Below are 115,343 nucleotides of genomic sequence, written 5' to 3'. Positions count from 1 at the left end.
TATTGTAAATAACCGAAGTCAAGAAATTATCGAGCGGAATGCATACGCAAAGATTAAAAATACGCTCGCTGCTTTGCGGATCGAAACCGGAACCAGGCAGTTCATTTTGCACCAACTGTAGCGCCTGCCTAATCGCGCCAAAAAGCTGGTACGAACGCGCAGTAGGTTGAATACCCCGCCCATAGCGAACAAACAATTCGTCGTTAAACATCACTTTAAGACGCGCAACTGCATTACTAACAGCAGGTTGAGACATACCCAATGCATGGGCTGCACGCGTAATGTTTTGTTCCTGCATAACGGCATCAAAAACAGTCAGTAAATTGAGATCTACCGAACGTAACTGCGGTTTCTCTCCATCACTAAGCTTTTGATTATAAATATTTTCCCCGGGAAAATTGCAATCCGTCGTCATGATAAACTCCCTTGACTTGTGTAATAATAATATTCAGGAAGATGATTTATCACGCATATAGCATTATTAGAAGCGCAGTGTGAAAATTTAGGAATATATAAAGCTTACATTTAATTTCCTGGATGAAATTAAAAAAAGCATTACTCACCGCTGTAATATAAATTAATTTTTAATATTTTCACTTCCATAGCTGTTTTGTAACGATAATCATAAGTTGAACGCCCTACCCACCATTTTCATTAACATCTTTCCGAAAAGGATTATTAATTTTCTACGCCTTCCATTCGCTTTTTCTTACGAAAAGTCTTATGAGCACAACAAGCAAGAATGTCGTCATCCCGCTAATTAGACAGCAGATTAAACTAAAAGGCTGCACGGTGATTTGTGCCTTAACGTAGCCAGTTTTCACCCAGGGGTTGACATCAAAGTGCGTATACAGTACCACTAAAAGCATATCGGTTTTCACGGGAGCAAGATTCATGATTCGTTACGTTCGTTTCGCTGGTCTACTACTACTAAACGCATCAACTGTGCGCGGTAGACCGGTGGACGACACTCAGAACTGAATCGTCTTCCTGTTAAGACTAAGAACCCGCGCCTTGGCGCGGGTTTTTTTATGCTCGTAGCGAGGCGGCCAAAGCGAACAAGGATCTAAACCATGAGCCAGCAGCAAGTCGTAATTTTCGATACCACATTACGTGATGGTGAACAGGCATTACAGGCAAGCCTGAGTGTGAAAGAGAAGCTGCAGATCGCCCTGGCGCTGGAGCGCATGGGTGTTGATGTAATGGAAGTCGGTTTTCCGGTCTCGTCGCCGGGTGATTTTGAGTCAGTTCAGACCATCGCCCGCCAGGTAAAAAACAGCCGTGTTTGCGCTCTGGCACGCTGCGTTGAGAAAGATATTGATGTCGCCGCAGAGTCGCTGAAAGTGGCTGAAGCATTCCGTATCCACACCTTTATCGCCACCTCGCCGATGCATATCGCTACCAAGCTGCGCAGCACGCTGGATGAAGTGATTGAGCGCGCAATCTATATGGTAAAACGTGCGCGTAACTATACAGATGATGTTGAATTTTCCTGTGAAGATGCCGGGCGTACGCCGATTGAAGACCTGGCGCGCGTTGTCGAAGCGGCGATCAATGCCGGGGCGAAAACCATCAATATCCCGGACACCGTTGGCTACACCATGCCCTTTGAGTTCGCCAATATCATCACCGGTCTTTATGACCGTGTGCCTAACATTGATAAAGCCATTATTTCTGTCCATACCCATGATGACTTAGGCCTGGCCGTCGGGAACTCGATTGCCGCCGTGCATGCCGGTGCCCGCCAGGTAGAAGGCGCTATGAACGGCATCGGCGAACGTGCCGGTAACTGTTCGCTGGAAGAGGTGATCATGGCGATAAAAGTGCGCAAAGATATTATGAATGTGCACACCCGCATCAATCATCAGGAGATCTGGCGCACCAGCCAGACCGTGGCCCAGATCTGTAATATGCCGATCCCGGCTAACAAAGCGATCGTTGGCACCGGCGCCTTCGCCCACTCCTCCGGCATCCATCAGGATGGCGTACTGAAAAACCGCGAAAACTACGAAATCATGACCCCGGAGTCGATCGGCCTGAACCAGGTGCAGCTGAATCTGACTTCACGCTCCGGTCGTGCGGCGGTCAAACACCGTATGGAAGAGATGGGCTACCAGGAGAGCGATTACAACCTGGATAATCTGTATGACGCCTTCCTGAAGCTGGCGGATAAAAAAGGTCAGGTCTTTGATTACGATCTGGAAGCGTTGGCCTTTATCAACAAGCAACAGGAGGATCCGGAGCACTTCCGCCTGGAGTACTTCAATGTGCAGTCCGGCTCCAATGATATCGCCACTGCCTCAGTGAAACTGGCCTGCGGCGAGGAGATCAAAGCCGAAGCCGCCAACGGCAACGGGCCGGTCGATGCTGTTTATCAGGCGATTAACCGCGTCACCGAATATGACATAGAGCTGGTGAAATATAGCCTGACCGCGAAAGGCCACGGTAAAGATGCGCTGGGCCAGGTTGATATCGTCGTCAATTACAACAACCGCCGCTTCCACGGCATCGGCCTGGCAACAGATATCGTTGAGTCCTCTGTCAAAGCGATGGTCAACGTGCTGAACACCATCTGGCGCGCCGCGGAAGTGGAAAAAGAGTTGCAGCGTAAAGCGCAGAACAAAGAAAACAACAAGGAAACCGTGTGATGTCGAAAAGTTACCATATTGCCGTGCTGCCGGGAGACGGCATTGGCCCGGAAGTGATGGCGCAAGCCCTGAAAGTACTGGAAGCCGTGCGCAGTCGTTTCGCAATGCGTATTACCACCAGCCAGTACGATGTTGGCGGTATCGCCATTGACCGCCACGGCAATCCCCTGCCGCAGGCGACGGTCGAAGGCTGCGAGCAGGCCGATGCGATCCTGTTTGGCTCCGTCGGCGGGCCGAAATGGGAAAATCTGCCGCCGGCGCAACAGCCGGAACGCGGTGCGCTGCTGCCGCTGCGTAAACACTTCAAGCTGTTCAGCAACCTGCGTCCAGCCAAACTCTATGCCGGCCTGGAAGCCTTCTGCCCGCTGCGCGAAGATATCGCCGCCAACGGTTTCGATATCCTGTGCGTGCGCGAACTGACCGGCGGCATCTACTTCGGCCAACCGAAGGGGCGCGAAGGCAGCGGCCAGCATGAGAAAGCCTACGACACCGAAATTTATCACCGCTTTGAAATCGAGCGCATTGCGCGTATCGCTTTTGAGTCGGCCCGTAAACGCGGTAAAAAAGTCCACTCCATTGATAAAGCCAACGTGCTGCAAACCTCGCTGCTGTGGCGTGAAATTGTTAATGAGATCGCGGGCGAGTACCCGGACGTTGAGCTGGTGCATATGTATATCGACAACGCCACCATGCAGTTGATTAAAGATCCCTCTCAGTTCGACGTGCTGCTCTGCTCCAACCTGTTCGGCGATATCCTCTCCGACGAGTGCGCGATGATCACCGGCTCGATGGGCATGCTGCCCTCGGCCAGCCTGAATGAGCAGGGCTTTGGCCTGTACGAACCCGCTGGCGGCTCCGCGCCGGATATCGCCGGCAAAAATATTGCCAATCCGATTGCGCAGATCCTGTCGCTGGCACTGCTGCTGCGCTACAGCCTGAATGCAGAAGAGGCGGCAACGTCGATTGAACAGGCCATTAACCGGGCATTAGAAGAGGGCGTGCGCACCGGCGATTTAGCGCGTGGCGCGTCTGCAGTCAGCACCGATGAGATGGGCGATATCATCGCTCGTTATGTCGCAGAAGGGGTTTAACCATGGCTAAGAGTTTGTACGAAAAGTTATTTGACGCCCATGTGGTTTATGAAGCGCCGAACGAAACCCCGCTGCTCTATATCGACCGCCATCTGGTGCATGAAGTGACCTCTCCGCAGGCATTTGATGGCCTGCGCGCGCACAACCGCCCGGTGCGTCAGCCGGGCAAAACCTTCGCGACGATGGATCACAACGTCTCAACGCAGACCAAAGATATCAACGCCTCCGGCGAGATGGCGCGCATTCAGATGCAGGAGCTGATTAAGAACTGCAACGAATTTGGCGTCGAGCTGTATGATCTGAACCACCCTTATCAGGGCATTGTGCACGTGATGGGGCCTGAACAGGGCATTACCCTGCCGGGCATGACCATCGTCTGTGGCGACTCCCACACCGCCACCCACGGCGCGTTTGGCGCGCTGGCGTTCGGCATCGGCACCTCTGAGGTGGAACATGTGCTGGCGACGCAGACCCTGAAGCAGGGCCGCGCCAAAACCATGAAGATTGAAGTTAAGGGCACCGCTGCACCGGGCATCACCGCCAAAGATATCGTGCTGGCGATTATTGGCAAAACCGGCAGCGCTGGCGGTACCGGTCACGTGGTGGAGTTCTGCGGCGACGCCATCCGCGCGCTCAGCATGGAAGGCCGCATGACACTGTGCAATATGGCGATTGAGATGGGGGCGAAAGCCGGTCTGGTCGCGCCGGATGAGACTACCTTTAACTACGTGCAGGGCCGTCTGCATGCGCCGAAGGGCAAAGATTTCGACGAAGCGGTCGCTTACTGGAAGACGCTGCACACCGATGAAGGCGCTCACTTTGACCGCGTTGTCACCCTGCAGGCGGAAGATATCGCCCCGCAGGTGACCTGGGGCACCAACCCAGGTCAGGTGATCTCAGTCACCGAAATTATTCCCGATCCGTCCTCCTTCGCCGATCCGGTCGAGCGTGCCTCGGCGGAAAAAGCGCTGGCCTACATGGGGCTGAAAGCGGGCGTGCCGCTGACAGACGTGGCGATCGACAAGGTCTTTATCGGCTCCTGCACCAACTCGCGCATTGAAGATTTGCGCGCGGCAGCGGCAATTGCCAAAGGGCGTAAAGTAGCGCCGGGCGTGCAGGCGCTGGTGGTTCCTGGCTCAGGCCCGGTGAAAGCCCAGGCGGAAGCGGAGGGGCTGGATAAGATCTTTATCGAAGCCGGTTTTGAGTGGCGTCTGCCGGGCTGCTCGATGTGTCTGGCGATGAACAATGACCGCCTCAATCCGGGCGAGCGCTGCGCCTCTACCAGCAACCGTAACTTTGAGGGCCGTCAGGGCCGCGGCGGGCGTACCCATCTGGTCAGTCCGGCGATGGCTGCTGCGGCGGCGGTAACTGGTCGTTTCGCTGATATTCGTCACTTGCAGGCTTAAGGAGATCACCATGGCTGAGAAATTTACCCAACATACCGGGCTGGTGGTTCCGCTGGATGCCGCTAACGTCGACACCGACGCCATTATCCCGAAGCAGTTTTTGCAGAAGGTGACGCGCACCGGTTTTGGCGCGCATCTGTTTAACGACTGGCGCTTCCTTGACGATAAGGGCGAGCAGCCGAACCCGGAGTTCGTGCTCAACTTTCCTGAGTACAAAGGCGCGTCGATTTTGCTGGCGCGGGAGAACTTTGGCTGCGGCTCCTCGCGTGAACACGCGCCGTGGGCGCTCACCGATTACGGCTTCAAAGTGGTGATTGCGCCAAGCTTTGCCGACATCTTCTATGGCAACAGCTTTAACAACCAGCTGCTGCCAGTAACGCTGAGCGACGAAGAGGTTGATGAGCTGTTTACGCTGGTGCAGAGCAACCCGGGCATCACCTTTGAGGTGGATCTGCAGGCGCAGGTAGTGAATGCGGGCGGGAAGTCCTACAGCTTTACGCTCGACGCCTTCCGCCGTCACTGCATGCTGAACGGTCTGGACAGCATTGGCCTGACGCTGCAACACGAAGAGGCGATTGCCGCCTACGAAGCAAAACAACCCGCATTTATGGGGTGATAGCCTGAAGCTGATTGCCGGATGGTTATCCGGTAATCAGCATCGTGCGGGTTTGTTTGCCGGATGGCGGCGTTGCCTTATCCGGCCTACGGGTAACAATGCAAATGTAACGAGTAGGCCGGATAAGCGTTAGCGCCATCCGGCAATCCAGCCGCACCGCGCCTTACACATCCTTCACCCGGCTGGTGAGGAGCAGCGTCACCACCGACAGCCCGGCAATACCCCAATAGACCGAGCCGTGACCAAAACTTTGCGCCAACGCCCCCTGGATAACGCCTGCCAGAATCACGCCGGTGGAGATACTGTTGGTAAAGAGCGTGGTCGCTGAACCGGCCCTGCCCGGCATTAAATCCTGGAACCACAGCATGCCGATCCCGGCGACAATACCGATAAACACCGCGTTGAAAAACTGCAACAGCAGCAGCGCTGTCTGGCTATGGAATAAGAGCAGGCCGATATAGAACAGCACACCTGCTGCAACGGCGATCAGCATCATCCGCCGCTTACCGAATCGCTTCACAAAGTAGCCCGCAAGGATCATCGCCGGGATCTCAAGGCCGGCGGCTGTGCCCATCAAAATACCCGCCAGCTTATCCGGCAGCCCCAGTTCAAGGCTTATCCACAGCGGCATATCGATAATGTACATGGTGTTGCAGGTCCACATCAGCGTCGAGGCGATAAACAGCATACGCACATTGCTGTCACGCCAGCCGCTTACCTGCGTGACGGCGACGTCGGCAGGCTGCTCAACCCGCGGCACCGACGGTAGCCAGAAGGCAATCAGCACCAGGCTGACAATAAACAGCCCGGCGGCGATAGAGAACATGGCGACAAAGCCATAATTGAGCGCCAGCATAAACGCCAGCGGCGGCCCGATAACCCACGCCAGCGAGAGCTGCGCGCGCATAATCGAACTGAACATCACCACTTCCCGCGCCGAGCTGTCGGCGTACTCACGCGCCAGCGCGAAAAGCTGCGGCATCGCGGTGCTGGCAAGCGCAGCCAGCAGCACGCCGCAGGTGATTAAAGTCAGATAGTGGCGGTTAAACGCGAACAGCAGCGCGTTGCCCACCGCCATCAGGCAGCAAAAGAGGATCAGCTTGCGCCGGTCGCCCTGACTGTCAGATCGTTTTGCCAGCGCAAGGCTGACGAGGATCCCGGCAATGGCGTTGACGGTATAAAACAGCCCGATCCAGAAGGGCTCAGCCCCCACTTCGCGGCTGAGAAACAGGCTCAGCGTCGGAGCCTGTACCGCACCGGCGACGCCCATCATAAAGGCGACGATCATAAAGGCAACGTAGACACCATTCATGCGGCGTCCCATCGTCATCAACCAGAGCATGGCATTTCCTTGTTAAAAGCGGAAAAAAGCGACGCAAGCTTAAACGAAAAAAGCCAGCAAAAACATTTTGCTGGCGGGTGCATTCGCACTTAATACTCAGTCACACATGATTCGGGCGAGTCAGTTTTTCCACACGCGTCGTCATTCCCCACTTCGCTATGCGCCTCCTCGCTTTCATCGCAGAGAAGTATCGGCTTAATATAGGGATAAATAAATTGCTGAATTTTTGCCGGGAGTTCCTCTTTTATGTCCTCTGGTCGCCTGCAACAACAGTTCATCCGTCTGTGGCAATGCTGCGATGGAAAATCTCAGGAAACCACGCTCAACGAGCTGGCGGAGCTGCTTAGCTGCTCCCGCCGCCATATGCGCACTCTGCTCAACACCATGCAGATGCGCGGCTGGCTCACCTGGGAAGCAGAAGCCGGGCGCGGTAAACGCTCGCGCCTCACCTTCCTCTACACCGGCCTGGCGTTGCAGCAGCAGCGGGCGGAAGATCTGCTCGAGCAGGATCGCATCGATCAACTGGTGCAGCTGGTGGGCGATAAAGCCGCGGTGCGCCAGATGCTGGTGTCGCATCTTGGCCGCAGTTTTCGCCAGGGGCGGCACATCCTGCGCGTGCTCTACTACCGCCCGCTGCGCAACCTGCTGCCCGGCTCGCCGCTGCGCCGCTCCGAAACCCATATGGCGCGGCAGATATTCAGCACCCTGACGCGCATAAATGAGGAAAACGGGGAACTGGAAGCCGATATTGCTCACCACTGGAAAGCGATCTCTCCCCTGCACTGGCGCTTCTACTTACGCCCCGGCATCCACTTTCACCACGGCCGCGAGCTGGAGATGGCGGATGTTATCGCCTCCCTGCGGCGTGCCAGCGCCCTGCCGCTCTACTCCCATATCCGCGATATCGTTTCGCCGACGCCGTGGACCCTTGACATTCACCTCTTGCAGCCCGACAGCTGGCTGCCGTGGCTAATGGGTCACGTGCCAGCAATGATCCTGCCGCAGGAGTGGGAGACGCTGGCGAACTTTGCCAGCCAGCCGATTGGCACTGGCCCTTACGCGGTAATGCGCAACACCCGCAACCAGCTAAAAATCCACGCCTTTGAGGATTACTTTGGGTTTCGCGCCCTGATTGATGAAGTAAATGTCTGGGTGTTACCAGATGTTGGAGATGAGACCACTTGCGGCCTGACGCTTGAAGGGCCAACCGAGGGCGAAAAAGCGGTGGAGAGCCGTCTCGAAGAGGGCTGCTACTATTTGCTGTTTGACGCGCGATCCAGCCGTGGTGCAAACCCGGCAGTGCGCGAGTGGGTAAGCCGGATCCTCTCGCCAACAAATCTGCTGTGGCACGCCAGCGAACAGAACCAGCGCTACTGGTTTCCCGCCTACGGCTTACTGCCGCGCTGGCACCACGCGCGCCCCGGCAGCGGTGAGAAACCCGCCGGGCTGGAGACGCTGACCCTCACCTTCTACCGCGAGCATAACGAGCACCAGGCCATCGCCCACACCATGAGCACGCTGCTGGCAGAACATGGCGTTAAGTTACTGATTGAGGAGGTGGATTACGATGCCTGGCACCGCGGCGAAACAGAGAGCGATATCTGGCTTAACAGCGCCAACTTCACGCTACCGCTCGATTTCTCGGTTTTCGCTAACCTCTATGAAGTGCCGTTGCTGCAACACTGCATCCCGCGCGACTGGCAGGCGGACGCCGCGCGCTGGCGCGCCGGGGAGATGAACCTGGCGATGTGGTCGCAACAGCTGCTGGCGAGTAAAGCGATTGTACCGCTGATCCATCACTGGCTTCGCATCCAGGGGCAGCGCACCATGCGCGGGCTGCGCATGAATACCCTCGGCTGGTTTGACTTTAAATCGGCCTGGTTTGCGCCGCCGGATCCGTAATGCTTTCAGATTGTTTACCAAATCATTACAATAGCGCCGTTCTCAACGGGGTGCTGCGCTTCACGCGCGTGCTGAGAAAATACCCGTCGAACCTGATCCGGATAACGCCGGCGAAGGGATTTGAGGCTCTCTCAAAATCCTTTGCCACCCATTTATGAGGTGCAAAGTGTTAAAAAAATCGTTGTCACTGCTGCTGTTAGTTGCCGCGCCCGTTTTCGCTAAACCTATCCTGACCGTCTACACCTATGACTCCTTCGCCGCCGAATGGGGTCCTGGCCCTGCGGTAAAAAAAGCCTTTGAAGCCGACTGTAACTGCGAGCTGAAGTTCGTGGCGCTGGAAGATGGCGTCTCACTGCTCAATCGTCTGCGTATGGAGGGCAAAAAGAGCAAGGCAGATGTCGTGCTCGGTCTCGATAACAACCTGCTGGAAGCCGCGACCCAGACCAAACTCTTCGCCAAAAGCGGCGTGCCGGATGACGCGGTTAAGGTGCCAGGCGGATGGAACAATGAGACCTTTGTGCCGTTCGATTACGGCTGGTTCGCCTTCGTCTATGACAAAACCAAACTGAAAAATCCGCCGAAGAGCCTGAAAGAGCTGGTCGAAAGCGACCAGAAGTGGCGGGTGATTTATGAAGATCCGCGCACCAGCACGCCTGGGCTCGGCCTGCTGCTGTGGATGCAGAAAGTCTATGGCGATAAAGCCCCTGAAGCCTGGCAAAAGCTGGCGGGCAAAACCGTTACCGTCACCAAAGGGTGGAGCGAAGCCTACGGCCTCTTTTTGAAAGGCGAGAGCGATCTGGTGCTGAGCTACACCACCTCGCCTGCCTACCACATCATCGAAGAGAAGGAAGAGAACTACGCGGCGGCGAACTTCAGCGAAGGCCACTACCTGCAGGTTGAAGTTGCGGCACGCACCGCCGCCAGCAAACAGCCGGAGCTGGCGGAGAAATTCCTTAAATTTATGGTTTCACCCGCCTTCCAGAGCGCTATCCCTGCTGGCAACTGGATGTATCCGGTGAGCAACGTCACGCTGCCCGCCGGTTTTGACCAACTTGAGAAACCGCAAACCTCGCTGCAATTCTCGCCGCAAGAGGTGGCCGCCCAGCGCGCAGCATGGATAGCCTCGTGGCAACGCGCCGTCAGCCGCTAATCCCCGGCTGGCTGCTTCCTGGCCTCACCGCCGCCACGCTGATGGTGGCGGTGGCGCTGGCAGCCTTTTTCGCGCTGTGGCAAAACGCACCTGTCGGAGGAATATCTGACTTTTTGTCGGACAGCTACCTGTGGCACGTGGTGCGTTTCTCCTTCTGGCAGGCGTTTCTCTCCGCCCTGCTCTCCGTGGTGCCCGCCATTTTCCTTGCCCGTGCGCTCTATCGGCGTCGTTTTCCCGGCCGCCAGTTGCTGCTGCGCCTGTGCGCGATGACGCTGATCCTGCCGGTGCTGGTGGCGGTGTTTGGCATTCTCAGCGTCTATGGTCGCCAGGGGTGGCTCGCCGCGCTCTGCCAGATGCTCGGCATTGAGTGGACTTTTTCGCCCTACGGCTTACAGGGCATCCTGCTGGCGCACCTCTTCTTTAACCTGCCGATGGCCTCGCGCCTGCTGCTGCAAGCGCTGGAGCAGATCCCCGGTGAGCAGCGCCAGCTGGCAGCCCAGCTCGGGATGCGCGGCTGGGCCTTCTTTCGCTTTGTCGAGTGGCCCTGGCTGCGCCGCCAGATCCCGCCGGTGGCAGCGCTGATCTTTATGCTCTGCTTCGCCAGTTTCGCCACTGTACTGTCGCTCGGCGGCGGCCCGCAGGCAACCACCATTGAGCTTGCCATCTACCAGGCGCTCAGCTTTGATTTCGATCCCGCCCGCGCGGCGATGCTGGCGATAATCCAGATGATCTGCTGCCTCGGGCTGGTGCTGTTAAGCCAGCGGATGAGTAAAGCTTTCGCCGTCGGCAGCCATCATATTCAGGGCTGGCGTGACCCACAGAGCAGCGGGTTTAGCCGTATCGCCGATACGCTATTAATTGTGCTGGCACTGCTGCTGATGCTGCCGCCGTTACTGGCGGTTATTGTCGACGGGCTTAATGTCAGTTTGCTTAAGGTGCTGGCCGAGCCGGTGCTGTGGCAGGCGGTGTGGACGTCGCTGCGCATCGCAGTGGTCGCCGGGCTGCTCTGCGTAATTCTGACGATGATGCTGCTGTGGAGCAGCCGCGAACTGCGCGCGCGCTACCGCACAACCGCCGGGCAGGCGCTCGAACTGAGCGGTATGCTGATTCTGGCGATGCCGGGGATTGTGCTGGCGACCGGCTTTTTCCTGCTGCTCAATAACACCATTGGCTTGCCCGACTCCGCCGATGGCATCGTGATATTCACCAACGCGCTGATGGCGATCCCCTATGCGTTGAAGGTGCTGGAAAACCCGATGCGCGATCTTACCGCGCGGTATGCGCTGCTCTGCCAGTCGCTCGATATTGCCGGTTTTCGCCGCCTGTGGGTGGTGGAGCTGCGCGCGCTGAAACGCCCGCTGGCGCAGGCGCTGGCCTTTGCCTGCGTGCTGTCGATTGGTGATTTCGGCGTAGTGGCGCTGTTCGGCAATGAGGATTTCCGCACGCTGCCCTTCTATCTCTATCAGCAAATCGGTTCTTACCGCAGCCAGGATGGTGCCGTCACCGCGCTGATCCTGCTGCTGCTCTGCTTTTTACTCTTCACTGTGATTGAAAAACTACCGGGCCGCCATGCTAAGACTGATTGATGTCACCTGGCTTTACGAACACCTGCCGATGCGCTTTACGCTTGCAGCCGAACGGGGTGAGCAGATTGCTATTCTCGGCCCCAGCGGTGCGGGCAAGAGTACGCTGCTGAACCTGATTGCCGGGTTTATCACCCCTGCCAGCGGCACGATTTTACTCGGCGATGAAGATCACACCCGCACACCGCCCGCGCGCCGTCCGGTGTCGATGCTTTTTCAGGAAAATAACCTCTTCACCCACCTGACTGTGCGGCAGAATATTGGCCTTGGTTTACATCCGGGGTTGAAGCTGAATGCCGCGCAGCGGGAGAAGCTCAATGAGATTGCTGCCACCATGGGGCTGGAGGCGCTGCTCGAGCGGCAGCCGGATCAGCTCTCCGGCGGCCAGCGCCAGCGCGTGGCCTTAGCGCGCTGTCTGGTGCGTGAACAGCCGCTGCTGCTGCTGGATGAGCCTTTCTCCGCGCTCGATCCCGCTCTGCGCCAGGAGATGCTGGCGCTGGTGCAGAACGTCTGCCGCCGCCAGCAGTTAACGCTGCTGATGGTGTCGCACAGCGTGGAGGATGCCGCGCGCATTGCTGAACGTGCGCTGGTGGTTGCAGAGGGGCGTATCGCCTGGGATGGCGCAACCGACACGCTGCTTCGCGGCAACGCGCCGGTCTCCGCCCTGCTCGGCATTCAGGCTCAGTGACCGCGGATCACCTTGCCGAGAATATTGAGATAGATCGGCATCAGCGGGTGTTTCGCCAGCATAACTACCGCGGCGATAGCAATCACCATCGTGCCCGGAGCCAACCAGAGCAGGCGCTGCCGCGGCAGGTACGCCGTTAAGCGATCGCTGCCCGATTTCCCCGCGCGCCACAGCCGCCAGCAGAGCCAACAGGCCAGCCAGAGCACAATCGCCGTCAGCAGCAGCAGCCATTTAAAGCTGCTGCTCTGCATATCGGCAGGAATATCGATCGCCGCACCGGCAAGGATACCCGGCAGGAAGTAGAAGGGCGGCCACAGCAGGCAGCCAATAATATTCGGCGGTAAAAATTTGCGGATCGGCAGATCGAGCATCCCGGCGACCATCGGCACCAGCGGGCGCGTCGGGCCGACAAAGCGCCCGACCAGGATGGTAAACAGGCTGTGCTCATGCAGCGCGTGTTCGGTCTTATCGAGCAGCGCTTTGTGCTTTTTCAGGAAAGACCAGCGGTGCAGCGGCTTTTTAAAGCGCCAGCCGAGCCAGAAGGAGAGCCAGTCGCCGAGCAGGCAGCCGACAATGCCCGCCAGCCACGCATGCCAGAAATTAACTTCCCCGCTGCCAATCAGTGCGCCCAGCGCCGCCATCATCACCGTGCCGGGAAGGATCAGCCCTACCAGCGCCAGCGACTCAAAAAAAGCGACCAGCGCAATCGCCACCAGCGAGTACATAGCTGACTGGGTAATAAAGTGTTCCAGCAATGCTTCCATAAAGGATCCTGTTCAGATTGAACGCCGGATTCTGCGGAGCGCCTCCGCCACCGTCAAGCTTTCAATTATCTGAATCTTTACCACTTATGTCAGATTGAAGAACAGATTATTTCCATTCTTTACGCTTCATTCACATCCAGCACGAAACTCGCTCGGGCTGGCACCGGTGCACTTTTTAAACACCCGGGAAAAGTAGAGCTGGTCGTCGAAGCCGACGTTACGCCCAACGCTGGCAATCGGCATCCGCGTGGTGCTGAGCAGCAGTTTCGCCTGGCTGATGCGCTGATCTTCGCGCCAACTCAGCACGCTCACGCCCAGTTGCTGGCGAAAGAGATGCGACAGCCGCGACGGCGAGAGGCAGACATGCTGCGCGACGCTGGCGATATCAAAATGGTTATCAGAAAGGTGGTCGCTGATGTACTGGCAGGCGTCACGCACGCGGTTATCAAGCGGCGGATTGAGGGATTCGTTAATCGCCTCCATGCGCCGCAGCAGCAACTGTTCGAGCAGGTTGATCGCCAGATGTTCAGCGTAGCGACCAGCGCTCTGCCCGGCATCGATAATTTGCGCGAAAAGGTCGCGAAAGCGATCCATATGCGCATCATCCGGGCGGTAAAAACCGGTTTGCGCGAAGAGCGTCGGCCAGTTTAGCCACTCCTGCCAGTAGGCGCGCGGACGGAAGTAGACCCACTGGTGATACCACGCCTCGGCGTCAGGGTGGCGGCCATAGTGGTGAATCTCGCCGGGGGGAAAGAGCAGAATATCGCCGGGGCGGCAGATAAACTGTTTGCCCTGGTTCATCACCACGCCTTCGCCGCGCACCGTCAGGTTGAGGATATAACCCTTCATCCCCAGCGGTCGGTCAACAAAAAAGTCGAGATAGCTTTCCGATTCAATCGGCGTCAGACCCGCCACCAGGTGCGCGTTAAACGAGTACCCGGGCAGCAGTGGATCATTTTGAGATTCGGCCATAAAACGCATTACTCCCCTACCCGACAAGGAAACCAATTGTCCATATTGTCATTCCCGTTATTTCCCGGCTAATGGCGGGCAGAGCGCGTCAATACTGCTATCACGCGATGCCGCAAGACAAAAGCGATAAGCCCTTTTTAACGCCTAAAAGCAGGGTCAAAACGGATAACGAAAGTGTCTATAAAGGCGACAGAAATGTCCACATCGAATTTTTGCACGGCGTCACACTTTGCGATGCCATAGCAATTTCGTCCATAAGATTAGCGAATCCTGCCTGACGGTTTTCGCCGCCGATCTCTATCGTTTTTCTAACGGTTATTCTTATGGAGCACTAAGCATGGCAATCACGATTGGCCTTGATTTCGGCAGCGATTCAGTACGTGCGCTGGCGGTAGACTGCACATCCGGGGCGGAGATCGCCACCAGCGTCGAGTGGTATCCGCGCTGGCAGGAGGGCCGGTATTGCGACGCGCCGCATAACCAGTTTCGCCATCATCCGCGTGACTACATCGAATCGATGGAAGCAGCGCTCAAAAGCGTGCTGACAGAGTTAAGCGACGCCCAGCGCGCCGAGATCAAAGGCATTGGCGTGGACAGCACCGGCTCTACACCTGCGCCAATTGATGCCGAAGGCCGCGTGCTGGCGCTGCGCCCGGAGTTTGCCGACAACCCGAACGCCATGTTCGTGTTGTGGAAAGATCACACCGCCGTGGAAGAGGCGGAAGCCATCACCCGCCTGTGCCACACCTCCGGTAAAACCGACTATTCCCGCTACATTGGCGGCATCTACTCCAGCGAATGGTTCTGGGCGAAGATCCTGCACGTTACCCGCGCCGACAGCGCCGTGGCGCAGGCCGCCGCCTCGTGGATCGAGCTGTGCGACTGGGTGCCAGCCCTCCTCTCCGGTACCACACGCCCGGAAGCGATCCGCCGCGGGCGTTGCAGCGCCGGGCATAAATCCCTGTGGCATGAAAGCTGGGGTGGTCTGCCGCCAGCCGCCTTCTTTGATGAACTCGATCCGATCATCAATAAACACCTGCGCTGGCCGCTCTTTACCGAAACGTATACCGCAGACCGCCCGGTGGGCACGCTGACCGCCGAGTGGGCGCAGCGCCTGGGGCTGCCTGAATCGGTGGTGATCTCCGGCGGCGCGTTTGACTGCCATATGGGTGCCGTCGGCGCGGGCGCACAGCCCAATACGCTGGTGAAAGTGATTGGCACCTCCACCTGCGACATTCTTATCGCCGATAAACAGAGCGTCGGCGACCGCGCGGTGAAAGGCATCTGCGGCCAGGTGGACGGCAGCGTGGTACCGGACTTTATCGGCCTTGAAGCGGGCCAATCCGCCTTTGGCGATATCTACGCCTGGTTTGGTCGCATCCTCGGCTGGCCGCTGGAACAGCTGGCGCAGCAGCACCCGGAGCTGAAAGAGCAGATCAAAGCCAGCCAGAAACAGCTCCTGCCGGCGCTTACTGATGCGTGGGTGAAAAATCCTTCTCTCGATCACCTGCCGGTGGTGCTGGACTGGTTCAACGGTCGCCGCACGCCAAACGCGAACCAGCGCCTGAAAGGGGTGATCACCGATCTGAACCTCGCCACCGACGCGCCGGCGCTGTTCGGCGGGTTGATTGCCGCCACCGCCTTCGGTGCCCGCGCGATTATGGAGTGCTTTACCGAACAGGGTATTGCCGTTGACAACGTGATGGCGCTCGGCGGCATCGCACGTAAAAACCTCGGCGTGATGCAGGCCTGCTGCGATGTGCTCAACCGCCCGCTGCAGGTTGTCGCCTCTGAACAGTGCTGTGCGCTGGGCGCAGCCATCTTCGCCGCCGTCGCCGCAGAGGTGCACGCCGATATCCCGGCTGCGCAGCAGAAAATGGCGAGTGCCATCGAGAAAACGCTCCAGCCTTCGGCGCAGGCGCAGCAGTTTGAACGGCTCTATCGTCGCTACCAGCAGTGGGCCGTCAGCGCCGAGCAGCACTATCTCCCTTCAGCCGCGACAGTTTCGCCGGCCGCGTTAACCCATTAAGGACACGATCATGACTATTTTCGACAAGTATGAAATTTGGTTCGTTATTGGCAGCCAGCACCTCTACGGGCCGGAAGCCCTGAAGCAGGTTACGCATCATGCCGAGCAGGTGGTTAACGCCCTCAACGCCGAAGCGAAACTGCCCTGCAAACTGACGCTGAAGCCGCTGGGAACTACGCCGGATGAGATCACCGCCATCTGCCGCGATGCCAACTATGACGATAAATGCGCCGGGCTGGTGGTGTGGCTGCACACCTTCTCGCCAGCGAAAATGTGGATCAACGGCCTGTCGATCCTCAACAAACCGCTGCTGCAGTTCCACACCCAGTTCAATGCTTCCCTGCCGTGGGACAGCATCGACATGGACTTTATGAACCTCAACCAGACCGCGCACGGCGGCCGCGAATTTGGCTTTATCGGCGCGCGTATGCGTCAGCAGCACAGCGTGGTAACCGGTCACTGGCAGGATAAACAGGCGCATTCCCGCATCGGTGCGTGGATGCGCCAGGCGGTTTCCAAACAGGATACCCGCCATCTAAAAGTGGTGCGCTTTGGCGACAACATGCGTGAAGTGGCGGTAACCGACGGCGATAAAGTGGCCGCGCAGATCAAGTTCGGCTTCTCGGTAAATACCTGGGGCGTCGGCGATCTGGTGCAGGTGGTGAATGCGGTAAGCGACGGCGATATCAATGCGCTGGTCGATGAGTATGAGAGCAGCTACCGCCTGACTGCGGCAGCACAGGTGAACGGCGATAAGCGCCAGAACGTGATTGATGCCGCGCGTATCGAGCTTGGCCTGAAACGCTTTTTAGAGGAGGGCGGCTTCCACGCCTTTACTACTACTTTTGAAGATCTGCACGGCCTGAAACAGTTGCCGGGTCTGGCGGTGCAGCGCCTGATGCAGCAGGGCTACGGCTTTGCTGGGGAAGGCGACTGGAAGACCGCTGCACTGCTGCGCATTATGAAGGTGATGTCCGGCGGCCTGAACGGCGGCACCTCCTTTATGGAGGATTACACCTACCACTTCGAGAATGGCAACGACCTGGTACTCGGCTCGCATATGCTGGAAGTGTGCCCCTCTATCGCGCTCGATGAGAAACCAACGCTCGATGTGCAGTATCTCGGCATCGGCGGCAAGGCCGATCCGGCACGTTTGATCTTCTCCACCAAAACGGGTCCGGCGATCAACGCCAGCCTGATCGATCTCGGCGATCGCTTCCGCCTGCTGGTGAACTGCGTTGAAGCGGTGAAAACGCCGCACGATCTGCCGAACCTGCCGGTGGCGAATGCTTTGTGGAAAGCGCTGCCGGATCTCAACACCGCCTCCGAAGCGTGGATCCTGGCTGGTGGCGCGCACCATACCGTCTTTAGCCAGGCGCTGACGCTTGACGATATGCGCCAGTTCAGCGAGCTGCACGGCATTGAGCTGACGGTGATCGATGAAGATACCCGCCTGCCAGCCTTTAAAGATGCGCTGCGCTGGAACGAGCTCTACTACGGCGCTAAACGCTAAGCCCATGCCCGGTGGCACTGCGTTTACCGGGCCGACAAAACCCCCATGCCGATTAAGTGCAACGCTATCCGGCAATACAGACGAAACAAATCCGTAGGCCGGATAGGCAACGCGCCATCCGGCAATACAGGAGAAACCGATGCTCGACGATCTCAAACGGCAGGTGCTGGAAGCCAACCTGGCACTGCCAAAACATAATCTGGTCACCCTGACCTGGGGCAACGTCAGCGCCGTTGACCGCAGCCGCGGCGTACTAGTGATTAAACCCTCCGGCGTCGACTACACCGTGATGACCGCCGAGGATATGGTGGTGGTCGATATCGCCACCGGCGAGGTAGTCGAAGGGACGAAAAAGCCCTCTTCCGATACCCCGACCCACCGCCTGCTCTACCAGGCGTTTCCGACTATTGGCGGCATTGTCCACACCCATTCGCGCCACGCCACCATCTGGGCGCAGGCCGGGCAACCCATTCCGGCGACTGGCACCACCCACGCCGACTACTTCTATGGCGAGATCCCCTGTACGCGCAAAATGCGCGATGAGGAGATCAATGGTGAATATGAGTGGGAGACCGGCAATGTGATTGTCGAAACCTTCGAGAAAAACGGTATCGACGCGGCGCAAATGCCCGGCGTGCTGGTGCACTCTCACGGGCCGTTTGCCTGGGGTAAAAATGCCGATGACGCGGTGCATAACGCCATTGTGCTGGAAGAGGTGGCCTATATGGGCATTTTCAGCCGCCAGCTCAATCCGCAGCTGCCCGCCATGCAGCAAACACTGCTGGATAAGCACTATTTACGTAAACATGGTGCGAAAGCCTATTACGGTCAATAGCTGTATAAAACCACAGCATCACCTACCGAACCAGGCTATAATCTCGCCTGGTTTTGGTTGAGTGAGAGCACACTGTGGCGCAGGCGCAAGAAGGCTTTATTTTAACCCGTCACTGGCGAGATACGCCCAACGGGACGGAGATCGAGCTCTGGCTCGCCACTGATAACGGCCCGCTGCGCGTGGTACTCCCGCCGCAGGAGTCGGTTGCCTTTATTCCCGCCGAACAGGCCGATAAAGCCCGCGCGCTGCTGCGCGATGAGCACAACTGGCGCTTAACGCCCCTCTCCCTCAATGATTTTCACCGCCGTCCCGTAATGGGTCTCTACTGCCGCGCCCACCGTCAATTAATGCGTTTTGAGAAGCTGCTGCGCGAAGGCGGCGTTACCGTCTATGAGGGCGATGTCCGCCCGCCGGAGCGCTATCTGATGGAGCGCTTTATCACCGCCCCGGTGTGGGTCGATGGCGAATCGCGCGGCAACGCGCTGGTTAATGCCCGCCTGAAGCCGAGCCCGCACTACCGCCCGCCGCTGAAGTGGGTGTCGCTGGATATTGAAACCACCCGCCATGGCGAGCTTTACTGCATCGGCCTTGAGGGCTGCGGCCAGCGCACGGTTTATATGCTCGGTCCGGAGAATGGCGATGCGCAGGGGCTCGATTTCGATCTTATTTATGTCGCCAGCCGCCCGCAGCTGCTGGAGAAGCTTAACGCCTGGTTTGCGGAACACGATCCCGATGTACTGATTGGCTGGAACGTGGTGCAGTTTGATTTGAAGGTGCTGCAAAAGAGCGCCGAGCGCTACCGCGTGCCGCTGACCCTCGGGCGCAACGGCAGCGAGCTGGAGTGGCGCGAGCATGGCTTTAAAAACGGCGTCTTCTTTGCCCAGGCACCAGGCCGCTTGATTATCGACGGCATTGATGCGCTGAAGTCCGCCTTCTGGAGCTTCTCCTCCTTCTCGCTGGAATCGGTATCACGTGAGCTGCTCGGCGAGGGGAAAGCGATCGACAACCCGTGGGATCGCATGGATGAGATCAACCGCCGCTTTGCCGAAGATAAGCCCGCGCTCGCCACCTATAACCTGAAGGATTGCGAGCTGGTGACGCGCATCTTCCACAAGACGGAGATCATGCCCTTCTTGCTGGAGCGCGCGACGGTCAACGGCCTGCCCGCCGACCGCCACGGCGGCTCGGTTGCCGCCTTTAGCCACCTCTATTTTCCGCGCATGCACCGCGCCGGTTACGTGGCGCCCAACCTTGGTGATGTGGCCCCGCAGGCCAGCCCCGGCGGCTACGTAATGGATTCACGTCCCGGCCTCTATGATTCGGTGCTGGTGCTCGATTATAAAAGCCTCTACCCGTCAATTATCCGCACCTATCTTATCGATCCGGTCGGCCTGATTGAGGGGCTGGCGCAGCCGGATGCGGCGCACAGCACCGAGGGGTTTCTAGGCGCGTGGTTTTCACGTGAGAAGCACTGCCTGCCGGAGATCGTCGGGCAGATCTGGCACGGGCGCGATGAGGCAAAACGGCAGGGCAATAAGCCGCTGTCGCAGGCGCTGAAAATCATCATGAACGCCTTCTACGGCGTGCTCGGCACCACCGCCTGCCGCTTCTTCGACCCCAGGCTCGCTTCGTCGATCACTATGCGCGGGCACCAGATCATGCTGCAAACCAAAGCGCTGATCGAAGCCGAAGGGTATGACGTGATCTATGGCGATACGGACTCCACCTTCGTCTGGCTTAAACATCAGCACAGCGAAGAGGCGGCGGCGAAGATTGGCCAGCATCTGGTCGAGACCGTTAACCGCTGGTGGAGATCGCATCTGCAACAGCAGGGGCTGGAGAGCGCGCTGGAGCTGGAGTTCGAAACCCATTTTTGCCGCTTTCTGATGCCGACCATTCGCGGTACAGATCAGGGGAGTAAAAAGCGCTACGCCGGGATGATTCAGGAGGGCGATACGCAGCGCATGGTGTTTAAAGGCCTTGAGACGGTGCGTACCGACTGGACGCCGCTGGCGCAGCAGTTTCAGCAGTCGCTCTATCTGCGTATTTTTCGCAACGAGCCGTATCAGGATTATGTCCGCGAGACCATCGCCAGCCTGATGGCGGGCGAACTGGATGCGCAGCTGGTCTACCGCAAGCGCCTGCGCCGCCCGCTTGCGGAGTATGAGCGTAATGTGCCGCCGCACGTGCGCGCCGCCCGTCTTGCCGATGAGGAGAACCAGAAGCGCGGACGCGCGCCGCAGTATCAGAATCGCGGCACCATTAAGTATCTCTGGACCACCAGTGGCCCGGAACCGGTCGATTATCAGCGCTCGCCGCTCGATTACGATCACTATTTAACGAAGCAGCTGCAGCCGGTCGCCGATGGGATCCTCCCTTTCCTTGACGATGACTTTGCTACACTGATGACAGGGCAGCTGGGGCTATTCTGACCGTGATGCTGCACGAATCGGTCTATACGAACGAAGTTGGTTCCAGTACCATAGCGCCCTTCCTTTTTCTGGCCCCAAATTTATCCGCCCGCCTGTCGCCAGGCGGTGACGAACTATTGCCTGCAATTAGAGATTAGAGTTCATTTATGCCCTTTACACTTGGTCAACGCTGGATCAGCGATACGGAAAGCGAGCTTGGACTTGGTACTGTCGTTGCGATGGACGCGCGCACGGTCACCCTGCTTTTCCCCGCCACCGGTGAAAATCGCTTGTATGCCCGCAGCGACTCTCCCGTCACGCGCGTCATGTTCAATCCCGGTGACACCATTACCAGTCACGACGGCTGGCAGCTCACCATCGATGAAGTCAACGAAGAGAACGGTCTGCTCGCCTATACCGGTACACGTCTTGATACCGGGGAGAGCAACGTGGTGCTGCGTGAAGTGCTGCTCGACAGCAAGCTGGTGTTCAGCAAGCCGCAGGATCGCCTTTTCGCTGGTCAGATTGATCGCATGGACCGTTTCGCGCTGCGCTACCGCGCGCGGAAATACCAGAGTGAGCAGTACCGCATGCCGTGGAGCGGCCTGCGTGGGCAGCGTACGAACCTGATTCCGCACCAGTTGCACATTGCCCATGACGTGGGCCGCCGCCATGCGCCGCGCGTGCTGCTGGCCGATGAAGTGGGGCTGGGCAAAACCATTGAAGCCGGGATGATCCTGCATCAGCAGCTGCTGGCGGGTGCCGCCGAGCGCGTGCTGATCGTGGTGCCGGAAACCCTGCAACACCAGTGGCTGGTTGAGATGCTGCGCCGCTTCAACCTGCGCTTTGCGCTGTTTGATGACGATCGTTATGCCGAAGCGCAGCACGATAGCGATAACCCGTTCGAGACCGAACAGCTGGTGATCTGCTCCCTTGATTTTGTACGCCGCAGCAAGCAGCGTCTCGAACACCTCTGTGATGCCGAGTGGGATCTGCTGGTGGTCGATGAAGCGCACCACCTGGTATGGAGCGAAAAAGAGGCGAGCCGCGAATATCTCGCCATTGAGCAACTGGCCGAGCGCGTGCCGGGCATTCTGCTGCTGACCGCGACGCCGGAACAGCTCGGTATGGAGAGCCACTTTGCGCGTCTGCGCCTGCTCGACCCGAACCGTTTTCATGATTTCGCCCAGTTTGTCGAAGAGCAGCAGAACTACCGCCCGGTGGCCGATGCCGTCGCGCTGCTGCTGGCGGGCGAGCGCCTGAGCGATGACGATCTCAATATGCTCAGCGAGCTGGTGGGCGAGCAGGATATCGAACCGCTGCTGCAAACCGCGAACAGCGATCGCGACGGTGCTGCCGATGCGCGCCAGGAGCTGATCGCCATGCTGATGGATCGCCACGGCACCAGCCGCGTGCTGTTCCGCAACACCCGTAACGGAGTCAAAGGCTTCCCTAAACGCGAACTGCACACGGTGAAACTGCCGCTGCCGACCCAGTACCAGACGGCGATTAAAGTCTCCGGCATTATGGGTGCGCGTAAAAGCCAGGAAGAGCGCGCCCGCGACATGCTCTACCCGGAGCAGATCTATCAGGAGTTTGAAGGCGACAGCGGCACCTGGTGGAACTTCGATCCGCGCGTCGAGTGGCTGATGGGCTACCTTACCAGCCACCGCTCGCAGAAGGTGCTGGTGATCTGCGCCAAGGCAGCGACCGCGCTGCAACTGGAGCAGGTACTGCGCGAGCGCGAAGGCATCCGCGCAGCGGTGTTCCATGAAGGGATGTCGATTATTGAACGCGACCGTGCGGCGGCGTGGTTCTCGGAAGAGGATAGCGGCGCGCAGGTGCTGCTCTGCTCCGAAATCGGCTCGGAAGGGCGTAACTTCCAGTTCGCCAGCCATCTGGTGATGTTCGACCTCCCCTTCAACCCGGATCTGCTTGAGCAGCGTATTGGCCGTCTGGATCGTATTGGCCAGGCGCACGATATTCAGATCCACGTGCCCTACCTTGAGAAAACCGCGCAGTCGGTGCTGGTGCGCTGGTATCACGAAGGGCTGGACGCGTTTGAGCACACCTGCCCGACTGGCCGCGCAATCTATGACAGCGTGCATGGTGAGCTGATTAACTACCTGGCCGCGCCGGAAAACACCGACGGTTTTGACGATCTGATTAAAACCTGCCGCGCGCAGCATGATGAGCTGAAAGCGCAACTGGAGCAGGGCCGCGACCGCCTGCTGGAGATCCACTCCAACGGCGGCGAAAAAGCGCAGGCGCTGGCTGACAGCATCGCCGAGCAGGATGATGACACCGCCCTTATCGCCTTCGCCATGAACCTGTTCGATATCGTCGGCATTAACCAGGACGATCGCGGCGAGAACATGATCGTGCTGACGCCGTCGGATCATATGCTGGTGCCGGACTTCCCGGGGCTGCCGGAAGATGGCTGCACCATTACTTTTGAGCGTGATGTGGCGCTATCGCGCGAAGATGCGCAGTTTGTCACCTGGGAGCACCCGATCATCCGTAACGGCCTTGATCTGATCCTCTCCGGGGATACCGGTAGCAGCACCATTTCGCTGTTGAAGAACAAAGCGTTACCGGTCGGCACGCTGCTGGTGGAGCTGATCTACGTGGTCGAAGCGCAGGCACCGAAGCAGCTGCAGCTTAACCGCTTCCTGCCGTCGACGCCGATCCGTCTGCTGGTGGATAAAAACGGTAACAACCTCGCCGCGCAGGTGGAGTTTGAGACCTTTAACCGCCAATTGAGCGCGGTAAACCGCCACACCGGCAGCAAGCTGGTCAACGCCGTACAGCAGGAGGTGCATACCATTCTGCAAAAAGGGGAAGCGCAGGTGGCTGACGCTGCGAAGGCGCTGATTGAAGCCGCACGCCGCGAAGCCGATGAGAAGCTCTCTGCCGAGCTGGCGCGTCTGGAAGCGTTGAAAGCCGTCAACCCGAACATTCGTGATGACGAACTGGAAGCGATCGAGAGCAACCGGCTGCAGGTGATGGAGAGCCTGGCGCAGGCCAGCTGGCGTCTGGACGCGCTGCGTCTGATTGTCGTCACGCATCAATAACGGAGCCCGCAATGGTGATGGAGCCCTACAACCCGCCGCAGGATCCCTGGCTGGTCATTCTCTATCAGGATGAGCACATTATGGTCGTCAACAAGCCCAGCGGCTTGTTGTCGGTGCCGGGCCGTCTTGATGAGCACAAAGACAGCGTGATGACGCGCATCCAGCGCGACCATCCGCTGGCGGAATCGGTGCACCGGTTGGATATGGCCACCAGCGGCGTGATTGTGGTGGCGCTCACCAAAGCGGCCGAGCGCGAATTAAAGCGGCAGTTCCGCGAACGCGAGCCGAAAAAGCAGTATCTGGCGCGCGTCTGGGGCCACCCGGAAAAAGCAGAAGGGTTGGTGGATCTGCCGCTGATTTGCGACTGGCCGAACCGACCGAAGCAAAAGGTCTGTTTTGAAACCGGCAAAGCGGCGCAAACGGAGTATGAGGTGCTGTCCTATGACGAGGATGGCAGCGCGCGGGTGCGCCTGAAGCCGATTACCGGCCGCTCGCACCAGCTGCGGGTGCATATGCTGGCGCTGGGTCATCCGATCCTTGGCGACCGCTTTTATGCGACGCCAGACGCGCTGGCGATGGCGCCCCGTTTACAGCTCCACGCCGAAATATTGACGATTACCCATCCGGCGTTTGGCAACAGCATGACGTTTAAGGCACCGGTGGATTTTTAAGAACGCGCCCCGATCTTGCGGTCGGGGACGTTTTTTATTAGCGAAACCCTTTCTGTTCCCGAATCAGTTCGTAGGCTTTTTGAATATCCTGCGCTTTCTGCTTCGCCATCTCCATCATCTCCGGCGGTAATCCTTTCGCCACCAGCTTATCCGGATGATGCTCACCCATTAAACGACGATAGGCGCGTTTGATGGTTGTCGCATCGTCGGTGGCTTTCACCCCCAGCACGTTACAGGCATCTTCCAGCGTCGGGCCGCGTTGCGCCTGCTGCCATCCGCCACCACCCGCCTGCTGCTGTGAGTTGTTAAAGCCGCCGCCAAATTGCGCCCCGCCCTGCATCATCAACAGGAACTGATCGAACTGCTGGCGAGAGATGCCCAGCTCTTCGGCGATAACGTAGAGAACCTGGCGTTCACTCGGATGAAGCGTGCCATCAGCAAACGCCGCCTGGATTTGAATTTCCAGAAACATCCTAATCAAATCAAAGCGGCCGAAACAGACGCTGCGAAACTGCCGCATCTTGTCGCGTAACGGGTAGTTATCTGTTTTACCGACGCGAAAAGCCTGCTGCGCCGCGGTGCGCGACTCGCCGTGCAGGTTGAGACGATCCATAAACAGGCTGGCGACCTGGATATCGGCTTCCGTTACGCGTCCCTTCGATTTAGTTAAATGCCCCATCACCTCAAAGGTGGTGGCAAAAAAGAGCGTCTGGCGCTCGCGCTGGTTGGCAAACCACGCCATTTTACGGCTGCGTGATTTGTCAAAAAGATGCCCAATAATCAGCCCCAGCACGGCGCCCCAAAAGCCGCCGCCTACGAAAAGGGCAACGACCACTCCAACCACTTTCCCCCAATACTGCATATACTCCCCAAATCGTCATGCCGTCGGCTAAAATTTGCTTTATCATACCCGTCATTCTATGCCGTGCACAGGCGCAGGCTCTCCTTCTGGCTCGAACGCGGGGCAGGATTAAAACTAGCGTTGCAAAGGCGAGTAAGTTAGTCTCAGACCGTTTGCCAGCGTAAAGCCACAGATGACGGAACAACACATAAAACGTATGAAAAAACGTATCCCCACCCTCCTGGCCACCATGATTGGCTACGCCCTTTACAGCCAGCAGGGGATGGCAGCCGATCTTGCCTCGCAGTGTATGCTTGGCGTTCCCAGCTATAACCGCCCCCTGATTAAAGGCGATACCAATAACTTACCGGTAACGATCAACGCCGACCATGCGAAAGGCGATTACCCTGACGACGCGGTTTTTACCGGTAATGTCGATATTAATCAGGGTAATAGCCGTATGCAGGCCGATGAGGTTCAGGTTCATCAACAGCAACCGGAAGGTCAGACGGAACCTGTACGAACGGTGGATGCGCTCGGTAATGTGCACTATGACGACAATCAGGTCATCCTGAAAGGTCCGAAAGGTTGGGCGAACCTCAATACCAAAGACACCAATATTTGGAACGGTGACTATCAGATGGTGGACCGCCAGGGTCGCGGTACTGCCGATGTGATGAAACAGCGTGGCCAGAACCGTTACACCATTCTGGATAACGGTACTTTTACCTCCTGTCTGCCCGGCTCCAATACCTGGAGCGTGGTGGGAAGCGAGGTGATTCAGGATCGTGAAGAGCAGGTCGCTGAGATCTGGAACGCCCGCTTTAAGCTGGGCCCGGTTCCGATCTTCTATAGCCCCTATTTACAGCTGCCGATCGGTGATAAGCGCCGTTCAGGTTTCCTGATCCCGAACGCTAAGTACACCACCAGCAACTATTTCGAATTCTATCTGCCCTACTACTGGAACATCGCGCCCAATATGGATGCGACGATCACGCCGCACTATATCCACAAGCGCGGCAACATCCAGTGGCAGAATGAGTTCCGCTATCTGTCGCAAGCTGGTAAGGGTCTGATCGAGTTTGACTACCTGCCGTCAGATAAAGTCTACGAAGACGAATACCCAACAGAGGGCGATCGCCATCGCTGGCTCTTCTTCTGGCAGCACAGCGGTGTAATGGATAAAGTGTGGCGTTTTAGCGCGAACTACACCAAAGTGAGCGACCCGCGCTATTTTAACGACTTCTCGTCAAAATATGGTTCAAGTACCGATGGTTACGCCACGCAGATCCTCAGCGTTGGTTATGCGGTCCAAAACTTTAACGCCACGGTCTCCACCAAGCAGTTCCAGGTATTTGACCGTACCAGAAGTAACTCCTACTCTGCGCAGCCGCAGGTGGATGTCAACTGGTACCATAACGACCTCGGTCCGTTCGATTTCCGTATGTATGGCCAGGCGGTTAACTTTGTTAACACCAATAAAAACAACCCAGAGTCGACGCGTCTGCATCTGGAGCCGACCTTAAGCCTGCCAGTCTCTAATGGCTGGAGCAGCCTCAACACCGAAGTCAAACTGTTGGCGACCCACTACCAGCAGACCAATGTCGACACCTATAACGCCCGTAACGGTACCGATTATCGCGACTCCGTTAACCGCGTTATGCCGCAGTTTAAAGCCGACGGCAAACTGGTCTTCGAGCGTGATATGGACTGGGCGGCGGGCTACACCCAGACGCTGGAGCCGCGCGCGCAGTACCTCTACGTGCCGTACCGCGATCAGAGCCGTATCAACAACTACGACTCCTCCCTGCTGCAGTCAGACTACAGCGGCCTGTTCCGCGACCGTACCTATGGCGGTCTCGACCGCATCGCATCGGCGAACCAGGTTACTACCGGTCTTACCACGCGTATTTATGATGATGCGGCGGTTGAACGTTTTAACGTTTCTGTTGGTCAAATCTACTATTTCACCGAGTCCCGTACCGGTGATGACAATATCAACTGGGAGAAAGACAACAAAACCGGGTCACTGGTGTGGGCGGGCGATACCTACTGGCGTATCTCTGACCGTTGGGGTCTGCGCGGCGGGGTTCAGTACGATACGCGTCTGAACAACATCGCCAACAGCAGCTCCGCGCTGGAGTATCGTCGTGATGAAAACCGCCTGCTGCAGCTAAGCTATCGTTATGCGAGCCCTGAGTATATCCAGGCAACGTTGCCAAACTATGCCAGAGCCGAGCAGTTTAAAAACGGGATTTCGCAGGTGGGCACCACTGCAAGCTGGCCGATTGCCGATCGTTGGTCTGTTGTTGGCGCGTACTATCTTGATACCAATACCAGCAAGCCTGCGGACCAGATGGTGGGCGTGCAGTACAACTCCTGCTGTTATGCGATTCGCCTCGGTTGGGAACGCAAGCTTAACGGCTGGGAGAACGATCAGAGCAAGTATGAAAAAGTTATCGGTTTCAACATTGAGCTTCGCGGCCTGAGTTCCAACTATGGCCTGGGTACGCAAGAGATGCTGCGCTCGAACATCCTGCCGTACCGTAGCTCACTGTGATCTGTTTGATTTGCAACGTAATCCGCACTGCGGTTAATTGAAATGGAAAAGGTATGAAGAACTGGAAAACGCTGCTTCTCGGTATCGCTATGGTTGCGAATACCAGTTTTGCCGCGCCTCAGGTTGTCGATAAAGTCGCCGCCGTGGTGAATAACGGTGTCGTGCTCGAAAGTGACGTTGATGGTTTGATGCAGTCCGTCAAAGCCAATGCTGGCCAGGCGGGTCAGCAGTTGCCGGATGACAAGACTCTGCGCCATCAAATCCTGGAGCGTCTGATCATGGATCAGATCATTTTGCAGATGGGCACGAAAATGGGCGTCAAAGTCACTGACGAACAGCTCGATGCCGCTATCGCGGACATTGCAAAGCAGAACAACATGACGATGGATCAGATGCGCAGCCGTCTGGCCTACGACGGGATGAATTTCAGCACCTATCGTAGCCAGATCCGCAAAGAGATGATCATCTCCGAAGTGCGTAACAGCGAAGTGCGCCGCCGCGTAACCGTGCTGCCGCAGGAAGTGGAGTCGCTGGCGCAGCAGGTTGGCAATCAGAACGACGCCAGCACCGAGCTGAACCTGAGCCACATCCTGATCCCGCTGTCAGAAAACCCGACCTCCGCGCAGGTTAACGAAGCAGAAGCCCAGGCGCGCTCGATCATCGAGCAGGCGCGTAACGGCGCTGACTTTGGCAAACTGGCGATCACCTACTCTGCCGACCAGCAGGCGCTGAAAGGCGGCCAGATGGGCTGGGGCCGAATTCAGGAGCTGCCGAGCGTCTTCGCTCAGGCGCTGAGCACGGCGAAAAAAGGCGATGTGCTTGGCCCGATCCGCTCCGGTGTTGGTTTCCACATCCTTAAAGTGAACGATCTGCGCGGTCAGTCGAAGAGCATCTCTGTGACTGAAGTGCATGCCCGTCACATCCTGCTGAAGCCGTCGCCGATCATGACCGATGACCAGGCGCGCACCAAGCTGGAAGAGATTGCTGCCGACATTAAGAGCGGTCGCACCACCTTCGCCAACGCGGCGAAAGAGTTCTCTCAGGATCCGGGTTCAGCCAACCAGGGCGGCGACCTCGGCTGGGCGGCTGCGGATATCTACGATCCCGCTTTCCGCGATGCGCTGATGAAGCTGAAACGCGGCCAGATGAGCGGCCCGGTGCACTCCTCCTTCGGCTGGCACCTGATCGAAATGCTCGATACCCGTAACGTCGACAAAACCGATGCCGCGCAGAAAGATCGCGCCTACCGGATGTTGATGAACCGCAAGTTCTCTGAAGAGGCGGCAACCTGGATGCAGGAACAACGCGCCAGCGCTTACGTCAAAATTCTGAGCAACTGATGAGCACGCAGCGCATCGTTATCACTCCCGGCGAGCCCGCCGGGATTGGCCCGGATCTGGTGGTGCAGCTCGCCCAGCGCGACTGGCCTGTGGAACTGGTGATCTGCGGCGATGCAACGCTGTTAACTGACCGGGCAGCCCTGCTCGGTCTGCCGCTTACGCTTCGGGAGTACGCTCCCGGGCAGGCAGCGGTGCCGCAACAAGCCGGAACCCTTACCCTGCTGCCCGTTGCGCTGAATGCGCCGGTTATACCGGGCCGTCTTAATCCGCAAAATGGTGCTTATGTTGTCTCCACCCTTGCCCGCGCCTGCGACGGTTGCCTGAATGGCGAATTTGCCGCGCTGGTCACCGGCCCGGTGCATAAAGGGGTGATCAACGATTCTGGAACGCCCTTTACCGGGCACACGGAATTTTTCGAGCAGCGTGCCCACGCCGACAAAGTGGTGATGATGCTGGCAACGGAGACGCTGCGCGTGGCGCTGGCGACAACGCATCTGCCGCTCAGAGAAGTTGCGGATGCCATCACCCCTGAGTCACTGCGTGAGGTGATCACCATTCTGCACGGCGATCTTCAGCAGAAATTTGGCATTTCCGCTCCGCATATTCTCGTCTGTGGCCTCAACCCCCACGCGGGCGAAGGCGGCCATATGGGCACGGAAGAGATCGACACCATCATTCCGGTGCTGGAGATGATGCGCCATGAAGGCATGAACTTGAGCGGTCCGCTCCCGGCAGACACGCTGTTTCAGCCGAAATACCTCGATAACGCCGATGCGGTGCTGGCGATGTACCACGATCAGGGCCTGCCCGTGCTAAAATACCAGGGCTTTGGCCGCGGGGTGAATATTACCCTCGGTTTACCTTTTATTCGCACCTCCGTCGACCACGGTACCGCCCTTGAACTGGCGGGACAGGGAACCGCGGAGGTCGGCAGTTTTATTACGGCGCTTAATCTCGCCATCAAGATGATTGTTAATACTCAATGAATACTCGCGTCCATCAGGGCCACTTAGCCCGCAAGCGCTTCGGGCAAAACTTCCTCCACGATCAGTTCGTGATCGACAGCATCGTTTCCGCCATCAACCCGCAGAAGGGTCAGGCCATGGTCGAAATCGGCCCCGGTCTTGGCGCGCTGACCGAACCGGTCGGCGATCGTCTGGATAAAATGACGGTGATCGAGCTTGACCGCGATCTGGCGGCTCGTCTGCAAACGCACCCGTTCCTCGCACCGAAACTGACGATTTATCAGCAGGATGCGATGACCATGAACTTCGGCGAGCTGTCGCAATCCCTCGGCCAGCCGCTGCGCGTTTTCGGTAACCTGCCCTATAACATCTCGACGCCGTTGATGTTTCATCTGTTTAGCTATACTGATGCCATTGCCGACATGCATTTTATGTTGCAAAAAGAGGTGGTAAACCGCCTGGTTGCAGGGCCAAACAGTAAGGCATATGGTCGACTGAGCGTGATGGCGCAGTACTACTGCCAGGTGATCCCGGTGTTTGAAGTGCCGCCGACCGCCTTCGCGCCGCCGCCAAAAGTCGATTCTGCCGTGGTGCGTCTGGTGCCGCATACCACTATGCCGCACCCGGTAAAAGAGGTTCGTACCCTGAGCCGCATTACCACTGAAGCCTTTAACCAGCGCCGTAAGACCATCCGCAATAGTCTTGGCAATGTGTTTACCGTCGACGTGCTTTCATCGTTGGGCATCGATCCGACGATGCGTGCAGAAAATATTTCTGTTGCGCAATATTGTCAGTTAGCCAACTACCTGACGGATAATGCGCCGCCGAAGGAGAGTTAACCCATGATCAATTCGCCCCGCGTCTCTGTGCAGGTACAAAGCCTCTATATCGAGTCACAGTCGCAACCCGACCATGAGCGCTATGTCTTTGCTTACACCGTCACCATCCGGAACCTGGGGCGAACCTCCATCCAGTTGCTCAGCCGCTACTGGATGATCACCAATGGAAATGGCCGCGAAACGGAAGTGCAGGGCGAAGGTGTGGTCGGCGAGCAGCCCCATATCGAGCCAGGCGGTGAATTTCAGTACACCAGCGGCGCGGTGATTGAAACGCCGCTGGGCACCATGCAGGGCCATTACGACATGGTCGATGCGCAGGGCACCCCCTTCCGCGTCGCTATTCCGGTCTTCCGACTCGCCGTTCCAATAGTGATCCATTAATCAATGTCTACATACTTTATTGGCGACGTTCACGGTTGCTTTGATGAACTGATCGCGCTGTTAAACCAGGTGGAGTTTTCACCGGAAAAAGATACCGTATGGCTGACCGGCGACCTTGTGGCGCGCGGCCCTGGCTCGCTTGATGTACTGCGCTACGTTAAATCCCTTGGCGACAGTGCGCGCATTGTGCTCGGCAACCACGATCTGCATCTGCTGGCGGTCTTTGCCGGTATCAGCCGCAATAAGCCAAAAGATCGGCTTAACCTGCTGCTGGAAGCGCCCGACGCCGATGAGCTGATCAACTGGCTGCGTCGCCAGCCGCTGCTGCAAATCGACGAAGAGAAAAAGGTGGTGATGGCTCACGCCGGCATCACGCCGCAGTGGGATATCGATACGGCAAAAAGCTGCGCCCGCGATGTTGAAGCGGTGCTGGCGAGTGACTCCTATCCGCTGTTCCTTGATGCGATGTATGGCGATCTGCCGAACCACTGGTCGCCAGAGCTGAGCGGTCTCGCTCGTCTGCGCTTTATCACCAACGCGTTTACGCGGATGCGTTACTGCTTCCCGAATGGACAGTTGGATATGTACTGCAAAGATACGCCGCAGAATGCCCCGGCACCGCTGAAACCCTGGTTCTCGATTCCGGGTCCGGTCGCGCAAGAGTACAGCATCATCTTCGGCCACTGGGCATCGCTGGAAGGGGAAGGTACGCCGGAGGGGATTTACGGTCTGGATACCGGCTGCTGCTGGGGCGGGGATCTCACCTGCCTGCGCTGGGAAGATAAACAGATCTTCACCCAGCCATCGAATCGCCAGATGGATCTGGGAGATGGTGAAGCCATCGCTTCCTGAAATGAAAATCCCCGGCATGCCGGGGATTTTGCTATTAGCGACGCTCGAGAATTTCGAAGCAGTAGCTGTGTGAATTCTGCGCGTCCGCGTCGTGGAATTCACTGAAGACCGAATCCCACTCGTCCGGATCGTAGTCCGGGAAATGGGTATCGCCCTCCACTTCCGCATCAATGTGCGTCAGATAGAGGCGCTGCGCTTTCGGCAGGAACTGCTCATACACGCGGCCGCCACCGATCACCATGATCTCCTGCGCATCACCGCACGCCGCCAGCGCATCCTCAACGGATTTCACCCACTCAACGCGATCGTCGGTGCCCGGCTGGCTGCTGATGACAATATTTTTACGCCCCGGCAGCGGGCGACCGATGGATTCCCATGTCAGGCGGCCCATCACAACAGGTTTGTTTAAGGTGTTGCGCTTAAACCAGGCGAGATCGGCAGGGAGATCCCACGGCATGGCATTCTCCATACCGATGACGCGATCCACTGCTAACGCCGCAATCAGACTGATCATTCATTCATTTCCTGGATGCAAAAAATTGTCGCCACTATACGGAAAGCACAATCTTTCGTCGACGGTGTGCAAGGTAAAGAAGAAGAAAAATTTCTCTTCTGCTGGCGGTGCCCGTGCGCATATCCGCACCGCCAGCTTTCCATGCCTAATCTATCAAGCCATTAGCCGTCAAGCAGCCTTAACAGGCGGCGCGATCAGGGCTGCGGTTTCGCCGCGGGTTCATCTGCCGGATCGTCCGTATGCCGTCCCTCTTCTGTACCCTGCCAGCCATGGCGCTGCGTGACGGAGAGATGCGCGCGATCTTCGGCGATAATCTCCGTCAGCATGGCGCTGGTGCGTTTAAACACCGCGACGCGCCCCTGGCCGCCATCTTCTGCATTTGCCATCTCTTCAATCATGTCGTGATTAAAACGGCGGAAGCGGTCGGCACGCTCACGCGCCTCATAAGCGCCCAGCCCCAGACCTTCAAGCGCCTGACGCCCGGTTTTCAGCGCAGCTTCGAAGGTCTCACGTTCAGGATCATCGACGCCCATCTGACGCAGGCGAATGTAGTGATCGACATCGCGGGCGCGGGCAATAATGCGCAGGTGCGGGAAGTGCTCCTTCGCCAGCGCCGTTAAGTGCAGGCTGGCTTCGGGATCATCAATTGCGTTGATCAATACTTCCGCCCGCGCCGCACCCGCAGACTCCAGCAGATCAACGCGGGTCGCGTCGCCGTAGAAGACCTTCATGCCAAACTTGCGCAGCGTCTCGATATGGTCAGGATCGTGATCGAGGATGACCATCTTCACGCCGCTGGAGAGCAGCAGACGCCCTGAGATCTGCCCGAAGCGGCCGAAGCCGGCGACAATGACCCGCGCCTGCTCTTCGTCGATGGCATCAGCTTCCCGCTCCCGATCGCCACCGCCCGCTTCCAGACGCGCAAGCAGCACCAGCAGCAGCGGCGTTGCCGCCATCGACAGCGCCACGGTGAGGGTTAAGGCTTTCGCCCATTCGCTGTCCAGCACCTGCGCCGTTTGCGCGGCACCAAACACCACAAAGGCAAATTCACTCCCCTGCCCCAGCAACGCTGCGAACCACCAGCGTTGCTTACGCGGCACGGTTAAAGGACGTGCGATCAGCCACAGCACGCCAGTTTTAATCACCAGGAAACCGCCCAGCAGCAGCAGGATACGCAGCGGATGGCTCACCAGCGTGCCGAAATCGATCGACATGCCGACGCCGATAAAGAAGAGCCCGAGCAGCAGCCCTTTAAACGGCTCGATATCGCTCTCCAGCGCGTGGCGATACTCGGAGCTGGCAAGCAGCACACCGGCGAGGAACGCGCCCATCGCCATCGACAGCCCCGCCTCTTCCAGCAGCAAACCGAAGCCGAAGACCAGTAGCAGCGCCACGGCGCAGAAGACTTCGCGCAGGCCGGAGCGGGCGACAAAGCGCAGCGCAGGGCGCGCGACATAGCGCCCAATCAGCACCACCAGCGTCAGCGCCGCGACGACTTTTAGCGCAGATAATAGAAAGGCGCTGAGGGTCATCGCCCCGCCGCTGGCGGCCAGCAGCGGGATCATCGCCACCAGCGGAATCGCGGCGATATCCTGGAACAGCAGCACTGAAAAGGCGCTGCGCCCCATCTGCGAAGCGGTAAGGTTCCGCTCATTCATCGCCTGCATGGCGATAGCGGTCGATGAGAGCCCAAGCGTCAGGCCAATCAGCAGCGCCACCGGCCACGGCAGCCCAAGCAGCAGGCAGAAGCCGCCGAGCAGCAGGCCACAGCTGCCCATCTGCAACGCGCCGCCACCAAATACCGAGGCGCGCAATTTCCACAACCGTTGCGGATCGAGCTCGAGGCCGATGATAAACAGCATCAATACCACGCCGATTTCGGCGAAGTGCAGAATCGACTCCGCATCGGTGACCAGCCGTAATCCCCACGGGCCGATAATGCCACCGGCAATCAGGTAACCAAGCACCGAACCGAGGCCGAGGCGCATGGCGATGGGCACCACCAGCGCCGCCGCGCCCAGGTAGATCAACGCCTGAATCATTGAGTGACTATCCACGCTGCACCTCCAGCCATGCCTGCAAACGCTGTTTATATTGTCGGGCCTGCGCTTGCAGGGTTTCGTCATCGCAGATAAAGGTGCGGTGAATGGCAAAAGGCGGCAGCCACGTCAGCCCACAGTAGAGCGCCGTGGCCTGCAAAGGCTGGGCGAGCACCTCAAAGCCGGGGTGTGCGCCCAAATCAAAGTGGTGGTCGCCGCCGCCGGTGGTGACCGCCCACATCACGCTTTTACCGCGCAGCGCAGTGCCGCCCTGGCCATATGCCCAGCCGTGAGCCAGCACTTTATCGATCCAGAGTTTGAGTAGGGGCGTGACGCTATACCACTGCATCGGGTGCTGCCAGATGATGAGATCGGCACGCGCCAGCGCCTGCTGCTCGGCGGCAATATCGATATTGAAATCGGGATAGAGATCGTAAAGAGAGCGGATTTCTACCTCATCCAGCGTCGCAACCTGCTCAAGCATGCGCTTATTGGCATGGGAGTGCTGCGGATAGGGGTGGGCGTAAATAATGAGGATCATCGATTACCTGTTTCACTGATATTTTCAGAGAGTGTAGACAGTTAATCGATTAGCTAACAGTAGCAATCTGTAGGGGAATTGAGCGTGGTCGTGCGGCGGCGAGCGCCACCGCACCCTGAACGTGGTGGATTAGTTATCCAGCTCGCTCATACCTTTAACCTGGTCGCGGTTGATCTGCTGCGTTTTACCGGTTTCTGCATTTTTAATGGAGACCATACCGGTGTCGTTATCTACCTGCGGCTTGCCGTCAGTGACGATGGTTTTGCCATCGGTGGTTTCTACAGCCTGGTTGGAGGAGCAACCGGCAACGGTGAACAGCGCAGCGGCAGTCATGACGGATGTGAGCAGAAGTTTAGTTTTCATGGTTCTCTCCCTGTTTTGCAGTGAATTTTAGGCTTCTTGCGAGTAAGTGTAGGGTAACTTGCTGAGGTATGAGGAAAATACAGAGGACTCTGAAGGTGGGTTAATGCGGCCAGGATCGCGTAGGCCTGATAAGCGAAGCGCCATCAGGCATTATTGCCGGATGGCGGCTACGCCTTATCCGGCCTACAAAATAGTACAAATACAAAAAACTCGGGCCGGTAAACCGGCCCGCTCTGTTACTTGCTGATCTGCGCGTGCATCTCCTGCACGGATGTCACCTTCTCGGTGGCGTCGGCATTCAGCGCCATCGCGGTGGCGAAGCCGCCGTTCAGGGTGGTGTCGTAATGCACCTTGTACTGCAGCGCGCTGCGGCGAATCAGTTTTGAATCCTCAATCGCCTGGCGGCCTGCGGTGGTGTTGATGATGTAGGTATATTCGCCATTCTTGATACGATCCTGAATGTGCGGACGCCCTTCATGCACCTTATTCACCAGACGCGGGTTAATGCCTGCTTCACCGAGCACAATCGCCGTGCCGTGGGTAGCATCCAGCTCAAAGCCCTGTTTCAGCAGCTTGGCGGCGAGATCAACCACGCGCTCTTTATCCCCTTCACGCACCGACAGCAGCGCGCGGCCACGCTTCTGCATGGTGGAGTTGCTGCCGAGCTGCGCTTTAGCAAACGCTTCAGCAAAGGTGCGACCAACGCCCATCACTTCCCCGGTCGAGCGCATTTCCGGCCCTAACAGCGGGTCAACGCCCGGGAATTTGTTAAACGGCAGCACCACCTCTTTCACCGAGTAGTAGGGCGGGATGATTTCGCTGGTGTGGCCCTGCGCAGCCAGAGTCTGGCCGGTCATCACGCGCGCCGCCACTTTCGCCAGCGGAACGCCCGTCGCTTTCGAGACAAACGGCACGGTACGCGCCGCGCGCGGGTTCACCTCAATCAGGTAGACGTCGTTATCTTTCACTGCGAATTGCACGTTCATCAGACCGCGCACCTGCAGCTCGAAGGCCAGTTTCTGTACCTGCTGGCGCATCACATCCTGAATCTCCTGGCTGAGCGTATAGGCTGGCAGTGAACAGGCGGAGTCACCGGAGTGAACACCTGCCTGCTCAATATGCTCCATAATGCCGCCAATCAGCACGCTTTCGCCGTCGCAAATCGCGTCCACGTCCACTTCTACCGCGTCATCGAGGAACTTATCCAGCAGAACCGGCGCATCGTTCGAGACGCTGACTGCGGTCATAAAGTAGCGACGCAGGTCGGCTTCGTCGTAGACAATCTCCATCGCGCGGCCGCCCAGTACATAGGAGGGACGCACCACCAGCGGGTAGGTGATCTCTTTCGCTTTCTCAACCGCCTGCTCCAGCGCCGTGACCGTGGCGTTAGCCGGTTGCAGCAGCTTCAGGCGCTCTACTGCCTGCTGGAAACGCTCGCGGTCTTCCGCGCGGTCAATCGCGTCCGGGCTAGTGCCGATAACCGGTACGCCCGCCGCTTCCAGCTCGCGCGCCAGTTTCAGCGGTGTCTGGCCGCCGTACTGCACGATCACGCCCTTCGGCTTCTCGATACGCACGATTTCCAGCACATCTTCCAGCGTGACCGGCTCGAAGTAGAGGCGGTCGGAGGTGTCGTAATCGGTGGAGACGGTCTCCGGGTTACAGTTGACCATAATGGTCTCGTAACCATCTTCGCGCAGCGCCAGCGAGGCGTGGACGCAGCAGTAGTCGAACTCGATACCCTGGCCGATACGGTTTGGACCACCGCCGAGCACCATGATTTTTTCGCGATCCTGATTGGGGTTCGCTTCGCACTCCTCTTCATAAGTGGAGTACATATAGGCGGTGTCGGTAGCGAACTCCGCGGCGCAGGTATCAACGCGTTTGTAAACCGGGTGCAGGTTGTACTGGTCGCGCAGCTTGCGGATCTCCGCTTCGCGCACGCCAACCAGCGTCGCCAGGCGCGCATCGGCGAAGCCTTTGCGTTTCAGCTGGCGCAGGAAGTCAGCGTTCAGGCCGTTAATGCCCTGCGCGGCGACCTGCTCTTCCAGACGCACCAGCTCCTCAATCTGCACCAGGAACCAGCGGTCGATATTGGTCAGGTTGAAGACGCCATCGACGGAAAGGCCGGCGCGAAAAGCGTCAGCGATATACCAGATACGATCCGCACCCGCATCTTTCAGCTCGCGGCGAATTTTGGTCAGCGCTTCCGGGTCATCAAGACTCACTTTCGGGTCGAAGCCAGTGGCACCGACTTCGAGGCCGCGCAGCGCTTTTTGCAGCGACTCCTGCTGGGTGCGGCCAATCGCCATCACTTCACCAACAGATTTCATCTGCGTGGTCAGGCGGTCATTAGCGCCGACAAATTTCTCGAAGTTGAAGCGCGGAATTTTGGTCACGACATAGTCGATAGAGGGCTCGAACGACGCCGGGGTACGCCCGCCGGTGATATCGTTCATCAGCTCATCCAGCGTGTAGCCTACCGCCAGCTTTGCCGCCACTTTCGCAATCGGGAAGCCGGTCGCTTTCGAGGCCAGCGCCGAGGAGCGGGAAACGCGCGGGTTCATTTCGATAACAATCAGACGACCGTTTTTCGGGTTCACCGCGAACTGCACGTTGGAGCCGCCGGTCTCCACACCGATTTCACGCAGTACCGCCATCGAGGCGTTACGCATGATTTGGTACTCTTTGTCGGTCAGGGTCTGCGCCGGGGCCACGGTGATGGAGTCACCGGTATGGATACCCATCGCGTCGAAGTTTTCAATTGAGCAGACGATGATGCAGTTATCGTTCTTATCGCGCACCACCTCCATCTCATACTCTTTCCAGCCAATCAGCGACTCATCAATCAGCAGCTCTTTGGTCGGAGAGAGATCGAGGCCGCGGGCGCAAATCTCTTCAAACTCTTCGCGGTTATAGGCGATGCCGCCGCCGGTGCCGCCCATGGTAAAGGAGGGACGGATAATGCACGGGTAGCCGACATCGGCCGCTACGGCCAGCGCTTCATCCATGGTGTGCGCAATGCCGGAACGTGCGGTATCAAGACCGATTTTCTTCATCGCGATATCGAAACGGCGGCGATCTTCCGCTTTATCAATCGCATCTGCGGTAGCACCAATCATCGTCACGCCGAACTCTTCCAGCACGCCCTGGCGCTCAAGCTCCAGCGCGCAGTTGAGCGCGGTCTGGCCGCCCATCGTCGGCAGCACCGCATCCGGGCGCTCTTTTTCGATGATTTTGCGCACCACTTCCCAGTGGATCGGCTCGATATAGGTGGCGTCCGCCATTTCCGGGTCGGTCATGATGGTTGCCGGGTTGGAGTTCACCAGGATAACGCGGTAACCCTCTTCGCGCAGTGCTTTACACGCCTGCGCGCCGGAGTAGTCGAATTCACACGCCTGGCCGATAACAATCGGGCCAGCGCCAAGGATCAGGATGCTTTTTAGGTCTGTACGTTTTGGCATGGCTCTTTTTCTCCTGATTATTTGGCGGTATGACGATACTGCTCAATCAATTCAATAAAGTGGTCAAACAGCGGCGCGGCGTCGTGCGAGCCAGGACTGGCTTCCGGGTGGCCCTGGAAGCTGAAGGCCGGCTTATCAGTGCGGTGAATGCCCTGCAGCGTACCGTCGAACAGCGATTTGTGCGTCACGCGCAGGGTGGCAGGCATCGACGCCTCATCAACAGCAAAACCGTGGTTTTGCGCGGTGATCATCACCGTATTGTTGTCGATATCTTTTACCGGGTGGTTGCCGCCGTGGTGACCAAACTTCATCTTCACGGTTTTCGCCCCGCTTGCCAGCGCCAGCAACTGATGGCCGAGGCAGATGCCGAACACCGGAATGTCGGTCTCGAGGAAGGCTTTAATTGCGTCGATGGCGTAGTCGCACGGTGCCGGGTCGCCGGGGCCGTTAGAGAGGAAGATGCCGTCCGGATTCATTTTCAGCACCTCTGCGGCCGGGGTTTGTGCCGGAACTACCGTCAGGCGGCAGCCGCGATCCACCAGCATACGCAGGATGTTGCGTTTCGCGCCGTAATCATAGGCCACTACGTGGTAAGGCAGTTCGCTCTCTTGTTTCGCCTCCGGCAGCTCGCCCGCTAGCGTCCAGCTGCCTTGCGTCCAGCTGTAGCTCTCCTGAGTCGTCACCTCTTTCGCCAGATCCATTCCGTTCAGCCCCGGGAAGGCTTTCGCTTTCTCCAGTGCCACGGTCTCGTCGAGATTTTCGCCCGTGATGATGCAGCCGTTCTGCGCACCTTTTTCGCGCAGCAGGCGGGTCAGCTTGCGGGTATCGATATCGGCAATCGCCACGATGTTATGGCGTTTCAGGTAGGAGGAGAGATCTTCAGTGCTGCGGTAGTTGCTGGCAATCAGCGGCAGGTCGCGAATGACCAGACCCTGCGCATGCACCTGAGAGGACTCTTCGTCAGCGGCGTTAGTGCCGACATTGCCGATATGAGGATAAGTAAGAGTGACGATTTGGCGAGAATAGGAAGGATCAGTGAGGATTTCTTGATAACCGGTCATTGAAGTATTGAAAACGACTTCCCCAACCGCCGTGCCCGTTGCCCCTATGGCCCGACCGTAAAACTGGGTTCCGTCTTCCAGAACCAATAGCGCTGACTTAATCAAAACACCCTCCAGAGAATATTCACTCACTTTATTTGCATATTAATTCATATCAGGATGATGAATCAATGCAAATTTGCTGGCCGTGGATTTTTGGCAAACGGCGGCATTCTGGAGAGATGTCGGGTAAAAGTCAACTTATGACGCCTATTTTTCTTTCTCTTTTACGCCACTGCCCGGCTTTACAGGGTTTAAGAGATAAAAAAAGAAGATAAGCAGAGCGGGGAAAACGCTTGCGCGGTAAGAAAATTGTATCCGAAGAGTGACGAAGGCATAAAACCAGACCAGATGGTCAAAATTTACATTTTATAAACAAAAAACAGTAATAAAACACCTAAATTCTTAGCATTGAGGCAAGAAGTAGCTCATAAATGGCAAAATAAAAGGGCAATAAATTATTGCCCTTTGCAATCAAGCAATTATGACTGCAACAACCACATCACGAAGGGTAAAAATGCTTACAAAGTGTTGAGATCGAGGACATCACGCATATCAAAAAGACCCTTTTCTTTGCTTTTAAGCCATGAAGCGGAGCGTACCGCGCCATTAGCGAAGGTCATGCGGCTTGACGCTTTATGCGTAATCTCAACACGTTCGCCCATATCGGCGAATATCGCCGTATGTTCGCCGACGATATCCCCGGCGCGTACGGTAGCAAAGCCAATGGTCCCAGGGACACGCTCGCCGGTATGGCCTTCACGCGAATAAACTGCACACTCTTTTAACTCTTTATTCAGTGAGCCGGCGATTGCTTCACCCATTGCCAGCGCCGTACCTGACGGGGCATCCACTTTATAACGGTGGTGCGCTTCGATAATTTCAATGTCGGTGTAGTCGCCCATCACCTTTGCTGCTTTCTCCAGCAGCTTAAGCATAACGTTCACGCCGACGCTAAAGTTGGCGGCAAAGACGACGGCAATATCCTGCGCCGCATCGCTGATGGCCTGCTTGCCCGCGTCGTCAAAGCCGGTAGTCCCGATGACCATGGCTTTATGGTGCTGACGGCAAAAGGCGAGATGGTGAAGCGTCCCTTCCGGGCGGGTGAAATCGATAAAGACATCGAAATCCTCTTTTACCGCCTCAAGGCTACTCTGCACCGTGACACCGCTTTTACCCCCGCCAGCCAGTTCGCCCGCATCGCTTCCCAGCAGAGATGAACCTTCCCGCTCCAGCGCCGCGCCGAGGGCGACGCCCTTCGTGGCCAGTGCCGCCTGAATCAACTGTCGGCCCATTCGACCGCCAGCGCCCGCGATGGCTACGCGGATTGCTGCATCTTGCATAGTTGTACTCTTTTGTTAATTAAATGCGTAAAAATCGTTTCCAGATTAACCAGCCCATCTCCAGGCCACCAGCCGAAAACGCCGATAATTAGAAATTAATGATATACACCTGCAAATATCAGTAAAAGGCATGACGTGAGGCGCTACGCCACCGTGTAGTTAACGATCAGCTGCCCCTTTTTCACTTTGATGTTGCTAATCACCACCTCTCCAAGTTCTCCCAGAGCGCGCACGTGAGTTCCCCCACAGCCATAGGCCGAAAGCTCGCCAAAACGCACCATTCTGCGCCCGGCTTCAAATGTAATGACCCGCGCCAGCGAAGCGGATTGCCACCGACTAATGGCATCGGTGAAGATGGCAATTTCAGGCTCTGCGGCCTCCTCTCCCGGTGCAAATGTGATACGCCCCTCTCCCGGCCAGTGATGCGCCTTGACCGGTTGCCAGCCCGCGGCTTCACCCGCATAACCAATCAGATGCCCGGCGGAGTGCAGCTGGCTATGCAATTCGCGAGTGTCAGCATCAATTTTCAGTTCTACCTCGCCCAGAGGCAGCGGCTGTGCCAGCAGATGGATCACCTCTTCATCTTGCTGCTTCACGCCTTCGACCGCGACGCCGTTGATCCAGCCTTTATCGGCTGGCTGACCTCCACCCTGCGGGTGAAACAGGGTGCGATCGAGCAAGATGCCATAGCGCCCATCGGCCTGCTCTGTGCAGCGCAGCACGCGGGCGGTACCTTCCAGCGCATCGCTGGTGTAGTAGAGTCGTTCAGTCATCACGTCTTCTCTTTTATCATCGCGTTAATGAATTTTAAGGCGCCAGCGTCAGCACATCGGCGAACCATGCGCGAAAGCCTTCGATATCAATATCCAGCGCCACGTGTGCATTGGCGGGCAGCCCAAGCTTGCCGTCAATATCAACTACCGTCGCACCGGTGGTAAACTGCCCCTGCGTCTCAACCGCCACAAAGCAGGGTTTGAGGGTAAAGAGTTTCGGGCGGGCCAGGTAAGCGATAGCGCAAAGGTCATGCATGCGCTGCCCCGTCGCCATGCTGCCACTACGGTAGTGGCTGAACAGCGCATGCAACATTTTGCCGGTGCGGTTAAGCGTGGGAAGCGTTGCCAGAAAATCAGGTGCAAGCGTCGCGCGGTTGGTGACATCAAGACCACACATGACGATCTCAAGCCCGCTTGCAAAAACACGCGCTGCGGCATCGGGATCGACGGCGATATTAAATTCGGCGCTTGGCGTAAAGTTTCCACGCCCGGCGGATCCGCCCATCATCACCAGCCGGCGGATGTTGAACTGGCATTCTGGATAGTGGGTAAGCAGCAGAGCGATGTTGGTCAGCGGGCCGATGGTGACCAGCGTGATGGGCTCAGGCGAGGCCAACAGCGTGTCGCGGATCGCCTGGAAGGCCGGGATCGCCAGCGGCTGGCGCGCATGTTCAATAAAATCATAGCCACCCAGTCCCGATTCACCATGCACATCGGCGGCGTTATAGAGCGTGCGCAACAGAGGCGTGGCGGCTCCCTGCGCCAGCGGAATATCCGCATTCCAGAAATGAAGCAGTTGCAGTGCATTGCGGGTGGTTTTCTCCAGCGAAACATTGCCCGCGACGGTAGTGATCAGTTTCAGATCGCACTCAGGCGCGAACAGCGCGGCGGCAATCGCCACGGCATCGTCAATGCCGGGATCGGTGTCGAGAATGATTGGTAAACCCATAGCCCCTCCACGAAAAATGGCCAAAAAAATGCCAGACTCAGTCTGGCATCTTCGCATAAGCATCGGGAAAAGGTTACTCGACTTCGCGAACCTCGACGCGCAGCTCTTTTGGTACCTCAAAGACAATATTTTCTTCGCGCCCAGCAAGCGGGATGGCTTCGCCACCGCCCAACTCCTGCAGACGGGCAATCACGTTCTGCACCAGAATATCCGGTGCGGACGCGCCTGCCGTGACGCCAACGCAGGCAATACCCTGCACCCAGCTCTGCTGGATATCAGAAGCATCATCAATCAGGTAGGCCGCTTTGCCCATCCGCTGCGCCAGCTCGGCGAGCCGGTTGGAGTTCGAAGAGTTTTTGGAGCCCACCACCAGCACAACTTCCGCCTGTTCAGCCAGCGCACGCACCGCTTCCTGACGGTTGGTGGTCGCATAGCAGATATCATCTTTACGCGGCCCGACAATCTGCGGGAAACGCACGCGCAGGGCGTCAATGACGTCAGAGGTATCATCGACGGAGAGCGTGGTCTGGGTCATGAATGAGAGTTTACCCGGGTCTTTGATCGCAAGCGTCGCCACATCGTCCGGCGACTCGACCAGGTACATCCCCCCTTTCGGGTTGCTGTATTGGCCCATGGTGCCTTCCACTTCCGGGTGACCGGCGTGACCAATCAGGATCGCCTCTTCGCCACGACGGCTGGCGCGCGCCACTTCCATATGCACTTTCGTGACCAGCGGGCAGGTGGCGTCGAAAACCGTTAAATCACGGCTTTTTGCTTCGTTGCGCACCGCTTGCGAAACGCCGTGCGCTGAGAAGATCAGGATCGCGCCGTCCGGCACTTCGCTTATCTGCTCAATAAAGATGGCGCCGCGCTCGCGCAGGCTGTCAACCACGTAGCGGTTATGCACCACTTCGTGACGCACGTAAATCGGCGCGCCGTAGATGGCCAGCGCGTTTTCAACAATGCTGATAGCGCGGTCAACGCCAGCGCAAAAACCGCGCGGGTTAGCCAACAGGATCTGCATTTGTCTCCTCCAGTGCCGGATCGACTTCCAGCACATCGATATCAAAGTGGACGGTTCTGCCGGCCAGGGGATGGTTGAAATCGACGGTGATCGAATCACCGTTGATTTCACGGATCACGCCCGGCATTTCGCTGCCATCCATTGCGGTAAAGAGCATAATTGCGCCGATTTCCGGTTCGCCGGCGTCCATAAATTCACGGCGCGAGAAGTACTGGATCAGATCCGGGCTCGGCGTGCCGAAAGCGGCATCCGGCTCAAGGGAAAAGACCTTTTTCTCCCCGGCTTTCAGGCCAAGCAGATGCTGCTCCAGCCCTTCGGAAAGGGAACCGTCGCCAAGGCGAAACAGCGCCGGCTTACCGTTATTACGTGTAGATTCGGCAAGTGAACCATCTTCGAGCTTGAGCGTGAAGTGCACCAGCACTGCGCTGTCGCTCTGTACGGATTTAGACATGCAGGTTGCTCTTATGTGATAGCGAATGTAGAACCCGGGCGTATATTGCATGCCGGATGGCGCTACGCTTATCCGGCCTACAGACCGGGCCTACAACGCTTGATGGCTTACGCCTGTTTTCTCACTGCGGCGGAGGGTAAAAACCCTTCCAGCACGATCAGCGCCGCGCCGATACAGATTGCGGTATCAGCAAGGTTAAAGGTAGCAAAATGCCAGTCGCCCACATAAAAATCGATCATATCGACGACAAAGCCATGCCACAGACGGTCGAACAAGTTACCCAGCGCGCCGCCAATAATCAGCGCATAGGCGATGTTATTCAGCTTTTGCGACGCTTTGGCGCGGTACATCAGCACGGTCAGCACCACGCAGATACCGATAGCGATACCTGCGAAGAACCAGCGTTGCCAGCCGCCGCTGTCGGCGAGGAAGCTAAATGCCGCCCCATAATTACGCGCATAGTGCAGGTTTAGCGACGGGAACAGCGAGACCGTCTCCCCCAGAGCAAAGTTCTGGAGGATCAGGTATTTACTGCCCAGATCGATAATCAGCACCGCCACGACCAGCCATAGCCAGCGCAGCCCTGTTGAAAAGATCGGTTTACTCATCAGGCAAACTTACGTTTTTCGCCGTCACCGGCGACGTTGCTAACACAGCGTCCGCAAATTTCTGCGTGTTCCGCCACCTGACCGACATCATGGGTGTAATGCCAGCAACGCGGGCACTTCTCACCGTCGGCTTTACTCAGCGCTACTTTCAGCCCTTTGAGCAGTTCGCTCTGCTGCGCATCCGCAGAAGCGCTGGCATAATCCGCAACCTGCGCGCCTGAGGTCAACAGGACAAATCGCAATTCATCGCCCAGCGCCGTCAGTTTCGCCGCCAGCTCCGGCTCTGCGAACAGCGTCACCGTCGCTTCAAGTGAGCCGCCCACTTTCTTATCGGCACGCGCCTGTTCGATCACCTTGTTGACTTCGCCACGCACTTTCAGCAGCTCGGCCCAGTAGGCGTCATTCATCGCTTCGCTGTCCGCCAGGCCAAACAGGCCTTCGTACCACTCGCCGGTGAAGACATACTTCTCGCGATCGCCTGGCAGGTAGCCCCAGATCTCATCCGCGGTGAAGGACATGATCGGTGCCATCCAGCGCACCAGCGCTTCACAGATGTAATAGAGCGCAGTCTGGCAGCTGCGGCGCGCACGGCTCTCCGCTTTCGCGGTGTACTGGCGGTCTTTGATGATGTCGAGGTAGAAGGAGCCCATCTCCACGGAGCAGAAACGCATCAGGCGCTGTACAACTTCATGGAAGTCATAGGATTCGTAGGCTTTGAGGATATCTTCCTGCGCCGCTTTCGCACAGCCAACGGCCCAGCGATCCAGCACCACCATCTCTTCCGGTTTCACCATATCTTTCGCCGGATCGAAACCGTTGAGGTTCGCCAGCAGGAAGCGCGCGGTGTTACGGATACGGCGATAGCTGTCGGCGGCACGTTTCAGGATCTCGTCGGAAACGGCCATTTCACCGGTGTAGTCGGTTGATGCCACCCACAGACGCAGAATATCCGCGCCGAGTTTGTTCATCACATCCTGCGGCGAAACGGTGTTGCCGATCGATTTCGACATCTTGCGGCCCTGGCCATCGACGGTAAAGCCGTGGGTCAGCACCTGACGATAAGGCGCTTTGCCCTTCATCGCCGTGGAGATCATCAGGGAGGACATAAACCAGCCGCGATGCTGATCCGAGCCTTCCAGATACATATCTGCCGCGTGGCCTGCGAACTCCGGGCGAACATCGACCACGGAAGCATGGGTTGATCCGGAGTCAAACCAGACATCCAGCGTATCCGGCACTTTGACATAGCTGTCGGCATCATCGCCGAGGATGTCGCGTGGGTCGAGATCCCACCACGCCTGAATACCGTCAACTTCGACGCGTTTGGCCACCTCTTCCATCAGCTCCAGCGTACGCGGGTGCAGCTCTTCGCTATCTTTATGGACAAACAGCGACATCGGCACGCCCCAGGTGCGCTGACGGGAGATACACCAGTCAGGACGGTTAGCGACCATTGATTCGATACGCGCCTGGCCCCAGTCCGGGATCCACTGCACGCCTTTGATCTCCTGCAGCGACTGCGTGCGCAGCCCTTTTTGATCCATGCTGACGAACCACTGCGGCGTGGCGCGGAAGATGATCGGCGACTTGTGACGCCAGCAGCACGGATAGCTGTGCTGCATCTTCTCGACGTGCAGCAGCGCGCCTTTTTCGGTCAGCAGCGCCACGATGATGTCGTTCGCTTTGAAGACGTTAATGCCGTCAAGCGTCGGGTAGGTGCCCGGCAGATAGCGACCGTCCGGGCCAACCGGGTTGGCAATTTCCAGGCCGTACTTCTGGCTGATGGTGTAGTCGTCCGGGCCGTGACCGCCGGCGGTATGCACCGCGCCGGTACCCGCTTCCAGCGTAACGTGATCGCCAAGGATCGCCGGCACGTCGAAATCGAGGAACGGGTGTTTGAAGCGCATCAGCTCAAGCTCAGCGCCGTTGACCGTAGCCAGCACGCGATAATCGCTGATGCCGGTGCGTTTCATCACGCTCTCAACCAGATCTTTTGCCAGGATCACCGCCTGACCGTCAACCTGCACCAGCGCGTACTCAAACTCCGAAGAGAGGGAGATGGCGCGGTTAGCAGGGAGGGTCCACGGCGTGGTGGTCCAGATAACCAGCGAAACCGGGCCGTTAACAGAATCAACGCCGAATTTCGCTTTCACCGCCTGCTGATCGGCGGCCTGGAAAGCGACGTCGATAGAAGGTGACGTTTTGTCGTAATACTCAACTTCCGCTTCCGCCAGCGCGGAGCGACAGTCGACGCACCAGTGCACCGGTTTTGCCCCTTTCAGCAGGTGGCCGTTACCGATGATTTTGCCCAGTGCGCGGATGATATTGGCTTCGGTTTTGAAGTCCATGGTCAGGTAAGGATGCGACCAGTCGCCGAGCACGCCCAGACGGATAAAGTCTTTGCGCTGACCATCCACCTGCGTGGCGGCATATTCACGGCACTTGGCGCGGAACTCGGCGGCGGTGAACTTCTCGCCCGGCTTGCCGTACTCCTGCTCGACTTTCAGCTCGATCGGCAGACCGTGGCAATCCCAACCCGGAACGTAAGGCGAGTCATAACCTGCGAGTCCTTTGGACTTCACAATAATGTCTTTCAGAATCTTGTTAACCGAGTGACCAATATGAATGCTGCCATTCGCATATGGAGGGCCATCATGCAGAATGAAGGTTTTTTTGCCTTTTTTCGCCGCACGGATGATGCCGTAGAGGTCATCATCTGTCCAACGCGCCAGCATTCCCGGTTCGCGTTTGGCCAGATCGCCACGCATTGGGAACCCTGTTTCCGGCAAATTCAGGGTAGATTTATAGTCACTCATTAGATTCTCGGTTCCGTATTTCGGTTTGATTAATACCACCAGGCCTTAAGAAGCCGGTTTAGATAGCCCAAAAAACTCACGGGCCGCTACCTCATCTCGGGCGATTTGCGCCTTCAGTTCATCGAGGGAAGCAAAGCGCTGTTCATTACGTATTTTCTTACGCAGTACTACGTCTATATGGCGACCATAGAGGTCCATTGCAACATCCAGCAGGTGTACTTCCAGCTGCTGGCGAATACCTGCCACCGTCGGACGTGTGCCAATGTTGGCAACGCCTGGCAGCAGCGTGTCGCCGAGCCCCGCCACTTCAACCGCGTAGACCCCATTTACCGGGGAGACCTGGCGGCGCAGCGGCACGTTGGCCGTCGGAAAACCGATGGTGCGCCCCAGCGCATCACCGTGGACAACGCGCCCGGAGATGCTGAACGGGCGACCAAGCAGATTTTCGGCCAGCGCCAGGTCGTCGTTGGCCAGCGCCTGGCGAATCGCGGTGCTGCTCACCCGCACGCCGCCTTCACAGAAGGTTTGCGTACTGGTGACGTCAAAGCCATATTTCTCGCCAGCCTTCTGTAATAACAAGAAATCCCCCTGGCGACCAGCGCCAAAACGGAAATCGTCACCGACTGCGAGAAATTTCACGCCGAGGCGGTCGACCAGCAGGTCGCTGACAAAGGTTTGTGCGGTCAGCGCCGCAAAACGCCTGTCGAAGCGCAGGCAGAGGACATAGTCCACGCCGCACCCGGCCAGCCAGCGAAGCTTCTCGCGCAAGCGCGTCAGCCGCGCGGGAGATTTCTCCCCGGCGAACAGCTCCAGCGGCTGCGGTTCAAAAATCATCACCACAACAGGCAGGCCGCGCGCGCGCCCTTCTGCGCCCAGCCCCTGCAGCAGCGCCTGATGACCGCGATGTACGCCGTCGAAATTACCAATCGTCAGCACACACCCGTGCGGTGCATGACTGAGGTTATGTATGCCGCGTATCAGCTTCATGTCTGGCTCAAAACAGTGAAAATCGTCGGATTATACCTTGTACAGCGGGTAACGTTAACCGGCGATTGCCTTATCGCGCCAGAAAGGAGAGGCTTTTCATCGGGCTGCCGCTGGCTCTGGTGAGAATCTACCGTTATGCACGATTTTTCTGGTGGAAAAGCTGTATTCGCGACACGCAAGCTGTTAGAATCCTGCGCCATCACTACGTAACGAGCGTCGTTGCTTAACGGCGCTTATTTGCACAAATCCATTGACAAAAGAAGGCTAAAAGGGCATATTCCCCGGCCTTTGAATTGTCCATAAAGATCATATTTGGGAGTTGGACCTTGGCTAATATCAAATCAGCTAAGAAGCGCGCCGTTCAGTCTGAAAAGGCTCGCAAGCACAACGCTAGCCGTCGCTCAATGATGCGTACTTTCATCAAGAAAGTATACGCAGCAATTGAAGCTGGCGACAAAGCCGCTGCGCAGAATGCATTTAACGAAATGCAACCGATCGTGGATCGTCAGGCCGCTAAAGGTCTGATCCACAAAAACAAAGCAGCGCGTCATAAGGCTAACCTGACCGAGCGTATCAACAGCCTGGCTTAATCGCTTCGCTGTTCGCTTTGTAAAAAAACCCGCTTCGGCGGGTTTTTTCATTTCTGGTGGAGCGCGAAGAGCGCCGAGTAGTCGCGGTTGCAAATGCGCTGCACCGCCGGATGCTGGATCATACGCTCAGCAAAAATCGCGTGGTACTCCTCCTGCACATTGTCGAGCCTGCCGATCTCCACCATCCGCGCATCGGCATAGAAGTCGTCGCCATACGAGGTCGGCGCCACAAAGATGGCATTGTGCTTCGCGCCAAAGGCCTTCATCAGCGCGGCATCATCAAACTCGCCGAGGATCTCCACCTGCAGGTTCTGCACATGAAACCAGTTCATCAGCTTACGACCGAGCATTGAGCGGCGGCCGGGAATTAATAACCGACGCGTTTCAAGGCAGGCGGGAAACGGCAGCTCGGGCACCGGGCCGCTGCTCCAGAAGCTGACGCTGCACTCGCCAATCTTTATCGAAAAGAGCCCCTCCTGCTGCGCAGAGTCGATGGGGCAATCCGAGATAATCATATCGAGCTTATGCTGGCTTAGCTGCTCCAGCAGCAGCTCGTGCGTCGATTCGAAGCAGCGCAGGTGGATCGGCTCGCCCTCCTCTACGGCGGCATCAAGAATGCCGCTCACCAGCCGCTTTGAGAGCGCATCTGCCACACCGACATCAAACAGCAGGTTCGCCTCTTTGCGGTAGTTGATGATATCGAGCATCTCCTGGCTTAACGCGAACATCTTATCGGCATAGCGAAACACCAGTTGCCCCAGTTCGGTGGCCTCCAGCCCTCGCCCTTTGCGTTTAAAGAGCTTGCCCTGTAGCCGCTCCTCCAGCGATTTAATCTGCCCGGTAATCGTCTGTGGCGTTAAGTAAAGCGCCTCCGCCGCGCCAACGACGGAGCCCTCCCGGTAGACATGCCAGAAGTAGTACAGATGGTTGTAATTGATATATGACATGGCGCTCTACCTTCGCATTACTGCGCCGGGCGGATAATGCGTGTGCGCAGCAGGCAATAACCCGCCACGGCCGAGATAACCGAGCCGGTGAGAATACCCAGCTTGCTCCAGGCGATCATATCGGCATGGGCATCACCAAAGGCGAGCGACGAGATAAATATCGACATGGTAAAGCCGATGCCACACAGCACGCCGACCGCCATAATCTGTTTGAACACCGCGCCGTGCGGCAGCTTCGCCAGTTTCAAACGCAGCGCCAGCCAGCAGAAGAGCGAAATACCGAGCGGCTTACCAATCACCAGACCAGCAATAATTCCCAGCGGCAGCACATCCGCGAGGCCGGAGAGGGACATCCCGGTCATGGAAACCCCGGCGTTGGCAAAGGCAAACAGCGGCAGAATAAGCCATGCGACCCACGGGCTAATCGCATCGCTTAGCTGATGTAACGGCGAGACGCCATTCTCTTTCTTCAGCGGTATAAAGAAACCGACGATCACGCCTGCAAGGGTGGCATGCACCCCGGATTTCAGCACTGCGGTCCACAACACGACGCCCACTAACATATAGAGACCGATGCGGCGCACATTGAGCGCGTTCATGATGGCCAGCACGGCGATAGCGGTCGCAGCAACGCCCAGCGCCAGGGTCGAGAGATCGCTGGTGTAGAAGAGCGCGATGATCACAATCGCGCCGAGATCGTCAATGATCGCCAGCGCCATCAGAAACACTTTCAGTACCGGCGGGACGCGATTACCTAACAGCGCCAGCACGCCAAGGGCAAAAGCAATATCGGTCGCGGTAGGAATGGCCCAACCGTGGCTTGCCAACGGGTTATGACCATTAAATAGCAGGAAGATCAGCGCGGGAGCGACCATCCCACCCAGCGCGGCAATTACCGGGAATACCGCCTGCTGACGGCTGGCGAGCGTTCCCTCAACCAGCTCATACTTCACTTCCAGACCCACCATCAGGAAAAAGATCGCCATCAGCGCATCGTTAATCCACAACAGCATGTCTTTATTAATCTCAAGCGATCCTACTTTTAGCTGGACCGGAGTCTGTAAAAAGGAGCTGTAAAGCTCCTGGGTCGCGCCGAGGTTGGCGCAGAGCATGGCCAGCGCGGCGGCCATAATCAACACAATGCCACCAGAGGCATCGCTATTTAAAAAACGGTGCAAAAACTTCATCGGATTCTCCTACTCCCTGTAACGTCGTGGCGGCTATCTTACTCCTCGCTACTCTTCGTTAAAAACAGATTATTATTGCTCATCAACTCTCTTTTTCCGAGGTGTCGGGTCGGATAAAAAAAACCCGGCAGCGCCGGGTTGATGAAGAGAGAAGATGCGGGACGCTTAGCGCGTCAGATCGTCGAAGAATTTTTTCACGCCGTCGAAGAAGCTTTTGGAGCGCGGGCTGTTGTTTTCCCCCGTCGGGCCACCAAAGCTCTCCTGCAGATCTTGCAGCAGCTGTTTCTGCTTCTCGTTCAGGCCGACCGGCGTTTCAACAACCACGCGGCACAGCAGATCGCCCTGCGCGCCGCCGCGCACGGATTTCACGCCCTTCCCGCGCATGCGGAACAGCTTGCCGGTCTGGGTTTCGCTCGGCACTTTCAGCTTGACGCGACCATCCAGCGTCGGCACTTCGATTTCGCCACCCAGCGCCGCCATGGCAAAGTTGATCGGCACTTCGCAGTAGAGGTTGTTGCCTTCGCGTTCGAAGATCGGGTGCTGTTTCACCTGCACCTGAACGTAGAGATCGCCTGCTGGTGCGCCGTGCTCGCCCGCTTCGCCTTCACCGCTCAGACGAATACGATCGCCGGTATCCACCCCTGCCGGGATTTTCACAGAGAGGGTTTTGGATTTCTCAACGCGACCATGACCGTGACATTTGTTGCACGGATCTTTAATCAGCGTACCGCGGCCCTGACAGTGTGGACAGGTCTGCTGTACGGCAAAGAAGCCCTGGCGCATCTGTACCTGGCCGGAGCCGTGACAGGTCGGACAGGTTTGTGGCTGCGTACCCGCTTTTGCACCGCTGCCGTGGCAGATATCACACTCTTCCAGCGTCGGGATACGGATCTCTTTCGTTACGCCGCGTACCGCTTCTTCCAGCGTCAGTTCCATGGTGTAACGCAAATCTGAACCACGCGCCGCGCGTTGACGACCACGACCGCCGCCGAAGATGTCGCCAAAGACATCGCCAAAGATGTCGCTAAAGTCGGCACCGCCGCCAAAGCCGCCGCCGTATCCACCGCCGCCGCCGCCCTGCTCAAAGGCCGCATGACCGTACTGATCGTACGCCGCACGTTTCTGGGGATCGGTCAGGACCTTATAGGCTTCATTGATCTCTTTAAATTTGCTTTCGGCCTCTTTATCACCCTGGTTACGATCCGGGTGAAATTTCATGGCCAGGCGTCGGTACGCCTTTTTGATTTCAGACTCGTCGGCGGTTTTCGACACGCCGAGAATCTCGTAATAATCTTGCTTCGCCATCGGTTTATCTGCCCCTTAACATACGAGCACGGGCGTGGAGAAAACTCCGACGCCCGTGCTGGTTATCTACCCTGCATAAGGGCGATTACTTTTTGTCTTTAACTTCTTCGAACTCGGCGTCAACCACGTCGTCATCTTTCGCCGCGTTAGCGTTGTTCGCAGAAGCGTCGGCGCCGCCCGCCTGCTGCTGTGCATGCTGCTGCTGGGCAATTTCCATCAGCTTCTGGGAAACCTGTGCCAGCGCCTGCATTTTGGCATCGATGGCCGCTTTATCTTCGCCTTTCAGCGCAGTTTCCAGCTCGCTCAGTGCGGACTCGATTGCAGTTTTGTCTTCAGCCGGCAGTTGGTCGCCTGCTTCTTCAACCTGCTTACGGGTGCTATGCAGCAGATGATCGCCCTGGTTACGGGTCTGTACCAGCTCTTCGAACTTACGGTCAGACTCGGCGTTCGCTTCCGCGTCGCGCACCATTTTCTGGATTTCATCCTCGTTCAGACCAGAAGAAGCCTTGATGGTGATCTTCTGCTCACGGTTGGTATTCTTGTCTTTCGCAGAGACGTGCAGAATACCATCGGCGTCGATATCGAAGGTGACTTCGATCTGCGGCATGCCGCGCGGTGCCGGGTTGATACCGTCGAGGTTGAACTGGCCCAGCGACTTGTTATCAGAGGCACGTTTACGCTCACCCTGCAGCACGTGGATGGTTACCGCAGACTGGTTGTCTTCCGCAGTAGAGAACACCTGGCTGTGCTTGGTCGGGATGGTGGTGTTTTTGTTGATCAGCGCAGTCATCACGCCGCCCATGGTTTCGATACCCAGCGACAGCGGGGTAACGTCCAGCAGCAGAACGTCTTTAACTTCACCGGTCAGAACACCGCCCTGAACGGCAGCACCGATAGCCACTGCTTCATCCGGGTTTACGTCTTTACGCGGATCTTTGCCGAAGAACTCAGCTACTTTTTTCTGCACCATCGGCATACGGGTCTGGCCACCGACCAGGATCACGTCGTTGATGTCAGAAACGGACAGGCCCGCATCCTGCAGCGCAACTTTCAGCGGCTCGATAGAACGGCTTACCAGGTCTTCGACCAGGCTTTCCAGTTTCGCGCGAGTCACTTTGATGTTCATGTGTTTCGGACCGGTCGCGTCTGCAGTGATGTACGGCAGGTTCACGTCGGTCTGCTGTGCAGAAGAGAGCTCGATTTTCGCTTTCTCTGCCGCTTCTTTCAGGCGCTGCATTGCCAGCGGATCGTTGCGCAGATCGATACCCTGATCTTTCTTGAACTCTTCCACCAGGTAGTTGATCAGACGGCTGTCGAAGTCTTCACCACCGAGGTGGGTATCACCGTTGGTCGCCAGTACTTCAAAGGTTTTTTCGCCGTCAACATCGTCGATTTCGATGATGGAGATATCGAAGGTACCGCCGCCCAGGTCGTATACCGCGATAGTGCGGTTGCCGGTCTCTTTATCCAGACCGTAAGCCAGCGCAGCTGCTGTCGGTTCGTTGATAATACGTTTTACTTCCAGGCCCGCGATACGGCCGGCGTCTTTGGTCGCCTGACGCTGCGCATCGTTAAAGTAAGCCGGAACGGTGATAACTGCTTCAGTTACCGGTTCACCCAGGTAATCTTCCGCCGTTTTCTTCATTTTCTTCAGCACTTCTGCAGAGATCTGCGGCGGTGCCATTTTGTTGCCTTTCACATCAATCCAGGCGTCGCCGTTATCGGCAGCCATGATTTTGTAAGGCATGATAGATACGTCACGCTGGACTTCTTCATCCTGGAAGCGACGGCCAATCAGGCGCTTGATCGCAAACAGCGTGTTTTGCGGGTTCGTCACTGCCTGACGTTTAGCCGGCTGACCTACCAGAGTCTCGCCATCCTGTGTGTACGCAATAACGGAAGGCGTGGTGCGATCGCCTTCAGCGTTCTCAAGCACGCGTGCCGAAGCACCATCCATGATGGCTACACAAGAGTTGGTTGTCCCAAGGTCGATACCAATAATTTTACCCATCTAAACGTCTCCACTAAAAATTCGTCATCAGCTGGTTGTGAACCTGTAATAAGGGCAAACCTCACGGTTTCAACTGCCCTGTATTGATTTTTTTGCAAGCCCACAAAATGCGGTTGACTACAAGATGGGGTCGCCGCGCCGCGCATCAAGGGGGAGACAATAAAAAATTTTTTAATTTCCACCTGTTCAGATCATAGACAGGCCCGATAGCGCTATTTATGATGCCGCGCCCCGCTTGCAGAAAACGCCCGCGGGGTAATTATTTCCCCCCTTTATCAATTGATTCTTTTGAGGAATTATGGGCAACACTAAGTTGGCTAATCCGGCTCCGCTGGGCTTAATGGGCTTCGGCATGACCACTATTCTGCTTAACCTGCACAATATCGGTCTATTCCCGATGGATGTCATTATCCTGGCGATGGGCATTTTCTATGGTGGTATCGCACAAATTTTTGCCGGCCTGCTTGAGTATAAAAAAGGCAACACCTTCGGCTTAACGGCCTTTACCTCTTACGGTTCTTTCTGGTTGACGCTGGTGGCGATTCTGCTGTTCCCGAAAATGGGGCTGACAGAGGCGACCAACGGCCACTTCCTCGGCGTCTATTTAGCCATCTGGGGCATCTTCACCCTGTTTATGTTCTTCGGCACGCTGAAGAGCGCGCGCATGCTGCAGTTTGTCTTCCTGAGCCTGACGGTGCTGTTTGCGCTGCTGGCGGTGGGGCATCTGGCGGATAACGAAAACATCGTCCATATCGCAGGCTGGATTGGCCTCGTCTGCGGTGCCAGCGCCATCTACCTGGCGATGGGCGAAGTGCTGAACGAACAGTTTGGCCGCACCGTGCTGCCGATTGGTGAAAAACACTGATTCTTTCACGTGCCAGCAATAAAAAACGGAGCCAGAAGGCTCCGTTTTTTATAAGGATTCGAGCGGGGTATCGGCCACGCTATCGGCATGATGCAGATCCTGGCGCAGCCAGATGCCTAAACCTAACCCCATCAGGGAGAGCGCCAGCACATACCAGGCCGGCGCCATCGGCGAGACGCTCATCAGCATCGTCACCGCAATCGGCGTCAGCCCGCCAAAGATGGCATAGGAGACGTTGTAAGAGAAAGAGATGCCGGTAAAACGCACTTCCGCTGGAAAGGCGCGCACCATCACATAGGGCACAGCGCCCACTACACCGACGCATAACCCAACCAGGCCATAGAGCATAAAGAGTTGCTCCGGGTGGCTGCCAACGCGGTGATAGAAGAGCCAGCTGGAAGCAGCGAGCAGCAGGCTGCCGACAATAAAGGTGCGGCTGGCACCGAAGCGATCAACTAACAGGCCCGCCGCCAGGCAACCGAAACAGAGCATTACCGTAGCAATACTGTTGGCCTGTAAGGTTAGGGCGGGCGCAAAGCCATACTGCTTTTGCAGCCAGACCGGCGACATCAGAATCACCACCACAATACCGGCTGAGAGCAGCCAGGTCAGCAGCATCGAGACCACCACCGCTTTCTTATGCTTCAGCACCACCGCTTTTACCGGCAACTCCTGCGCCAGCGCTTTTCGCTGCTGCATCTCAAGGAAAATAGGGGTTTCACGCAGCCAGCGGCGTAAATACATTGCCACCAGCCCGAATGCGCCGCCCAGCAGGAAGGGCACACGCCAGCCGCCGTCGTGGATCGCCTGCTGCGTCATGCTGGTGTTGACCAGCGTGGCAACCACCGATCCCAGCAAAATGCCAACTGTTAACCCCGCCGTTAGCGTGCCACAGGCGATACCGATGCGGCGCGCCGGAACATGTTCAGCAACAAATACCCATGCACCCGGTACCTCGCCACCAATCGCGGCGCCCTGCAGCACGCGCATCAACAGCAGCAGCAGCGGCGCAACAATACCCATCGAGGCATAGGTCGGCAGCAGGCCAATCGCCAGCGTTGGCAGCGCCATCAGCAGGATGCTGAGGGTGAACATCTTCTTGCGCCCGACCAGATCGCCGAAGTGCGCCATCACAATACCGCCCAGCGGGCGCGCCAGATAACCGGCGGCGAAAATACCAAAGGTCTGCACCTGGCGCAGCCACTCGGGAATATCGGCCGGGAAGAAGAGCTCCCCGACCACGGCGGCGAAGAAGACGAAAATGATGAAGTCATAAAACTCCAGCGCCCCGCCGAGGGCGGCGAGGGTGAGGGTTTTATAATCCTGTTTATTCAGAGGGCGTGTGTAATGTGACATAGCGAACCGTTAATAGAGAGTGAACGATTATATTTTTACGAATTATGTAAACTAAAAATGACTATACCGTAAAAATATCAATACGCCACCGCCGGGATCGCATATGTCAGAAAAGCGCTGCTTTCAGGATAAAGTTTCGCGCCTTGCACTTTTAGGACGAAAAGCTGCTACGACCTGCGGATCCGTTTCCACATAGGGGCCATCAAGAAGCTGTACACAATAAGGTACACTGGCAAAAATCCCCGCTACTTTTACTTCACCGCTCTCGCTTTTCAGCCCTTCCAGGGTCTCTTTAATCGACTTCGGCTGGCCCGGCAGGTTGAGGATCAGCGCCTGTTTACGGATCACGCCCACCTGGCGGGAAAGAATGGCCGTCGGCACAAAATTGAGGCTAATCTGGCGCATCTGTTCGCCAAAGCCTGGCATCTCGCGATCGGCAACGGCCAATGTGGCATCGGGCGTGACATCACGTCGTGCCGGGCCGGTGCCGCCGGTGGTCAGCACCAGATGGCAGCTCATCTCATCCACCAGCTCACACAGGGTCTGCTCAATGATGGTCTGCTCGTCGGGGATCAGGCGCGTTTCGATATGAAATGGGGTGGTTAAGGCCGATGCCAGCCACGCTTCGAGCGCGGGTAAGCCTTTGTCCTCATAAACGCCGCTGGAGGCGCGATCGGAAATCGAAACTAAACCAATGCGTAGTGTGTCCATAATTATTCCGTTGCAAAAAAACGTTTACGGAATGATACACGCTGAGGAGAGAGGCAAACAGAGTAGAGAAAAGAAGCGTGACCGGGAGCCCGGCCACGCCTGATGATTACAGCAGATCGCCGATCATTTTTTCCAGTTTTTCCTGGTCAACGGCAAACTTGCGGATGCCGTCCGCCAGTTTATCAACCGCCATCGGATCCTGGTTGTGCTGCCACAGGAATTCCGCTTCGGTGATGCGCTCCGGACGCGCTTTCACTTCGCCGGTGTAAACCAGTTTGCGCTCCAGCGCGCCTTCGCTCTCTGAAAGCTCTTTCAGCAGCGTCGGGGCGATGGTCAGACGGTCGCAGCCAGCCAGCTCAATGATTTCGCCGGTGTTACGGAAGCTTGCGCCCATTACCACGGTTTCATAGCCGTGCTCTTTGTAGTACTGGTAGATTTCGCTCACCGAAACCACACCCGGATCTTCTGCCGGTGCGTACTCTTTCTTATCGGTGTTGGCTTTGTACCAGTCGAGAATACGGCCCACAAACGGGGAGATCAGGTAGACACCTGCTTCGGCACAGGCACGCGCCTGGGCGAAGGAGAAGAGCAGCGTCAGGTTACAGTTGATGCCCTCTTTTTCCAGCTGTTCTGCTGCGCGAATGCCCTGCCAAGTGGAGGCCAGCTTGATCAGGATACGATCGTTGCTGATGCCCGCATCGTTATACATTTTGATCAGGCGTTTAGCTTTGGCGATGGAGCCTTCGGTGTCGTAAGAAAGGCGCGCGTCAACTTCAGTAGAGATACGGCCTGGGATCAGTTTGAGGATTTCGAGACCGATGTTAACGGCCAGGCGGTCGGTCGCATCAACCACTTGCTGCGCACGATCGCTGCTCTGGCTGCGCGCCCAGGTTACAGCTTCGTCAATCAGTTTACGGTATTCCGGGATTTGGGCTGCCCCAAGGATCAGAGAAGGGTTGGTTGTTGCATCCTGCGGCTGGTAGAGCTTCATTGCCGCGATATCTCCGGTATCAGCCACGACTGTTGTGTACTGACGCAGGGAGGTCAATTTATCCGTCATGATAATATTTCTCTTTAAACGATACCCTGAATAAATCACGTCGAGACCGATGACGCCTTTATGGCTTGTCGGGCGCAAAGGCTGCCAGCGCACCTGAACGAGAAGTATGACGAGTATACTTGTTAGGGGGATGTAACCGGTCTGGCAAGATGATAACACGACGCCCTGTCAGCGCAACCGCAGACAATGCAGGTGGCATTGTATGATAAACTCCCTGATTAATTGCCTGCGAAGGGATAAGTCCGTTGTAAACGCGCCGTCGTAGGTTACCTCCCCCGGCATCGACAAGAGGGTCGTTAATGCCAGAATTCTTCTCTTTTATCAGTGAGATCCTGTGGGGATCGCTGATGGTATACCTGCTGGCAGCGGCGGGTATCTGGTTTGCATTTCGCAGCCTGTTTGTTCCCTTTCGTTTTTTCCGCGACTTTGGCAAAAGTCTGAAAAGCGGGCGCAGCGTACCGCCCGGTGCCCTCACCTCGTGGCAGGCGCTCTGCCTGAGCCTGGCGACGCGTTTAGGCAGCGGCAACCTGGCGGGTGTGGCGTTTGCCCTTACCGCCGGTGGGCCGGGCGCGATCTTCTGGATGTGGATCGCAGCACTTATCAGCATGGCGACCAGCTTCGCCGAGTGTGCATTGGCCCAGCTCTATAAAGAGCGCGACGCTAATAACCAACTGCGCGGCGGCCCGGCCTGGTATATGGCGCGCGGCCTCGGCATGCGCTGGATGGGCGTGCTCTTCTCCATTTTCCTGCTCCTCGCCTATGGGCTGGTGTTTAACACCATCCAATCCAGCGTGGTGACGCGCGCCGTTCACTTCGCCTGGCAGGTGCCGGGCACGCTGACCGGCCTGGTGCTGGCGGTGGGCTGCCTGCTGTTTATGCCCCGCGGCCTGATAGTGCTCTCCCGTCTGATGCAGTGGATGGTGCCGCTGATTGCGCTGGCCTGGATTGGGGTGAGTTTGAGCATCAGCCTTTGGCATGCCAGCCTGTTACCAGAGGTCTTCGAGACTATATTTAAAAGCGCCTTCGGCTGGCAAGAGGCGGCGACCGGCACCATGGCCTGGACGCTGAGCCAGGCGATGACCAGCGGGTTTCAGCGCAGCATGTCGACTAACGAAGCCGGAATGGGCTCCTCGCCGAACGCCGCCGCGATGGCAGCCTCCTCCCCGCCCCACCCCGTTGCGCAGGGCATTGTGCAGATGATTGGTGTGCTGACAGATACCTTTCTGGTCTGTACCGCCAGCGCGATGATGCTGCTGCTGGCAGGTAACGGGTCGGCAGAGAGCAGCCTTATCGGCATTCAGTTGATGCAGCAGGCGATGGTCTCTCTTGCAGGTGGCTGGAGCGCCGGGTTTATTGCGCTGGTTGTGCTGCTGTTCGCTTTTACCTCAATCCTTGCAAACTACCTCTATGCCGAGAACAACCTGATCTTTTTAGGCCGTAATAGCCGTGGCAACCTGCTGATATTGCGGGGCGTGGTGGTGTTGATGGTACTGTGCGGGTCGTTGATCAGCGTACCGCTGATTTGGCATATCGCCGATGTGGTAATAGCGCTGATGGCGATGATTAACCTGACGGCGATCCTGCTGCTGTCTCCGGTGGTTAAGGTGCTGGCGGGTGACTATCTGCGCCAGCGCAAACTCGGCGTCGAGCCGGTGTTTAACCCGCAGCGTTATCCGGAGATTCAGCGTCAGCTTGCGCCAGGCAGTTGGGATTCGCTTCCCCCTTCGTCTCGCTAATCGCAACTATCGATCAAGCCAGGCGATTTTTTTGTTAAAGTCAGCGGAAATTTCTCACACAGCAAGGAGTGAGCATGCTGATTTTGATTTCACCTGCCAAGACGCTCGATTACCAGAGCCCGCTGGCAACCGAGCGTTTCACCCAGCCAGCGCTGCTGGAGCACTCTCAACAGCTGATTAAGACCGCCCGCACGCTTTCCGCGCCGCAGATCAAAAAGCTAATGGGGATCAGCGACAAGCTCGCCGACCTCAACGCCACCCGTTTTCACGACTGGCAGCCCGACTTCACGCCGGAAAACGCACGTCAGGCACTGCTCGCCTTTAAAGGCGATGTTTATACCGGCCTGCAGGCTGAAACCTTTAGCGATGCGGATTTTGACTTCGCCCAGCAGCATCTGCGCATGTTATCTGGTCTCTATGGCGTGCTGCGTCCGCTCGATTTGATGCAGCCCTATCGTCTTGAGATGGGTATTCGTTTTGAGAATGAGAGAGGTAAAGATCTCTACCAGTTCTGGGGCGATATCATCACCGATACGTTGAATGAAGCGCTGACCGAACAGGGCGATGAGATTGTGGTTAACCTGGCATCCGATGAGTATTTCCGCACGGTGAAGCCGAAAAAGCTCAATGCGCGCATCATCAAACCAGTGTTCCTCGATGAGAAAAACGGCACGTTTAAGGTCATCAGCTTCTACGCCAAAAAAGCGCGCGGCCTGATGAGCCGCTACATCATTGAGCAGCGTCTGACGAAGCCGGAGCAGCTTACGGGCTTTGACCGCGAAGGGTACTTCTTTGATGAGACGGCCTCGACGCCAGACGAGCTGGTGTTTAAGCGCCACGAACAGTAAGCGGGAAAGCGTCCCCCACCGGTCAGTGGAGGACGCTTGAGATTACGCTTTTTGCATCATCAGCTGGCGTAACGCCGCAAAATCCGCAGGCAGGGAGTGAGAGCGCAGCGGCAGATCCGCTCGGTCAGCCAGCTCTTTCGGCAGCGGCAGCGTTTCGCCAAGGATCGCTTCCACGCTCTCTTTGAACTTCGCCGGATGCGCAGTGCCGAGGAACAGGCCATACTCACCCGGATGGAGCTGATCGCGCAGAGCGCGATAAGCAATCGCCGCGTGAGGTTCTGAGACGTAGCCCTTCTCCTTCAGCTCAACGATTGTCGCTTTGGTGGTTTCATCATCCACCGCCGCGTAACCCAGCTCATTCAGACGCCAGATTTTACGTCGGAACAGCTCCTCCACGCGCGGCCAGTTGTTCGGCTGGCTGACATCCATCGCATTGGACAGCGTCGCCTGCGTCGCTTTTGGCTGCCACTCGCCCTCTTTCAGAAAACGCGGCACGGTGTCGTTGGCGTTGGTGGCGGCGATAAAGCGCTTCACCGGCAGGCCGAGCGACTTCGCCAGCAGCCCGGCGGTCAAATCGCCGAAGTTGCCGCTTGGCACCGACACCACCAACTGATTGCGCGCCTCTTGCGGCAGCTGCGCCACCGCTTCGAAGTAGTAGCACACCTGCGCCAGCAGGCGGCTGATGTTGATCGAGTTGGCCGAGTTAAGACCCAGCGCGCTCTTCAGCTCTTCATCGTCAAAAGCCTGTTTGACCAGCGCCTGGCAGGCGTCGAAATCGGCATCAATCGCCACCGTTTCGATATTCCCGCCCAGGGTGCAGAAGAGCTTCTCCTGCAGCGGGCTGATTTTGCCCTGCGGGTAGAGGATCACGACGCGAACGTTCTTCATGCCGTAGAAGGCATGGGCCACGGCCGCGCCGGTGTCGCCGGAGGTCGCCGTCAGAATGGTGACCGGTTTATCGCCGCTGATGGCGCTCAGCATCTGCGCCATAAAGCGCCCGCCAAAATCTTTAAATGCCAGCGTTGGCCCGTGGAACAGCTCCAGGCAGCCGATATCGCTCTCGACCGGCTTAACCGGTGCCGGGAAGGCGAAGGCGGCGCGCACGCGGGATTCCAACGCTTCCTGCGGGATCTCATCCCCGATAAAGGCGGAGAGGATCTTCGCGCTGCGGCTGACGAAGTCCTGCTCCAGCATCTCGTCGATTTCCGTCAGGTTAAATTCCGGCAGATCGTGCGGGAAGAAGAGCCCCTGATTTTTGCCAAGCCCTTGTGTAACGGCCTGCGCGAAGCTGACCTGCTCATTGTGATCTTTTAAGTTGTAGAGTTTCATTGGTTATCCCACTACCCTTGCGCCCGCCGTGTCCAGCCGGCAAATATGAACGAAGCCTTCCTGATTTTGCAGATAGTGTTTGCCGAGCCAGTCGGCCACGCGCTGCGCAGTATCCGGTTTGTCGCACAACGCAAACAGCGTTGGACCTGAACCGGAGATGCCGCAAGCCAGCGCGCCGATATCCGCTACCGCCTGACGCGCCTGCTCAAAGCCTGGCAGCAGCTTCATGCGGTAAGGTTCGGCAATCACATCTTTCATCAATTTCGCCGCCAGCGCAGGCTGGCGCGAGTAACAGGCATGAATAAACCCAGCCAGGTGACGCCCGTGAGCAATACACTCCTGACGACGATACTGCGCCGGTAAAATGGCGCGCGCTTCTGCCGTCGAGACTTTAATGCCCGGGTAGGCAAGCACCCATAACCACTCATCAAAGCATGGCACCTGCTGGCTGATAATGCCGCCTTCCTCGATCATCAACTGCATGCCGCCGAGGTAGCAAGGCGCGACGTTGTCGTAATGCACGCTGCCGGAGATGCGCCCTTCCAGCTCGCCCATCAGCGCCAGCATGCGTGTCTCATCAAGCGGTTTACCGCAGAACTCGTTCATCGCTACCAGCGCCGCCACGACCGAACAGGCGCTGGAGCCGAGACCGGAGCCGATCGGCATATTTTTTTCCAGCGTCATCGCCACTGGCACCTGCTTGCCAATCTGCTGGCAAAAGAGCTCCCAGCATTGATAGACGATATTCTCCCGCGCTTCGCCTGGTAATTTACTGGCGAAACGCCCGCTGTTTTGCAGACTAAAGTGGTCGGCAGCTTCCACCGACACCGTGTCGCCTAACAGCGTGCCATCGACCGGCGTTACCGCCGCGCCGAGGACATCAAACCCTACGCTCATATTGGCGCTAGACGCCGGCGCATACACCTTCACCATCTCAGACCCCTAACTTCCACGAAAGCGTACGCAGCAGGTCGGCAAACACGCCCGCCGCCGTAACATCATTACCCGCGCCGTAACCGCGCAGCACCAGCGGCAACGGCTGGTAATAGTGGCTGTAAAACGCCAGCGCGTTCTCGCCGTTTTTCACCTTATACAACGGATCGTTGCCGTCGACTTCGGCGATCTTCACCCGGCAGGTGCCATCCTCTTCAATGTTGCCAACATAACGCAGCACATTGCCGGCGTCACGGGCCTTCGCCACGCGGCTGGCAAACTCATCATCCAGCGACGGCAGACGCGCCATAAAGCTGTCGACCTCGCCGGAATCATCGAAGCTTGCTGGCAGTACCGGCTCGATCACGATATCCGTCAGTTCCAGCTCGCGCCCGGTTTCACGGGCCAGAATCAATAATTTGCGTGCGACGTCCATACCGGAGAGATCGTCACGCGGGTCCGGCTCGGTGTAGCCCATCTCGCGCGCGACTTTTGTCGCTTCCGACAGACTCATCCCTTCGTCGAGCTTACCGAAAATAAAGGAGAGAGAACCGGAGAGAATGCCCGAGAAGCGTTGCAGCTCATCGCCGGCATTAAGCAGGTTTTGCAGGTTTTCAATTACCGGCAGGCCTGCGCCAACGTTGGTGTCATAGAGGAATTTGCGGCGCGATTTCTCTGCGGCGCGGCGCAGCTGATGGTAGTAATCCATCGACGAGGTGTTCGCTTTTTTGTTCGGCGTAACGACGTGGAAACCTTCGCGCAGGAAGTCGGCATACTGATCGGCGACTGCCTGGTTGGAGGTGCAATCGACGATCACCGGGTTCAGCAGATGGTACTCCTTCACCAGGCGAATCAGTCGGCCGAGGTTGAACGGCTCCTTCGCTTCCGCGAGCTCTGCCTGCCAGTTATCCAGGTTCAGGCCATGCACATTGGTCAGCAGCGCTCTCGAGTTAGCAACGCCGCAGACGCGCAGATCGATATGCTTACTCTTCAGCCACGTTTGCTGGCGCTTCAGCTGTTCCAGTAGTGCGCCGCCGACGCCGCCAACACCGATAACAAAGACTTCAATCACCTGATCGGTGTTGAACAACATCTGATGAGTGACGCGCACGCCGGTCGTTGCATCGTCATTGCTGACCACAACGGAGATCGAGCGCTCAGAAGAGCCCTGGGCAATCGCCACGATATTGATATTGGCGCGCGCCAGAGCGGCAAAGAATTTCGCCGAGATGCCGCGTAAGGTGCGCATGCCGTCGCCAACAACGGAGATGATCGCCAGACGCTCCATCACGGCGAGCGGCTCCAGCAGACCCTCTTTCAGTTCAAGATAGAACTCTTCATTCATCGCACGCTGCGCACGGGCGCAGTCGGACTGCGGCACACAGAAGCTGATGCTGTACTCGGATGAGGATTGGGTGATCAGCACGACGGAAATGCCGTTGCGCGACATGGTGGCGAAGACGCGGGCGGCCATGCCGACCATCCCTTTCATCCCCGGGCCGGAAACGCTGAACATCGCCATATTGTTGAGATTGGAGATCCCCTTAACCGGCAATGCGTCATCATCCGAAGTAGCGCCAATCAGCGTACCCGGTGCTTGCGGGTTGCCGGTATTTTTAATCAGGCAGGGGATCTGAAATTGGGCGATGGGGGTAATGGTGCGGGGGTGAAGAACTTTAGCGCCGAAGTAGGAGAGCTCCATGGCTTCCTGATAGGACATTGACTTCAGCAGCCTGGCGTCCGGCACCTGGCGCGGGTCACAGGTATATACGCCGTCGACATCAGTCCAGATTTCACAACAGTCAGCGCGTAAACATGCAGCCAGCACGGCGGCAGAGTAATCGGAGCCGTTACGCCCGAGCACTACCAGTTCGCCCTTCTCATTGCCCGCGGTGAAACCGGCCATCAGCACCATATGATCCTGCGGAATGCGGCTGGCTTCGATACGACGTGTGGATTCAGCGATATCGACCGTTGATTCGAGATAGTGCCCGACAGCGAGTAATTTTTCGACCGGATCGATAACCGTCACTTTGTGACCACGTGCTTCCAGCAGCCCGGCCATAATCGCGATAGAGAGTTTTTCACCCCGGCAGATGAGCGCAGCATTGATGCTGTCCGGACACTGACCCAGCAGACTGATGCCGTGCAGGACATGTTTGATCTGCGCAAATTCAGCATCAACCACGGTTTTAAGTTGTGCGAGCAGAAAACCAGGCTGCGCATCTGAAAGCCCCTGCAGCAGCTCGGAGAAAATACGCTCTGCATCGCTAATGTTGGGAATCGCATCCTGTCCGGAGATGGTCTTTTCAATCATCGCGACAAGATGGTTAGTAATTTTGGCGGGTGCAGAGAGTACGGTTGCGACTTGTCCCTGCCTGGCATTACTTTCCAGAATATCGGCAACACGCAGAAAACGCTCCGCATTTGCCACTGATGTACCGCCGAACTTCAACACTCTCATGCTTTACCCCTTGATTTTTGCTCGAAAAAAAAGCCCGCACTGTTCAGGTGCGGGCTTTTTTCAGTATTTCCTGTACGCGTCAGCCCGCACCGTTACCTGTGGTAATGGTGATGGTTGTAATAGTGGTAATCGTGCAGATGCGTGCCATGGATGTTGTGCTCTGTATTATTATCTGTCTGTGCTGTATGCCTATATTGGTTAAAGTATCTGCCTGCTTAAGTCAATTTATTTTTTATTTATGCAGAATTTATTCAATTCCCGTCTGCGCTAAAAGCGAAGCCGTTTACAGCCCGATCAGGGCGATGAGCAATCGATATCGCAGCATCTTCAGCTATAAAATAATCTTATTACAGCGCGTTACTCGATAAGCTTTTTTTCGATGTCGTGCAGCAAACGGTGCAACATCGCAGTGTCGCGCTGTTCGAGCAAGCCAAGCCGCTGATCCAGCCAGTCGACCATTTTCATATCGTCAACCACGCCTAATTTTTTGAGTAAATTATGTGCCCGCAAACGTAATGCACTTAGCTGATTATTATCAACCTGAGAAATGGTTTGCGGTGCATTTTGCACTAAGGCAGATAATTGATAGCAAAACACCATCACAGCCTGGCCGAGATTAAGCGAAGGGTAATCTGCCGCCATCGGTACGCCCGTTAAAATATCCGCCAGCGCCAGCTCTTCATTTGTCAGCCCGGAATCTTCACGCCCAAATACCAGCGCCGCACCGCTAAGCCAGGCGCTTTTTTCCTCTAATAACGGCACAAGTTGCTCTGGCGTGGCGTAATAGTGAAATTTCGCCCGACTACGCGCAGTGGTGGCAATGGTGAATGGAATATCGGCCAGCGCATCGGCGAGGGTCGCATAATGTTTCGCATTATCCAGAATGTCGACCGAGCCGTGCGCGACGCGCCGTGCAGCTTCTTGCAAATGAGCTTCGCTGTCGACAATACGTAGGTCAGTAAAGCCCATTGTTTTCATGGCGCGCGCTGCGGCGCCGACGTTTTCCGCTCGTGCGGGTGAGACAAGAACAATTGCCAGTTGCATCGAAACCTTCTTTTTTCATGTCCGCTGAAGAAATGTGACACCAATCAACATATTACGCGGAGCGAATTTACAATTACATAACACTAATAGCCGATCAGCCCCGTCTCTACGCTTAAAAAAAGCTAAACTGTTTATCGGCAATATTACCTGTTAAGATGTTAACAGAACGGGCATATCCCTCTGTTTATCCTTGGCATTTTAATACAGAAATGTCTGCCTGTGTTGGATTCAGGCTATTTATCAATTAGCGCTCGCAACTACTTGGTTTATTGAAAAATTGTGATAGAAGCTAGCAGCTGGCTATCAGAATTTCGCTAAAGTGTTAACGTGCTACAATTGAACTTGATATATGTCAACGAAGCGTAGTTTTATTGGGTGTCATTTGCGTCTTAGCCTGTTATGTTGCTGTTAAAATGGTTAGGATGACAGCCGTTTTTGACACTGTCGGGTTCAGAGGGAAAGTGCCCACGACCAAGCTAATGATGTTGTTGACGTTGATGGAAAGTGCATCAAGAACGCAATTACGTACTTTAGTCATGTTATGCCGTCATGTTAATTTTCGACATGCACCAGGCTGGTCAGGGACTTTTGTACTTCCTGTTTCGATTTAGTTGGCAATTTAGGTAGCAAACATGCAGATCCCGCACATTCTTATTGTTGAAGACGAGTTGGTAACACGCAACACGTTGAAAAGCATTTTCGAAGCAGAAGGCTACGATGTCTTTGAAGCGACTGATGGCGCTGAAATGCATCAGATCCTTTCTGAACACGATGTAAACCTGGTGATTATGGATATCAACCTGCCGGGTAAAAACGGTCTTTTATTGGCGCGTGAGCTGCGTGAGCAGGCGAACGTCGCGCTGATGTTTTTGACCGGTCGCGACAACGAGGTCGATAAGATCCTCGGTCTTGAAATTGGCGCTGACGATTACATCACCAAACCCTTTAACCCGCGTGAATTGACTATCCGCGCGCGCAACCTGCTGTCCCGTACCATGAATCTCGGTACCATCAGCGAAGAGCGCCGCAGCGTTGATAGCTACAAATTCAATGGCTGGGAGCTGGATATCAACAGTCGTTCGCTGATTAGCCCGAACGGCGAGCAGTACAAGCTGCCGCGCAGTGAGTTCCGCGCGATGCTGCACTTCTGCGAAAACCCGGGTAAGATTCAGTCGCGTGCTGAGCTGCTGAAAAAAATGACCGGGCGTGAGTTGAAACCGCACGATCGTACCGTGGATGTCACCATCCGCCGTATCCGTAAGCACTTTGAATCAACGCCGGATACGCCAGAAATTATCGCCACCATTCATGGCGAAGGTTACCGCTTCTGCGGCGATCTGCAGGAATAAACGAACGCAAACGAAAAAGCGGCGCAGTGCGCCGCTTTTTTTATTTCCAGATCCTTAACTCATCTTCCGTCGCAGGCTCTGCTGCGATCCGTTTTATCCCTGCCGCCGAGAGCGCATACCAGTCAAATTTACGCGTCAGGAACATCACCGCCGTCAGCGCCACAAACAGCACGCCGGTTCCCAGCAAGAGCGCATTGTCCTCAGAGTTGAGAAGCCCCCACATCACCGCATCAAGCAGCAGTAGCGCAGCGGTAAAGCCGAGACTGGCACGCCAGCTTTTCATCACCCCCTGCAGATAGAAGCCATTCAACAGCGCACCGAGCAGGCTGGCGATAATCCACGCGACGGTAAATCCAGTATGTTCAGAGAGCGCCAGTAATACCAGGTAAAACATCACCAGCGACAAACCAACCAGCAGATATTGCATCGGGTGCATCTGCCGCGCGGTGAGGCTTTCAAAAACAAAGAAGGCGAGGAACGTGAGCACGATCAACAAGATGGCGTACTTTATTGCTCTGTCGGTCAGCTGATACTGATCGGCCTGGGTAACGATGTTGACGCTAAACGCGGGCAGTTCCCAGTTGTTCTTACTGGAGAGCACCGCCGTATCGCGCACTTTGCTGTCCAGATTGTTGGCAAACCAGCTGCTCTGCCAGTGTGCCTGAAATCCACTCTCGCTCACTTCACGCTTCTCCGGCAGGAAGTCGCCCATAAACCCCGGGTGTGGCCAGTCGCCCTTCAGCGCCATCTCGCTATTGCGGCCAAGCGGCACCACGGAAAACTCACCGGTTCCACTCAGGTTAAACGACATCGCCAATTTCAGCGGTTTTTGTAGCTTCTCCATCGCCAACGGCATATGCACGCCCTGCAGATCGCTCATCAATCCTGTCCCCGGCTCGACACGCATCGCTTCGCCGTTCACGCTTGTGCTACGCACCAGGCCAATGCCGCGTGAATCACTCACCGCCAGCACGATAAACGGCTCGCCAAGCGTCACATTTTCACTCGGTTTAATATCCAGCCGCTTTGGGTCGAACTCGGCGTTAATGTCGATATTGTTGTGCCAGAGCTGCCCGTCATAGATACCGATTTTGCGCGTTTCAACCTGCTGATTGCCGTTAACCATCAGCGATTCCGGCAACCATAAGCGGATGAAACTCTGCTTACGGCGTATCTCTTTTGGCGGTTCGTTTTCGCCGCTGCTCTCCAGCGACACGGTGGTTTCCGTCACCGGAATGGCGATCAGCGGGCCAATCAATTTTTGCTGGCCGGCGCTGCTCTGGCGCAGCGTATCGGTCACTTCATGTCGATAATCAGCGCGCTCGTCTATCAGGCTGCTAAGCATTGTCAGCGGGATAAGTAATACACACAGGCAACTTGCCAGCGTAACCATTTTCCAGAACAGGGGGGATTTCAACATAGCCTTCTCCTTAGTGATGCGCGCAGCATAACGAGGCTATGTGAGAAGCATTTGAAGTTATGTGAAGTGAGGGTGAAGTGTCAGACGGGCTTCGCAGCCCCCTTCCGTACGGTTGGAAACGGCGATAGCGCCGTGATGCAAGCGCGCGACTTCCTGGACAAATGCCAGCCCTAATCCGCTACTCTTCTGCCCGTTTCCACGCGGCAAGGAGTAGAAGCGCTCAAAGATGCGCGGCAGCGCGTAATCAGGAATACCGGTACCGCTGTCGCTCACCGTAATCACCACCTTGTCGGCTTCCTCTGCAGCGCGCAACACAATATTGCCCCCGGCGGGCGTAAAGTCGATGGCATTATCCAGCAGGTTACCTACAGCCTGTGCCAGCAGATCGTTATCACCGGCGACCACCGCGTCGCTGGCTTCACAGACAATGTTCAACGCCTTTGCCGTTGCCACCGCACTTCGCTCTTCCTGCAATTGCTGAAACAGCGCAGCCATCGCTACAGGCGCAAAGGCGATCTCCAGACGGTTCTCCAGCTTCGCCTGGTGCAGCAGCTTCTCAACCAGCCGCTGCATACGGCTGTTTTGCGTAAGAATGTTTTCTGTGAAGCGAGTCGCGACGGGCTGAGGAGGATGTTCACGCAGGATCTCCGCCGCGCCGCGGATCGCCGCCAGCGGGCTTTTCAGTTCATGAGTCAGGGCATAGACATAGTGTTCAATGTAGTTTTTCCCCTCCAGCTTGACGCGCATGCTCTCCAGCGCCTGCGCCAGTTTGCGCAGCTCGCTGCTGCCCAGCTCAGGCAGTGGCACCGGGCGATCTTCAGTTACCGAATCGGCATAGCGGGCGAGCTTGCCGATCGAGCGGTTAATCCACCAGACCATCGCGCCGCCAATCAGCAGCGCAATCCCGAGCAGCGCACCGCCGGCCCACAATATGCGTCGCTCGCTGCGTTTTATCACTGGCTCCATTGCGCTATTGGGTTTACCGACGCTGACCACGCCGATGATTCGCCCCGCATCTGTCACCGGCGCGGCAACATACATCACCGTACTTTGCGGATCGCCCGCCACCAAGGGTGAACTACGCGCGCCATACTTCCCGCGCAGCGTCAACCAGACATCGTTCCAGCGCGAGTAGTCCTCGCCCAGCGCCTTGCCCGTTGAATCAAATATCACGCGCCCGCTCGCGTCCGTCATATAGACATGGTACTCGTTGCGGACTTTATGAATGCCGTTGATATGGGCGTTGATCGGGTGCTGGTGGAGAGTGGAAAAGGCCTGCGCCAGCCGCCCATCCTGCGCATGCCCGTTGCGCAGATCTTCGCGGGCAAACTCAGCCAGCAATGTTGCGGTATCAATCAGTGTGCCTTCGGTCGCACGCCGCACGCCGGGTTTGATCTCCTGCACAAAGATAAACAACACAAACCAGGCGGCCACCGCCACGATCAGAAAGTAGCCCAGCAGCAGGCGCATGCCGATACGCATCAGCGCAGCCCCAGGCTATAACCCATGCCGCGATGGGTATTAATCGGCGTCAAGTCAGGATTGATTGCGCGCAGCTTGGCGCGCAGCGTTTTGATATGGGTGTCAACGGTACGATCGAAGCTCTCTTGCCCATCGCACCAAATCTGGTCCATCAACTGTTGGCGCGAGAAGATCCTGCCCGGCGCCTGCAATAGAGTTTTCATTAACAGAAATTCATACCGCGTCAGATTCAGCATTTCGCCGCACCAGAGGATCACTGCCGCCGTTTCATCCAGCTCAAACTCGCCGACACGCATCCGATCGCTGTGCAACGACGCTTTCTGCATCCTGCGCAGCACCGTGCGTACGCGGGCGCACACTTCGCGCGGCGAGAAGGGTTTGGCGATATAGTCATCCGCGCCCATCTCCAGCCCCAGCAACTTGTCCACCTCCTCGCTGCGCGCGGTCAGAAACAGCACCGGCAGCGCGGGTGCGCGCGCCAGCAGACGTCGACACAGCTCAAAGCCGCTGATATCCGGCAAGCCGACATCAAGGATGACCAATTCGGGCAACCGCTGCGCCGCCGCATCCAGTACCGGTAAACCCCGCTCAAAGGCGGTGACGGCAAACCCATCCTGTTGCAGCATATAGATTAAGGTTTCAGCGATACTGGCTTCATCTTCCACCAGCCAAATCAGCGGTTGCGGCATAGACACGTCTCTTATTTACCCCACGGCATGATCGGCACCGCGCTGATGGCGTTCTTCGGCGATCCTTCGACCACTTTATCGGAATAGGCTAAATAGGCCAGCGCGTTACGTTTGGCATCGTAGAAACGAACAACCTGTAACTTTTTGAAAACTAATGAAGTGCGCTTCTGGAAAACGACGTCTCCCTGCGCTTTGCCATTCTTGATCTTATCGCTCAACTCAACCGGCCCTACCTGCTGGCAGGAGATCGCCGCATCGGAGGTATCCTCCGCTAACCCTAACCCGCCTTTGATGCCGCCCGTTTTTGCCCGGCTGATATAACAGGTGACATTCTTCACATCGGGATCGTCGAACGCTTCAACGACGATTTTGTGATCCGGCCCGAAAATCTTGAACACCGTATCCACCGATCCAATCTGCTCCGCCTGTGCACAAGAGAGTGAGGTCAACAGGAGAGCAGGTATAACAAACTTTGTATATTTCATATTGTTACCATTTTTGAATATTACGTTACGCAACTATTCAGTTTTCATATGAGAAACTGTTTGCAGATCACCTATTTACAAAATTTATGATTAAAATCAGTCACAATGCGTGGGCAAGCACAAAAAAAACACTGCATGCTAAACCCCTTAAAACCCGCTATTATCCCTCCCCTGATATCAAGCGTTCACCGCTGCTGTGCTATGGAAGAGGATATTGTATGGATCAGGCTGGCATCATCCGCGACTTACTTGCCTGGCTGGAAGGCCATCTCGATCAGCCGCTGTCGTTAGATAATGTGGCGGCAAAAGCGGGCTATTCCAAGTGGCATTTGCAAAGGATGTTCAAGGATGTCACAGGCCACGCTATCGGTGCCTACATCCGCGCACGCCGTTTGTCGAAATCCGCCGTTGCGCTGCGCCTTACCGCCCGCCCCATTCTCGATATCGCGCTACAGTATCGCTTCGATTCCCAACAAACCTTCACACGCGCATTTAAAAAACAGTTTGCCGTCACGCCGGCGCTCTATCGCCGTTCACCAGACTGGAACTCATTTGGCATCAGGCCGCCGCTGCGTCTGGGCGAGTTCGCCTTACCAACGCACAGCTTTGTCACGCTGCCGCCAATGAAGCTCATCGGCACTACGCAAAGCTACACCTGCGCGCTGGAAGAGATCTCCGATTTTCGTAACCAGATGCGTATCCAGTTCTGGCGCGACTTTTTAAGCAATGCGCCAACCATTCCGGATGAGCTGTACGGCCTGCACGAGCCGCGACCAAGCCAGGAAAAAGATGACGAGCAGGAAGTCTTCTACACCACCGCGCTGACGCCTGAGCAGGCGAACGGTTATCTGAATAACGCTCAGCCGGTCATGCTGGAAGGAGGAGAGTATGTTGCCTTCTCTTATGATGGCGCGCCGGAAGGGTTACAGGAGTTTATCCTGACCGTCTACGGTACCTGCATGCCGATGCTGCAGCTGACGCGCCGTAAAGGTCAGGATATCGAACACTTCTACCCGCAGCGCAACGCGACTAACGATCGTGAACCGCCGACGCATATCCGCTGCGAGTATCTGATCCCTATCCGTCGTTAACGCTGCATCTCATCCAGCGCAGGGGCGTCCAGATGCGAGACGTCGCCTGCCGTTTCCACCACCCAACCTGATGCCAGCCATGGGCTCTGCTGGTAGTCGATGCGGGAGATAGAGCAGTTGCGCAGGCGCAAACGGCGCTCGGCGTAGGCCGGCAGACCAAGAATTGTGCTCACCAGACACCCCAGCGCCATACCGTGGCTCACCAGTAGCGGGCGGCTGCCCTGTGGCAGCTCCAGACAGGTCGCCAGCGCGGCGTGCATACGCTCGCTCAGCTCCTGCATCGACTCGCCTTCAGGAATGCGGCCATCTGCGGTGCCGTTAACTAACTGACGACGCCAGCCCTCTTCCTCTTCGGTTAACGAGTCAAGGGGGCGCCGCTCCAGCACGCCCATATTGAGCTCGCGCAGGCGCGGTTCCAGCGTCACGTCGCAGCCGCAAATGTCAGCAATAATCTCCGCCGTGCGGCGCGTGCGCCCCAGGTCGCTGGTGATAATGTGGGTGATGCCCAGTGCTTTCGCGCGTTCCGCCACCTGTCGGGCTTGTGTTTCGCCTTTGTCGGTTAACGGACTGTCGGACTGGCCTTGAATACGACGCTCGGCGTTCCAATGGGTTTCACCGTGGCGAACAAGGTATACCTGTAACATGTATTGTTATCCATTATACTGCGATGAATTTATTTCTCTGAGGAAGGCTCAAGTCCGCACGGGAAAAGCAGTTTCCTCTCGGACATGCCTTAGATGATTATGCACCAAGTTGTCTGCGCTACCACCAATCCCGCCAAAATTCGGGCGATTCTGCACGCTTTTAACCAGATTTTCGGCGAAGGATGCTGTCATATTGCCGCTATTTCCGTCGAGAGCGGCGTGCCGGAACAACCCTTCGGCAGTGAAGAAACGCGAGCTGGCGCACGAAACCGCGTACGAAATGCGCGTGCCGCGCAGCCAAACGCCGATTTTTGGGTCGCCATTGAAGCGGGTATTGATGAAGGGAGCACCTTCAGCTGGGTGGTGATTGAAAGTGACGAGTTAACCGGCGAATCCCGATCGGCAACGCTGCCGCTGCCGGACGTAATTCTGCGCGATGTGAACGCTGACGAGGCACTGGGGCCGGTAATGTCACGCTACACCGGCATTGATGAGATAGGCCGCAAAGAGGGAGCCATCGGCGTCTTTACCGCCGGGGCGCTGACCCGCGAAAGCGTCTATCACCAGGCGGTTATCTTAGCGCTCAGCCCGTTCCATAACGCCGTTTATCGCTGAGCGTTAAGTAACGTTTTTTCCAGCCACAGACGTAAATCCGTCGGCGCGGCTTTCAAACTGTTTGAGCCGCGCGTGATGGTCGCAATGCCCGCGCCAAGCTCGTTTTTCAGCTCGCGCTGGCTCATCTCGCCGCGCAGCAGCTCTTCGATAATACGCACGCGCGTGCCCAGCGCTTCACGCTCATCCGGCGTAAGCATCAGGTTAAACAATGGGATATGCAGTTCGTTGTCGTACGCCTGCCTGAGCAGATCAACAAAGCGTTGCCACTCCTGCTCGCGCTGTTCGGCCATCGCCGCTGAATAGGGGGATTGCTGAGTCATAGTCTTTCGCCGTGTAAGGGATGTTTATGCTGCGTACTCATATACGAGTACGCAGCATAGCATAAACCACACTAATCAGTAACGGCGCTGCCATTCAGCGTCACTAAGGATGGTCGCTTTCTCCTCCTGTAAGAAGTAGCGGTAGTAGGCATCATAGGCCAGCACGTTTTTCACATAGCCGCGCGTTTCCGAGAAGGGAATGCTCTCAATAAACGCCACCGCATCGAGCTTCCCGCCGCTGTTATTCAGCCAGCTACGCACTCTGCCCGGCCCGGCGTTATAGGCCGCCGAGGCAAAAATACGGTTATTGCCAAACTGCTGATAGACATACTGCAGATAGCTGGTGCCAATCTTGATGTTGGTTTCCGGATCGAAGAGCTGGCTGGAATTACTGTAGCCCGGGATCGAGAACATCTTCACCGTATGCGTGGCGGTGGCGGGCATGATCTGCATGAGCCCGCTGGCACCGACTGGCGAGCGCGCCGTCGGGTTCCAGGCACTCTCCTGGCGGGAGATCGCCATGGCATAGCTCGGCGAGATCGCCTTATCGCCGGTATAGCGCGCGTAGAGATCGCGATACGCCAGCGGGAAGCGCTCCTCTAATTGATCCCACAGCTTGCCGCTGATCGTCGCCTGCACGCTCAGATCCCACCACTGCTGCTCAAAAGCGTAGCGCGCCAGCTGCGCCTGCTGTTGCTGGCTGCGGCTGGAGACCAGATTCGCCCACTCGCCACGCGCGGTATTATCCATTTTCCAGTACATTAGCTCGCGCACACGCGCCATCTCTGTGCTCTGTAACAGGGTCGGATCGACGTTGCCATCAGCCTTATCTATCTTCAACTGATACGCTTCGCCGAGACGCTGTGCGGCGGCCATCGGGTAGAAGCCGCGCTGCTGCATTAGCGCATGCAGGATCTCTTTAGCGTCGTTTTCACGCCCGCGCTCCAGCAGCAGATCTGCCTGCCAGTAGCGCCACTCATCTTTCTCTTTCGCCTCCATTGGCAGGCGCGAAAGCCAGGTATTGAGCCCGCGGCGGTCGCCATTACTGAGCGCCATACGAACACGCCGCTCCAGCAGTGAAACGGATTGCGAACGCATAATCGTATCGTCGCGCCAGCGCGCCTGCTCGCTGGTGACATCATTGCCCATCAGCCGCCACGCCACCGTCTCGCGCAGCTGCTGCGTCTGCTCTTCGTTGAGTTTTTGCGCCTGCGCCAGCGATGGGATCATCAGCCGGGCATTTTCCACATCCTGCCGCGCCACGCTCTCAAACGCTTCTGCCGCCATCTGGCGTGTAAAGTCCGTCGCCCCGGTAGTGGTCGCGAAGCTCATCACCGTCATTGGATCGTTAGCGAGCGTCACAATCGCCGACGAGATGGTCTGGTAATCGGGCGGCATCTGGCTGGCCAGCAACGTGACCAGCCGCGTATTACCCGCTTTCATCGCCAGGCGGATACGTTCCAGATAAGCGAGCGGATCCTGTTTACCCGACGCGCGCCACGCACCAAACAGCTGGTCGCAGGCGTTCGGCTGGCTTTTACCGCTGAGCCAGAGATCTTTCGCGCCTGCCCAGGCTTCATCTGCCTGGCCGCTATTCCATTTGGCGAAGTAGTAGTTGCACTGCGCCTCGGTGGTCGCCGGTTTATCCGGGCTAAACGACAGCAAACCCTGCCAGTCCTGACGCCGGGCCAGCTCGTTCACAAAGCGGTTTTTCAGCGTACGGGCGGCGGGCAGCGTCGGATACTGCTGCACAAACTGGGTGACAGTGGGCGCCGGTTCGCTCGCCAAATTGTCGGTGATCTGCCGATATTGCAGGTAGGGGTAAAGGGGATAGGTTTGCAGCGTCGGCATTAGCTGCTGCACAACGTCCATCTGGTTATTGTCCCAGGCGCTTTTGATTTGCGCGTACCGCTCGCGTTGTTCATCCAGTGAGTCCGCCCGCGCCGCATTGCTGAAGGACAGCAAACACACGCAGGCCGCCGCTAACCGCCAGGCGGCATGTTTAGCTCTCTGCACAGCTCTTTCCTCTTTATCTGTCACATTTTTACAGCATCATGCCGCATACAGGGGTTAATGCTAACCGGGCATCCCTTAACGCGCCACGTTACGCACACTTTTTTACCTTTCTGGCGTGATTTAACAGTGTGAACGCAGCTGGCTGGGATTAGCGCGCGAAAACGGCTACACTCCGCTGTTAAATGCACTACTCATAACAAAGAGGCGAAGTCCACCGTGGCTCAATTCGTATATACCATGCACCGTGTCGGCAAAGTTGTTCCGCCGAAACGTCATATTCTGAAAAATATCTCCCTCAGTTTCTTCCCTGGCGCAAAGATCGGCGTACTCGGCCTTAACGGTGCCGGTAAATCGACGCTGCTGCGCATCATGGCCGGTATTGATACCGACATCGAAGGGGAAGCGCGCGCGCAACCGGGCATTAAAATCGGTTACCTGCCGCAGGAGCCGCAGCTCAATCCTGAGCAGACGGTTCGTGAATCGGTTGAAGAAGCCCTTTCTGAAGTGGTTAACGCGCTGAAACGTCTGGATGAAGTTTACGCACTCTACGCTGAGCCAGAGGCAGATTTCGATAAGCTCGCCGCTGAGCAGGGCAAGCTGGAAGAGATTATTCAGGCGCACGACGGTCACAACCTGAACGTGCAGCTTGAGCGCGCCGCCGATGCGCTGCGTCTGCCGGACTGGGATGCGAAAATCGCCAATCTCTCCGGGGGTGAACGCCGCCGCGTCGCGCTGTGCCGTCTGCTGCTGGAAAAGCCGGACATGCTGCTGCTCGACGAACCAACCAACCACCTGGACGCCGAATCCGTTGCCTGGCTGGAACGCTTCCTGCACGACTTCGAAGGCACCGTGGTGGCGATTACCCACGACCGTTACTTCCTCGATAACGTTGCGGGCTGGATCCTCGAGCTTGACCGCGGTGAAGGGATTCCGTGGGAAGGCAACTACTCCTCCTGGCTGGAGCAGAAAGATCAACGCCTGGCGCAGGAAGCTTCTCAGGAAGCGGCTCGCCGTAAATCCATTGAGAAAGAGCTGGAGTGGGTTCGCCAGGGCGCGAAAGGCCGTCAGTCGAAGGGCAAAGCCCGTCTGGCTCGCTTTGAAGAACTTAACAGCACCGAGTACCAGAAACGTAACGAAACCAACGAACTCTTTATTCCACCAGGCGCGCGTCTGGGCGATAAAGTGGTCGAGGTCAGCAACCTGTGCAAAGCCTATGGCGACCGCCAGCTGATCGATAACCTCTCCTTCTCCGTACCGAAAGGCGCCATCGTTGGCATTATCGGCCCGAACGGTGCTGGTAAATCGACGCTGTTCCGCATGATGTCCGGTCAGGAGCAGCCTGATGCCGGTACCATCACCCTCGGTGAAACGGTGAAACTGGCCTCTGTTGACCAGTTCCGTGACGCGATGGATAACAACAAAACCGTCTGGGAAGAAGTCTCCGGCGGGCTGGATATCATGCGTATCGGCAACACCGAGATGCCAAGCCGTGCCTATGTTGGCCGCTTTAACTTTAAAGGCACCGACCAGGGCAAACGCGTTGGCGAACTCTCCGGCGGTGAGCGCGGTCGTCTGCACCTGGCGAAGCTGCTGCAGGTTGGCGGCAACATGCTGCTGCTCGATGAACCGACCAACGACCTGGATATCGAAACCCTGCGCGCGCTGGAAAACGCCCTGCTGGAGTTCCCGGGCTGCGCGATGGTTATCTCGCACGACCGTTGGTTCCTTGACCGTATCGCCACCCACATTCTGGATTACCAGGATGAGGGCAAAGTCGAGTTCTTCGAAGGAAACTTCACCGAATACGAAGAGTACAAGAAACGCACGCTGGGCGCCGAAGCGCTGGAGCCGAAGCGTATCAAGTACAAACGTATTACCAAGTAATAAACAGAGCGAATGGGGAAACCCATTCGCTCCCTTTTTCCACAAACCCTCAGCAAATTCCTCTTCTTTCCCGCGCTAAAAAAGTATTTTTGTTTTTCTGTTATTCACACCGAATAAGTTAACTCGTTATATTCGCCATAAAAATAAAATAAAAACAAAGCACATCAGGCAGCGCTAACCCACAGCAGAAATAACTGCACAATTAATATCGACAGACTATCTGTTTTAGCTTTCGCTAAAAAAGCCGCATCTTGAATAACGCTACAGCCAGTCGCTACCATTTTGCTTCCTCGCAACAGGCAGTAAAGGAAGCCCTCTCATGCACATCATTACAGACGATAGCTTCCTGGCGTGCGGGCTACGGGCGCTGTTAGATCAGGGGCTACTTAATCTTGCCGAAGAGGATGCGATCGTCGATTTTGATAATCACTTTCTGATTATGACCACACTGCCAACGTTAAAAACGATTATGTCTGGCGACCACTCTTTCGAGCAATTTTTATTACAGCCCTTTTTTAAAATCGAAAAGCGCATCGCTATAAAAGCGCTACCGATTCAGTTGAAATATCGCCCCTGGCGTCAGCGTAAATATACGCCGCCGTCACTGCTCCTCACGCGCAAAGAGCGGGCCATACTGACGTATGTGATGAATAGCGAGTATCAAAACGGGATTTTTGATTATGGCGAGCTGGACAGCAAAACCCTGAGCACCCACAAATATAATCTGCTGCGCAAAGTGAACCTGCGCTCGATTGCCGCGCTGGCGCAGGTGCATATGCGCTGGAAAACGCTCTCTCATTTACGCGGTTTCTGGCCGGAGAGCGCATGCAGCAAGCCGGCCAGAGCGCGCGCCCTACGCGCCCATCAGCCGTTTTACCAGGCCAACGCACTGCAGGAAACGTGAGTCGTAATCAGCCTCTTCCACGCGAACGTAGTCGATATTATTCGCTTCCAGCATCGAGACCAGCAGGTTCTGAAACTCACGGCGATCGACAGAGCTGCCAAGGCTGCGCAGGCCATCGTTGATCCACGGCGTGTTGTTTTCAAGCAGGATCACCAGATCAAAGCGATACTCATCGATCAACGCCTGCACAAAGGGGTGCTCGCGCCCCTCATACTTTTTACAGAAGGCCTGGGTGGTGACAAAGTCGGTATCAATAAAGGCGACTTTATTAGCGTACTTCACCGCGAAATCGATGTATTGCGCATGGCCGAGAGCAATTTTGTCGTAGTCGGAATATTGCAGCGCAATCTCATCCCCGCCGAGATGGGAGAAGACGTAATCGCGGCCAAACTCCCAGGCGCTGGTGGTGTTGAAGATATTGGCAAGCTTGTTCACCAGCGTCGATTTGCCGCTCGACTCGCCGCCAAGAATCGCCACCGTGCGCACAAAGAAGGGTTTTACTTCCGTCGGAATGTACTCCCAGTAGCGGAACGGGTTTTCACGAATTTGTGAGCCGCTGATGTTCATAAAGGTGCGCTCGGGATCGACCAGCACCGCTTCCGTGCCGAGATGCTGCAAATATTGCGGCGCATCGGCGGCTTCAGAGGTGTAGATCCAGTTCGGCGTAATGCCCTTTTCCGCCATAAAGGCTTTGATGCCGTTGCTCCAGACGTCCCAACCGTGAGGATAGGGCTCCATCCCCTCTTCATTAAACGCATGGATGCGGATATTTTTCTGGTACTTAAAGGTTTGCAGCAGCCAGCGCAGGCGGTCGCTCACCGTCGGCTGCTGCGACATTGCGCTCTCTTCAAACAGCGCGCGATCGCGGGTTTCATCATACCCGAGGATGATATGCAGCTCGTCAACCTGGCTGCAGGCGCGCTGGATCAGGTAGATATGGCCGGTGTGCAGCGGGTAAAACTTACCGAACACCACGCCAATATTCTTCTCACGGCGTGGAAAATCCAGGCCGAGGAAACGGTGCAGCGCCTCCAGCTTTTGCGCGCTGGGGCTTTTGATTTTGGCATTCAGCAGCTGGCTTAAGTAGCCTTTGGTCATGCCGCTGGCATCCGCGACCTGCTGCAGCGTGCAGCCCTTCTGGCGAATGGCGGTTTTTAAGTAGTCGAATGACGACATCGTTGCCTCCTGCAAAAGTGATAAGCCAATTATAAGTCGTCAAAGACGCTTAGCGCATCGGCGAGCTTCTTCACGCCAAAGATCTGCATACCTTCCGGCACCTTTTTCGGCACGTTTGCCGCCGGAACAATCGCCCGGCGAAAACCGTGTTTCGCCGCTTCTGAGATACGCTCCTGGCCGCTCGGTACCGGGCGGATCTCACCGGCCAGACCGACCTCACCGAAAACTACCAAATCCTGCGGCAGCGGGCGATCGCGCAGGCTGGAGACCATCGCCAGCAGCAGCGCTAAGTCGGCGCTGGTTTCCGTCACTTTCACCCCGCCGACCACATTGACAAACACATCCTGGTCCGCCATCTGCAAACCGCCGTGGCGGTGCAGCACCGCCAGTAAAATGGCCAGACGGTTCTGCTCAAGCCCTACCGCCACGCGGCGCGGGTTCGACATCATCGAGTGATCGACCAGCGCCTGGATCTCCACCAGCAGCGGGCGCGTCCCTTCCCAGACCACCATCACCGAACTGCCAGAGGTCACTTCATCCCCACGGCTAAGGAAGATGGCAGACGGGTTGCTCACTTCGCGCAGCCCCTGCTCGGTCATGGCGAAAACGCCAAGCTCATTCACCGCGCCGAAGCGGTTTTTATGGCTGCGCAGCGTGCGGAAGCGGGAGTCGGCATCGCCATCGAGCAGCACCGAACAGTCGATACAGTGTTCAAGTACTTTCGGCCCCGCCAGCGAGCCATCTTTCGTCACGTGGCCAACCATCACAATCGCCACGTCACGGGTTTTGGCAAAACGGGTGAGATACGCCGCGGTTTCGCGCACCTGCGCGACACTGCCGGGCGAGGACTGGATATCCGCCATGTGCATCACCTGAATGGAGTCGATCACCATCAGGCGCGGCTTCTCCTCTTCGGCGATCATACAGATCTGCTCGATGCTGGTCTCCGAGAGCATATTGAGGTTAGCGGTCGGCAGCCCTAAACGGTGGGCGCGCATTGCGACCTGCTGTAATGACTCTTCACCGGTGACATAGAGCGTTTTCATCTGCTCGGAAAGCTTGCAGAGCGTCTGTAACAGCAGCGTCGATTTCCCGGCACCTGGATTACCACCAATCAGAATGGCGCTGCCGGGCACCACGCCGCCGCCGAGGACGCGGTCAAACTCTTTAAAACCGGTGGAGAAGCGCGGCAACGCTTCGAGGCTAATGTCGGAGAGCTTTTGCACCTTCGACACGCCCGCGCTGCCCGCATAGCCGGAGAGGCGCTCGTTGCGCGCAACGGTTGGCGAAGCGGCCACGCGCACTTCGGTAATGGTGTTCCAGGCGTGGCAGGCGCTACATTGCCCCTGCCAGCGCGGATAATCAGCGCCGCACTCATTACAGACAAACGCACGTTTTGGAGCTTTCGCCACATTCACCTCTACTTCTTATTAATACTGCCGGAAAGGATACAAAAGACGCCCATCAGGTCGGCGTGGCGAATAGTCACTTCCGCCTTCTCATTCACAGTCGGTTTGGCGTGAAACGCGATGCCAAGCCCGGCGGATTTGATCATCGGAAGATCGTTCGCGCCATCGCCAATCGCCACGGTCTGATCCGCAGCGATCTCATACTCTTCAGCCAGCAGCTTCAGCGTTTTCGCTTTGTACTGCGCGTCGACGATATCGCCCAGCACCTGGCCGGTAAATTTCCCGTCAACAATCTCCAGCTGATTTGAGACCGCCGCGGTCAAATGTAGCTTGTCGCGCAGGTAGTCAGCAAAAAAGGTAAACCCGCCCGAGGCAATCGCCACTTTCCAGCCGAGGGTTTCCAGTTTTAACACCAGCTGCACCAGACCCGGCATCAGCGGCAGATTGTCGCGCACCTGATGCAGGATAGCAGCATCCGCCCCTTTTAAGGTCGCCACACGGCTGCGCAGGCTGGCGGTGAAATCGAGCTCACCGCGCATTGCGCGCTCGGTCACTTCAGCAACAAGTTCACCGGTACCGGCCAGTTTGGCGATCTCATCGATGCACTCAATCTGGATGGCGGTGGAGTCCATATCCATCACCAGCAGCCCTGGCGAGCGCAGGTGCGGGATTTTACCGAGCGGCGCGACATCCATGCCCTCATCGTGCGCCAGGCGCGTTGCGCGCGGCGTTAGCGAGCCTGCCAGGCGAATCACCTGATACTCATCCACGCTCCAGGCGGCAACAATCACCATTGCGGCACCCAGCTTGCGCTGATAGGTGGTCAGACGCTGCTTATCAAGGCTCCGGCTATAGAGCAACCAGCCGCTGCGACCAGCGTGATAATCGAGAGGCATCACCTCATCACCACTAAGAGAGAGCGGCAATCCCGGCCACTGAGAAACATCATCGGGCAGGTCGCACCAGGTCAGACTGTTAGGCATTAAAGCTCCTGTAAAAACGTTCGCGCCAGAAAGCACCGGAGGGGAAAATAACGCAAGAGGCTACCTTGTATTCAACGCTTCTGGCAACATTAAGCATCAAATTTACAACAGGTGACACATGAGTCGCGCAAAACTTAAATTTCGGCTGCATCGCGCCGTGATTGTCCTTATCTGTCTGGCGCTGTTGGTGGCACTGATGCAGGGTGCCTCCTGGTTCAGCCAGAAGCATCAGCGCCAGCGAAATCCGCAGTTTGAAGAGCTGGCGAGAACCCTGGCCCGCCAGGTGACGCTCAATCTCACTCCACTGATGCGCACCGAAAACCCCGATGAAAAACGCATCGCCGCCATCTTAAGCCCGCTGACGGAAGAGAGCCGCATTCTGGATGCCAGCGTCTACGATGCCCAGGGTGATCTGGTGGCGCGCGCCGGTGAGAGTATTGAGGTGCGTGATCGGTTAGCGCTGGATGGCAAAAAAGCGGGGGCCTACTTCAATCAGCAGATCGTCGAGCCTATTCAGGGCAAAAGCGGCCCGCTGGGTTATTTGCGCCTGACGCTCGATACTCACACGCTGGCGACAGAGGCCAAACAGGTGGATAACACCACCAATATTCTGCGTCTGATGCTGCTGCTCTCCCTGGCGATTGGCGTGGTGCTGACGCGCACCCTGTTGCAGGGTAAACGCACCCGCTGGCAGCAATCCCCCTTCTTGCTGACGGCGAACAAAGCAGTGCCGGAAGAGGATGAGCAGGAAATGAGAGAGTAGCCGTAGCGGCTTCCCGTACGCCCCCTGATTTTTTAGCAAGGATATCGCCTATGTCGACGCTTCGTCTTCTTATCTCCGACTCTTACGATCCGTGGTTTAACCTGGCGGTTGAAGAGTCGATTTTTCGCCAGATGCCCGCCACGCAGCGGGTACTGTTTCTCTGGCGCAACGCCGATACGGTGGTGATTGGCCGGGCGCAGAATCCGTGGAAAGAGTGCAACACCCGCCGCATGGAAGAGGATAACGTGCGGCTGGCAAGGCGCAGCAGCGGCGGCGGCGCGGTGTTCCACGATCTCGGTAATACCTGTTTTACCTTCATGGCCGGCAAGCCGGAGTATGACAAAACCGTCTCCACGAGCATTGTGCTTCATGCGCTACAGGCGCTGGGCATTAACGCGGACGCCTCCGGGCGCAACGACCTGGTGGTCAAAACCAGCGAGGGGGATCGTAAAATCTCCGGCTCGGCCTATCGCGAAACGCCGGATCGCGGCTTTCATCACGGCACGCTGCTGCTTAACGCCGATCTCAGCCGTCTGGCCAACTATCTCAATCCGGATAAGAAGAAGTTGCAGGCCAAAGGCATCACCTCCGTGCGCGGTCGGGTGGCGAATCTGGTCGATCTGCTGCCGGGCATCACTCATCAGCAGATTTGCGCCGCCGTTACCGAAGCCTTCTTTGAGCACTATGGCGAACGTGTCGAGGCCGAAATTATCTCGCCGGACAAAACGCCGGATCTGCCGAACTTTGCCGAGACCTTTGCCCGCCAGAGCAGTTGGGAGTGGAACTTCGGCCAGGCCCCGGCCTTCAGTCATTTGCTGGATGAGCGTTTTACCTGGGGCGGCGTGGAGCTGCATTTTGATGTCGAAAAAGGGCACATCACCCGCACGCAGATCTTTACCGACAGCCTGAACCCGGCACCGCTGGAAGCGCTGGCGGCACGTTTGCAGGGCTGCCTCTATCGCGCCGATACGCTGGCGCAGGTGTGCGACGCGCTACTGGTAGATTTCCCGCAGCAGCAGCAGGAACTGCGCGAGCTGTCGGCGTGGATCGTGCAAGCCATTCGATAAAGCAGTACGCCTGGCGCTGCGCGTATCGAGTCTGAATAGATACTTGAATAGATTCTCAATCACTATTCTTTTGATTTAAAAAGAAAAGAGTGCAGATATGCAGCAAAAGATGAATAGATAGTCAGGGGAAAAATGCCGGGCAGGCATACCCCCGCCCGGCAGGCAAAATTACGCGTTGTCGCCCAGCAGGACAGATTCCAGCGCGATTTTGATCATGTCGTTGAACGTGGTTTGGCGCTCATCGGAGGTGGTCTGCTCGTGAGTACGGATATGGTCGGACACGGTACAGATGGTCAGTGCTTTCGCACCGAACTCTGCCGCAACGCCGTAGATACCCGCCGCTTCCATCTCTACGCCGAGGATGCCGTACTTCTCCATCACGTCGAACATCTCGCCATCCGGTGAGTAGAAGAGATCGGCGGAAAAGAGGTTACCCACGCGCGCATCGACGCCAAGGTTTTTCGCTGCGTCAACCGCGTTACGCACCATGTCGAAATCCGCGATCGCTGCGAAGTCGTGATCCTTGAAACGCATACGGTTAACTTTGGAGTCGGTGCAGGCACCCATACCGATAACGATGTCACGCAGTTTCACATCCATACGCACGGCACCGCAGGAGCCGACGCGGATGATCTTTTTGACGCCAAAATCGGTGATCAGCTCTTTTGTGTAGATGGAGCAGGAGGGAATACCCATACCGTGACCCATTACAGAGATTTTGCGGCCTTTGTAGGTGCCGGTGTAACCCAGCATGCCGCGCACGTTATTCACTTCACGATAATCTTCGAGAAACGTTTCGGCGATGTGCTTTGCACGCAGCGGATCGCCCGGCATCAGTACGACGTCTGCGAAATCGCCCATTTCTGCATTGATATGTGGGGTTGCCATCGTTACTTCCTTTGACTTGTTAGAAAATGGAGGGCGGGAAAGACCCCGCCCAAAAAGATCAGAACATGGCTTTGCCATACTCCATATCAGAGACGCCGAAGTAGCGGGCGATCGTCTGACCAATATCAGCGAAGGTCTCGCGGTGGCCCAGCGAGCCTGCTTTTACTTTCGGGCCGTAGATCAGTACCGGAATGTGTTCGCGGGTATGATCGGTGCCTTTCCAGGTCGGATCGCAGCCGTGATCGGCGGTGAGGATCAGGATATCATCTTCGCCCACCAGCTCCATCAACTCCGGCAGACGGCGATCGAACAGCTCCAGCCCGCCCGCATAACCGGCGACATCGCGGCGATGGCCCCAGGAGGAGTCAAAATCGACGAAGTTGGTAAAGACAATCGTCTTATCACCCGCCTCTTTCATCTCGGCGATAGTGGCATCAAACAGCGCGTCGAGGCCGGTAGCCTTCACTTTTTTGGTGATACCGCAGTTGGCATAGATATCGGCGATTTTACCGACGGAGACCACCTGCCCATCCTTCTCCTCAACCAGTTTTTGCAGCACCGTCGCGGACGGCGGCTCCACGGCCAAATCGTGACGGTTGCCGGTGCGCTGGAAGTTACCCGCTTTGTCGCCGACAAACGGACGCGCAATCACGCGACCGATGTTGTAACCGCCTTCAGTCAGCTCTTCGCGGGCAATTTCACACAGCTCATAGAGATTATCGAGACCAAAGGTCTCTTCGTGGCAGGCAATCTGGAACACCGAGTCGGCAGAGGTATAGAAAATCGGCTTGCCGGTTTTCATATGCTCTTCGCCGAGCTGGTCAAGAATGACCGTCCCGGAGGAGTGGCAGTTGCCGAGATAACCCGGCAGGTTAGCGCGCTCGACCAGCTTATCCAGCAGCGCCTGCGGGAAGCTGTTTTCGGTATCGCTGAAGTAGCCCCAGTCGAAGAGCACCGGTACACCGGCGATTTCCCAGTGTCCTGACGGCGTATCTTTACCGGAGGAGAGTTCATGCGCCCAGGCATACGCGCCAATAATTTCGGCGTTGCCGTCCATACCGGCAGGAATTTCACCGGTTGCGCCTTCGTGGGCTTTCGCAAGCCCGAGGCGAGTGAGATTCGGTAGATTAAGCGGACCTTTGCGCCCGGTATCTGCTTCACCTTTCGCACAGGCTTCAGCGATGTGGCCGAGAGTGTCGGAACCCGCGTCGCCGAAGCGATCCGCGTCTTCTGTCGCGCCGATGCCGAAAGAGTCCAGCACCATGATAAATGCACGTTTCATATGTTCTCCGTACCTTGTGCTTTGAAAAAAAGCGATCAGATCAGTATACCGCTATTCAGTAATGCGGCGATAGACCGTCGGGGTCTCTTTTGGTGCGCGGTCGCTCACACTTATCGCCGCTTTCACCACCTGCGCGGCGCTCTGCCAGCTGGCTTCATCTTTAGCGTGAATAATGGCGAGCGGACGTTGGCCATCAACCTGTTCACCGAGGCGCACCATATCGGTTAAGCCAACGCTGTAATCAATGGTATCGGACGCCTGGCGGCGACCACCGCCCAAGGAGACCACCGCCATACCCAGCTCGCGGGTATCCATCGCGCTGACAAACCCTTCATCATCGGCGTACACCGCTTTGCTCAGGGTTGCCGTCGGTAGATAGCGATCGTAGTGCTCAACAAAATCATGCGGGCCTTTCTGCGCCGCCACCATGCGCCCGAAGATCTCGGCCGCTTTACCGTTATCCAGCACCGCTTGCAGCTTCGCGCGCGCGTCAGCCTCATCTTTCGCCAGTTTGCCAGAGATGAGCATTTCAGCGCTGAGCGCCATCGTCACCTCAAACAGGCGCGGGTTGCGGTACTCTCCCGTCAGGAACTGCACCGCTTCGCGCACTTCCACCGCGTTACCGCCGCTGGAGGCCAGCACCTGATTCATATCGGTCAGCAGCGCAGTCGTGCGCACGCCGGCACCGTTGGCAACGCCCACTATCGCTTCTGCCAGCTGTTCTGAACGCTCATAGGTCGGCATAAACGCTCCGCTGCCCACCTTCACATCCATTACCAGCGCATCGAGACCTTCCGCCAGTTTTTTGGCGAGGATCGAGGCGGTAATCAGCGGGATAGAGTCAACGGTGGCGGTAATATCGCGGGTGGCGTAGAAGCGCTTATCTGCCGGAGCCAGCGAGTTGGTCTGGCCGATAATCGCCACGCCAACCTCTTTGATGATGTCGCGAAAACGCTGGTCAGAGGGGAAAATATCAAAGCCCGGAATCGCTTCCAGCTTATCGAGCGTGCCGCCCGTATGGCCGAGGCCGCGCCCGGAGATCATCGGGATATAGCCGCCGCAGGCCGCCACCATCGGGCCAAGCATCAGTGATGTCACATCGCCCACGCCGCCGGTGGAGTGCTTATCCACTACCGGGCCATTAAGATCGAGGCTTTTCCAGTCAAGCACGGTACCGGAGTCGCGCATCGCCATGGTCAGCGAGACGCGCTCCGGCATGCTCATATCGTGGAAGAAAATGGTCATCGCCAGCGCGGCGATCTGCCCTTCAGAAACGGTGTTATCGCGAATTCCGTTGATAAAGAAACGGATTTCTTCATCACTCAGCGCGATGCCATCGCGTTTTTTACGAATAATTTCTTGAGCGAGAAACAAGGTAACCCCCTGAGGATAGAGAGGGCCGGGCAACGGTTGAGCCCGGCAATGCGGCAAATGATGGCGCAGCGCCATCAGGCAAACATCAGTAAGCGCTGGCGCTTTTACCGTCGCCATGACCGAGCGCTTTCAGCAGGCTCGCCAGCAGGCTGGACGCGCCAAAGCGGTAGTGACGCGCATCGGCCCAGTCGGCACCAAACAGTTCATCAGCAATCGCCAGGTACTGCTGCGCATCTTCCGCGGTGCGCACACCGCCCGCCGGTTTAAAACCAACGCTTTTTTCCACGCCCATATCGCGGATCACTTCCAGCATGATGCGCGCACTTTCAGGGGTGGCGTTGACCGGCACTTTACCGGTGGACGTTTTAATAAAATCAGCCCCGGCTTTGATGGCGATTTCAGAAGCTTTGCGGATCAATGCTTCCTCTTTCAATTCACCGGTTTCGATAATCACTTTTAGCAGCACATTCGCTGCCGCACAGGCCTCTTTACACGCTTTCACCAGATCGAAACCGACCTGCTCGTTACCGGCGATCAGCGCGCGGTAAGGGAAAACAACGTCAACTTCGTCCGCGCCGTAGGCGATGGCCGCACGGGTTTCTGCCAGCGCGATATCGATATCGTCATTACCGTGCGGGAAGTTGGTGACGGTGGCGATGCGGATCTCCGGCGTGCCCTGCTCGTTCAGGGTCTTACGCGCAATCGGGATAAAACGCGGGTAGATGCAGATCGCGGCGGTATTGCCGACCGGGGTTTTCGCCTGATGACACAGCGCAATGACTTTCTCATTGGTGTCGTCATCATTCAGGGTGGTCAGGTCCATCAGTTTCAGCGCGCGCAGGCTGCTGGCAGTTAAATCAGTCATATTCTCTCCGACGGCATCAGCCGTTTTAGTTCGGTTTGTGAGTATTCTAACATTCACTCACAATTACACTTCGACATGCATCACAGTTAGCAAAAAGTTTGCTCATGCTTGCATAACCGCAACGCGACATTGATCAACTTATTTCGCCATAGAAAGGCAAGAAGACGTAAGAGCGGCCGTAGTAAGCCCACGCCATTTGAGTGTGAGAATTTTAACACAGGCGAACCAGCCTGCCGACGAAAAAGCGTTATAGCCGCGAATCAGGCAGAGCGAAGAGGCGTTGCGTATTGTGAAACAGAGCGTTTGCAATCACATCCGGCGCTTCTGATCGTAGCTCGCACAGAGTTTCGAAAACCTTTGCCGCCCGCTCGGGGCGATTGGGCTGCCCCTGAAAACCGTTGAGCGGCATATCGGGCGCGTCGGTTTCAAGCAGCAGCGAGTCGAGTGGCAGTTGCGCCATCACATCGCGGGTTTTGCTGGCGCGTGGATAGGTAATGGTGCCGCCAACGCCGATAGCGTAGCCCAGATCGATAAAGCGCTGCGCTTGTTGCAGGCTACCGGCGAAGCCGTGCACCACGCCAGTTCGCGGCAGGTTATGCTTTTTCAGGTGCATTGCCAGCTTGTCATGGGTGCGGCGGGAGTGAAGAAGAACCGGCAAATCATAGCGCTTCGCCATTTTTAGCTGCGCATCAAGCAGTTCCTGCTGGCGCTCAAACTGCGGATTATCGCGATAAAGATCGAGGCCGATTTCGCCGATGGCGATCACCTTATCAGGCCGGGTGGCGAGCAGCGCATCCAGCTCTTCCAGGCTCTGCTGCGTATGCTCCTCGACCACAATCGGGTGGAGGCCCAGTGCGGCATAGAGGGCGTGATGCTGCCGCGCAAGGTTGCAGACGCGGTCAAAATAGCGGGCAGCGATGGCGGGCACAATAATGCGCTCGACGCCCGCCTCTGCCGCGCGGGCGATACTGGCCGCTTCATCGCCTTTAAAGGGTTCGAAATCGAAATGGCAGTGGGTATCGATAAAACGGAAACTCACGCGCTGTCCTCATTATTGAGCGAAATATCGTTGGCCTCCGGCGCGCTCACCAGCGGCAGATCAAGGGCGTCGTTCGCCACCTCAGCGGGCGGCACCACGCGTGTTGTCGGCGCGACGACCGGCGTATAGCGCAGCAGCGGCGGCGTTTCGGCCAGCAGCTTGCCCACCGTCGCCAGAAAGTAGCGCCCGCATAAGCGGCCAATTTTATAATCTTCCCGCAGCGCCGGTAAACGGCTGCCGAGCGCCATGCTTTTTAACAACTTCGGCGGGTAGATTTCGATGATGCGCAGCTTGCCCGGCGGGGATTCAATAAACTGCTGCGTGGCGAGATAGCTCTTTTCATGATGCTGCACCAGGTTGACCAGCGACTGCAGGCTGCTCTCGCCGAGCCAGCGCTCCATACGCTTAAACCACTGTGGCGTGTAGTACATCTGCGACGGTACGGTGCGGATCACCACGATGGTATCGGCCCCGCGCCGCGTGGCTTCCTGTACGGGTATGGCGTCGCTGACGCCGCCATCAAGGTAGTTTACGCCGCTCAGCGCCACACCGGTGCGATAGAAGCCAGGAATGGCGCTTGAGGCGCGGATCAGATCAAGCCATGTCTGGTGATTAGGTACAAAATACTCGGCCGAATAATCATCCTGGCGGCAGGCGCACATGTAAAAGGCCTTCCCGGCATCAAAGGCGCGCACGGCATAATCCATCGCCAGCGGCATCTCTGTCGCAGTGGCGTTAACCAGCCAGTCAAGATCGATAAGATTGCCGCCGCGCACAAAGCGCAGCGGGTCGAAAAATTCCCGTCGCGTGGTGTAGCGCATAATCACTTTGCGCGCATACCCCGGTTGGTTACAGACATAGGCCGACAGGTTCTGTGCCCCGGCAGAAGTGCCGAAGAAGAGATCGAAAGGGTTGAAGTCGGCGCGCATAAACTCATCCAGCACGCCCGCAGTAAAAATACCGCGCTGGCCGCCGCCTTCGCACACCAGTGCCAGACGTCCCGGTCGAAAGGGTTTCAGCGCCAGCGGCGCAATATTGCCGAGCGTGATGGGAATATGTTGCCCCACTTCGTTTTCCTTTTAAGCAATTGTCACAACAAAGTAGCGCAATATTTAAGACCCTGAAACAGCAAAGCCAGTCACGAGGACTGGCTTTAATGTAACCGAAGTTTAAGCGTGTTTAACGCTACGGGCGCCGACGACCCATGAACAGGCTGACCAGGAACAGAACGATACCAACGATGAAGACGATTTTCGCCGCACCGGCTGCTGTACCTGCCAAACCACCAAAGCCCAGAGCGGCGGCAATTAACGCGATAACCAGAAAAATAATGCCCCAACGAAACATAAAACTCTCCTTAACCATAGTTAATGTCGACCGCATGTGATGGGCCCTCAGGATGCCCATCCGCGATGTTTCCTGCTAAGTATCTATCGCGCCCGGACACCGCCAGGCGCGGATTTTTCACGTACTCTTATTTAACTTTCAGGTCGTTCTTCACGCTTTTCACGCCGTCGACTGCTTTGGCGATGCTTTCAGCGCGCTCACTTTGAGCCTTGGACTCTACCGTGCCGGATAACTGAACGACGCCGTCAGTGGTTTCCACTTTCACCATACGGGACGGGACGTTTTCATCGGCCAGCAGCTTCGCTTTAATTTCGCTGGTGGTGGCGGTATCACCCGCGTAACCTTTCGCGGTGCTCTCTTTCGCATCACGAACGTGCAGTTTGTCGCTTACCGAAGCCACACCTTCTACACCTTTCGCCACGGAAACCGCCTCTTCAGCCTGTTTCTGGCTTTCGACGAAACCGCTCAGGGTTACCACTTTTTTATCCGTCTTCACGGAGATATCGGTGCTCTTAATGCTTTCATGATCGACCAGCGCTGCTTTAACTTTTGCAGTAATGGTACTGTCGTCCATGAATCCACCGACTTTATTCATAGAGCTATCAATTTTGTCCCCTGCACTGGACGCGGTGCTTTGCGCTTTATCAGTGGTGGTTTCCGCCGCCAGGGCAGAACCCGTGGTCAGAACAGAGCCCAGCGTGATAGCCAGCAGGGTTTTAGAAAGAGTCAGCTTTGTCATAGTCATCGATGTTATTCCTGTATGTTTGCCCACCATTTGGGCTGAAGCAGCAAGAAGCTGCCAACTGCTGCGGTGAAATTCACCCTATCAACGTCAATGGTTGCGATCACATTCCGGCAAATCGCTGCGTTGATGCAGTTGTTAATGTTATCCTGTGATGGATTGAGTGGATAAAAGACCATTAAAAACGTATTAAGCAGTACTTTCGGCCACACACCTTGTCATCACTTTGTTAAATATAGATCACTCTCGACAAAGATCCTGTTGGAGTGGATAAAAAGCGAGCAACAGACAGAAAAAGCGAGGGTTTTAAGAACTTTCCGCAAGAAACGGCAGCGTGGAAAAGAGGCCGGAGCGCAGCATCTGCCGCGCTCCGTAGAGGGATTAGTGTTCGCGGGTTTTATGGAAGGTGACTTCCGGGTAACGCTCTTGTGTCAGGTTAAGGTTAACCATGGTTGGCGCGATATAGGTGAGGTTATCGCCGCCATCAAGCGCCAGCTGGATCTCATTCTTACGCTTAAACTCTTCAAACTTCTTCACGTCGCCGCTCTCGACCCAACGCGCGGTTGCCACGTTGACGGACTCATAGACCGCTTCGACGTTGTATTCGCTCTTCAGACGCGCGACCACCACATCAAACTGCAGCACACCGACCGCGCCGACAATCAAATCGTTGTTGGCAATCGGGCGGAAGACCTGTACCGCGCCCTCTTCTGAAAGCTGAACCAGGCCTTTAAGCAGCTGTTTCTGCTTCAGCGGATCGCGCAGGCGAATACGGCGGAAGAGTTCAGGGGCAAAGTTCGGGATGCCGGTGAACTTCATCATTTCACCCTGTGTGAAGGTGTCGCCAATCTGAATGGTGCCATGGTTGTGCAGACCGATGATGTCGCCGGGATAGGCTTCTTCAACGTGCGAGCGGTCACCCGCCATAAAGGTCAGCGCATCGGAGATCACCACATCTTTACCGGTACGCACCTGGCGCAGCTTCATCCCTTTTTCGTAGCGCCCGGATACCACGCGCATAAAGGCAACGCGGTCGCGGTGCTTCGGATCCATGTTGGCCTGGATCTTAAAGACAAAGCCGGTGAACTTCTCATCGTCCGCTTTCACTTCGCGTACATCGGTTTTACGCGGCATCGGTGCCGGTGCCCACTCAACTAAGCCATCCAGCATATGATCGACGCCAAAGTTACCCAGCGCGGTGCCGAAGAAGACCGGCGTCAGCGCGCCGCTCAGGAAGCGATCCTGGTCGAATTCGTTGGAGGCACCCTGCACCAGCTCCAGCTCATCACGCAGCTGTTGGGCCAGATCCTCGCCAACGGCGGCATCCAGCTCCGGGTTATTCAGCCCTTTAACGATGCGCACTTCCTGAATGGTGTGGCCTTTACCGGTCTGATAAAGGTAGGTTTCATCTTTATAGAGGTGGTAAACCCCTTTAAACAGCTTGCCGCAGCCGATTGGCCAGGTGATCGGCGCACAGGCGATCTTCAGCTCGCTCTCCACCTCATCCAGCAGCTCCATCGGATCGCGGATGTCACGGTCGAGTTTGTTCATAAAGGTGAGGATCGGCGTATCGCGCAGACGGGTCACTTCCATCAGCTTACGGGTACGATCTTCGACGCCCTTCGCCGCATCGATCACCATCAGACAGCAGTCAACGGCGGTTAAGGTGCGGTAGGTATCTTCGGAGAAGTCTTCGTGCCCCGGGGTGTCGAGCAGGTTGATCAGGTTCTCGCGGTACGGGAACTGCATCACGGACGTGGTGATGGAGATACCACGCTGCTTCTCCATCTCCATCCAGTCAGATTTTGCATGCTGGTTGGAGCCACGGCCTTTTACCGTACCGGCGGTCTGGATCGCCTGTCCGAACAGCAACACCTTTTCGGTGATGGTGGTTTTACCGGCATCGGGGTGCGAGATGATAGCGAACGTGCGGCGCTTCGCCACCTCTTGGTAATAAGGAGACAACGTCATAATTAAGTTCTTCTGTGTAATTGCGCGGCACTGAGCCCCGCGTTAAAGACGAAAAATGCGGCTATTGTACTCAACGGTTGAGTGCAGACAATCAATGTTTACACAGGAGTTGCTCCAGTTCGTTCAGGGACGTCACCGTCCAGGTCGGGTGGATACCCTCAGGCAGCGCGCGGTGATGGGCATTGAGCCAGCAGGTCGATAGCCCCGCGTTGATGCCGCCCAGAATATCCGACTCCGCCGTGTCGCCAACCATTAAGACGCGATCGCGGGATGGGTTACCAGCCTGCTTCAGCGCATACTCAAAGATCCGTGGATCCGGTTTGGCCACACCCACCTGTTCAGAGATCACTAACAGATCAAAATAGTCGCGCATTCCGGTGCGTTCCAGGCGAATTTGCTGCAAGGCGGTAAAACCGTTGGTGATGATGCCGATTTTCACTTTGCCCTTCAGGCTGTCGAGCAGCGACACCGCGCCCGGCAGCGGCGCGCAGATTTCCGCCATCGCGTTGAGAAACGCTTCATTCAGCATGCCCGGCGGCACATCCAGCCGCTCGGACCAGCTCTGAAAACGCTTATGCTGCAACTGCAACGCGGTGATCGCGCCGTTCTGGTAATCGACCCATAAAGGCTTATTAACAGACTGATATTCTGCGAAATCCTGGTCGGTGAATGTCACGCTATAGTCAAGAAACATCCGTTGTAAGCCGCCAAACGCGTCGAAGGTGAAGAGCGTTTCATCAGCGTCAAAGAGTATCCAGTCCCATTTCATTACATCACCTTTATTCAATTACAGAGGAAGCGCCATGATGATGGCATCCTCACGCCCGTGGGCCGTGGGATAGTAGTTGCGCCGGATGGTCGCTTCGTTAAAGCCTAAACTCTCGTACAGCGCGATGGCGGGCCGGTTAGAGGCACGAACCTCCAGCCACAGCGTCAACACATCGCGCTTTTCCAGCTCGCTAATTAAGTGCTCAAGCAGCTGGCGCCCCAGCCCCTGGCGCTGCCAGGCGGGATCGACGGCGATATTGAACAGCGTGGCTTCATCAAGCACCACCTGCGTAATGGCGAAAGCCGCCATCTCGTCACCTACCATCAGCCGATAGTTGAGGTAGCGCTCCCCCTGATTGCTGGCAAGCGTTTTTTCGCTCCAGGGAAAGGCGTGCGCCCGGGTCTCTATTTCATAAGCGCGGGGCAGATCAGTCGTGCTGAGGGAAGAAATCGTGTTCATGTTCGCAGATTTGTTGCCATAACGCGGCGCGTGCCGCAGGGTTTGCGCGTAGCTCATCAACAGCGGGCGTCGAGACTTGCGCGCCCGACAGCGGCAGCGGCGCATCAATGCCCAGCAGCCAGCTGTTGCAATGGCTCTCGGGCGGCAGCATCGCGACGCGATCCGGGGTGAGTTGCAGCACCTGATCTGCCGTTACGGTCAGGGCACGCAGCACGTCGGTGACAAGCGGATCGTTTAATGCAGGCAGCGCCGCCGAGACCATTACCAAACGAACATGCGCGGGCAGCGAAATGGCGATCTCGCCCTGTAACGCCGTCGGGCGGCGCAGGGTCCACTGGGTAATGCCCAGCTGCTGTAATTGCCAGTCGCGTCGGGAAGTCATCGTGAAACACTCCTGTATCAGGCGCGCAAATATAACAAACTCGTCGAAAATGCGCCATCAACACGCGGTTATCGTGGAAGAGGTACTAAGTGAAAGAGAATAAAACGGTTTCACTTAGACATAATGAAGACGCAGCCAACAAAGAGGCTGCGCGGAGGATAACGTGTTACACAAAATCATTCGTGTTGCGTCGAGGCGGCAAGGATGAATATCCCCAGGAGCTTACAAGAGTAAGTGACTGAGGTATAAAGACGCAGCCAACAAAGAGGCAGTGCGAAGGATAACGTGTTACACAAAATCATTCGTGTTGCGTCGAGGCGGCAAGGATGAATATCCCCAGGAGCTTACAAGAGTAAGTGACTGGGGTATGAAGACGCTGCCAACAAAGAGGCAGCGCGAAGGATAACGTGTATAATCCCTGGCTCAGTTTAAAGAGGAACACGTAATGTCTGCTTTTACCCCGGCAAGTGAAGTCTTGCTGCGCCACAGTGATGATTTCGAATCTAACCATATTCTTTTTGCCGGTGATCTGCAGGACGACCTGCCTGCGCGTCTGGAGAGTGCCGGGAGCCGTGCCTGGACCCAGCAGTTCCATCAGTGGCAAACCCTGAGCCAGCAGATGGGCGAGCGCGCCAGTTTTAGCCTGGTGGCGGATAGCGCGATGATTGGCGAGAGCGATACGCTTATTTACTACTGGCCGAAAAATAAGCCGGAAGCGCTGTTCCAGCTGATCAATCTGCTCTCTCTGCTGCCGGTGGGCACGGATATTTTTGTCGTTGGCGAAAACCGCAGCGGCGTGCGCAGCGCCGAGCAAATGCTGGCGGAGTATTGCACACTGAATAAAGTCGACAGCGCACGTCGCTGCGGGCTTTATCATGGCCGCCTCGATAAGAATCCGGCCTTTGATCCTGACGGCTTCTGGGGTGAGTATGCGCTGGACTCCCTGACGATTAAAACCATGCCGGGCGTCTTCAGCCGCGACGGGCTGGATGTGGGTAGCCAGTTGCTGCTCTCCACCCTGACGCCGCATACTAAAGGCAAGGTGCTGGATGTCGGTTGTGGCACAGGCGTGCTGGCAGCGGCGCTGGCGAGCCATTCGCCGAAAGTGCGTTTAACCCTGTGTGACGTTTCGGCCCCGGCTATCGAAGCCAGCCGCGCGACGCTTGCGGCAAACGGGTTCGAGGGCGAGGTTTTTGCCAGTAATGTCTTCTCTGAAGTGACCGGTCGCTTCGATATGATCATCTCCAATCCACCGTTCCATGACGGGTTGCAGACCAGCCTGGAAGCGGCGCAAACGCTGATCCGTGGCGCGGTGCGTCACCTTAACAGCGGCGGTGAGTTGCGCATTGTGGCGAACGCCTTCCTGCCCTATCCGGACGTGCTGGATCAGACCTTCGGTTTCCATGAAGTGATCGCGCAGACCGGACGCTTTAAGGTTTACCGCACCGTGATGACGCGCCAGGCGCTGAAGAAATAAGCCCTCCCCCGGCGGGCCTGCTCGCCGGGTGAATTCCCTCACCTGTTAGCCGACGCCCATTTTTGCAGCAATCGACGACTCCGCGCGCAATTAACTGTTGACGAAAAGTTGAAAACATCTAGAATGCGCCTCCGTGGTAACGATACTTCTGGTATCGATGGTATGCGAAGGTGGCGGAATTGGTAGACGCGCTAGCTTCAGGTGTTAGTGTCCTTACGGACGTGGGGGTTCAAGTCCCCCCCCTCGCACCATAAACCACGCAGATATCGCTCGCACTGTGCGAAGGTGGCGGAATTGGTAGACGCGCTAGCTTCAGGTGTTAGTGTTCTTACGGACGTGGGGGTTCAAGTCCCCCCCCTCGCACCAACGAGGCGATATCTACAAGTAAGATGACTGTGCGAAGGTGGCGGAATTGGTAGACGCGCTAGCTTCAGGTGTTAGTGTCCTTACGGACGTGGGGGTTCAAGTCCCCCCCCTCGCACCAGATATCTTGCTCACCTCTCTTCTCCTCCCTCAGTTACATCATCATTTTCAAATTCAGTAGCATCAAAATGACTCCGCCGCTCAGAGCAATGCCTGATGGCAACAGAACGTAATGACGCAAGCGTTTATGGTAAAGCATTACTGGCGTCAATAATAAACCCAGTAATATCACCGCGCGCCAGCTATTAACCGACAGGTCTGCCATCGCTAATGCGGTCACAATGAGGCCCGGAAAAACGATCCCCCAACGACTTCCCAACGCACGCTGCAACATGGCTTCATCTCTTCAATTACGAATGATAACCAATAACATATGATAAATTTTCTCATTTGTCAGTAGAGGCATACCGCTGGAAGATTCTGCATCTTCTAATGACAGCCATTGAGGAAGGTGATAAATTAAGCACCGCTTAAATAAAAATTCTTATCACTAATTTTTCGCGATGACGATTTCATTGCGCCACTTTATTCTATGACTCATAACGCACTGAAAAACTGCGGATAAATACGACCTATAGGTATGACATCACAAACATGGCAATCTCTTTGTAATAAGAGATATCGATTGTCCCTACGTCTCTTTTTACTGCTCAACGCCATTTCAGCACTCTTCTCTATGGTGGTGCCGCTCTATAATCTGCACGCCGTAACGCTGCCGGTTGGCGCGATCTTCACGCTCAGCGCGGTGCTACCCGCGTGGCACAAATTTTACCCCAGAAGCAAAATCAACATCACACTGATCTCACTGCTGTTTGGCTGCCTGTGGGCGTGGCATGTTGTTCTTAAAGCGAAACTGATAGGCGATGATGCTTCAGCATATCTGCTGGTGGCGCTGCTTAGCGTTCTCTTTATCGGCACTATCGCCTTCTCCAATAATGTCATCGCCTTCCTGCTCCACTCGCTACCGCTTTTTGTGACCAGCTTATGGCTGAATGAGTCGGAGAGCTGCATGCGTCTCATTTATAGCTTCTCTCTCCCCGTCATCGGGATTGCTATTCAGCATGCGATTCAGAAGCGCAACGATAATTTTGCCCGCGCCTTGATGCAGCGGTTAATGCAGGAGCGGAAAACGTTGAACGACCTGAGCATGCTGGACCCGCTCACCGGTCTCTATAACCGCCGTGGATTACAGCATAAGCTCGATAACCTGCTTGCCGTTGATGACAGCAGCCGTTTTGTTCTGCTGTTGGATATCGATCACTTCAAAGCCTATAACGACCATTACGGGCACATGATGGGCGACCAGGCGCTTATCCGCGTCTCTGCCGCCCTGCGCGATGCCGTGCGCTCACGGGATATTGTGGCTCGCTTTGGCGGGGAAGAATTCATGATTTTATTAAACAATATCGATCAGGAGCAGGCGCGTCTGGCCGCAGAGCATATCCGCCAGCGGGTCTACGATCTAAAGATCCCGCATATGTTTAACGAGAGTGTCGCCACCAATGTCACCGTCAGTATCGGCATTGCGCCGTTGCAGAATAACGATATTGATGCCGCGCTGACGCAGGCGGATAAAGCACTGTATGAGGCCAAGCATTTAGGTCGTAACAGTATTCTGGTCAGCGGAGACTTACAGCTGGCCTGACGTGCGCTGGCGCTAACTTTACGATAAACATCTTGCTATCGGTTTCACCTCTGGATAGGATTGGCAATCATTATCATTTAGATTCCTTCTCCAGCTGGGGCTATGGCATACCGTACCGCATCGATTACGCAACATGTTATCTGGCAAAGCCCGCTCTATGATGAGCGTGATTCGCTGGCCATTGCCATGCGTGATGCCATTGCCAGCACGCGGGCCCACCTGCTCGATTACCTGCGCCTTAACGAAGCCGCCCCTCACCATACGATGACGCTGGCGGAGTGGTCGCGCCCGACGGCATTAAGCTCGCTTATCGCTACCTACGCCGATCATATTTACCGAAACAATCCCACCCAGCCGCGTGAAAGCAAACCGCTGCTCTCGCTGTGGGCGCAATGGTATCTCGGGCTGATGGTACCGCCGCTTTTGCTGACGCTGTTAACGCAAAAGAGCGCGCTGGATTTAGACCCTGATAACTTCCATGTTGAATTTCATGAAAGCGGGCGCGCCGCCTGCTTCTGGATCGATGTCCAGCAGGATCACAGCCTGACGCTGAAAAGTGATGCCGAGCGTATTGCCGCTCTGGTTACACACACAATTCAGCCCGTTATCAAGGCGCTGGAAGCGACGGGCGACATCAATGGCAAACTAATCTGGAGCAACACCGGCTATTTGATTAACTGGTATCTGGGCGAGATGATGCCGCTTATTGGCGAAACCCGGCTGGCGGCCCTGCGCCAGACCTGCTTTTTTGAAAAAGCGCTTGCCGACGGCAGCGATAACCCGCTGTGGCGCACGGTAGTGCTGCGCGACGGCGCGTTGGTGCGCCGGACATGCTGCCAGCGCTACCGCCTGCCGGATGTTCAGCAGTGCGGCGACTGCACGCTGAAATAGCGTTGTACGCTGGAATAAAAACGGGGCGATGATTCGCCCCTTTTTTGTATCAGGCAACCTGCTGATTTTCCTCTTCTGCGCGACGCGCCTCTTCCGCTTCCTGCTCCAGTAGCTGCTTCTCATACACTTTGAAGAAGGGGTAGTAGATGACCGCAGAAATCGCGGCGAGGAGCAGAACCAGCACGGCAGCGCGGAAATCCCAGCCTAATGCCCACGCGGCGCCAATCGGCGCGGGCGCGGTCCACGGCACAACGGAAATCACGCGACCAATCAAATCCATCTTCATCACCGCCCAGGCAACGATCGCATTGAGCGTCGGCGCCAGCAGGAACGGAATGAAAAATACCGGATTCATCACTATGGGCGTGCCGAAAATCACCGGTTCATTGATGTTAAACAGGCTCGGCACAACGCTGAGACGGCCAATCGATCGTAGATGCACCGAGCGGCTGCGCAGATAGCAGAACACCAGCCCCATGGTTGCCCCCGAGCCACCGATCACAATAAAGAAGGTCCAGAACGCCTCCATAAAGATATGTGGCAGTGGCGCGCTTTGTGCCAGCGCGCTCTGGTTGATGCCAAGATTGGTCAGCCAGAACATCTGCAGCATGCCGGAGACAATCGCTGCGCCGTGGATACCAGCAAACCAGAGCAGATGCCCGATGATCACCGCCAGCAGGATTGCAGGCAGGGAGTCTGCTGCTGATACCAGCGGCTTAAACAGCGCCATGATCGCCTGCGGGATCAACATATTGAACTGCGACTGGATCAGCAGGCTGAGCGGATAGAGCGTCAGCACCACGACCAGTACCGGGATCAGTAGATCGAAGGAGTTTTTGATCATCGGCGGTACCTGGTCCGGCAAGCGGATGCCGATATTGTGCGCCTTCAGAAAACGCATCATTTCAACGCAGTAGATTGCCACGAGGATAGCGGTGAAGATCCCGGTGCCGCCCAGGCTGTCCACCGGCAGCGTGCCGCTGGTTTTCGGCGCGGCGACGAGTAAAAACGCCATCAGCGATAGCATCGCGCACATAAAGGGATCAAGCTGATATGTCTTCGCGTAGTGCTTGCCAAGGTTATAGGCGATAGCGGCGCAAATATAGATCGACATGATCCCCATGGTCATATCAAACGGAGTGAGGATCCGCCCTTCATACTGCTTCGCCAGATCCAGCCAGCCGCGGGCAAAGCCCCATGTGGTATCCGGCGAAAAAGGCGGGTAAGCAAACACCAGTAAAAACGAACCGACGATCATGAAGGGCATCGCGGAAATAAAGCCGTCGCGAATGGCCATAACATGGCGCTGAGAAGAGATACGCCCGGCTATCGGGCTGACGTAGTTTTCAATAAACCGAAAGATAAGGTTAAACGCAGCATGGTTAGCAGACATCGTCGATCTCCTGTCAGAGTTGCAAGGTAATGGCAACAGCAGCAGTGCAGCCGTGCCGCGATCGGTTTCGGATGGTTAAAACCATGGCGCCAGGCAAACTAGCATTACAACTGAGTAGGATAGTTTTCATAGGAGGCTCTTTTTATTTTTGGGTCAGGGGGAGTGACAAAATGAGTATTAACCTGCCCCGAGAACACTGCAACTGGTTCATGTAACCGGTTTCCGCGATTGTGAAGGGGATCGAGAAACGTAATGTAAGAGGATTGTTATGGCGGATTATTTACAGAGATAACTCGCTTGTGACAGATTAGCTGCGGTCTTTTGCAGGAGAACATCATGAGTTTGCAGTCCGTGCGGCAATTCTTTGCCGATAACGCCCCCGATATCGATATTATTGAACTCAGTCAAAGTACGGCGACCGTTGCGCTGGCTGCGGCGGCCCATCGCGTCGAGCCGGGACAGATCGCCAAAACGCTGTCGCTGAAGGTGAAAAACGAGGTCATTCTGGTTGTCGCCAAAGGCGACGCGAGGCTTGATAATAAAAAACTGAAGAATACCTTTGGTGCCAAAGCGCGGATGCTTAGCAGTGATGAAGTGGTCACCATTACCGGCCATCCAGTCGGTGGCGTCTGCCCTTTTGGACTGGAAACCCCGCTGGCTGTCTATTGCGATATCTCGCTAAAGCAATATCCGGAAGTGTTACCGGCGGCGGGCGCTATACATAGCGCGGTTCGTATCTCGCCGGAACGCATGGCGGAGCTGACTTCCGCAAAGTGGATTGATGTTTGCCTGTAAAGTTGCTGCGCCAGGCCCGGTCCTGGCGCTTACGCGCAATGTTACAAGCGCTACATCAGCTCTGATGCCGCCCGGGCAGTGGGCGGAATCCAGGTCAGAATATCCGCGGCATCAAGTAAACCAACATCGGATGTCACGCCCAATTTTGTCATGGCATTAAATTTGTGCGCGCGGATGGTTTTCACATTGCGGTCCAGCTGCGAGGCGATCTCTGCAACAGAAAAGCCGCGCGTCATATAGTGCAAAATCTCCCTTTCGGTTGGGCTTAGCATACGAAACTGGTTGACGTAGCCATGGTTAATCATGTTTTCGTTAACCCGCCGGGTTTCGCCAAGCAGCGTGATGAGTTGCTCAAGCAGCATTGGCAGCTCTGATGATTTACTTAAAATGCCGTGCAGGCGCGACGGCGAAAGATGCCCCACCAGCCGCGCTTCTCTGTCATCTCCCGCAAGCACAATGCGTTGCACGCCCGGCCAGGAGAGAGAGAGCAGATGCAGACACATCAGGCATTCGCGGCGCTCCTTCCGCTGACCAAAAAGCGAATAGATGACCGAGAAATAGGCGGACTTTTTTAATGCCTGCCGAAAGGCAATATGATCCTTAAAAAAATGAAAAGAGTAGTTTGCAAAAATGGGCTCGCTGAATAAACTCTGCAACCCTTCCCGACTCATCATGCATTTCTCAATGACGGCTACATGTCCCGCTTGGCTAATGTTTTCCATTCATTATGGTCTCCATATGCTGATCCCAAATTCAGCTCTTTCATACCCTGATGGCTATTAATCCATGTGTATAAGTCTGCATTACTGCGCAGCGATAAACGTCGCATTGCGCTATTTTTCTGGGCGCTGACGGTTTTGTTACTTTTTTTGAGCAACATGGCGATTTGGTTTATCCCCCACCCTTTTCCCAGAAGGCGTAACACTTTACGTTCCGAAAAGGTGAGTAATCTTCGCGGCGCCGGCGTCTCTGCGCAGTGCTGCCTTACCGCAGAAAGTAGCGTCGGGCTCACTTTAAAAGCGTTTTCTTCTCCACCACGGACTGCACTAATCACGCTGTCTATTGGCTCAATATCGGCGAGAAGCATGCTTTGCGGTTGGATTAAAAAGTCCACCGCATCAGGATAAAATTCCGGAGAAATAAAGAAGAGCCAGCGCGTTTTATCGCATTGCGAGATTAATGTGTAATAGTGTTCACAGCGTTGCTGCACAGCCCGCCCGCCACCAGAGAAATCAACGATAACCAAACTGCTATCCGCCAACTGCGGTAGCGTGACCTCCTCTATACTCGCGTAATGCGTTACCGGATAATCAGGAAAATGATGCTCTAATATGCTGCCAATACCGACCCTTAGTACGGGAGCCTGGCTAATAATAATCCCGTGGTTGCCGCCTGGTGATAGCATAAAAACCTCCGCTTCCATTTGCGCTTTCTATCAATCCTCGTTATGAGTATTTACTCAATCGGTACCAATAATGCGTAAATTAGCAATAATGTTCCGAACCAGCCGTTATAAGAATTGTTGGAATTTATGATTAGCAATTTAATATAAATATTAAAAATCATAATATTGCCAACGTGCGTGACAACATAGCACAATGACTCTTCAAATACTTAGTGCCTTATTAAAAATAAAATAATTAAAAGGAAACAATCAGATTATATATAACTAATAAAAGATCGATAATTTTAACGAATATTTAAGCCAGCGTTCAGAGTAGGAACATTAACTCTTACCAGGTTTATCCGTAATATATCGTCGCCGTTTATATGTCCTTTTGATAAAACTCCTAGAAATATTGACTCGGTAAATACAAAGAGAAAAATTATTATCAAAATTTATCGCACACTTCTTGATCTGCATTAGCGCCAGCCTGTCCTGCTCCTGTGCTAAAAAGAGGTGTTCCGTTCCCCCTTTGCGAGCAGCATGACGAGATAATCAGGGTAAGCATGCAAACAGATCACTCAACGCAGCGAACCATTACGCGCTTGTGTATTCAGTGCGGCCTTTTTTTATTACAGCACGGCGCAGAGAGTGCGCTGGTGGAGGAGCTTTCGACCCGTTTGGGGAGAGCGCTCGGCATGGATAGCGTAGAGAGCTTGATCTCCTCAAATGCCATTGTGTTAACCACCATTAAAGATGGCCACTGTCTGACCTCGACGCGCAAAAGTAGCGATCGCGGCATCAATATGCATGTGGTGACGGAGGTGCAGCATATTGTGATCCTCGCCGAGCATAAGCTGCTGGATCTCCATGATGTTGAGAAGCGCTTCGCCCAGGTTAAACCTCTGCGCTATCCGCGCTGGCTGGTAACGCTGATGGTCGGGCTCTCCTGCGCCTGTTTCTGCAAGCTCAATCGCGGCGGCTGGGATGGTGCGTTTATCACCTTTTGCGCCAGCAGCGTTGCGATGTATGTCCGCCTGCTGTTAGCAGGCAGGCATATGCACCCGCAAATCAACTTCTGTATTACCGCTTTTGTCGCCACCACAATTTCCGGGGTGATGCTAACCCTGCCCGCATTTTTGCACGCGTCAACAGTGGCGATGGCCGCAAGTGTGCTGCTGCTGGTGCCGGGTTTTCCGCTTATCAACTCTGTCGCGGATATGTTTAAAGGGCATATTAATACCGGGCTGGCGCGCTGGGCGATTGCCAGCCTGTTAACGCTCGCGACCTGTATCGGTGTGGTGATGGCGATGACACTCTGGGGGCTGCGCGGATGGATATAATTTCGTTCTTCTACGCACTGGCACAAGATATGCTCCTGGCCGCTATTCCGGCGGTCGGTTTTGCAATGGTGTTTAACGTCCCTCACCGCGCGCTGTGCTGGTGCGCGCTACTTGGCGCAATTGGCCACGGCTCGCGCTTTGCCATGATGCAGTGGGGATTTAATATCGAGTGGTCAACGTTTGTCGCCTCAATGCTGGTCGGCTGTATTGGGATCCGTTGGTCGCGCTGGTATCTGGCGCACCCCAAGGTTTTTACGGTGGCAGCGGTCATTCCCATGTTTCCAGGTATCTCAGCCTACACAGCGATGATCTCGGCGGTGAAAATCAGCCACGTTGGCTACAGTGAAGCATTAATGATCCTGCTGTTGACCAACTTTCTGAAGGCCTGCTCAATCGTTGGTGCGTTGTCGATAGGTTTATCGCTGCCGGGATTGTGGATCTACCGCAGACGCCCGCGTGTTTAAGTCGCCTAAAAATATCTTGCAATTAAATCGCACACTACCTATATTTAAAAACATGAAGAAAAACTCAACATCCACCGCGACCGGGCAGCTCGCGTTAGATAACCAGTTTTGTTTTGCACTCTACTCAACAAACCTGGCGCTGCATAAGCTTTATCGGCAATTGTTAACGCCGATGAACCTGACCTATCCGCAGTATCTGGTCATGCTGGTGCTTTGGGAGAAAGATGATATTACCGTGTCGGAGATTGGCGAGCGTCTGTTCCTCGACTCCGCCACGCTGACGCCGCTGTTAAAGCGCCTGCAGAGCGCCGGGCTGATCGATCGACAGCGCTCGCGCCATGATGAACGCCAGGTGGTCATCACCCTGAGCGAAAGTGGCCGCGAACTGCAGCAGCAGGCAAAAACCATCCCGGAAGCGATACGCTGCGCGGTGGCCTGCGATGATGCGACGCTGAATGACGTCAAAAAGCAGCTGGAGCAGTTCCGCCAACAGTTTCACCAGGCATAAATTCCCTTACAGGGATTTATGTCAACAAATAAATCGCACGCTATTTTATAGCAAACACTCAAGATAATAAGGAACCTGTCATGTCTTTAGAAAAAGTGGTTTACACTGCCAAAGCCAAAGCAACCGGAGGCCGTGACGGCCGCGCAACCTCTTCTGACGGCGTTCTCGACGTCAAACTGGGTGTGCCGAAAGAGATGGGCGGCGCAGGCGGTGAAGTGACCAACCCGGAGCAGCTGTTTGCCGCTGGCTACTCTGCCTGCTTCCTTGGCGCGATGAAGTTCGTGGCTGGCCGCGACAAGATCAGCATGCCGAAAGAGGCCTTTATCGAAGGTGAAGTGGGTATCGGCCCGTTGCCGACCGGTTTTGGTATTGAAGCCAAACTGAACATTCACCTGCCGGGGATGGACGCTGACGAAGCGAAAAAACTGGTCGACGCCGCGCACATCGTCTGCCCTTACTCCAATGCTACCCGTGGCAATATCGACGTTACGCTGAACATCATCGCGTAATGCATTTATTAGCCAGCATTTTTAGGAAATAACAAAGCCGGGGTAACCCGGCTTTTTTCATGCTGTGCTCCCCTTTCCACGCGCTGTGGTACTATGTGCCTTTCTGTCGGCGGCCTCTACTGCGCTCGCCACTCTTTCTGTCGTTACCCTGTTTGAGAACGTGTTATGTCTTCCAGAATCCTGACGTCGAATGTTATCGGCATTGATGAATTTATGCGCGATAACGCCGCGATACTGGCGCGCGCGGAAGGCGGTACCGTCGCCGTATTTGCAAATAACAGCCCCGCATTTTACGCACTCACCGCCGAGCGCCTTGAACAGCTGCTGGCGCTGGAAGCGCAGCTGTCGCGCCCGGCAAGCGACGTGTCGCTTGATGCGCAATTCTATGATGAGCCCACCACCGCACCGGTGAGCGTCCCAATGGGCAAATTCGCTATGTATCCAGGCTGGCAGCCGGATACCGATTTCCAGCGCCTTGCCGCGCTCTGGGGCATCGCGCTCACGCAACCGCCCACGCCGGAAGAGCTGGCCTCTTTTGTCGCCTACTGGCAGGCGGAGGGCAAAGTCTTCCATCACGTGCAGTGGCAGCAGAAGCTGGCGCGCAGCCTGCAAATCGGGCGCAGTAGCCAGAGCGGCGCGGCGAAGCGCGATATCAACACGCTCTCTGAACCGGATAACCACATTCCACCTGGCTTTCGAGGTTAGCGATGAAAAACGTTGGCGAATTGATGAAGCGGCTGCAAAAGATGATCCCGGCTCACGTCGAACCGGCGTTCAAAAACAGCGAAGAGTTGATGGCCTGGCAAAAGCAGCAGGGCGAACTGCGTTCAGCGGCGCTGGAGCGTGAAAACCGCGCCATGAAGATGCAGCGCACCTTTAACCGGTCCGGCATCCGTCCTCTGCATCAAAACTGCTCCTTTGATAATTATCGCGTCGAGACGGAAGGCCAGATGCGCGCCCTCAGCCAGGCGCGGCAATATGTCGAAGAGTTTGACGGCAACATCGCCAGCTTTATCTTCTCCGGCAAACCGGGTACCGGTAAAAATCATCTTGCCGCAGCCATCTGCAACGAACTGCTGCTGCGCGGTAAGTCAGTGCTGATTATCACCGTGGCGGACATCATGTCGGCGATGAAAGAGACCTTCGGCAACCGTGAAAGCAGCGAAGAGCAGTTGCTGAATGATTTAAGCAGCGTTGACCTGCTGGTGATTGACGAGATTGGTATGCAGACCGAGTCACGTTACGAAAAAGTGATCATCAATCAGATTGTTGACCGCCGCTCTTCATCGAAACGCCCGACCGGCATGCTAACCAACAGCAATATGGACGAAATGAATAAGCTACTCGGCGAGCGCGTAATGGATCGCATGCGGCTCGGCAACAGTTTGTGGGTCATCTTTAACTGGGACAGCTACCGCAGCCGCGTCACCGGTAAAGAGTACTAAAACCATCCCCTTCAACGCCGCGTTCTCCCCAACGCGGCGTTTTTACCCCTTTCTTGCTGTGCGATAGCGATCACCTTTCCCGCTTTCTAAACCAATTCTGAATCAACCGCCGATAAGATGACACTACAATTGCAGGTGCGTGACATCGTCATTAAATTATGCTTCCTGTTACAAATATTCATGGCCAGTAATATCTGGCACTTTTGAGGAATAACGGTTGTCCGGATTGCTCTCTCTTCTCCTGTTTATCGCCTCGGTGGCGATTTATGCTCTGAAAGCAGGCCGCAATACGTGGTGGTTTAGCGCCACATTGCTGGTATTAGGCCTATTTGTTCTATTAAACATCACCCTTTATGCCAGCAACTACTTTACCGGCGACGGCATTAACGATGCGGTGATCTACACCCTGACTAACAGCCTGACCGGTGCGGGTATCGGCAAATATCTCCTGCCCGGCGCAGGCTTAGTGCTGGCGCTGGTCGCGGTGTTTTGCGCCCTCGGCTGGGTGCTGCGCCGTCGCCGCCATATGCCCCACCATTTCGGTTACAGCCTGCTAGCGCTGGCGCTGGCCTTAGGCTCGGTAGATGCCAGCCCGGCGTTTCGCCAGATAACGGAGTTAGTGAAGTCGCAAACCCGCGAAAGCGATCCCGATTTTGCTGCCTGGTACAAAGTGCCCGCAAAGCAGATCCCTAACCCACAGCTGAACCTGGTCTATATCTACGGCGAAAGCCTGGAGCGCACCTACTTTAATGAGGATACTTTTCCCGGACTGACGCCGGAGCTTGGCGCGCTGAAAGCGAAAAGCCTCGACTTTAGCCATACCGAACAGCTGCCCGGCACCGATTACACCATCGCTGGCATGGTCTCCTCGCAGTGCGGTATTCCGCTCTTCGCGCCGTTCGAAGGCAATGCCTCCGCCTCGGTCTCCAGCTTTTTTCCGCAAAACCTCTGCCTCGGCGATATCCTGAAAAACTCCGGCTATGAGAACCACTTTATCCAGGGGGCGAATCTGCGTTTTGCCGGTAAAGATGTGTTCCTGAAATCCCACGGTTTTGACCATCTGATTGGCGCCGAGGAGCTGAAAAACCAGGTTGCCGATCCCCGTTATCGCAACGACTGGGGTTTCTACGACGATACGGTGCTGGATACCGTCTGGCAGCAGTATGAATCCCTCTCACGCGCCGGGAAGCGCTTCTCCCTGTTTGCGCTGACGGTGGACACCCACCACCCGGACGGCTTTATCTCCCGCGGCTGCGACCGTAAAAGCTACCGTTATGATGACAAAGTGAACCAATCTTTCAGCGCAGTGACCTGCAGCCAGCAAAATATCGCCAGATTGATTAACCGGATCAAAGCGTCGCCGTGGTTTAAAAATACGGTCATTGTGGTCTCTTCCGATCATCTGGCGATGAACAACAGCGCCTGGAAGTACCTGAACAAGCAGGATCGCAGCAATCTTTTCTTCATACTGCGCGGTGACCAGCCGCAGCAAGATCTCTCCGGCGTCAAACGCAGCACGCTGGATAATGGCGCAACCGTGCTTGATATTCTCGGCGGCGACAACTTCCTCGGCCTCGGTCGTAGTAGCCTCTCTGGCCAGTCCCTCTCCGCCGTCTTTCTGAACATGAAGCAGAAAGTGCTGGCATGGAAGCCGGACATTATTCGCCTGTGGAACTTCCCCAAAGAGATGAAGGATTTCACCATCAACGGGGAAAAACAGACGATTACCTTTTCCGGCAGCCAGTTCCGTCTGCCGCTGCTGGTGCGCGTCTCGGAGAAAATCGAGCCGTTGCCGGAGAGCGAATACTCCGCGCCGCTGCGTTTCCAGCTGGCGGATTTCGCCCCGCGTGACAACTTTGTCTGGGTCGATCGCTGCTACAAAATGGCGCGTCTCTGGGCACCTGAGCTGGCGCTCTCAACCGACTGGTGCGTCTCGCAGGGTCAGTTGGGCGGCGAACAGCAGGTGCAGCGCGTAGATAAATCGCAGTGGCAGGGCAAAACGGCGTTTAAGCAGACGGTTATCGATACCGCCCGCTACCAGAAGAGCGTCGATACGCTGAAGATCCTGGATGATGACATTCGCTATAAAGCCGACAGCTTTATCTTTAATGTCGCGGGCGCGCCGGAAGAGGTGAATAAGTTTAACGGCATCTCACGCCCGGAGACCTGGGGGCGCTGGTCAAATGCGCAGCTTGGCAAAGAGGTGACCATTGAGTATCAGCAGCCGTTGCCGCCACAGTTCGATCTGGTGATTACCGCGAAAGCATTTGGTGATAACGCCAATCGCCCAATTCCGGTACGTGTCGGCAGTGAAGAACAGATGCTGACGCTCGGCCATGAGGTGAGCACCACCACGCTGCATTTCACCAATAGCGCGGGCAGTAACAAGCTGGTAATTGTGCCGCCGGATCCGCAGTCGACCAACGAAGGGAATATCCTCGGTCATGCGCCGCGTCAGCTGGGGATTGGTCTGGTAGAGATAAAAGTGGTGAAACGCGAAGGGTAAAAGCGCGCCCTGCAGAGCAGGGCGCTGCGGGAACTTAGAAGGTTTCCCAGTTTTCGCCAGAGGTGGTCGCGACCGCTTTACGCGGCACTACTGCTGGCGAGGCCTTGATACCACCAGCTGTTTTCGCAGCAGCGCGCTGCTCGTTCATCAGGCGGAAGACGGCAACCGCTTCCGTCAGACGGCTGGCCTGCTCTTCCAGCGCAGCCGCCGCCGCAGCTGACTCTTCCACCAGCGAGGCGTTCTGCTGTGTGACGCGATCCATCTCGGCAACGGCAAGGCCAACCTGGTCGATACCACGGCTCTGCTCATCAGAAGCAGAGGCGATTTCGCCCATGATATCGGTCACGCGGGTAACGGCGTTAACGATCTCATCCATCGTTTCACCGGCGCTCTCAACCAGCGTGGAACCCACTTCAACGCGTCCAACAGAGTCTTCAATCAGGCTCTTAATTTCACGCGCCGCCTGGGCACTGCGCTGGGCAAGGTTACGTACTTCCCCGGCAACCACGGCAAAACCACGGCCCTGTTCACCAGCACGCGCTGCTTCCACCGCGGCGTTGAGCGCCAGAATATTGGTCTGGAAGGCAATACCGTCAATCACGCTAATAATGTCAGCGATTTTCTGCGAACTGGAGGTAATATCGCGCATAGTCTGCACCACATTATCCACCACTTTGCCGCCTTTCTGCGCCGTTTCCGACGCGCTCAGCGCGAGGTTACTCGCCTGACGGGCATTTTCGGCGTTCTGTTTCACCGTCGCGGTCAGCTCTTCCATGCTGGCAGCGGTCTCTTCCAGAGAAGCAGCCTGCTGTTCAGTACGTGAAGAGAGATCGTTATTACCGACGGAGATTTCGCTGGCACCGCTGTAGATCGCGTTGGCGCCATTACGCACGTCGCTAACGGTGCGCACCAGTTCACCCTGCATATGGCGCAGGCTGTCAGCCAGCACGCCCATTTCGTTAGAGCCCTGCACTTCAATGCGCTGGCCCAGATCGCCACCGGCGATATGACGAATATTATCGATCAGATGGTTCAGCGGTGCGATCAGCGCACGTTTGATACCGATCCACACGGCGATAATCACCAGCAGCACGACCAGCAGCACGCTGATAATGATCCAGATGGCAGACCCGTAGGAGCTCTCACTGTCAGCCACGGCGGCGTCGTACAGACGATCGTTCTGCTGTAAGTAGGAGACATACTGCTTCTCGAAGCCATCCTGGTAGCTCTGCGTCGGCTGATCGAAGAACTCATTGATCTTGCCCGCGCCCAGCAACTGGATCAGTTCTGACAACGCATTGTGGTAGATATCGTAATTACGCTTAATCTCCGCCGCCGCCTCTTCGCTCTGACGTGGATCGCGCGGCAATGCCTGGTAGGCATTCCAGTTCACTTCCGCCTGCTTTAACGAAGTGCTGGCAATCTGCATCAGTTCCGGAACGGTCGCGCCGCTGCCGATATTGTTCTGATCCATCATGTAGCGGATACCCGCGCGGTTCAGGGTATTACGGGTCTGCAGCAGCGCAACCCAGCTGCCGTTAAGCGTGGATTGTTGCTGTCGAATGGTTTGAAGGACGGTGAAGTTTTCTTTGTCTTGCTTTAGCGAGTTGAAGAACAATCCGCCGGAGGTGAGTTGTAAAAGGCCAAATAATCCCAGTACCAGTAACAAGCTGGTAACGATTTTGATGCGCGTTAACATATCATTCTCTTTCCTTATAGATAGTAAGTAGATTTTCGGCCTGGCAGGGAAAAACTTTATGGGGAAATGCACTATTTTGTAGGGATATTAATAGCGGCATAAGCTTGTTACGGTGCCTATCCAGCGACTTTCTGCAGCTATCTTTCGTGATCTCGCTTACATAATCTCTCGGAATAGTTAGAGTGTAAAACCTCTTACTCCCGCTTCACTACCGCTTGGCGCGCTTATATAACCGCTCGGCAAAATAGCCCCCTTTCGCGCGCGTGATTTGCCATCATGGCTGCAGCATTTGTCCTGTTTAACACCACACGCTCCTCTTCCCTATTTCTGATAAAAACCAGGTCTGCTATGGATACAAAAAAACGCTTTAAGCACATTCCGTGGGTCATCCTTGGAATAATCGGTGCTTTTTGTCTGTCGGTCGTCGCGTTACGCCGGGGTGAGCATGTCAGCGCCCTGTGGATCGTGGTCGCCTCCGTCTCTGTTTATCTTGTTGCTTATCGCTACTACAGCCTCTACATCGCCCAGAAGGTGATGAAACTCGATCCGACCCGCGCTACGCCGGCGGTGATCAATAACGACGGTCTTAACTACGTGCCGACCAACCGCTATGTGCTGTTTGGTCACCACTTTGCCGCTATCGCCGGTGCCGGTCCGCTGGTTGGCCCGGTGCTCGCCGCGCAGATGGGTTACCTGCCCGGCACGCTCTGGCTACTGGCCGGTGTGGTGCTGGCGGGTGCCGTGCAGGACTTTATGGTGCTGTTTATCTCCTCACGCCGTAACGGTGCATCGCTGGGCGAGATGGTGAAAGAGGAGATGGGCCGCGTGCCGGGCACCATCGCCCTCTTCGGCTGCTTCCTAATCATGATTATCATTCTGGCGGTGCTGGCGCTGATCGTGGTGAAAGCGCTGGCAGAGAGCCCGTGGGGCGTCTTTACCGTCTGCTCAACGGTGCCAATCGCACTGTTTATGGGCATCTATATGCGCTTCCTGCGCCCGGGCCGCGTCGGCGAAGTGTCGGTGATCGGCATTGTGCTGCTGGTGGCGTCAATCTGGATGGGCGGCGTTATCGCGCAAGATCCTTACTGGGGCCCGGCGCTGACCTTTAAAGATACCACCATCACCTTTGCGCTGATTGGCTATGCCTTTATCTCAGCTCTGCTGCCGGTGTGGCTGATCCTCGCCCCGCGCGACTACCTGGCAACGTTCCTGAAAATCGGCGTGATTGTCGGCCTGGCGCTGGGAATTGTGATCCTCAACCCGGAACTGAAGATGCCTGCGGTAACGCAGTATATCGACGGCACCGGCCCGCTGTGGAAAGGCGCGCTCTTCCCCTTCCTGTTTATTACCATCGCCTGCGGCGCGGTCTCCGGCTTCCATGCGCTGATCGCCTCCGGTACCACGCCGAAACTGCTGGCCAATGAGACCGACGCGCGCTTTATCGGGTATGGCGCGATGCTGATGGAGTCCTTTGTGGCGGTGATGGCGCTGGTGGCAGCCTCCATTATCGAACCGGGCCTCTATTTCGCCATGAACACACCGCCTGCGGGTCTCGGCATCACCATGCCAAACCTGCATGAACTGGGCACCGAGCATGCGCCGATGATTATGGCGCAGC

At 56.3% G+C, this 115,343-nt stretch carries 102 protein-coding genes, 3 tRNA genes, 1 pseudogene, 1 riboswitch and 1 other annotated feature (2 of these 108 cut by a window edge); of the genes and pseudogenes, 46 read left to right on the top strand and 60 right to left on the bottom strand.

Going from position 1 to position 115,343, the window contains the following annotated elements; translation table 11 throughout:
* A protein-coding gene (gene leuO, locus HF650_RS04145; RefSeq protein WP_187801303.1) for a transcriptional regulator LeuO crosses the window boundary here: on the bottom strand, window positions 1–415 show its 5' end (the start). It extends 548 nt beyond the left edge of the window; 415 of the gene's 963 nt are visible here — the first part of the coding sequence; the start codon lies at window positions 413–415; its stop codon lies off the left edge, out of view.
* Window positions 416–1,073: 658 nt separating this feature from the next.
* Here leuO and leuA point away from each other — a divergent pair.
* The 4 genes from leuA to leuD are packed head-to-tail and all read left to right on the top strand — an operon-like array spanning window position 1,074 to window position 5,761.
* Window positions 1,074–2,648 carry a 2-isopropylmalate synthase gene (gene leuA / locus HF650_RS04135; RefSeq protein WP_187801302.1) on the top strand — a complete coding sequence of 525 codons (1,575 nt, stop codon included), beginning with the start codon at window positions 1,074–1,076 and terminating at the stop codon, window positions 2,646–2,648.
* On the top strand, window positions 2,648–3,739 hold the full coding sequence (leuB, locus tag HF650_RS04130) for a 3-isopropylmalate dehydrogenase (protein WP_187801301.1): 1,092 nt from the start codon (window positions 2,648–2,650) through the stop codon (window positions 3,737–3,739). The genes leuA and leuB overlap by 1 nt, the downstream gene beginning before the upstream one ends.
* Before the next feature lie 2 nt (window positions 3,740–3,741).
* On the top strand, window positions 3,742–5,145 hold the full coding sequence (leuC, locus tag HF650_RS04125) for a 3-isopropylmalate dehydratase large subunit (RefSeq protein WP_187801300.1): 1,404 nt from the start codon (window positions 3,742–3,744) through the stop codon (window positions 5,143–5,145).
* 10 nt (window positions 5,146–5,155) lie between these two features.
* Window positions 5,156–5,761, top strand: coding sequence for a 3-isopropylmalate dehydratase small subunit (gene leuD, locus HF650_RS04120; RefSeq protein ID WP_187801299.1), 606 nt, complete (start codon window positions 5,156–5,158; stop codon window positions 5,759–5,761).
* A 163-nt stretch (window positions 5,762–5,924) separates the two neighbouring features.
* Here the strand turns inward: leuD and HF650_RS04115 are convergent, their stop codons facing one another.
* Entirely contained in the window at window positions 5,925–7,103 is a 1,179-nt protein-coding gene (locus HF650_RS04115) for a sugar efflux transporter (RefSeq protein WP_187801298.1), read from the bottom strand.
* Window positions 7,104–7,349: 246 nt separating this feature from the next.
* On the opposite strand from HF650_RS04115, the gene sgrR reads away from it, so the two are divergent.
* The 4 genes from sgrR to thiQ all read left to right on the top strand — a co-directional run bounded on the left by sgrR (window position 7,350) and on the right by thiQ (window position 12,426).
* Entirely contained in the window at window positions 7,350–9,005 is a 1,656-nt protein-coding gene (sgrR, locus tag HF650_RS04110; protein ID WP_187801297.1) for an HTH-type transcriptional regulator SgrR, read from the top strand.
* A 36-nt stretch (window positions 9,006–9,041) separates the two neighbouring features.
* A riboswitch (TPP riboswitch) is annotated at window positions 9,042–9,142 on the top strand.
* A 29-nt stretch (window positions 9,143–9,171) separates the two neighbouring features.
* Window positions 9,172–10,155 carry a thiamine ABC transporter substrate binding subunit gene (gene thiB, locus HF650_RS04105; RefSeq protein WP_187801296.1) on the top strand — a complete coding sequence of 328 codons (984 nt, stop codon included), beginning with the start codon at window positions 9,172–9,174 and terminating at the stop codon, window positions 10,153–10,155.
* Window positions 10,131–11,741, top strand: a complete 1,611-nt coding sequence (gene thiP / locus HF650_RS04100; RefSeq protein ID WP_187801295.1) for a thiamine/thiamine pyrophosphate ABC transporter permease ThiP — start codon at window positions 10,131–10,133, stop codon at window positions 11,739–11,741. Before thiB ends, thiP begins: the two co-directional genes overlap by 25 nt.
* The gene (gene thiQ, locus HF650_RS04095) at window positions 11,725–12,426 is read left to right on the top strand and encodes a thiamine ABC transporter ATP-binding protein ThiQ (protein WP_187801294.1); all 702 of its coding nucleotides are present in this window, start codon (window positions 11,725–11,727) and stop codon (window positions 12,424–12,426) included. Before thiP ends, thiQ begins: the two co-directional genes overlap by 17 nt.
* Here the strand turns inward: thiQ and HF650_RS04090 are convergent.
* Both HF650_RS04090 and araC read right to left on the bottom strand, forming a co-directional pair.
* On the bottom strand, window positions 12,420–13,190 hold the full coding sequence (locus tag HF650_RS04090; protein ID WP_187801293.1) for a DedA family protein: 771 nt from the start codon (window positions 13,188–13,190) through the stop codon (window positions 12,420–12,422). The genes thiQ and HF650_RS04090 overlap by 7 nt on opposite strands.
* Before the next feature lie 126 nt (window positions 13,191–13,316).
* Window positions 13,317–14,162: an arabinose operon transcriptional regulator AraC gene (gene araC / locus HF650_RS04085; protein WP_076770265.1), complete on the bottom strand. Its 846-nt coding sequence runs from the start codon at window positions 14,160–14,162 to the stop codon at window positions 13,317–13,319.
* Window positions 14,163–14,499: 337 nt separating this feature from the next.
* Here araC and araB point away from each other — a divergent pair, with 337 nt between their 5' ends.
* From araB to rluA, 6 genes are all read left to right on the top strand, one after another.
* Window positions 14,500–16,191, top strand: coding sequence for a ribulokinase (araB, locus tag HF650_RS04080; protein ID WP_187801292.1), 1,692 nt, complete (start codon window positions 14,500–14,502; stop codon window positions 16,189–16,191).
* Between the two features lie 10 nt (window positions 16,192–16,201).
* Entirely contained in the window at window positions 16,202–17,704 is a 1,503-nt protein-coding gene (gene araA, locus HF650_RS04075; RefSeq protein ID WP_187801291.1) for an L-arabinose isomerase, read from the top strand.
* 139 nt (window positions 17,705–17,843) lie between these two features.
* Window positions 17,844–18,539, top strand: coding sequence for an L-ribulose-5-phosphate 4-epimerase (araD, locus tag HF650_RS04070; RefSeq protein WP_187801290.1), 696 nt, complete (start codon window positions 17,844–17,846; stop codon window positions 18,537–18,539).
* Between the two features lie 74 nt (window positions 18,540–18,613).
* Window positions 18,614–20,971 (top strand): DNA polymerase II, encoded by a 2,358-nt coding sequence (gene polB / locus HF650_RS04065; protein ID WP_187801289.1) that lies wholly within the window; start codon window positions 18,614–18,616, stop codon window positions 20,969–20,971.
* A 146-nt stretch (window positions 20,972–21,117) separates the two neighbouring features.
* Window positions 21,118–24,024 carry an RNA polymerase-associated protein RapA gene (gene rapA / locus HF650_RS04060; protein WP_187801288.1) on the top strand — a complete coding sequence of 969 codons (2,907 nt, stop codon included), beginning with the start codon at window positions 21,118–21,120 and terminating at the stop codon, window positions 24,022–24,024.
* 11 nt (window positions 24,025–24,035) lie between these two features.
* Window positions 24,036–24,695, top strand: a complete 660-nt coding sequence (gene rluA, locus HF650_RS04055) for a bifunctional tRNA pseudouridine(32) synthase/23S rRNA pseudouridine(746) synthase RluA (RefSeq protein ID WP_187801287.1) — start codon at window positions 24,036–24,038, stop codon at window positions 24,693–24,695.
* Between the two features lie 37 nt (window positions 24,696–24,732).
* Here the strand turns inward: rluA and djlA are convergent, their stop codons facing one another.
* On the bottom strand, window positions 24,733–25,557 hold the full coding sequence (djlA, locus tag HF650_RS04050) for a co-chaperone DjlA (RefSeq protein WP_187801286.1): 825 nt from the start codon (window positions 25,555–25,557) through the stop codon (window positions 24,733–24,735).
* Window positions 25,558–25,753: 196 nt separating this feature from the next.
* Here djlA and lptD point away from each other — a divergent pair, with 196 nt between their 5' ends.
* From lptD to apaH, 6 genes are read left to right on the top strand one after another with little or no spacing between them, the layout of a single operon-like run.
* Complete coding sequence (gene lptD, locus HF650_RS04045) at window positions 25,754–28,096, top strand: LPS assembly protein LptD (RefSeq protein ID WP_187801285.1); 2,343 nt, start codon at window positions 25,754–25,756, stop codon at window positions 28,094–28,096.
* 53 nt (window positions 28,097–28,149) lie between these two features.
* A complete protein-coding gene (surA, locus tag HF650_RS04040; RefSeq protein WP_187801284.1) occupies window positions 28,150–29,436 on the top strand; it encodes a peptidylprolyl isomerase SurA in 1,287 nt (428 codons plus the stop codon).
* The gene (gene pdxA, locus HF650_RS04035) at window positions 29,433–30,422 is read left to right on the top strand and encodes a 4-hydroxythreonine-4-phosphate dehydrogenase PdxA (protein ID WP_187802600.1); all 990 of its coding nucleotides are present in this window, start codon (window positions 29,433–29,435) and stop codon (window positions 30,420–30,422) included. The genes surA and pdxA overlap by 4 nt, the downstream gene beginning before the upstream one ends.
* Window positions 30,419–31,240, top strand: coding sequence for a 16S rRNA (adenine(1518)-N(6)/adenine(1519)-N(6))-dimethyltransferase RsmA (rsmA, locus tag HF650_RS04030; RefSeq protein ID WP_187801283.1), 822 nt, complete (start codon window positions 30,419–30,421; stop codon window positions 31,238–31,240). The genes pdxA and rsmA overlap by 4 nt, the downstream gene beginning before the upstream one ends.
* 3 nt (window positions 31,241–31,243) lie before the next feature.
* Window positions 31,244–31,621, top strand: coding sequence for a Co2+/Mg2+ efflux protein ApaG (gene apaG, locus HF650_RS04025; protein WP_187801282.1), 378 nt, complete (start codon window positions 31,244–31,246; stop codon window positions 31,619–31,621).
* Window positions 31,622–31,624: 3 nt separating this feature from the next.
* The gene (apaH, locus tag HF650_RS04020) at window positions 31,625–32,473 is read left to right on the top strand and encodes a bis(5'-nucleosyl)-tetraphosphatase (symmetrical) ApaH (RefSeq protein WP_187801281.1); all 849 of its coding nucleotides are present in this window, start codon (window positions 31,625–31,627) and stop codon (window positions 32,471–32,473) included.
* 34 nt (window positions 32,474–32,507) lie between these two features.
* Here apaH and folA read toward each other — a convergent pair whose 3' ends face one another.
* The 15 genes and pseudogenes from folA to HF650_RS25565 all read right to left on the bottom strand — a co-directional run bounded on the left by folA (window position 32,508) and on the right by HF650_RS25565 (window position 49,679).
* Complete coding sequence (gene folA / locus HF650_RS04015) at window positions 32,508–32,987, bottom strand: type 3 dihydrofolate reductase (protein WP_023480281.1); 480 nt, start codon at window positions 32,985–32,987, stop codon at window positions 32,508–32,510.
* A 194-nt stretch (window positions 32,988–33,181) separates the two neighbouring features.
* Window positions 33,182–35,044 (bottom strand): glutathione-regulated potassium-efflux system protein KefC, encoded by a 1,863-nt coding sequence (gene kefC / locus HF650_RS04010; protein WP_187801280.1) that lies wholly within the window; start codon window positions 35,042–35,044, stop codon window positions 33,182–33,184.
* The gene (gene kefF / locus HF650_RS04005) at window positions 35,037–35,567 is read right to left on the bottom strand and encodes a glutathione-regulated potassium-efflux system oxidoreductase KefF (RefSeq protein ID WP_187801279.1); all 531 of its coding nucleotides are present in this window, start codon (window positions 35,565–35,567) and stop codon (window positions 35,037–35,039) included. Before kefF ends, kefC begins: the two co-directional genes overlap by 8 nt.
* A gap of 129 nt (window positions 35,568–35,696) precedes the next feature.
* Window positions 35,697–35,930, bottom strand: a complete 234-nt coding sequence (locus HF650_RS04000) for a YgdI/YgdR family lipoprotein (protein ID WP_187801278.1) — start codon at window positions 35,928–35,930, stop codon at window positions 35,697–35,699.
* A gap of 236 nt (window positions 35,931–36,166) precedes the next feature.
* Window positions 36,167–39,391 carry a carbamoyl-phosphate synthase large subunit gene (carB, locus tag HF650_RS03995; protein WP_187801277.1) on the bottom strand — a complete coding sequence of 1,075 codons (3,225 nt, stop codon included), beginning with the start codon at window positions 39,389–39,391 and terminating at the stop codon, window positions 36,167–36,169.
* Between the two features lie 17 nt (window positions 39,392–39,408).
* Window positions 39,409–40,557 (bottom strand): glutamine-hydrolyzing carbamoyl-phosphate synthase small subunit, encoded by a 1,149-nt coding sequence (gene carA, locus HF650_RS03990; RefSeq protein WP_187801276.1) that lies wholly within the window; start codon window positions 40,555–40,557, stop codon window positions 39,409–39,411.
* 455 nt (window positions 40,558–41,012) lie between these two features.
* Window positions 41,013–41,834 carry a 4-hydroxy-tetrahydrodipicolinate reductase gene (gene dapB, locus HF650_RS03985; RefSeq protein WP_187801275.1) on the bottom strand — a complete coding sequence of 274 codons (822 nt, stop codon included), beginning with the start codon at window positions 41,832–41,834 and terminating at the stop codon, window positions 41,013–41,015.
* Window positions 41,835–41,977: 143 nt separating this feature from the next.
* Window positions 41,978–42,607 (bottom strand): alanyl-tRNA editing protein, encoded by a 630-nt coding sequence (locus tag HF650_RS03980; protein WP_187802599.1) that lies wholly within the window; start codon window positions 42,605–42,607, stop codon window positions 41,978–41,980.
* A 34-nt stretch (window positions 42,608–42,641) separates the two neighbouring features.
* Complete coding sequence (rihC, locus tag HF650_RS03975; RefSeq protein WP_187801274.1) at window positions 42,642–43,556, bottom strand: ribonucleoside hydrolase RihC; 915 nt, start codon at window positions 43,554–43,556, stop codon at window positions 42,642–42,644.
* 73 nt (window positions 43,557–43,629) lie between these two features.
* Window positions 43,630–44,580 carry a 4-hydroxy-3-methylbut-2-enyl diphosphate reductase gene (gene ispH / locus HF650_RS03970; protein ID WP_187801273.1) on the bottom strand — a complete coding sequence of 317 codons (951 nt, stop codon included), beginning with the start codon at window positions 44,578–44,580 and terminating at the stop codon, window positions 43,630–43,632.
* On the bottom strand, window positions 44,561–45,031 hold the full coding sequence (fkpB, locus tag HF650_RS03965; RefSeq protein WP_023480425.1) for an FKBP-type peptidyl-prolyl cis-trans isomerase: 471 nt from the start codon (window positions 45,029–45,031) through the stop codon (window positions 44,561–44,563). The genes ispH and fkpB overlap by 20 nt, the downstream gene beginning before the upstream one ends.
* A 107-nt stretch (window positions 45,032–45,138) precedes the next feature.
* Window positions 45,139–45,639: a signal peptidase II gene (lspA, locus tag HF650_RS03960; protein ID WP_187801272.1), complete on the bottom strand. Its 501-nt coding sequence runs from the start codon at window positions 45,637–45,639 to the stop codon at window positions 45,139–45,141.
* Complete coding sequence (gene ileS / locus HF650_RS03955) at window positions 45,639–48,455, bottom strand: isoleucine--tRNA ligase (protein WP_187801271.1); 2,817 nt, start codon at window positions 48,453–48,455, stop codon at window positions 45,639–45,641. The genes lspA and ileS overlap by 1 nt, the downstream gene beginning before the upstream one ends.
* Window positions 48,456–48,500: 45 nt before the next feature.
* A complete protein-coding gene (gene ribF / locus HF650_RS03950) occupies window positions 48,501–49,442 on the bottom strand; it encodes a bifunctional riboflavin kinase/FAD synthetase (protein WP_187801270.1) in 942 nt (313 codons plus the stop codon).
* A 7-nt stretch (window positions 49,443–49,449) separates the two neighbouring features.
* A pseudogene (locus HF650_RS25565) lies at window positions 49,450–49,679 on the bottom strand (DUF2575 domain-containing protein).
* An 89-nt stretch (window positions 49,680–49,768) separates the two neighbouring features.
* Here HF650_RS25565 and rpsT point away from each other — a divergent pair.
* Window positions 49,769–50,032, top strand: a complete 264-nt coding sequence (rpsT, locus tag HF650_RS03945) for a 30S ribosomal protein S20 (protein ID WP_187801269.1) — start codon at window positions 49,769–49,771, stop codon at window positions 50,030–50,032.
* A 47-nt stretch (window positions 50,033–50,079) separates the two neighbouring features.
* On the opposite strand, the gene nhaR is transcribed toward rpsT, so the two are convergent.
* The 4 genes from nhaR to dnaK all read right to left on the bottom strand — a co-directional run bounded on the left by nhaR (window position 50,080) and on the right by dnaK (window position 55,482).
* On the bottom strand, window positions 50,080–50,979 hold the full coding sequence (nhaR, locus tag HF650_RS03940; RefSeq protein ID WP_187801268.1) for a transcriptional activator NhaR: 900 nt from the start codon (window positions 50,977–50,979) through the stop codon (window positions 50,080–50,082).
* Between the two features lie 17 nt (window positions 50,980–50,996).
* Window positions 50,997–52,166: a Na+/H+ antiporter NhaA gene (nhaA, locus tag HF650_RS03935; protein WP_187801267.1), complete on the bottom strand. Its 1,170-nt coding sequence runs from the start codon at window positions 52,164–52,166 to the stop codon at window positions 50,997–50,999.
* A gap of 165 nt (window positions 52,167–52,331) precedes the next feature.
* Complete coding sequence (gene dnaJ, locus HF650_RS03930) at window positions 52,332–53,471, bottom strand: molecular chaperone DnaJ (RefSeq protein WP_187801266.1); 1,140 nt, start codon at window positions 53,469–53,471, stop codon at window positions 52,332–52,334.
* A gap of 85 nt (window positions 53,472–53,556) precedes the next feature.
* Window positions 53,557–55,482, bottom strand: a complete 1,926-nt coding sequence (dnaK, locus tag HF650_RS03925) for a molecular chaperone DnaK (RefSeq protein WP_187801265.1) — start codon at window positions 55,480–55,482, stop codon at window positions 53,557–53,559.
* Between the two features lie 298 nt (window positions 55,483–55,780).
* Here dnaK and satP point away from each other — a divergent pair, with 298 nt between their 5' ends.
* The gene (gene satP, locus HF650_RS03920; RefSeq protein ID WP_187801264.1) at window positions 55,781–56,347 is read left to right on the top strand and encodes an acetate uptake transporter; all 567 of its coding nucleotides are present in this window, start codon (window positions 55,781–55,783) and stop codon (window positions 56,345–56,347) included.
* Window positions 56,348–56,395: 48 nt separating this feature from the next.
* Here the strand turns inward: satP and HF650_RS03915 are convergent, their stop codons facing one another.
* The 3 genes from HF650_RS03915 to tal all read right to left on the bottom strand — a co-directional run bounded on the left by HF650_RS03915 (window position 56,396) and on the right by tal (window position 59,474).
* Entirely contained in the window at window positions 56,396–57,703 is a 1,308-nt protein-coding gene (locus HF650_RS03915) for an MFS transporter (protein ID WP_187801263.1), read from the bottom strand.
* A 123-nt stretch (window positions 57,704–57,826) separates the two neighbouring features.
* Window positions 57,827–58,414 carry a molybdopterin adenylyltransferase gene (mog, locus tag HF650_RS03910; RefSeq protein WP_128483670.1) on the bottom strand — a complete coding sequence of 196 codons (588 nt, stop codon included), beginning with the start codon at window positions 58,412–58,414 and terminating at the stop codon, window positions 57,827–57,829.
* Window positions 58,415–58,520: 106 nt separating this feature from the next.
* Window positions 58,521–59,474, bottom strand: coding sequence for a transaldolase (gene tal, locus HF650_RS03905; protein ID WP_187801262.1), 954 nt, complete (start codon window positions 59,472–59,474; stop codon window positions 58,521–58,523).
* Window positions 59,475–59,773: 299 nt separating this feature from the next.
* Between tal and HF650_RS03900 the strand changes: the two genes are divergently transcribed.
* Window positions 59,774–61,210 (top strand): sodium:alanine symporter family protein, encoded by a 1,437-nt coding sequence (locus tag HF650_RS03900; protein WP_187801261.1) that lies wholly within the window; start codon window positions 59,774–59,776, stop codon window positions 61,208–61,210.
* 74 nt (window positions 61,211–61,284) lie between these two features.
* Window positions 61,285–62,058, top strand: a complete 774-nt coding sequence (gene yaaA, locus HF650_RS03895) for a peroxide stress protein YaaA (protein WP_187801260.1) — start codon at window positions 61,285–61,287, stop codon at window positions 62,056–62,058.
* Between the two features lie 42 nt (window positions 62,059–62,100).
* Here the strand turns inward: yaaA and thrC are convergent, their stop codons facing one another.
* From thrC to yjjY, 6 genes are all read right to left on the bottom strand, one after another.
* Window positions 62,101–63,387: a threonine synthase gene (gene thrC / locus HF650_RS03890; RefSeq protein ID WP_187801259.1), complete on the bottom strand. Its 1,287-nt coding sequence runs from the start codon at window positions 63,385–63,387 to the stop codon at window positions 62,101–62,103.
* Window positions 63,388–63,390: 3 nt separating this feature from the next.
* Window positions 63,391–64,320 carry a homoserine kinase gene (gene thrB / locus HF650_RS03885; protein ID WP_187801258.1) on the bottom strand — a complete coding sequence of 310 codons (930 nt, stop codon included), beginning with the start codon at window positions 64,318–64,320 and terminating at the stop codon, window positions 63,391–63,393.
* 1 nt (window position 64,321) lies between these two features.
* Complete coding sequence (gene thrA, locus HF650_RS03880; RefSeq protein ID WP_187801257.1) at window positions 64,322–66,784, bottom strand: bifunctional aspartate kinase/homoserine dehydrogenase I; 2,463 nt, start codon at window positions 66,782–66,784, stop codon at window positions 64,322–64,324.
* A gap of 23 nt (window positions 66,785–66,807) precedes the next feature.
* Window positions 66,808–66,925 (bottom strand) — a sequence feature (Thr leader region).
* Window positions 66,864–66,932 (bottom strand): thr operon leader peptide, encoded by a 69-nt coding sequence (gene thrL, locus HF650_RS03875; protein ID WP_124971581.1) that lies wholly within the window; start codon window positions 66,930–66,932, stop codon window positions 66,864–66,866. Its footprint overlaps the feature before it by 62 nt.
* A 209-nt stretch (window positions 66,933–67,141) precedes the next feature.
* Window positions 67,142–67,828 (bottom strand): tRNA/rRNA methyltransferase, encoded by a 687-nt coding sequence (locus tag HF650_RS03870; RefSeq protein WP_187801256.1) that lies wholly within the window; start codon window positions 67,826–67,828, stop codon window positions 67,142–67,144.
* A gap of 397 nt (window positions 67,829–68,225) precedes the next feature.
* Window positions 68,226–68,366 carry a protein YjjY gene (gene yjjY / locus HF650_RS03865; RefSeq protein WP_086870418.1) on the bottom strand — a complete coding sequence of 47 codons (141 nt, stop codon included), beginning with the start codon at window positions 68,364–68,366 and terminating at the stop codon, window positions 68,226–68,228.
* A gap of 94 nt (window positions 68,367–68,460) precedes the next feature.
* Between yjjY and arcA the strand changes: the two genes are divergently transcribed.
* Window positions 68,461–69,177 (top strand): two-component system response regulator ArcA, encoded by a 717-nt coding sequence (gene arcA / locus HF650_RS03860; RefSeq protein ID WP_023480336.1) that lies wholly within the window; start codon window positions 68,461–68,463, stop codon window positions 69,175–69,177.
* Window positions 69,178–69,217: 40 nt separating this feature from the next.
* On the opposite strand, the gene creD is transcribed toward arcA, so the two are convergent.
* The 4 genes from creD to creA are packed head-to-tail and all read right to left on the bottom strand — an operon-like array spanning window position 69,218 to window position 73,253.
* On the bottom strand, window positions 69,218–70,597 hold the full coding sequence (creD, locus tag HF650_RS03855) for a cell envelope integrity protein CreD (RefSeq protein ID WP_187801255.1): 1,380 nt from the start codon (window positions 70,595–70,597) through the stop codon (window positions 69,218–69,220).
* A 57-nt stretch (window positions 70,598–70,654) separates the two neighbouring features.
* A complete protein-coding gene (gene creC, locus HF650_RS03850; RefSeq protein ID WP_187801254.1) occupies window positions 70,655–72,079 on the bottom strand; it encodes a two-component system sensor histidine kinase CreC in 1,425 nt (474 codons plus the stop codon).
* Entirely contained in the window at window positions 72,079–72,768 is a 690-nt protein-coding gene (gene creB, locus HF650_RS03845) for a two-component system response regulator CreB (RefSeq protein WP_187801253.1), read from the bottom strand. Before creB ends, creC begins: the two co-directional genes overlap by 1 nt.
* An 11-nt stretch (window positions 72,769–72,779) precedes the next feature.
* Window positions 72,780–73,253 carry a protein CreA gene (gene creA / locus HF650_RS03840; RefSeq protein WP_187801252.1) on the bottom strand — a complete coding sequence of 158 codons (474 nt, stop codon included), beginning with the start codon at window positions 73,251–73,253 and terminating at the stop codon, window positions 72,780–72,782.
* Window positions 73,254–73,471: 218 nt separating this feature from the next.
* Here creA and robA point away from each other — a divergent pair, with 218 nt between their 5' ends.
* Window positions 73,472–74,344 (top strand): MDR efflux pump AcrAB transcriptional activator RobA, encoded by an 873-nt coding sequence (gene robA, locus HF650_RS03835; RefSeq protein ID WP_187801251.1) that lies wholly within the window; start codon window positions 73,472–73,474, stop codon window positions 74,342–74,344.
* Here the strand turns inward: robA and gpmB are convergent.
* Window positions 74,341–74,988, bottom strand: coding sequence for a 2,3-diphosphoglycerate-dependent phosphoglycerate mutase GpmB (gpmB, locus tag HF650_RS03830; RefSeq protein WP_187801250.1), 648 nt, complete (start codon window positions 74,986–74,988; stop codon window positions 74,341–74,343). The two genes, robA and gpmB, sit on opposite strands and share 4 nt — an antisense overlap.
* A gap of 99 nt (window positions 74,989–75,087) precedes the next feature.
* Here gpmB and yjjX point away from each other — a divergent pair, with 99 nt between their 5' ends.
* A complete protein-coding gene (gene yjjX / locus HF650_RS03825) occupies window positions 75,088–75,603 on the top strand; it encodes an inosine/xanthosine triphosphatase (protein ID WP_187802598.1) in 516 nt (171 codons plus the stop codon).
* On the opposite strand, the gene trpR is transcribed toward yjjX, so the two are convergent.
* Both trpR and sltY read right to left on the bottom strand, forming a co-directional pair.
* On the bottom strand, window positions 75,594–75,923 hold the full coding sequence (gene trpR, locus HF650_RS03820) for a trp operon repressor (protein ID WP_187801249.1): 330 nt from the start codon (window positions 75,921–75,923) through the stop codon (window positions 75,594–75,596). The two genes, yjjX and trpR, sit on opposite strands and share 10 nt — an antisense overlap.
* 75 nt (window positions 75,924–75,998) lie before the next feature.
* On the bottom strand, window positions 75,999–77,939 hold the full coding sequence (sltY, locus tag HF650_RS03815) for a murein transglycosylase (protein ID WP_187801248.1): 1,941 nt from the start codon (window positions 77,937–77,939) through the stop codon (window positions 75,999–76,001).
* Window positions 77,940–78,155: 216 nt separating this feature from the next.
* Between sltY and ettA the strand changes: the two genes are divergently transcribed.
* Both ettA and HF650_RS03805 read left to right on the top strand, forming a co-directional pair.
* Window positions 78,156–79,823 carry an energy-dependent translational throttle protein EttA gene (gene ettA, locus HF650_RS03810; protein ID WP_124969935.1) on the top strand — a complete coding sequence of 556 codons (1,668 nt, stop codon included), beginning with the start codon at window positions 78,156–78,158 and terminating at the stop codon, window positions 79,821–79,823.
* Between the two features lie 319 nt (window positions 79,824–80,142).
* Window positions 80,143–80,727, top strand: coding sequence for a LuxR C-terminal-related transcriptional regulator (locus tag HF650_RS03805; protein WP_187801247.1), 585 nt, complete (start codon window positions 80,143–80,145; stop codon window positions 80,725–80,727).
* Here the strand turns inward: HF650_RS03805 and nadR are convergent.
* From nadR to serB, 3 genes are read right to left on the bottom strand one after another with little or no spacing between them, the layout of a single operon-like run.
* The gene (nadR, locus tag HF650_RS03800; protein ID WP_187801246.1) at window positions 80,677–81,903 is read right to left on the bottom strand and encodes a multifunctional transcriptional regulator/nicotinamide-nucleotide adenylyltransferase/ribosylnicotinamide kinase NadR; all 1,227 of its coding nucleotides are present in this window, start codon (window positions 81,901–81,903) and stop codon (window positions 80,677–80,679) included. The genes HF650_RS03805 and nadR overlap by 51 nt on opposite strands.
* Before the next feature lie 29 nt (window positions 81,904–81,932).
* A complete protein-coding gene (gene radA, locus HF650_RS03795; protein WP_187801245.1) occupies window positions 81,933–83,315 on the bottom strand; it encodes a DNA repair protein RadA in 1,383 nt (460 codons plus the stop codon).
* Between the two features lie 8 nt (window positions 83,316–83,323).
* Complete coding sequence (serB, locus tag HF650_RS03790; protein WP_187801244.1) at window positions 83,324–84,295, bottom strand: phosphoserine phosphatase; 972 nt, start codon at window positions 84,293–84,295, stop codon at window positions 83,324–83,326.
* A 118-nt stretch (window positions 84,296–84,413) separates the two neighbouring features.
* Between serB and HF650_RS03785 the strand changes: the two genes are divergently transcribed.
* Both HF650_RS03785 and lplA read left to right on the top strand, forming a co-directional pair.
* On the top strand, window positions 84,414–85,058 hold the full coding sequence (locus tag HF650_RS03785; RefSeq protein ID WP_187801243.1) for a YtjB family periplasmic protein: 645 nt from the start codon (window positions 84,414–84,416) through the stop codon (window positions 85,056–85,058).
* A gap of 50 nt (window positions 85,059–85,108) precedes the next feature.
* Entirely contained in the window at window positions 85,109–86,125 is a 1,017-nt protein-coding gene (gene lplA / locus HF650_RS03780) for a lipoate--protein ligase LplA (protein ID WP_187801242.1), read from the top strand.
* Between the two features lie 168 nt (window positions 86,126–86,293).
* On the opposite strand, the gene deoD is transcribed toward lplA, so the two are convergent.
* The 12 genes from deoD to HF650_RS03720 all read right to left on the bottom strand — a co-directional run bounded on the left by deoD (window position 86,294) and on the right by HF650_RS03720 (window position 97,243).
* Complete coding sequence (gene deoD / locus HF650_RS03775) at window positions 86,294–87,013, bottom strand: purine-nucleoside phosphorylase (RefSeq protein ID WP_023480392.1); 720 nt, start codon at window positions 87,011–87,013, stop codon at window positions 86,294–86,296.
* 58 nt (window positions 87,014–87,071) lie between these two features.
* Entirely contained in the window at window positions 87,072–88,295 is a 1,224-nt protein-coding gene (gene deoB / locus HF650_RS03770; RefSeq protein WP_187801241.1) for a phosphopentomutase, read from the bottom strand.
* A 51-nt stretch (window positions 88,296–88,346) separates the two neighbouring features.
* On the bottom strand, window positions 88,347–89,669 hold the full coding sequence (deoA, locus tag HF650_RS03765; RefSeq protein WP_187801240.1) for a thymidine phosphorylase: 1,323 nt from the start codon (window positions 89,667–89,669) through the stop codon (window positions 88,347–88,349).
* 85 nt (window positions 89,670–89,754) lie between these two features.
* Window positions 89,755–90,534: a deoxyribose-phosphate aldolase gene (deoC, locus tag HF650_RS03760; RefSeq protein WP_187801239.1), complete on the bottom strand. Its 780-nt coding sequence runs from the start codon at window positions 90,532–90,534 to the stop codon at window positions 89,755–89,757.
* Between the two features lie 247 nt (window positions 90,535–90,781).
* The gene (locus tag HF650_RS03755; protein WP_187801238.1) at window positions 90,782–91,573 is read right to left on the bottom strand and encodes a TatD family hydrolase; all 792 of its coding nucleotides are present in this window, start codon (window positions 91,571–91,573) and stop codon (window positions 90,782–90,784) included.
* The gene (locus tag HF650_RS03750; protein ID WP_187801237.1) at window positions 91,570–92,640 is read right to left on the bottom strand and encodes a patatin family protein; all 1,071 of its coding nucleotides are present in this window, start codon (window positions 92,638–92,640) and stop codon (window positions 91,570–91,572) included. The genes HF650_RS03755 and HF650_RS03750 overlap by 4 nt, the downstream gene beginning before the upstream one ends.
* A 118-nt stretch (window positions 92,641–92,758) precedes the next feature.
* On the bottom strand, window positions 92,759–92,920 hold the full coding sequence (locus HF650_RS03745) for a DUF1328 family protein (protein WP_023480205.1): 162 nt from the start codon (window positions 92,918–92,920) through the stop codon (window positions 92,759–92,761).
* Between the two features lie 127 nt (window positions 92,921–93,047).
* Complete coding sequence (osmY, locus tag HF650_RS03740) at window positions 93,048–93,665, bottom strand: molecular chaperone OsmY (protein ID WP_023480446.1); 618 nt, start codon at window positions 93,663–93,665, stop codon at window positions 93,048–93,050.
* A gap of 378 nt (window positions 93,666–94,043) precedes the next feature.
* Entirely contained in the window at window positions 94,044–95,633 is a 1,590-nt protein-coding gene (prfC, locus tag HF650_RS03735) for a peptide chain release factor 3 (RefSeq protein WP_187801236.1), read from the bottom strand.
* A 91-nt stretch (window positions 95,634–95,724) separates the two neighbouring features.
* Entirely contained in the window at window positions 95,725–96,402 is a 678-nt protein-coding gene (yjjG, locus tag HF650_RS03730; protein WP_187801235.1) for a pyrimidine 5'-nucleotidase, read from the bottom strand.
* A gap of 18 nt (window positions 96,403–96,420) precedes the next feature.
* Window positions 96,421–96,861, bottom strand: coding sequence for a ribosomal protein S18-alanine N-acetyltransferase (rimI, locus tag HF650_RS03725; RefSeq protein WP_187801234.1), 441 nt, complete (start codon window positions 96,859–96,861; stop codon window positions 96,421–96,423).
* Window positions 96,830–97,243, bottom strand: coding sequence for a DNA polymerase III subunit psi (locus HF650_RS03720; RefSeq protein ID WP_187801233.1), 414 nt, complete (start codon window positions 97,241–97,243; stop codon window positions 96,830–96,832). The genes rimI and HF650_RS03720 overlap by 32 nt, the downstream gene beginning before the upstream one ends.
* 445 nt (window positions 97,244–97,688) lie before the next feature.
* Between HF650_RS03720 and rsmC the strand changes: the two genes are divergently transcribed.
* From rsmC to HF650_RS03700, 4 genes are all read left to right on the top strand, one after another.
* Window positions 97,689–98,720 carry a 16S rRNA (guanine(1207)-N(2))-methyltransferase RsmC gene (gene rsmC, locus HF650_RS03715; protein WP_187801232.1) on the top strand — a complete coding sequence of 344 codons (1,032 nt, stop codon included), beginning with the start codon at window positions 97,689–97,691 and terminating at the stop codon, window positions 98,718–98,720.
* A gap of 164 nt (window positions 98,721–98,884) precedes the next feature.
* Window positions 98,885–98,971 (top strand) — tRNA-Leu (locus HF650_RS03710).
* A gap of 28 nt (window positions 98,972–98,999) precedes the next feature.
* Window positions 99,000–99,086, top strand: a tRNA-Leu gene (locus HF650_RS03705).
* Window positions 99,087–99,117: 31 nt separating this feature from the next.
* Window positions 99,118–99,204: transfer RNA gene (locus HF650_RS03700), tRNA-Leu, on the top strand.
* Between the two features lie 33 nt (window positions 99,205–99,237).
* Here the strand turns inward: HF650_RS03700 and HF650_RS03695 are convergent.
* Window positions 99,238–99,477: a DUF1435 domain-containing protein gene (locus tag HF650_RS03695; protein WP_187801231.1), complete on the bottom strand. Its 240-nt coding sequence runs from the start codon at window positions 99,475–99,477 to the stop codon at window positions 99,238–99,240.
* Between the two features lie 246 nt (window positions 99,478–99,723).
* Between HF650_RS03695 and HF650_RS03690 the strand changes: the two genes are divergently transcribed.
* Together HF650_RS03690 and fhuF are read left to right on the top strand one after the other, a co-directional pair.
* Window positions 99,724–100,788 (top strand): GGDEF domain-containing protein, encoded by a 1,065-nt coding sequence (locus tag HF650_RS03690; protein WP_187801230.1) that lies wholly within the window; start codon window positions 99,724–99,726, stop codon window positions 100,786–100,788.
* A gap of 102 nt (window positions 100,789–100,890) precedes the next feature.
* Window positions 100,891–101,679 (top strand): siderophore-iron reductase FhuF, encoded by a 789-nt coding sequence (fhuF, locus tag HF650_RS03685; RefSeq protein WP_187801229.1) that lies wholly within the window; start codon window positions 100,891–100,893, stop codon window positions 101,677–101,679.
* A 49-nt stretch (window positions 101,680–101,728) separates the two neighbouring features.
* Here the strand turns inward: fhuF and HF650_RS03680 are convergent, their stop codons facing one another.
* Window positions 101,729–103,072 (bottom strand): PTS transporter subunit EIIC, encoded by a 1,344-nt coding sequence (locus tag HF650_RS03680; RefSeq protein WP_187801228.1) that lies wholly within the window; start codon window positions 103,070–103,072, stop codon window positions 101,729–101,731.
* Between the two features lie 336 nt (window positions 103,073–103,408).
* On the opposite strand from HF650_RS03680, the gene HF650_RS03675 reads away from it, so the two are divergent.
* Window positions 103,409–103,867, top strand: coding sequence for a YbaK/EbsC family protein (locus HF650_RS03675; protein ID WP_187801227.1), 459 nt, complete (start codon window positions 103,409–103,411; stop codon window positions 103,865–103,867).
* A gap of 50 nt (window positions 103,868–103,917) precedes the next feature.
* Here HF650_RS03675 and bglJ read toward each other — a convergent pair whose 3' ends face one another.
* Both bglJ and HF650_RS03665 read right to left on the bottom strand, forming a co-directional pair.
* Window positions 103,918–104,538, bottom strand: a complete 621-nt coding sequence (gene bglJ / locus HF650_RS03670; RefSeq protein ID WP_187802596.1) for a DNA-binding transcriptional activator BglJ — start codon at window positions 104,536–104,538, stop codon at window positions 103,918–103,920.
* Between the two features lie 20 nt (window positions 104,539–104,558).
* Window positions 104,559–105,272 (bottom strand): LuxR C-terminal-related transcriptional regulator, encoded by a 714-nt coding sequence (locus HF650_RS03665; RefSeq protein ID WP_187802597.1) that lies wholly within the window; start codon window positions 105,270–105,272, stop codon window positions 104,559–104,561.
* 545 nt (window positions 105,273–105,817) lie between these two features.
* Between HF650_RS03665 and HF650_RS03660 the strand changes: the two genes are divergently transcribed.
* The 7 genes from HF650_RS03660 to opgB all read left to right on the top strand — a co-directional run bounded on the left by HF650_RS03660 (window position 105,818) and on the right by opgB (window position 112,026).
* Window positions 105,818–106,594 carry a threonine/serine exporter ThrE family protein gene (locus HF650_RS03660; protein WP_187801226.1) on the top strand — a complete coding sequence of 259 codons (777 nt, stop codon included), beginning with the start codon at window positions 105,818–105,820 and terminating at the stop codon, window positions 106,592–106,594.
* Window positions 106,585–107,058, top strand: coding sequence for a threonine/serine exporter (locus HF650_RS03655; RefSeq protein ID WP_187801225.1), 474 nt, complete (start codon window positions 106,585–106,587; stop codon window positions 107,056–107,058). Before HF650_RS03660 ends, HF650_RS03655 begins: the two co-directional genes overlap by 10 nt.
* A 52-nt stretch (window positions 107,059–107,110) precedes the next feature.
* A complete protein-coding gene (locus HF650_RS03650) occupies window positions 107,111–107,566 on the top strand; it encodes a MarR family transcriptional regulator (protein ID WP_187801224.1) in 456 nt (151 codons plus the stop codon).
* A gap of 80 nt (window positions 107,567–107,646) precedes the next feature.
* Window positions 107,647–108,075, top strand: a complete 429-nt coding sequence (locus HF650_RS03645; RefSeq protein ID WP_042715761.1) for an organic hydroperoxide resistance protein — start codon at window positions 107,647–107,649, stop codon at window positions 108,073–108,075.
* 165 nt (window positions 108,076–108,240) lie between these two features.
* Window positions 108,241–108,780, top strand: coding sequence for a primosomal protein DnaT (gene dnaT, locus HF650_RS03640; protein WP_187801223.1), 540 nt, complete (start codon window positions 108,241–108,243; stop codon window positions 108,778–108,780).
* 2 nt (window positions 108,781–108,782) lie between these two features.
* Window positions 108,783–109,520, top strand: coding sequence for a DNA replication protein DnaC (dnaC, locus tag HF650_RS03635; protein WP_023480325.1), 738 nt, complete (start codon window positions 108,783–108,785; stop codon window positions 109,518–109,520).
* 217 nt (window positions 109,521–109,737) lie between these two features.
* Complete coding sequence (opgB, locus tag HF650_RS03630) at window positions 109,738–112,026, top strand: phosphatidylglycerol--membrane-oligosaccharide glycerophosphotransferase (protein ID WP_187801222.1); 2,289 nt, start codon at window positions 109,738–109,740, stop codon at window positions 112,024–112,026.
* A gap of 34 nt (window positions 112,027–112,060) precedes the next feature.
* On the opposite strand, the gene tsr is transcribed toward opgB, so the two are convergent.
* Window positions 112,061–113,725, bottom strand: coding sequence for a methyl-accepting chemotaxis protein (gene tsr / locus HF650_RS03625; RefSeq protein WP_187801221.1), 1,665 nt, complete (start codon window positions 113,723–113,725; stop codon window positions 112,061–112,063).
* A 348-nt stretch (window positions 113,726–114,073) separates the two neighbouring features.
* On the opposite strand from tsr, the gene HF650_RS03620 reads away from it, so the two are divergent.
* Window positions 114,074–115,343 carry the 5' portion of a carbon starvation CstA family protein gene (locus tag HF650_RS03620; RefSeq protein WP_187801220.1) on the top strand. 884 nt of this gene lie beyond the right edge of the window, so 1,270 of the gene's 2,154 nt are visible here — the first part of the coding sequence; it begins with the start codon at window positions 114,074–114,076; the stop codon falls past the right edge of the window.

The organism is Kosakonia sp. SMBL-WEM22 (assembly GCF_014490785.1).
In the GTDB taxonomy this organism is placed as follows: domain Bacteria; phylum Pseudomonadota; class Gammaproteobacteria; order Enterobacterales; family Enterobacteriaceae; genus Kosakonia.
The sequence above is the reverse complement of the archived record's forward strand: the minus strand, read 5'-3'. Positions and strand labels throughout refer to the sequence as shown.

Coding starts and splice junctions, on each gene's coding strand:
- leuA (WP_187801302.1), top strand. CDS start 1,074: ATGAGCCAGCAGCAAGTCGTAATTTTCGATACCACATTACGTGATGGT.
- leuB (WP_187801301.1), top strand. CDS start 2,648: ATGTCGAAAAGTTACCATATTGCCGTGCTGCCGGGAGACGGCATTGGC.
- leuC (WP_187801300.1), top strand. CDS start 3,742: ATGGCTAAGAGTTTGTACGAAAAGTTATTTGACGCCCATGTGGTTTAT.
- leuD (WP_187801299.1), top strand. CDS start 5,156: ATGGCTGAGAAATTTACCCAACATACCGGGCTGGTGGTTCCGCTGGAT.
- HF650_RS04115 (WP_187801298.1), bottom strand. CDS start 7,103: ATGCTCTGGTTGATGACGATGGGACGCCGCATGAATGGTGTCTACGTT.
- sgrR (WP_187801297.1), top strand. CDS start 7,350: ATGTCCTCTGGTCGCCTGCAACAACAGTTCATCCGTCTGTGGCAATGC.
- thiQ (WP_187801294.1), top strand. CDS start 11,725: ATGCTAAGACTGATTGATGTCACCTGGCTTTACGAACACCTGCCGATG.
- HF650_RS04090 (WP_187801293.1), bottom strand. CDS start 13,190: ATGGAAGCATTGCTGGAACACTTTATTACCCAGTCAGCTATGTACTCG.
- araC (WP_076770265.1), bottom strand. CDS start 14,162: ATGGCCGAATCTCAAAATGATCCACTGCTGCCCGGGTACTCGTTTAAC.
- araB (WP_187801292.1), top strand. CDS start 14,500: ATGGCAATCACGATTGGCCTTGATTTCGGCAGCGATTCAGTACGTGCG.
- araA (WP_187801291.1), top strand. CDS start 16,202: ATGACTATTTTCGACAAGTATGAAATTTGGTTCGTTATTGGCAGCCAG.
- araD (WP_187801290.1), top strand. CDS start 17,844: ATGCTCGACGATCTCAAACGGCAGGTGCTGGAAGCCAACCTGGCACTG.
- rapA (WP_187801288.1), top strand. CDS start 21,118: ATGCCCTTTACACTTGGTCAACGCTGGATCAGCGATACGGAAAGCGAG.
- rluA (WP_187801287.1), top strand. CDS start 24,036: ATGGTGATGGAGCCCTACAACCCGCCGCAGGATCCCTGGCTGGTCATT.
- djlA (WP_187801286.1), bottom strand. CDS start 25,557: ATGCAGTATTGGGGGAAAGTGGTTGGAGTGGTCGTTGCCCTTTTCGTA.
- lptD (WP_187801285.1), top strand. CDS start 25,754: ATGAAAAAACGTATCCCCACCCTCCTGGCCACCATGATTGGCTACGCC.
- surA (WP_187801284.1), top strand. CDS start 28,150: ATGAAGAACTGGAAAACGCTGCTTCTCGGTATCGCTATGGTTGCGAAT.
- rsmA (WP_187801283.1), top strand. CDS start 30,419: ATGAATACTCGCGTCCATCAGGGCCACTTAGCCCGCAAGCGCTTCGGG.
- apaG (WP_187801282.1), top strand. CDS start 31,244: ATGATCAATTCGCCCCGCGTCTCTGTGCAGGTACAAAGCCTCTATATC.
- apaH (WP_187801281.1), top strand. CDS start 31,625: ATGTCTACATACTTTATTGGCGACGTTCACGGTTGCTTTGATGAACTG.
- folA (WP_023480281.1), bottom strand. CDS start 32,987: ATGATCAGTCTGATTGCGGCGTTAGCAGTGGATCGCGTCATCGGTATG.
- kefF (WP_187801279.1), bottom strand. CDS start 35,567: ATGATCCTCATTATTTACGCCCACCCCTATCCGCAGCACTCCCATGCC.
- HF650_RS04000 (WP_187801278.1), bottom strand. CDS start 35,930: ATGAAAACTAAACTTCTGCTCACATCCGTCATGACTGCCGCTGCGCTG.
- carB (WP_187801277.1), bottom strand. CDS start 39,391: ATGCCAAAACGTACAGACCTAAAAAGCATCCTGATCCTTGGCGCTGGC.
- dapB (WP_187801275.1), bottom strand. CDS start 41,834: ATGCAAGATGCAGCAATCCGCGTAGCCATCGCGGGCGCTGGCGGTCGA.
- HF650_RS03980 (WP_187802599.1), bottom strand. CDS start 42,607: ATGACTGAACGACTCTACTACACCAGCGATGCGCTGGAAGGTACCGCC.
- rihC (WP_187801274.1), bottom strand. CDS start 43,556: ATGGGTTTACCAATCATTCTCGACACCGATCCCGGCATTGACGATGCC.
- ispH (WP_187801273.1), bottom strand. CDS start 44,580: ATGCAGATCCTGTTGGCTAACCCGCGCGGTTTTTGCGCTGGCGTTGAC.
- fkpB (WP_023480425.1), bottom strand. CDS start 45,031: ATGTCTAAATCCGTACAGAGCGACAGCGCAGTGCTGGTGCACTTCACG.
- lspA (WP_187801272.1), bottom strand. CDS start 45,639: ATGAGTAAACCGATCTTTTCAACAGGGCTGCGCTGGCTATGGCTGGTC.
- ileS (WP_187801271.1), bottom strand. CDS start 48,455: ATGAGTGACTATAAATCTACCCTGAATTTGCCGGAAACAGGGTTCCCA.
- ribF (WP_187801270.1), bottom strand. CDS start 49,442: ATGAAGCTGATACGCGGCATACATAACCTCAGTCATGCACCGCACGGG.
- nhaR (WP_187801268.1), bottom strand. CDS start 50,979: ATGTCATATATCAATTACAACCATCTGTACTACTTCTGGCATGTCTAC.
- nhaA (WP_187801267.1), bottom strand. CDS start 52,166: ATGAAGTTTTTGCACCGTTTTTTAAATAGCGATGCCTCTGGTGGCATT.
- dnaJ (WP_187801266.1), bottom strand. CDS start 53,471: ATGGCGAAGCAAGATTATTACGAGATTCTCGGCGTGTCGAAAACCGCC.
- dnaK (WP_187801265.1), bottom strand. CDS start 55,482: ATGGGTAAAATTATTGGTATCGACCTTGGGACAACCAACTCTTGTGTA.
- satP (WP_187801264.1), top strand. CDS start 55,781: ATGGGCAACACTAAGTTGGCTAATCCGGCTCCGCTGGGCTTAATGGGC.
- HF650_RS03915 (WP_187801263.1), bottom strand. CDS start 57,703: ATGTCACATTACACACGCCCTCTGAATAAACAGGATTATAAAACCCTC.
- mog (WP_128483670.1), bottom strand. CDS start 58,414: ATGGACACACTACGCATTGGTTTAGTTTCGATTTCCGATCGCGCCTCC.
- tal (WP_187801262.1), bottom strand. CDS start 59,474: ATGACGGATAAATTGACCTCCCTGCGTCAGTACACAACAGTCGTGGCT.
- HF650_RS03900 (WP_187801261.1), top strand. CDS start 59,774: ATGCCAGAATTCTTCTCTTTTATCAGTGAGATCCTGTGGGGATCGCTG.
- yaaA (WP_187801260.1), top strand. CDS start 61,285: ATGCTGATTTTGATTTCACCTGCCAAGACGCTCGATTACCAGAGCCCG.
- thrC (WP_187801259.1), bottom strand. CDS start 63,387: ATGAAACTCTACAACTTAAAAGATCACAATGAGCAGGTCAGCTTCGCG.
- thrB (WP_187801258.1), bottom strand. CDS start 64,320: ATGGTGAAGGTGTATGCGCCGGCGTCTAGCGCCAATATGAGCGTAGGG.
- thrA (WP_187801257.1), bottom strand. CDS start 66,784: ATGAGAGTGTTGAAGTTCGGCGGTACATCAGTGGCAAATGCGGAGCGT.
- HF650_RS03870 (WP_187801256.1), bottom strand. CDS start 67,828: ATGCAACTGGCAATTGTTCTTGTCTCACCCGCACGAGCGGAAAACGTC.
- yjjY (WP_086870418.1), bottom strand. CDS start 68,366: ATGACTAAAGTACGTAATTGCGTTCTTGATGCACTTTCCATCAACGTC.
- arcA (WP_023480336.1), top strand. CDS start 68,461: ATGCAGATCCCGCACATTCTTATTGTTGAAGACGAGTTGGTAACACGC.
- creD (WP_187801255.1), bottom strand. CDS start 70,597: ATGTTGAAATCCCCCCTGTTCTGGAAAATGGTTACGCTGGCAAGTTGC.
- creC (WP_187801254.1), bottom strand. CDS start 72,079: ATGCGTATCGGCATGCGCCTGCTGCTGGGCTACTTTCTGATCGTGGCG.
- creB (WP_187801253.1), bottom strand. CDS start 72,768: ATGCCGCAACCGCTGATTTGGCTGGTGGAAGATGAAGCCAGTATCGCT.
- creA (WP_187801252.1), bottom strand. CDS start 73,253: ATGAAATATACAAAGTTTGTTATACCTGCTCTCCTGTTGACCTCACTC.
- robA (WP_187801251.1), top strand. CDS start 73,472: ATGGATCAGGCTGGCATCATCCGCGACTTACTTGCCTGGCTGGAAGGC.
- gpmB (WP_187801250.1), bottom strand. CDS start 74,988: ATGTTACAGGTATACCTTGTTCGCCACGGTGAAACCCATTGGAACGCC.
- yjjX (WP_187802598.1), top strand. CDS start 75,088: ATGCACCAAGTTGTCTGCGCTACCACCAATCCCGCCAAAATTCGGGCG.
- trpR (WP_187801249.1), bottom strand. CDS start 75,923: ATGACTCAGCAATCCCCCTATTCAGCGGCGATGGCCGAACAGCGCGAG.
- HF650_RS03805 (WP_187801247.1), top strand. CDS start 80,143: ATGCACATCATTACAGACGATAGCTTCCTGGCGTGCGGGCTACGGGCG.
- nadR (WP_187801246.1), bottom strand. CDS start 81,903: ATGTCGTCATTCGACTACTTAAAAACCGCCATTCGCCAGAAGGGCTGC.
- serB (WP_187801244.1), bottom strand. CDS start 84,295: ATGCCTAACAGTCTGACCTGGTGCGACCTGCCCGATGATGTTTCTCAG.
- HF650_RS03785 (WP_187801243.1), top strand. CDS start 84,414: ATGAGTCGCGCAAAACTTAAATTTCGGCTGCATCGCGCCGTGATTGTC.
- lplA (WP_187801242.1), top strand. CDS start 85,109: ATGTCGACGCTTCGTCTTCTTATCTCCGACTCTTACGATCCGTGGTTT.
- deoD (WP_023480392.1), bottom strand. CDS start 87,013: ATGGCAACCCCACATATCAATGCAGAAATGGGCGATTTCGCAGACGTC.
- deoB (WP_187801241.1), bottom strand. CDS start 88,295: ATGAAACGTGCATTTATCATGGTGCTGGACTCTTTCGGCATCGGCGCG.
- deoC (WP_187801239.1), bottom strand. CDS start 90,534: ATGACTGATTTAACTGCCAGCAGCCTGCGCGCGCTGAAACTGATGGAC.
- HF650_RS03745 (WP_023480205.1), bottom strand. CDS start 92,920: ATGTTTCGTTGGGGCATTATTTTTCTGGTTATCGCGTTAATTGCCGCC.
- osmY (WP_023480446.1), bottom strand. CDS start 93,665: ATGACTATGACAAAGCTGACTCTTTCTAAAACCCTGCTGGCTATCACG.
- prfC (WP_187801236.1), bottom strand. CDS start 95,633: ATGACGTTGTCTCCTTATTACCAAGAGGTGGCGAAGCGCCGCACGTTC.
- yjjG (WP_187801235.1), bottom strand. CDS start 96,402: ATGAAATGGGACTGGATACTCTTTGACGCTGATGAAACGCTCTTCACC.
- rimI (WP_187801234.1), bottom strand. CDS start 96,861: ATGAACACGATTTCTTCCCTCAGCACGACTGATCTGCCCCGCGCTTAT.
- HF650_RS03720 (WP_187801233.1), bottom strand. CDS start 97,243: ATGACTTCCCGACGCGACTGGCAATTACAGCAGCTGGGCATTACCCAG.
- rsmC (WP_187801232.1), top strand. CDS start 97,689: ATGTCTGCTTTTACCCCGGCAAGTGAAGTCTTGCTGCGCCACAGTGAT.
- HF650_RS03695 (WP_187801231.1), bottom strand. CDS start 99,477: ATGTTGCAGCGTGCGTTGGGAAGTCGTTGGGGGATCGTTTTTCCGGGC.
- HF650_RS03690 (WP_187801230.1), top strand. CDS start 99,724: ATGACATCACAAACATGGCAATCTCTTTGTAATAAGAGATATCGATTG.
- fhuF (WP_187801229.1), top strand. CDS start 100,891: ATGGCATACCGTACCGCATCGATTACGCAACATGTTATCTGGCAAAGC.
- HF650_RS03680 (WP_187801228.1), bottom strand. CDS start 103,072: ATGTCTGCTAACCATGCTGCGTTTAACCTTATCTTTCGGTTTATTGAA.
- HF650_RS03675 (WP_187801227.1), top strand. CDS start 103,409: ATGAGTTTGCAGTCCGTGCGGCAATTCTTTGCCGATAACGCCCCCGAT.
- bglJ (WP_187802596.1), bottom strand. CDS start 104,538: ATGAGTCGGGAAGGGTTGCAGAGTTTATTCAGCGAGCCCATTTTTGCA.
- HF650_RS03665 (WP_187802597.1), bottom strand. CDS start 105,272: ATGCTATCACCAGGCGGCAACCACGGGATTATTATTAGCCAGGCTCCC.
- HF650_RS03660 (WP_187801226.1), top strand. CDS start 105,818: ATGCAAACAGATCACTCAACGCAGCGAACCATTACGCGCTTGTGTATT.
- HF650_RS03655 (WP_187801225.1), top strand. CDS start 106,585: ATGGATATAATTTCGTTCTTCTACGCACTGGCACAAGATATGCTCCTG.
- HF650_RS03650 (WP_187801224.1), top strand. CDS start 107,111: ATGAAGAAAAACTCAACATCCACCGCGACCGGGCAGCTCGCGTTAGAT.
- HF650_RS03645 (WP_042715761.1), top strand. CDS start 107,647: ATGTCTTTAGAAAAAGTGGTTTACACTGCCAAAGCCAAAGCAACCGGA.
- dnaT (WP_187801223.1), top strand. CDS start 108,241: ATGTCTTCCAGAATCCTGACGTCGAATGTTATCGGCATTGATGAATTT.
- dnaC (WP_023480325.1), top strand. CDS start 108,783: ATGAAAAACGTTGGCGAATTGATGAAGCGGCTGCAAAAGATGATCCCG.
- tsr (WP_187801221.1), bottom strand. CDS start 113,725: ATGTTAACGCGCATCAAAATCGTTACCAGCTTGTTACTGGTACTGGGA.